The 115,343-nt window shown below is 63.2% G+C and carries 99 protein-coding genes, 1 other RNA gene and 1 riboswitch (2 of these 101 running past the window's edge); of the genes, 43 read left to right on the top strand and 57 right to left on the bottom strand.

From position 1 onward, the window contains the following. From EYV96_RS03545 to cmk, 9 genes are all read right to left on the bottom strand, one after another. Positions 1 to 5,687 carry the 5' portion of an alpha-2-macroglobulin gene (locus EYV96_RS03545; RefSeq protein WP_131150114.1) on the bottom strand. Its footprint begins 310 nt before the window's first position, so only the first 5,687 of its 5,997 coding nucleotides appear in the window; its start codon is at positions 5,685 to 5,687; its stop codon lies beyond the left edge, outside the window. A gap of 432 nt (positions 5,688 to 6,119) precedes the next feature. After that, a complete protein-coding gene (gene galU, locus EYV96_RS03540) occupies positions 6,120 to 6,992 on the bottom strand; it encodes a UTP--glucose-1-phosphate uridylyltransferase GalU (protein WP_131150113.1) in 873 nt (290 codons plus the stop codon). Further along, a complete protein-coding gene (locus tag EYV96_RS03535) occupies positions 6,993 to 8,888 on the bottom strand; it encodes a polysaccharide biosynthesis protein (protein WP_131150112.1) in 1,896 nt (631 codons plus the stop codon). It lies immediately after the preceding gene. Continuing rightward, positions 8,875 to 9,741, bottom strand: a complete 867-nt coding sequence (locus EYV96_RS03530) for an MraY family glycosyltransferase (RefSeq protein ID WP_240732329.1) — start codon at positions 9,739 to 9,741, stop codon at positions 8,875 to 8,877. Before EYV96_RS03530 ends, EYV96_RS03535 begins: the two co-directional genes overlap by 14 nt. Positions 9,742 to 9,913: 172 nt before the next feature. After that, entirely contained in the window at positions 9,914 to 11,086 is a 1,173-nt protein-coding gene (gene lapB, locus EYV96_RS03525) for a lipopolysaccharide assembly protein LapB (RefSeq protein ID WP_131150110.1), read from the bottom strand. Then, on the bottom strand, positions 11,083 to 11,343 hold the full coding sequence (locus tag EYV96_RS03520; RefSeq protein ID WP_131150109.1) for a lipopolysaccharide assembly protein LapA domain-containing protein: 261 nt from the start codon (positions 11,341 to 11,343) through the stop codon (positions 11,083 to 11,085). Before EYV96_RS03520 ends, lapB begins: the two co-directional genes overlap by 4 nt. 333 nt (positions 11,344 to 11,676) lie before the next feature. Continuing rightward, on the bottom strand, positions 11,677 to 11,970 hold the full coding sequence (locus EYV96_RS03515; protein WP_131150108.1) for an integration host factor subunit beta: 294 nt from the start codon (positions 11,968 to 11,970) through the stop codon (positions 11,677 to 11,679). 66 nt (positions 11,971 to 12,036) lie between these two features. Beyond that, on the bottom strand, positions 12,037 to 13,710 hold the full coding sequence (gene rpsA, locus EYV96_RS03510; protein WP_131150107.1) for a 30S ribosomal protein S1: 1,674 nt from the start codon (positions 13,708 to 13,710) through the stop codon (positions 12,037 to 12,039). 161 nt (positions 13,711 to 13,871) lie between these two features. Further along, entirely contained in the window at positions 13,872 to 14,552 is a 681-nt protein-coding gene (gene cmk, locus EYV96_RS03505) for a (d)CMP kinase (RefSeq protein WP_131150106.1), read from the bottom strand. 109 nt (positions 14,553 to 14,661) lie between these two features. On the opposite strand from cmk, the gene EYV96_RS03500 reads away from it, so the two are divergent. The 5 genes from EYV96_RS03500 to ykgO all read left to right on the top strand — a co-directional run bounded on the left by EYV96_RS03500 (position 14,662) and on the right by ykgO (position 18,974). Then, positions 14,662 to 14,919, top strand: a complete 258-nt coding sequence (locus EYV96_RS03500) for an acyl-CoA-binding protein (RefSeq protein ID WP_131150105.1) — start codon at positions 14,662 to 14,664, stop codon at positions 14,917 to 14,919. Between the two features lie 144 nt (positions 14,920 to 15,063). Then, a complete protein-coding gene (locus EYV96_RS03495; RefSeq protein WP_131150104.1) occupies positions 15,064 to 17,076 on the top strand; it encodes an NADPH-dependent 2,4-dienoyl-CoA reductase in 2,013 nt (670 codons plus the stop codon). A gap of 68 nt (positions 17,077 to 17,144) precedes the next feature. After that, positions 17,145 to 17,615 carry a RidA family protein gene (locus EYV96_RS03490; protein ID WP_131150103.1) on the top strand — a complete coding sequence of 157 codons (471 nt, stop codon included), beginning with the start codon at positions 17,145 to 17,147 and terminating at the stop codon, positions 17,613 to 17,615. Positions 17,616 to 17,858: 243 nt separating this feature from the next. Continuing rightward, positions 17,859 to 18,770 carry a LysR substrate-binding domain-containing protein gene (locus EYV96_RS03485; RefSeq protein ID WP_131150102.1) on the top strand — a complete coding sequence of 304 codons (912 nt, stop codon included), beginning with the start codon at positions 17,859 to 17,861 and terminating at the stop codon, positions 18,768 to 18,770. Positions 18,771 to 18,848: 78 nt separating this feature from the next. Beyond that, complete coding sequence (ykgO, locus tag EYV96_RS03480) at positions 18,849 to 18,974, top strand: type B 50S ribosomal protein L36 (RefSeq protein ID WP_008215056.1); 126 nt, start codon at positions 18,849 to 18,851, stop codon at positions 18,972 to 18,974. A gap of 234 nt (positions 18,975 to 19,208) precedes the next feature. Here the strand turns inward: ykgO and greA are convergent, their stop codons facing one another. Genes greA through carA form a run of 3 tightly spaced genes read right to left on the bottom strand, consistent with a single transcriptional unit; the run spans position 19,209 to position 24,041 of the window. Then, entirely contained in the window at positions 19,209 to 19,688 is a 480-nt protein-coding gene (greA, locus tag EYV96_RS03475) for a transcription elongation factor GreA (protein WP_131150101.1), read from the bottom strand. After that, a complete protein-coding gene (carB, locus tag EYV96_RS03470; protein WP_131150100.1) occupies positions 19,685 to 22,912 on the bottom strand; it encodes a carbamoyl-phosphate synthase large subunit in 3,228 nt (1,075 codons plus the stop codon). Before carB ends, greA begins: the two co-directional genes overlap by 4 nt. Before the next feature lies 1 nt (position 22,913). Then, positions 22,914 to 24,041, bottom strand: coding sequence for a glutamine-hydrolyzing carbamoyl-phosphate synthase small subunit (carA, locus tag EYV96_RS03465; protein ID WP_131150099.1), 1,128 nt, complete (start codon positions 24,039 to 24,041; stop codon positions 22,914 to 22,916). Positions 24,042 to 24,361: 320 nt separating this feature from the next. Between carA and EYV96_RS03460 the strand changes: the two genes are divergently transcribed. Beyond that, a complete protein-coding gene (locus EYV96_RS03460) occupies positions 24,362 to 25,063 on the top strand; it encodes a 2OG-Fe(II) oxygenase (RefSeq protein WP_131150098.1) in 702 nt (233 codons plus the stop codon). A gap of 67 nt (positions 25,064 to 25,130) precedes the next feature. Next, positions 25,131 to 25,877: a tetratricopeptide repeat protein gene (locus tag EYV96_RS03455; RefSeq protein WP_240732328.1), complete on the top strand. Its 747-nt coding sequence runs from the start codon at positions 25,131 to 25,133 to the stop codon at positions 25,875 to 25,877. 34 nt (positions 25,878 to 25,911) lie between these two features. Here the strand turns inward: EYV96_RS03455 and EYV96_RS03450 are convergent, their stop codons facing one another. From EYV96_RS03450 to hrcA, 8 genes are all read right to left on the bottom strand, one after another. Next, entirely contained in the window at positions 25,912 to 26,916 is a 1,005-nt protein-coding gene (locus EYV96_RS03450) for a sodium:calcium antiporter (RefSeq protein WP_131150097.1), read from the bottom strand. 63 nt (positions 26,917 to 26,979) lie between these two features. Beyond that, positions 26,980 to 27,139, bottom strand: a riboswitch (yybP-ykoY riboswitch). A gap of 63 nt (positions 27,140 to 27,202) precedes the next feature. Then, entirely contained in the window at positions 27,203 to 28,123 is a 921-nt protein-coding gene (gene pdxY, locus EYV96_RS03445; RefSeq protein ID WP_131150096.1) for a pyridoxal kinase, read from the bottom strand. A 31-nt stretch (positions 28,124 to 28,154) separates the two neighbouring features. After that, positions 28,155 to 28,961 carry a 4-hydroxy-tetrahydrodipicolinate reductase gene (gene dapB, locus EYV96_RS03440; protein ID WP_131150095.1) on the bottom strand — a complete coding sequence of 269 codons (807 nt, stop codon included), beginning with the start codon at positions 28,959 to 28,961 and terminating at the stop codon, positions 28,155 to 28,157. A 100-nt stretch (positions 28,962 to 29,061) separates the two neighbouring features. Next, positions 29,062 to 30,192 carry a molecular chaperone DnaJ gene (dnaJ, locus tag EYV96_RS03435; protein ID WP_131150094.1) on the bottom strand — a complete coding sequence of 377 codons (1,131 nt, stop codon included), beginning with the start codon at positions 30,190 to 30,192 and terminating at the stop codon, positions 29,062 to 29,064. Positions 30,193 to 30,271: 79 nt separating this feature from the next. Continuing rightward, positions 30,272 to 30,634 carry a four helix bundle protein gene (locus tag EYV96_RS03430; RefSeq protein WP_131150093.1) on the bottom strand — a complete coding sequence of 121 codons (363 nt, stop codon included), beginning with the start codon at positions 30,632 to 30,634 and terminating at the stop codon, positions 30,272 to 30,274. Positions 30,635 to 30,706: 72 nt separating this feature from the next. Continuing rightward, positions 30,707 to 32,635: a molecular chaperone DnaK gene (dnaK, locus tag EYV96_RS03425; RefSeq protein ID WP_131150092.1), complete on the bottom strand. Its 1,929-nt coding sequence runs from the start codon at positions 32,633 to 32,635 to the stop codon at positions 30,707 to 30,709. 160 nt (positions 32,636 to 32,795) lie between these two features. Beyond that, positions 32,796 to 33,323 carry a nucleotide exchange factor GrpE gene (gene grpE / locus EYV96_RS03420; RefSeq protein ID WP_131150091.1) on the bottom strand — a complete coding sequence of 176 codons (528 nt, stop codon included), beginning with the start codon at positions 33,321 to 33,323 and terminating at the stop codon, positions 32,796 to 32,798. An 87-nt stretch (positions 33,324 to 33,410) separates the two neighbouring features. Continuing rightward, complete coding sequence (hrcA, locus tag EYV96_RS03415; protein WP_131150090.1) at positions 33,411 to 34,472, bottom strand: heat-inducible transcriptional repressor HrcA; 1,062 nt, start codon at positions 34,470 to 34,472, stop codon at positions 33,411 to 33,413. 174 nt (positions 34,473 to 34,646) lie between these two features. Here hrcA and recN point away from each other — a divergent pair, with 174 nt between their 5' ends. Next, positions 34,647 to 36,326 (top strand): DNA repair protein RecN, encoded by a 1,680-nt coding sequence (gene recN, locus EYV96_RS03410; protein WP_131150089.1) that lies wholly within the window; start codon positions 34,647 to 34,649, stop codon positions 36,324 to 36,326. A gap of 108 nt (positions 36,327 to 36,434) precedes the next feature. Here the strand turns inward: recN and EYV96_RS03405 are convergent, their stop codons facing one another. Then, positions 36,435 to 37,079, bottom strand: a complete 645-nt coding sequence (locus tag EYV96_RS03405) for a response regulator transcription factor (protein ID WP_131150088.1) — start codon at positions 37,077 to 37,079, stop codon at positions 36,435 to 36,437. Positions 37,080 to 37,204: 125 nt separating this feature from the next. Here EYV96_RS03405 and EYV96_RS03400 point away from each other — a divergent pair, with 125 nt between their 5' ends. Then, a complete protein-coding gene (locus EYV96_RS03400; RefSeq protein WP_425478692.1) occupies positions 37,205 to 38,827 on the top strand; it encodes an MASE1 domain-containing sensor histidine kinase in 1,623 nt (540 codons plus the stop codon). A gap of 421 nt (positions 38,828 to 39,248) precedes the next feature. Here EYV96_RS03400 and fur read toward each other — a convergent pair whose 3' ends face one another. Then, positions 39,249 to 39,665, bottom strand: coding sequence for a ferric iron uptake transcriptional regulator (gene fur, locus EYV96_RS03395; RefSeq protein ID WP_131150087.1), 417 nt, complete (start codon positions 39,663 to 39,665; stop codon positions 39,249 to 39,251). Between the two features lie 76 nt (positions 39,666 to 39,741). Between fur and EYV96_RS03390 the strand changes: the two genes are divergently transcribed. Next, complete coding sequence (locus EYV96_RS03390; protein ID WP_131150086.1) at positions 39,742 to 40,179, top strand: outer membrane protein assembly factor BamE; 438 nt, start codon at positions 39,742 to 39,744, stop codon at positions 40,177 to 40,179. 4 nt (positions 40,180 to 40,183) lie between these two features. Here the strand turns inward: EYV96_RS03390 and EYV96_RS03385 are convergent, their stop codons facing one another. Next, positions 40,184 to 40,471 (bottom strand): RnfH family protein, encoded by a 288-nt coding sequence (locus EYV96_RS03385; protein WP_131150085.1) that lies wholly within the window; start codon positions 40,469 to 40,471, stop codon positions 40,184 to 40,186. Continuing rightward, positions 40,464 to 40,895 (bottom strand): type II toxin-antitoxin system RatA family toxin, encoded by a 432-nt coding sequence (locus EYV96_RS03380; protein ID WP_131150084.1) that lies wholly within the window; start codon positions 40,893 to 40,895, stop codon positions 40,464 to 40,466. Before EYV96_RS03380 ends, EYV96_RS03385 begins: the two co-directional genes overlap by 8 nt. 55 nt (positions 40,896 to 40,950) lie before the next feature. On the opposite strand from EYV96_RS03380, the gene smpB reads away from it, so the two are divergent. Continuing rightward, a complete protein-coding gene (gene smpB, locus EYV96_RS03375; RefSeq protein WP_131150083.1) occupies positions 40,951 to 41,439 on the top strand; it encodes an SsrA-binding protein SmpB in 489 nt (162 codons plus the stop codon). Here the strand turns inward: smpB and EYV96_RS03370 are convergent, their stop codons facing one another. Further along, the gene (locus tag EYV96_RS03370; protein ID WP_131150082.1) at positions 41,440 to 41,898 is read right to left on the bottom strand and encodes a GNAT family N-acetyltransferase; all 459 of its coding nucleotides are present in this window, start codon (positions 41,896 to 41,898) and stop codon (positions 41,440 to 41,442) included. A gap of 122 nt (positions 41,899 to 42,020) precedes the next feature. On the opposite strand from EYV96_RS03370, the gene ssrA reads away from it, so the two are divergent. From ssrA to EYV96_RS03355, 3 genes are all read left to right on the top strand, one after another. Further along, positions 42,021 to 42,415: a transfer-messenger RNA gene (gene ssrA, locus EYV96_RS03365) on the top strand. A 205-nt stretch (positions 42,416 to 42,620) separates the two neighbouring features. Next, positions 42,621 to 43,064, top strand: coding sequence for a GrlR family regulatory protein (locus EYV96_RS03360; RefSeq protein WP_131150081.1), 444 nt, complete (start codon positions 42,621 to 42,623; stop codon positions 43,062 to 43,064). Positions 43,065 to 43,138: 74 nt separating this feature from the next. Continuing rightward, positions 43,139 to 43,486 carry a hypothetical protein gene (locus tag EYV96_RS03355; protein ID WP_131150080.1) on the top strand — a complete coding sequence of 116 codons (348 nt, stop codon included), beginning with the start codon at positions 43,139 to 43,141 and terminating at the stop codon, positions 43,484 to 43,486. Here the strand turns inward: EYV96_RS03355 and EYV96_RS03350 are convergent. The 10 genes from EYV96_RS03350 to EYV96_RS03305 form a co-directional block, all read right to left on the bottom strand. After that, positions 43,483 to 46,113, bottom strand: coding sequence for a hypothetical protein (locus EYV96_RS03350; protein ID WP_240732327.1), 2,631 nt, complete (start codon positions 46,111 to 46,113; stop codon positions 43,483 to 43,485). The genes EYV96_RS03355 and EYV96_RS03350 overlap by 4 nt on opposite strands. Further along, a complete protein-coding gene (locus EYV96_RS03345; protein WP_131150079.1) occupies positions 46,110 to 46,400 on the bottom strand; it encodes a hypothetical protein in 291 nt (96 codons plus the stop codon). Before EYV96_RS03345 ends, EYV96_RS03350 begins: the two co-directional genes overlap by 4 nt. Beyond that, on the bottom strand, positions 46,397 to 46,726 hold the full coding sequence (locus tag EYV96_RS03340; RefSeq protein WP_131150078.1) for a hypothetical protein: 330 nt from the start codon (positions 46,724 to 46,726) through the stop codon (positions 46,397 to 46,399). The genes EYV96_RS03345 and EYV96_RS03340 overlap by 4 nt, the downstream gene beginning before the upstream one ends. A gap of 26 nt (positions 46,727 to 46,752) precedes the next feature. Continuing rightward, positions 46,753 to 47,394, bottom strand: coding sequence for a hypothetical protein (locus EYV96_RS03335; RefSeq protein ID WP_131150077.1), 642 nt, complete (start codon positions 47,392 to 47,394; stop codon positions 46,753 to 46,755). 6 nt (positions 47,395 to 47,400) lie between these two features. Continuing rightward, positions 47,401 to 47,721: a hypothetical protein gene (locus EYV96_RS03330; RefSeq protein ID WP_131150076.1), complete on the bottom strand. Its 321-nt coding sequence runs from the start codon at positions 47,719 to 47,721 to the stop codon at positions 47,401 to 47,403. 309 nt (positions 47,722 to 48,030) lie between these two features. Next, positions 48,031 to 48,507 (bottom strand): hypothetical protein, encoded by a 477-nt coding sequence (locus EYV96_RS03325; protein ID WP_131150075.1) that lies wholly within the window; start codon positions 48,505 to 48,507, stop codon positions 48,031 to 48,033. Between the two features lie 55 nt (positions 48,508 to 48,562). Then, on the bottom strand, positions 48,563 to 49,126 hold the full coding sequence (locus EYV96_RS03320) for a hypothetical protein (protein ID WP_131150074.1): 564 nt from the start codon (positions 49,124 to 49,126) through the stop codon (positions 48,563 to 48,565). Beyond that, complete coding sequence (locus EYV96_RS03315) at positions 49,123 to 49,764, bottom strand: hypothetical protein (RefSeq protein ID WP_131150073.1); 642 nt, start codon at positions 49,762 to 49,764, stop codon at positions 49,123 to 49,125. The genes EYV96_RS03320 and EYV96_RS03315 overlap by 4 nt, the downstream gene beginning before the upstream one ends. Before the next feature lie 220 nt (positions 49,765 to 49,984). Continuing rightward, a complete protein-coding gene (locus tag EYV96_RS03310) occupies positions 49,985 to 50,182 on the bottom strand; it encodes a helix-turn-helix domain-containing protein (RefSeq protein ID WP_131150072.1) in 198 nt (65 codons plus the stop codon). After that, on the bottom strand, positions 50,179 to 50,646 hold the full coding sequence (locus EYV96_RS03305) for a hypothetical protein (RefSeq protein ID WP_131150071.1): 468 nt from the start codon (positions 50,644 to 50,646) through the stop codon (positions 50,179 to 50,181). Before EYV96_RS03305 ends, EYV96_RS03310 begins: the two co-directional genes overlap by 4 nt. A gap of 720 nt (positions 50,647 to 51,366) precedes the next feature. Here EYV96_RS03305 and EYV96_RS03300 point away from each other — a divergent pair. The 8 genes from EYV96_RS03300 (at position 51,367) to EYV96_RS03265 (ending at position 60,365) form a co-directional block, all read left to right on the top strand. Beyond that, a complete protein-coding gene (locus EYV96_RS03300; protein ID WP_205746077.1) occupies positions 51,367 to 51,609 on the top strand; it encodes a helix-turn-helix transcriptional regulator in 243 nt (80 codons plus the stop codon). Then, complete coding sequence (locus EYV96_RS03295) at positions 51,606 to 52,205, top strand: hypothetical protein (protein WP_131150070.1); 600 nt, start codon at positions 51,606 to 51,608, stop codon at positions 52,203 to 52,205. Before EYV96_RS03300 ends, EYV96_RS03295 begins: the two co-directional genes overlap by 4 nt. Beyond that, positions 52,202 to 52,534, top strand: a complete 333-nt coding sequence (locus EYV96_RS03290) for a hypothetical protein (protein WP_131150069.1) — start codon at positions 52,202 to 52,204, stop codon at positions 52,532 to 52,534. The genes EYV96_RS03295 and EYV96_RS03290 overlap by 4 nt, the downstream gene beginning before the upstream one ends. Beyond that, entirely contained in the window at positions 52,531 to 54,666 is a 2,136-nt protein-coding gene (locus tag EYV96_RS03285; protein WP_131150068.1) for a bifunctional DNA primase/polymerase, read from the top strand. The genes EYV96_RS03290 and EYV96_RS03285 overlap by 4 nt, the downstream gene beginning before the upstream one ends. Continuing rightward, entirely contained in the window at positions 54,666 to 54,914 is a 249-nt protein-coding gene (locus EYV96_RS03280) for an excisionase (RefSeq protein ID WP_131150067.1), read from the top strand. The genes EYV96_RS03285 and EYV96_RS03280 overlap by 1 nt, the downstream gene beginning before the upstream one ends. After that, on the top strand, positions 54,821 to 55,990 hold the full coding sequence (locus EYV96_RS03275; protein ID WP_131150066.1) for an Arm DNA-binding domain-containing protein: 1,170 nt from the start codon (positions 54,821 to 54,823) through the stop codon (positions 55,988 to 55,990). Before EYV96_RS03280 ends, EYV96_RS03275 begins: the two co-directional genes overlap by 94 nt. 1,089 nt (positions 55,991 to 57,079) lie before the next feature. Further along, positions 57,080 to 59,809 carry an ESPR-type extended signal peptide-containing protein gene (locus tag EYV96_RS03270; protein ID WP_131150065.1) on the top strand — a complete coding sequence of 910 codons (2,730 nt, stop codon included), beginning with the start codon at positions 57,080 to 57,082 and terminating at the stop codon, positions 59,807 to 59,809. A gap of 343 nt (positions 59,810 to 60,152) precedes the next feature. After that, positions 60,153 to 60,365, top strand: coding sequence for a cold-shock protein (locus EYV96_RS03265; RefSeq protein WP_131150064.1), 213 nt, complete (start codon positions 60,153 to 60,155; stop codon positions 60,363 to 60,365). Positions 60,366 to 60,476: 111 nt separating this feature from the next. On the opposite strand, the gene EYV96_RS03260 is transcribed toward EYV96_RS03265, so the two are convergent. Both EYV96_RS03260 and EYV96_RS03255 read right to left on the bottom strand, forming a co-directional pair. Continuing rightward, a complete protein-coding gene (locus tag EYV96_RS03260; RefSeq protein WP_131150063.1) occupies positions 60,477 to 60,746 on the bottom strand; it encodes a hypothetical protein in 270 nt (89 codons plus the stop codon). Positions 60,747 to 60,889: 143 nt separating this feature from the next. After that, positions 60,890 to 61,948, bottom strand: coding sequence for a class I SAM-dependent methyltransferase (locus EYV96_RS03255; protein WP_205746075.1), 1,059 nt, complete (start codon positions 61,946 to 61,948; stop codon positions 60,890 to 60,892). Between the two features lie 58 nt (positions 61,949 to 62,006). Between EYV96_RS03255 and ligD the strand changes: the two genes are divergently transcribed. Continuing rightward, entirely contained in the window at positions 62,007 to 64,565 is a 2,559-nt protein-coding gene (ligD, locus tag EYV96_RS03250; protein ID WP_131151472.1) for a DNA ligase D, read from the top strand. A gap of 55 nt (positions 64,566 to 64,620) precedes the next feature. Here the strand turns inward: ligD and EYV96_RS03245 are convergent, their stop codons facing one another. Then, complete coding sequence (locus EYV96_RS03245) at positions 64,621 to 64,962, bottom strand: ribonuclease E inhibitor RraB (RefSeq protein ID WP_131150062.1); 342 nt, start codon at positions 64,960 to 64,962, stop codon at positions 64,621 to 64,623. A 165-nt stretch (positions 64,963 to 65,127) separates the two neighbouring features. Here EYV96_RS03245 and EYV96_RS03240 point away from each other — a divergent pair, with 165 nt between their 5' ends. Further along, on the top strand, positions 65,128 to 66,543 hold the full coding sequence (locus EYV96_RS03240) for an FUSC family protein (RefSeq protein ID WP_165488568.1): 1,416 nt from the start codon (positions 65,128 to 65,130) through the stop codon (positions 66,541 to 66,543). On the opposite strand, the gene EYV96_RS03235 is transcribed toward EYV96_RS03240, so the two are convergent. The 4 genes from EYV96_RS03235 to EYV96_RS03195 form a co-directional block, all read right to left on the bottom strand. After that, positions 66,527 to 67,429, bottom strand: a complete 903-nt coding sequence (locus tag EYV96_RS03235) for an alpha/beta hydrolase (protein ID WP_131150060.1) — start codon at positions 67,427 to 67,429, stop codon at positions 66,527 to 66,529. The two genes, EYV96_RS03240 and EYV96_RS03235, sit on opposite strands and share 17 nt — an antisense overlap. Positions 67,430 to 67,431: 2 nt before the next feature. Further along, positions 67,432 to 68,247, bottom strand: coding sequence for a sulfotransferase family protein (locus EYV96_RS03230; RefSeq protein WP_131150059.1), 816 nt, complete (start codon positions 68,245 to 68,247; stop codon positions 67,432 to 67,434). Between the two features lie 103 nt (positions 68,248 to 68,350). Beyond that, a complete protein-coding gene (locus tag EYV96_RS19020; RefSeq protein ID WP_165488567.1) occupies positions 68,351 to 74,899 on the bottom strand; it encodes an ESPR-type extended signal peptide-containing protein in 6,549 nt (2,182 codons plus the stop codon). Positions 74,900 to 75,421: 522 nt separating this feature from the next. Beyond that, positions 75,422 to 76,207, bottom strand: coding sequence for an SDR family oxidoreductase (locus tag EYV96_RS03195; protein ID WP_131150058.1), 786 nt, complete (start codon positions 76,205 to 76,207; stop codon positions 75,422 to 75,424). A gap of 318 nt (positions 76,208 to 76,525) precedes the next feature. On the opposite strand from EYV96_RS03195, the gene EYV96_RS03190 reads away from it, so the two are divergent. The 7 genes from EYV96_RS03190 to EYV96_RS03160 all read left to right on the top strand — a co-directional run bounded on the left by EYV96_RS03190 (position 76,526) and on the right by EYV96_RS03160 (position 81,347). Next, the gene (locus EYV96_RS03190; RefSeq protein ID WP_131150057.1) at positions 76,526 to 76,849 is read left to right on the top strand and encodes a hypothetical protein; all 324 of its coding nucleotides are present in this window, start codon (positions 76,526 to 76,528) and stop codon (positions 76,847 to 76,849) included. 5 nt (positions 76,850 to 76,854) lie between these two features. Next, the gene (locus EYV96_RS03185) at positions 76,855 to 77,217 is read left to right on the top strand and encodes a GntR family transcriptional regulator (RefSeq protein ID WP_131150056.1); all 363 of its coding nucleotides are present in this window, start codon (positions 76,855 to 76,857) and stop codon (positions 77,215 to 77,217) included. Next, positions 77,214 to 78,071, top strand: a complete 858-nt coding sequence (locus EYV96_RS03180; protein WP_131150055.1) for an ABC transporter ATP-binding protein — start codon at positions 77,214 to 77,216, stop codon at positions 78,069 to 78,071. The genes EYV96_RS03185 and EYV96_RS03180 overlap by 4 nt, the downstream gene beginning before the upstream one ends. After that, positions 78,068 to 79,024 carry a hypothetical protein gene (locus EYV96_RS03175; protein ID WP_131150054.1) on the top strand — a complete coding sequence of 319 codons (957 nt, stop codon included), beginning with the start codon at positions 78,068 to 78,070 and terminating at the stop codon, positions 79,022 to 79,024. The genes EYV96_RS03180 and EYV96_RS03175 overlap by 4 nt, the downstream gene beginning before the upstream one ends. Positions 79,025 to 79,116: 92 nt before the next feature. Next, positions 79,117 to 80,364 (top strand): serine hydrolase domain-containing protein, encoded by a 1,248-nt coding sequence (locus EYV96_RS03170; protein WP_131150053.1) that lies wholly within the window; start codon positions 79,117 to 79,119, stop codon positions 80,362 to 80,364. An 18-nt stretch (positions 80,365 to 80,382) separates the two neighbouring features. Further along, entirely contained in the window at positions 80,383 to 80,760 is a 378-nt protein-coding gene (locus EYV96_RS03165; RefSeq protein ID WP_131150052.1) for a hypothetical protein, read from the top strand. A gap of 17 nt (positions 80,761 to 80,777) precedes the next feature. Beyond that, positions 80,778 to 81,347, top strand: a complete 570-nt coding sequence (locus EYV96_RS03160) for a hypothetical protein (protein WP_131150051.1) — start codon at positions 80,778 to 80,780, stop codon at positions 81,345 to 81,347. Positions 81,348 to 81,437: 90 nt separating this feature from the next. Here the strand turns inward: EYV96_RS03160 and EYV96_RS03155 are convergent, their stop codons facing one another. Next, complete coding sequence (locus EYV96_RS03155) at positions 81,438 to 82,832, bottom strand: class II fumarate hydratase (RefSeq protein WP_131150050.1); 1,395 nt, start codon at positions 82,830 to 82,832, stop codon at positions 81,438 to 81,440. A 298-nt stretch (positions 82,833 to 83,130) separates the two neighbouring features. Here EYV96_RS03155 and purB point away from each other — a divergent pair, with 298 nt between their 5' ends. Then, positions 83,131 to 84,495: an adenylosuccinate lyase gene (purB, locus tag EYV96_RS03150; RefSeq protein ID WP_131150049.1), complete on the top strand. Its 1,365-nt coding sequence runs from the start codon at positions 83,131 to 83,133 to the stop codon at positions 84,493 to 84,495. Between the two features lie 217 nt (positions 84,496 to 84,712). Here purB and cysK read toward each other — a convergent pair whose 3' ends face one another. Both cysK and cysG read right to left on the bottom strand, forming a co-directional pair. After that, positions 84,713 to 85,654, bottom strand: a complete 942-nt coding sequence (gene cysK, locus EYV96_RS03145; protein ID WP_131150048.1) for a cysteine synthase A — start codon at positions 85,652 to 85,654, stop codon at positions 84,713 to 84,715. A gap of 70 nt (positions 85,655 to 85,724) precedes the next feature. Continuing rightward, positions 85,725 to 87,176, bottom strand: a complete 1,452-nt coding sequence (gene cysG, locus EYV96_RS03140; protein ID WP_131150047.1) for a siroheme synthase CysG — start codon at positions 87,174 to 87,176, stop codon at positions 85,725 to 85,727. A gap of 369 nt (positions 87,177 to 87,545) precedes the next feature. On the opposite strand from cysG, the gene EYV96_RS03135 reads away from it, so the two are divergent. After that, entirely contained in the window at positions 87,546 to 88,532 is a 987-nt protein-coding gene (locus tag EYV96_RS03135; protein ID WP_131150046.1) for a LysR substrate-binding domain-containing protein, read from the top strand. Between the two features lie 42 nt (positions 88,533 to 88,574). On the opposite strand, the gene EYV96_RS03130 is transcribed toward EYV96_RS03135, so the two are convergent. The 4 genes from EYV96_RS03130 to EYV96_RS03115 are packed head-to-tail and all read right to left on the bottom strand — an operon-like array spanning position 88,575 to position 94,561. Next, complete coding sequence (locus tag EYV96_RS03130) at positions 88,575 to 90,335, bottom strand: bifunctional sulfate adenylyltransferase/adenylylsulfate kinase (RefSeq protein ID WP_131150045.1); 1,761 nt, start codon at positions 90,333 to 90,335, stop codon at positions 88,575 to 88,577. 40 nt (positions 90,336 to 90,375) lie between these two features. After that, positions 90,376 to 91,098, bottom strand: coding sequence for a phosphoadenylyl-sulfate reductase (locus EYV96_RS03125; RefSeq protein WP_131150044.1), 723 nt, complete (start codon positions 91,096 to 91,098; stop codon positions 90,376 to 90,378). Further along, complete coding sequence (cysI, locus tag EYV96_RS03120) at positions 91,095 to 92,774, bottom strand: assimilatory sulfite reductase (NADPH) hemoprotein subunit (RefSeq protein ID WP_131150043.1); 1,680 nt, start codon at positions 92,772 to 92,774, stop codon at positions 91,095 to 91,097. Before cysI ends, EYV96_RS03125 begins: the two co-directional genes overlap by 4 nt. Next, complete coding sequence (locus EYV96_RS03115; protein WP_131150042.1) at positions 92,774 to 94,561, bottom strand: assimilatory sulfite reductase (NADPH) flavoprotein subunit; 1,788 nt, start codon at positions 94,559 to 94,561, stop codon at positions 92,774 to 92,776. Before EYV96_RS03115 ends, cysI begins: the two co-directional genes overlap by 1 nt. Positions 94,562 to 94,730: 169 nt before the next feature. On the opposite strand from EYV96_RS03115, the gene EYV96_RS03110 reads away from it, so the two are divergent. The 8 genes from EYV96_RS03110 to pilH all read left to right on the top strand — a co-directional run bounded on the left by EYV96_RS03110 (position 94,731) and on the right by pilH (position 105,102). Beyond that, positions 94,731 to 95,930, top strand: coding sequence for a cupin domain-containing protein (locus tag EYV96_RS03110; RefSeq protein ID WP_131150041.1), 1,200 nt, complete (start codon positions 94,731 to 94,733; stop codon positions 95,928 to 95,930). Beyond that, complete coding sequence (locus EYV96_RS03105) at positions 95,927 to 96,874, top strand: GNAT family N-acetyltransferase (RefSeq protein WP_131150040.1); 948 nt, start codon at positions 95,927 to 95,929, stop codon at positions 96,872 to 96,874. The genes EYV96_RS03110 and EYV96_RS03105 overlap by 4 nt, the downstream gene beginning before the upstream one ends. Before the next feature lie 284 nt (positions 96,875 to 97,158). Beyond that, on the top strand, positions 97,159 to 100,002 hold the full coding sequence (locus tag EYV96_RS03100) for a 2-oxoglutarate dehydrogenase E1 component (protein WP_131150039.1): 2,844 nt from the start codon (positions 97,159 to 97,161) through the stop codon (positions 100,000 to 100,002). A 17-nt stretch (positions 100,003 to 100,019) separates the two neighbouring features. Continuing rightward, a complete protein-coding gene (gene odhB / locus EYV96_RS03095) occupies positions 100,020 to 101,231 on the top strand; it encodes a 2-oxoglutarate dehydrogenase complex dihydrolipoyllysine-residue succinyltransferase (RefSeq protein ID WP_131150038.1) in 1,212 nt (403 codons plus the stop codon). 126 nt (positions 101,232 to 101,357) lie between these two features. After that, entirely contained in the window at positions 101,358 to 102,797 is a 1,440-nt protein-coding gene (gene lpdA, locus EYV96_RS03090; RefSeq protein WP_131150037.1) for a dihydrolipoyl dehydrogenase, read from the top strand. 161 nt (positions 102,798 to 102,958) lie between these two features. Beyond that, positions 102,959 to 103,555 carry an LOG family protein gene (locus EYV96_RS03085; protein WP_131150036.1) on the top strand — a complete coding sequence of 199 codons (597 nt, stop codon included), beginning with the start codon at positions 102,959 to 102,961 and terminating at the stop codon, positions 103,553 to 103,555. A gap of 38 nt (positions 103,556 to 103,593) precedes the next feature. Next, positions 103,594 to 104,595 carry an oxidoreductase gene (locus tag EYV96_RS03080; RefSeq protein ID WP_131150035.1) on the top strand — a complete coding sequence of 334 codons (1,002 nt, stop codon included), beginning with the start codon at positions 103,594 to 103,596 and terminating at the stop codon, positions 104,593 to 104,595. Between the two features lie 141 nt (positions 104,596 to 104,736). After that, complete coding sequence (pilH, locus tag EYV96_RS03075; RefSeq protein ID WP_131150034.1) at positions 104,737 to 105,102, top strand: twitching motility response regulator PilH; 366 nt, start codon at positions 104,737 to 104,739, stop codon at positions 105,100 to 105,102. A 115-nt stretch (positions 105,103 to 105,217) separates the two neighbouring features. Here the strand turns inward: pilH and EYV96_RS03070 are convergent, their stop codons facing one another. Both EYV96_RS03070 and EYV96_RS03065 read right to left on the bottom strand, forming a co-directional pair. Continuing rightward, on the bottom strand, positions 105,218 to 106,117 hold the full coding sequence (locus tag EYV96_RS03070) for a DnaJ C-terminal domain-containing protein (protein WP_131150033.1): 900 nt from the start codon (positions 106,115 to 106,117) through the stop codon (positions 105,218 to 105,220). A gap of 92 nt (positions 106,118 to 106,209) precedes the next feature. Beyond that, positions 106,210 to 106,644 carry an Hsp20/alpha crystallin family protein gene (locus EYV96_RS03065; protein WP_131150032.1) on the bottom strand — a complete coding sequence of 145 codons (435 nt, stop codon included), beginning with the start codon at positions 106,642 to 106,644 and terminating at the stop codon, positions 106,210 to 106,212. Positions 106,645 to 106,783: 139 nt separating this feature from the next. Between EYV96_RS03065 and EYV96_RS03060 the strand changes: the two genes are divergently transcribed. Next, complete coding sequence (locus EYV96_RS03060) at positions 106,784 to 107,266, top strand: peroxiredoxin (protein ID WP_131150031.1); 483 nt, start codon at positions 106,784 to 106,786, stop codon at positions 107,264 to 107,266. Between the two features lie 165 nt (positions 107,267 to 107,431). Here the strand turns inward: EYV96_RS03060 and gyrA are convergent, their stop codons facing one another. The 3 genes from gyrA to mtnA all read right to left on the bottom strand — a co-directional run bounded on the left by gyrA (position 107,432) and on the right by mtnA (position 111,649). Then, complete coding sequence (gene gyrA / locus EYV96_RS03055; RefSeq protein WP_131150030.1) at positions 107,432 to 110,080, bottom strand: DNA gyrase subunit A; 2,649 nt, start codon at positions 110,078 to 110,080, stop codon at positions 107,432 to 107,434. Positions 110,081 to 110,219: 139 nt separating this feature from the next. Then, entirely contained in the window at positions 110,220 to 110,627 is a 408-nt protein-coding gene (locus EYV96_RS03050) for a GtrA family protein (protein WP_131150029.1), read from the bottom strand. After that, positions 110,627 to 111,649: an S-methyl-5-thioribose-1-phosphate isomerase gene (gene mtnA / locus EYV96_RS03045; RefSeq protein ID WP_131150028.1), complete on the bottom strand. Its 1,023-nt coding sequence runs from the start codon at positions 111,647 to 111,649 to the stop codon at positions 110,627 to 110,629. The genes EYV96_RS03050 and mtnA overlap by 1 nt, the downstream gene beginning before the upstream one ends. A 117-nt stretch (positions 111,650 to 111,766) precedes the next feature. On the opposite strand from mtnA, the gene EYV96_RS03040 reads away from it, so the two are divergent. After that, the gene (locus tag EYV96_RS03040) at positions 111,767 to 112,675 is read left to right on the top strand and encodes a TolB family protein (RefSeq protein WP_131150027.1); all 909 of its coding nucleotides are present in this window, start codon (positions 111,767 to 111,769) and stop codon (positions 112,673 to 112,675) included. 66 nt (positions 112,676 to 112,741) lie between these two features. Here the strand turns inward: EYV96_RS03040 and phaC are convergent, their stop codons facing one another. The 3 genes from phaC to pnp all read right to left on the bottom strand — a co-directional run. Continuing rightward, a complete protein-coding gene (gene phaC / locus EYV96_RS03035) occupies positions 112,742 to 113,809 on the bottom strand; it encodes a class III poly(R)-hydroxyalkanoic acid synthase subunit PhaC (protein WP_131150026.1) in 1,068 nt (355 codons plus the stop codon). Between the two features lie 12 nt (positions 113,810 to 113,821). After that, positions 113,822 to 114,877 (bottom strand): poly(R)-hydroxyalkanoic acid synthase subunit PhaE, encoded by a 1,056-nt coding sequence (locus tag EYV96_RS03030; protein WP_131150025.1) that lies wholly within the window; start codon positions 114,875 to 114,877, stop codon positions 113,822 to 113,824. A gap of 124 nt (positions 114,878 to 115,001) precedes the next feature. Beyond that, on the bottom strand, positions 115,002 to 115,343 hold the 3' portion of the coding sequence (pnp, locus tag EYV96_RS03025; protein WP_131150024.1) for a polyribonucleotide nucleotidyltransferase. It continues 1,764 nt past the right edge of the window; the window shows 342 of its 2,106 coding nt (coding positions 1,765-2,106); the start codon falls outside the window, past its right edge — the gene reads right to left on this strand; it ends in the stop codon at positions 115,002 to 115,004.

The raw sequence follows: 115,343 nt of genomic DNA, 5'->3' as shown, positions 1-115,343 counted from the left end.
GCCGGCGGCGGCTGGACCACGGCTTCGAAGCCACCGGGAAGCAGGTCGACGATCGCCACGTTGTCCAGACCATCGCTGGTTGTGGCGCGGATCTTCACATGGACGTCGATTTCCTGGCCGACTGTGATGTCACCCAATGCCTTCCCCTTGGCATCGGTGTACTCGCGCACGATTTCGAGGCCTTCGGCGACAGCCTTGTTCGGCACATCCCGGTCGTAACCGCCTTCCGTCGAGAGATACCAGGCAGAAACCTCCCCGCCATTCGTGTAGCGCAACCGGCGCGCCGCGGACGACCAGGAACCCGAAAGCAACAGGTTGCCCTCAACCGTACCGATCGATTGCACGCCACCGTCTGCACCGACGGCGTCCACGCGCAGTTTGCTCAGGTCGCCGACGTTGTCATGGGCGTAGCTGTCCAGCGCCAGCAGCAACATCGAAGAAGACAAGGTGTTGTACCACTCGTGGCCGACATCCCAGGCGATACGTTCCCAGGCCTTGGCAGGCACTGCCCGCGCACGGTCGGGGAAGTGCTTGCCAAGGATGTAAAGCGTCGTGGCGTCCCTGATCAGGGCGTCGTCGAAATAGTCGTACTCAAGACGCTCATCGTTCTTGCTTCGCGCCAGATCCTTCAGTGGACCTGCGATCAAGGCGTTGGCCTGTTTTTCCTGCTTCAGCAACTGGTACGACGCCGCCATCCAGACGGCCGCCAAATCGTGCTTCCAGGTGTCTGCATCATCCTGCTCAAGCCGGCGTTGCACCGCTGCCAACGCGTTCGTGGTGACCTGTCCCTGGCGCGTGAGCAGGTAAATGGCATAGGCACGCTGCCTCAACATGGGCAGCCCATCCAGATCATCATCACCCGCCAGTTTTCGCAGGTAGGCATTGCCGGCATCGAACATGTCCGCCGGCACCGAGATGCCCCTGTCACGCGCTTCGATCAGGAAGTTCATGGCATAGGTCGACACGAACGGATCGGCGTCGGGTGTGGCAACCCAGAAACCGAAGCCGCCCTCACTGTTCTGTCGCGTGTGCAGTACATCGAGGAAGCGCGCCAGCGCCTCGTCATTGCTGATCTTCTTGTCCCTGGTTGCCGGATCGAGCGTATGCGCGAACACTGGCACGACAGGCCACTTCGGCAGAATCAACAGCGGCATGGCCGAACTGATGATCTGCTCACTGCAGTAGTTCGGATAATTGATCAGATAGCTGCTTAGTCCCTGAGCCAGCACGACGGGCAAAGTCGAGAACGACGCGGCGCGGGAGGCGTAGGCGTCGTGCATCTTGCGCAGATCGGGCACATCCACCTTGCTGCCTGGTGCGACCAGTCCATAGTGAAGCTGCGTTCGATACGCCGTCGCCGGCCGCACGGACAGATCAACCGACTGCCTGGCTGACTTGTCGCCATACCCGGCCGTGAAACTCAGATTGCCTGATCCGAGCTGGTCAGTGGCCCGCACGCGGAACACAGCAACGCCTTCGCGCATCTCGCCCAGGTTGATGCTCTGGGTTGGCTTGCCGACGACCTGCAACTGGGGGCCCACCTTCAGGCTCACGGCGACGGGCACTTCCTTGCCGCCAAGGCCGGTCAGGTTGTTCGCCACGCCGACGCTGATGTCCGCCTCATCGCCCGGCGCGAGCGTGGTTGGCACGTTGGGTGAAAGGACGAAGTCTCCACGGACGGTGGTGGCACCTTCGAAGGTGCCCACACGATCTGCCGATACGGTCACCGCCATCACGCGCAGCTTGCCGTTGAAGTAATCCGGCACCGTGTAACTGAGTTCCTTCTCGCCGTTGACGTCGACAATGCCTGACCAGAAAGCAACGGGAATGTCACGCTTGCGCTTGAAGGGATTGAGCTGGCGACTGATGGCCGCATCCGCGTCGCCGCCAGGGGCCGCCATGCTCATGAGCTTTTCGAACTCCGGCAGGATCAGATCCAGGATCTGCGAGGTGTTCACTTCGAGCATGCGCTTGCGGAAGAAGAACTTCAGCGGATCGCCAAGCTTGTAGCGCGCCACCTGGAGAATGCCCTCGTCGACGGCAAAGACGACGGCTCGGGCCGGTTGCGCCGAGGTGAGCTTGAACGTGACGGCCTGGCCGGGCTTGACCAGCGCCGGTGATTCCACCTTTACCTCGTTGCGGCGCGCATCCAGATTGACCGAGAACGGGACCACGCCATAACTCAGCGGACTCATGAAAATCTCGTCCGAGGAGGGATCCCTCACGTACTGCACATTGATGTAGCCATTGCCCTCGAAATCCGAAGGCACGGTGATGTGCTGCACCGAACTGGTGGTGTCGGCGTGGAACCAGACATGCGCGTAAACCTTGTCGCGCTCGATCGTGATCAGGCCGTTGCCGGCGTACGGCGCACGAATGGCAATGGCGATAGTCTCGCCCGGTGCGTAGTCCTGCTTGTCCAGATTCAGCTGCAGCTCCGCGTTGCGGTCGAGCGATCGCGACACATTGGCCGCACCGGCGACCGAGTAGTCCACCCGGTTGACCTCGACACCATCGCTTCCTCGCACGATAACCAGCGCGTAGTTGCCCGGCTTGTCCGTGGGCAACGTGTAATTCAGTCCCGTCGCCGGGAGCGCGAGCGCGTCTTCCTTGACCGGAATCTCCTTGAGCTTGGACTGGTACTTGTAGACGCCCGAATCCTGCTTTGTCAGCACGGAGATGTAGCGGCGCTCAATCAACCGTGCACGCAGCCCTTGCAGGGCCATGGCCTTCGCCTGCGGATCGATGGCCACCAGATGAACCGCGCGCGGCGCATTGCGCGTCACGTAGCTGAGGTTGTCCTGTGCGCGATAGCCCACCAGCCAATCGTTACTGGATACGAGGGTCTGCGCGGCCGCTGCGACCGAGCGACCGCCGTCGGGTTCGTGCGCCTTCGCCAGGAAATAGAGCTGGTAAGTCGCGTTCGCGTACTTTTTCAGATCAAGGTCGAACTCGGCGTGTCCCTTGGCGTCGGTCTTGCCATCCTGCAGCGTTTCCTCGAAGCCTTCCTTGGCTCGGCGAGCGTCATAGAAATGGTAGTCGGGCCAGCTGCGGAAAGCGGGCCATGCCGGGCGCAGCGTCAGCGACGCCTCCACGCGCCGGTCAGCCGCCGGTGTACCGAAGAGATTCTGCGCATCGATGATGCCCTTGAGCCCGTCAGGCTTCACCCATCCTTCCGGAACCTGTTGCGAGAGCTTGGCACTGACTTTCATGCGGTCCGGCAAAAACTCTTTGACTTGCAGCGTGGTGCTGCCGATCTGCGCGCCGGATTTGCCTTCGCGCACGATATAGAGGTTGACCGTCCATGTGCCGGTGGGGGCTGTCTCGGCGGGCGCGTAGGCCAGCTCGGCAAATCCCGAGCCATCCATGCTGACCGGAACCTGCTTCACCGTGACACCGCGTGGATCGACAATCTCGGCCTGCAGCGGCACACCGGCCACACTACGCGTCCAGCTCGCGGCGCGGACAATCATGCCCACATGAAAGAGATCGCCCGGGCGATAGATGCCGCGATCCGAGAACAGGTAGCCGGACAACTGGCCCTGGTTGGTCGCATTGCGTTCGCCGCCGATATCGAAGCGTGAAAAATCGAGTTGCCGGTCGTAGCTTCCGATCGGCAGGAACGACAGGTCGTCGCCCTTGCGGACGACGTACAACGTGGGCCGCTTTTCTCGATCCAGCCCCTTCAGGCTCGGGAAATGCACGACACCGTCGGCTCCTGTGATCTCGCGATAGAGCGGCTGACCATTCACGGCGAGCACGGACACTTCGGCACCGCTTACGGGCTGGCCATTGCGGATCGACTGGACGAAAACATCCTGGGCGCCATCGACCGCCCGCTTTACCAGCATGCCCAGATCGGTGACCACGACCAGGCGGGTGTCGTTCGGACCACGCGAGGATGCATAGTCCTGCGAATCACCACGATCGTCGTCACTGGCGTAGTCCCCGTCAGCGCGCGGTGCGGCCTGTGGCTCGGAGGCCCTCGCCTGGGCCGCCTCCTCCTTCTTGCGCTCGGCGTCGGCGTCATAGCTTGTTACGCGAAGCATGAAGATGCCGCGCTTGCCATCCTTGAGGTACTGCCCCAGGTCGACGCCTTCGTAGCGCGCCTTGCCGGGATCGCCCGGCGGGAAGGACCGCTTGATTTCCATGCGTTCAACGATGTGATCCTCGCTAAACGCGTAGTGCATTGAAGGGCGCGCATAACTCCCTTCGTTGAACGCCACCAGATGCTGCAGCTGGTCCGGAAGGACGCGACCGACATCGACGCGCATCCCTGGCAGATTGCGCGAGACGACTGACAATCGCTTGCTGCCATTGAGCGAGAGCAATGAGCCATCGGCCATGAAGCGAAGCAGCTTCGGGTAATCGGGCACCTTCACCACCTGGCCGACCGCTTCGCCCAGGATGTAGCCGCCAAAGGAGGTCAGGCCCTTGTCGACGCGAACGTAGACCTGCTGTCCCGGCTCCGCGTGAAAGCGGAAACTCTGAAGTGCTTCGAAGTCGTTCTCGGTCGGCACCAGCTCCAGGTTGAGCGGCGTGGCCTGACGCAGCGTAGCCTCACTGACCGTCCCGGCGCTCCAGCGATAGTCCGGGTCACCGTCCTTGTGCTTGATGTCCGTGCGATAGCGCGGTAGCACCCAGGCCTTGACCAGACCGGCGAGCGCCGTGCCGCGCACCGTGCCACTGCTCTCGACTAGCAGCACTTGCTCAGGCTCGTAACGCTCGTTGTCCACCAGCGTCGGACTGATCTGGTTGATGGCAAGGCTGTACAAACCGGGCACCGCGATACTGGTGTCCAGCCGATCGGTCGTGGCATCGCCGCCGCGGGAGCTGCTTATCCCCTTGTCCAGCGAGTACAGGACGGCGCCGCTTTCGCTGGGAAGCGCCAGTGGCTGGGAGTGAATCCAGGCATGCAGCTTGAACTGGTCGTAGGTGACGGTGAACTTCAGCGGCTCCTCACCCTTGCCACGTGACTTCAGCTTGATGCCGATGCGCTTTTCGAACTGCGCCGGATCAACCGGATAGTTGAAGTCGACCGGCTGGATCGTCTTCCTGGCCGTCGCGTCCTGCGGGTCCTGATAGAACTCGCCCGTGCCGAAACTTGCCTTGAAGGGGGCAAGATCGAAGCTGAAGCTGTCATCCGCCATGAGGACATGGGAGGCAAACACCCTGCGCACGTCAAACCGGACATTGACGTGCCGGCCAACAGGCCAGTCATCCGCAGGGACGAACTGGAGCGTGTGGTCATCCGTCCATGTCCAGGCACCCTTTAGCGCCGGCTCCATGACGATGCCCTCAGTCACGGGCTTGCCAACGCGTTCGATCGGCGCCGCCGATCCGGAAAAATCGACGCGGAGCGAATGGATGACGACGGGAGAGTGCGTGTAATCGGTGATTTCCGGAACCTGCACCGATGCCGTGATGCGTTCAGGCTCGGGCGGGCGCGGACGATGCTGGTACCAGTTCCAGCCGAACCAGCCAGACGCGGCCAGCACAAGGGCGCCGGCGAGCATGCCGGCGGCGCGCAAGGGCCTCTGTCGTACAAACGTGGCCGAGGCCGGCATCCAGGCCGGCGCAGTCCACGACAGTCCGCCGAACAGCGGGCGCAGCAAGAGACCTAAAAGCCACAACGCGCCGCGTACCAGTCGCACGGGCAGCATCAACAAGAACCGAAGCAAATCCATGGTGCTTCCTGTACATCATCCGTTGAAAAGAACGGCCCGAAGGCCGGCCGGTCGATCGATTGCTTTGATGGCACCCGGCTTGGTAGCGCGCCGAACCTGTCAGCGCAGACAGCCATGTGCCGCACGAATCCCTCCGGCGTGCGGAAGGCGTCGCGTTGAATGCTGTTCCCCGACATTCATGCTGCGCCACGATTATGGCGGGACGCGGGAGAGATTCTGTCAGGTTGACGCTGGCTTGGCAGTAGGCGCGCACCAAGGCCGCTTCAGGGGTATGGCCTCGTTCCCATCCGCTGCCCGCCGGTCCAGCGCGAAGGGAACAACCGCAGTCCCCGCGCGCCTGATGACGCTGGACCCGGGGTATCAACGAAAAAGGCCTCCGCGTGTAGGCGGAGGCCCTGAGTGCGACCCGGCAGCCAGAACGTCCTGATGACGTCAGAGCGAGGCGATGATCTCCCGCACCGTCGGAGCCAGCTTCGGGTCCTGCAACGCCATGTGCATGGTGGCGCGCACCAGCCCCGCCTTGTTGCCGCAATCGAAACGCGTGCCCTCGAACCGGTATGCCAGCACCTTACCTTGCTCCTTGAGCAGCGCATCGATGGCGTCCGTCAGCTGGATCTCACCACCCGCGCCCGGCGTGGTCTTTTCCAGCAACTCGAAAATCCGACCCGGAAGCACGTAGCGCCCCACCACGGCCAGGTTGGACGGGGCATCAGCAGGCTTGGGCTTTTCCACCATGTGCCGGATCTGCGCGCTCCGCTCGTCCACTGGCGTCGCATCGACGATGCCGTACTTGTCAGTGTCGCTCAACGGGACTTCTTCCACAGCGATCACGCCGGCGTCCTGCGCCTGGGCGAGCTCGGCCATCTGACGCAGGGCGCCCTTGCCCTTGTTCCAGATCAGGTCGTCAGGCAGCACCACACCGAACGGCTCATCACCGACCACGGGCTTGGCACACAGCACGGCATGGCCCAGGCCGAGCGCCTCGGGCTGCGTCACGAAGATGGCGCGGACATGACGCGGCAACGTTCCCTGCACGAGGGCAAGGAGCTCGTCCTTGCCCTTCTCCTGCAGCTTGGCCTCAAGCTCATACGCCTTGTCGAAATAGTCGGCGATGGCGTGCTTGTATCGATTGGTGACGAAGACCAGCGTGTCTGCACCGGCATCCACCGCCTCGTCGACGGCGTATTGAATGAGCGGCTTGTCGAGCACCGGAAGCATTTCCTTGGCGACCACCTTCGTTGCCGGCAGAAAGCGCGTACCCAGTCCGGCAACCGGGAAGACCACCTTACGCAAGGGTTTGCTCACTCACTTCTCTCCTGATTCATTGCGACGGAGCGACACCACGTTGTCCGGCTGCGCCACGTCGCTCCAGCGGAACGACGGCAGCAAACTGGAAACACAACGCCGCAGGGATTCTTCGTCAAAGTTTGCCGTGGCTTCGGCCGCTTTGGCTAGCTGCGCTTGCAACAATTCCCAGCTGACCGGCCGGTACTGCGCCAGGAAGATCTTCGAGTGCGCGGTCTCGCTGTAATTCTCCAGCGGGTGGAACAGCTCCTCGAAGAGCTTCTCGCCAGCGCGCAAACCCGTGAAGACAATCGGAATTTCCGTTCCCGGACGCTTGCCGGCCAAACGGATCATCTGCTCGGCGAGGTCGCGAATCTTGACCGGTTCGCCCATGTCCAGCGCGAAGATCTCGCCGCCTTTCCCCAGGCTGGCCGCCTGCAGGATGAGCTGGCAGGCCTCCGGAATGGTCATGAAATAACGGGATATCTCCGGATGGGTGATGGTGACCGGACCGCCCGCGCGAATCTGCTTGCGGAACAAGGGCACCACGGAACCGGCGGAGTCGAGCACGTTGCCGAACCGAACCGTGATGTAGCGGGTGCTGGAGCGTGCGTCAAGATTCTGGCAGTAGATCTCAGCCATGCGCTTGCAGGCGCCCATGACGCTGGTCGGATTGACGGCCTTGTCGGTGGAAATCAGCACAAAGCACTCGGCGCCATGGCGATCGGCCATGTCTGCCATCGTGCGCGACGCCAGTACGTTGTTGCGTACCGCCGAGCGCAGTTGCCCCTGCAACATGGGAACATGCTTGTAGGCCGCCGCGTGAAACACCACCTGGGGCTTCAGCTCGGCGAACAGGCGCGTCATCGCAGCCGGATCGCCACAATCGGCCAGCACGGCGTCGAAGATCAGCTCGGGATAACCCTGGCTCAGTTCCTGCGAAATCCTGTAGAGGTTGTATTCGCTGTGATCGACGACAGTCAGCGAGTGCGCACCCAGTCGTGCCACCTGGCGGCACAGTTCCGAACCGATCGAACCACCGCCTCCCGTCACCAGCACGCGCTTGCCCGTCAGGGTTTCGCGAATGGCCGTCCAGTCGAGCTCCACGGTGTCGCGACCGAGCAGGTCCTCGATGGCGACTTCCTTGATCTCGTTGAACTGCGCCCTGCCGGCGACGACGTCTTCAAGCTTGGGTACCGTGCGGTAAGGCAGACCAGTCTGGTCGCACAGCTCCACCACCCGACGCATCTGTTCCGTGGACGCGCCCGGCATGGCGATGAGCAGCATCTGCGCAGCGACTTCCCGTGCCAGGTCCGGCAACTGGTCCACACGGCCCAGGACCGGCCGACCATTGATGCTTGCGCCGCGCAGGCTTTCCTTGTCGTCCACGTAACCGACCAGGGCATAGCGACTGTCGCGATGGAGATCACGCGCGAGCGCCTCACCGGCGCGATCGGCACCCACGATCAGCACACGTTGCACGGGCTGCGACTGGAACATGTCGACGCGGCTGTCCTTCCAGAAACGGTAGGTCAGTCGCGGGGCGCCCAGCAGGATCGACAGCACCACCGGATATACGAGCAGCACCGAGCGAGGGATGTCGACCAGGCGGTTGTAGAAAAACAGCACCAGACCGATGGCTAGCGCGCCGATGACCGTGGCACGCAGGATGTTCCAGAGGTCCGGCAGACTGGCGAATCGCCACACGCCGCGATACAGGCCCGTCCAGGCCATGATCGCCCCCTGCACCGCGAGCACCAGAGGAAACTCGAAGGTCTGGAAGCTGATTGCCTGATCGTCGATCAACGCGTAGCGAAGCGCCTTGGCGACCCACCAGGCCAGCGCCGCCATAAACAGATCGTGCACGACCACAGCCGTGCGCGGGGGAATCAGTGCAATCACTTTACGTAGTGACATGAATAGCCTTGTGCTTGATTCGCCACAGACATCGACGCTTACCAAGCATCCATGCAGCACCAGCGGCGATATACGTCATAGCCGTGATGGTCACCCCCCAATCTGGACAGTTCCATGACAGGACCGCCAACGGTGCAGCGATTGCCAGGTTCCAGATCAAGTAGCACGCGCCCCCCTGCGCATGCGACATACCACTGCGAACCAGCCATTGATAAAGGTGTTCGCGGTGTGGGGCGTACCAGCGCCGTCCCTTGATGTAACGATTACCCAGCGTAAGGGTAGCGTCCATTACGAAAGATGAATTCAAGGTCAAAGCAGGCCAAAGCGTGCGCCAGTCCGCTTCCCACAGCAAAAGTGTGAAGGCGAAGAGAAGAAAGCCCATGGTGCCACTGCCCACATCCCCCATGAAGATGGATGCACGCGGACGGTTGAAGCACCAGAAACCGAAAGTACCTGCGACAAGACAGGCCACGCTTACCGACAGCGCGAACTGCCCTGCGGCGTAACCCAGCAAAGCAAAACCGGCCCCGACGAAGATGGCCTGTTGCGCCAGCAACCCGTCGATGCCATCCATGAAATTGTGCAGGTTGATGCTCCAGGCACCGGCCAGCACCAGGACGGGAAACCACCACCAGGAGTGCGCGCCACCAACGAGTGCCGCGCCGGCAAACAAGGCGCAGGCAGCCAGCTGCACGCCAAGGCGCGGCAAGACGGGAAGCGAACGATGATCGTCCCACCAACCGATGCCCGCCACCATGACAGTCGCCAGTGCCATGGCCATCGCGACAGCCACGCCCCATGCAGCTGGCATCGTCGCCAGGCACCAGGGGCCCGTCAGCAGAAAGGCGATCACGATGCCGAGGCCGCCGCCGCGTGCTGTCGGCACCACGTGCGAACGACGCTGACCAGGCTGGTCGAGCATGCCCCGGTGATGGGCGTAGGCAATCGCACCGCGAACGATGCCCAGTGCCAGGACCAGCGCAACAAGGACCGCCCCCGCAGCCGTCAGACCCCCCATGCAACCCTCACTCGTTGGCAACACCATGGATAGGACGGATGGTGCTCCAGCTTTTGCAACTGGGGCATTGCCAATGGTGGGCCTTGGCACCGAAACCGCAACGGCTGCAGCGATACATGGCCTGGCCTTCAAGCAGCTTCTTGGTCAAATCGCGCAGGATCAGGAAGTTCTCGCGCGCTTCGCCTTCCACCTTGTCCATCGTGGCATCGATCAACGCCATCAGGCCGCGCACCGATGGACGCTGACGAAGCTGCGACGTAAGGAAGTCGATGGCGGTGCGCTCGCCGTCCCTCTGCTGGTAAAGGCGCGTAAGGGCGAGCACTGGCGATATGCCGTGGTAGCGTTCAAGCATGTCGCGCAGGAACCGCTCGGCACGCTCCATCTGCTGCGAACGCGCATAGCTATTGAGCAGCGGAGGCAGAATTTCGGGTACGAAGGCAATATCCGCCTGGATCGCCGTTTCGTAAACATCGACGGCCTTCGTGTGCTGACCTTCGTCTGCATAAAGTCGCCCCGTCAACATGAAGGCGCGCACACAGTCAGCCTGACAGGCGAAGGCCTGGTTCAAGTATTCGCCGGCATCGTGGCGGGCGCCGTGCTGTCGCGCCTGGTCGGCGAGTTCGCAGTAGAACTGCGCGATCATGCTCGACTCGTCTTCGCCCGTCATGGCTTCGAGCCGACGCGCATGCTCGATGGCTTTGTGCCAGTCACGTTCGTGCTGATAGATCGCGATCAGGTGACGCAAGGCCGAGGGCGCATGGGCGTCCATGGCGACGAGATCGGAGAACAGCGTTTCGGCACGATCGAGCAAGCCGGCGCGCATGTAGTCCTCGCCCAGCTCGAGCAAGGCGACGGTTTTCATGGCATCGGACAATCCCGGTCGGGATACCAGGTGCTGGTGCAGCCGAATCGCACGATCCACCTCGCCGCGCCGACGGAAAAGGTTTCCCAGAGCCAGATGCGTTTCCACGGTGTCGCGGTTGTATTCGGCCAGGCGAAGGAAGACCTCGATCGCCTTGTCCTGCTCTTCATTGAGCAGGTAGTTGAGACCGCGGAAGTAGTCGGACGAGAGCTCGCTTACCTGCGCACCGGAGCGCTTCACGCCGGCGCTGCGGGCGGTCCACCAGCCACACGCGAAGGCGACCGGAATCAGGAAGGCCAGCACATAGAGGGCAATCATGCGTCGACGGACTGCCTCGTTTCAGCGCGGCGACTCGCCTGCTTGCGTTCACGGCGGTGACGGCCGCTGACGCCCAGCCAGGCCGTCAGGCCACCCAGTAACCAACCGACGACAAGCGCGGTCAGCAAGGCAGCCCCTTTGGGCATCTCGAATTGAACGAAGCCGAGGTCGTAACCGACCAGATCGGCATTAAGCGCCCCCAGCACAATGCCGGCAGCGATGAACAGCAAGAGGATCACCATCACGATCAGTCGCATGGGCGCGACTTTACCTGATTGCCCTACACGGTCACAGGCGTATGGTGCGTTCTGGCTGAACAAACGTTGGGGCTGTGCGGTAACCGTGAGGGAGGCGTGAGGACCTCACGGCCTGCCGGAGCCACCGGTCCGGGCTGGTAAGCATGGGCCGGCCTCATGGCGATCAACGTCTTGCCACATCGACCGCTCGGCACGAGAAGCCAGAGGCCGTGAGAGGGGGCTGTGCGCCCCCCGGCGCGGGTTCTTTCCATGCAGACATAAAAAAAGGCAGGCCCGGCTTGTTCAGCCGTCCTGCCCTGGTCATGCCTGCGGGTCAATCCCTTGCGGGCGGACTCAGGCCTCGTCCAGCGCCTGGTTGACGCGCTCGCGCAGTTCCTTGCCCGGCTTGAAATGCGGCACGTGCTTGCCCGGGAGGGCCACCGCTTCACCAGTCTTGGGATTGCGACCCATACGCGGCGGACGGTAGTGCAGCGCAAAGCTGCCGAAACCGCGCACCTCGATACGTTCGCCATTGGAAAGCGCGTGGCTCATCTGTTCGATGACGCTCTTGACGGCCAGCTCGACATCGCCGAACGCAAGATGAGTCTGACGCCGAGCCAGCGCCTCGATCAATTCGGATTTGGTCATGGGTCCCCAATGTCCGTGACGTAAAACCGTGGGGCGGCGAGCGCCGCCCCACGTCATGCTACCTGCTTAGTCAGCCTTGTTCAGCTGTTCCTTGAGCAGAGCGCCGAGCTTGGTGGTACCGCCCGAAGCGGACGAGTACTCATTCATGGCGTCCTGCAGCTCTTCTTCGTCCTTTGCACGGATGGAGAGCTGGAGCTGGCGACCCTTACGGTCCATGCCAGTGAACTTGGCTTCGACCTTGTCGCCGACCTTCAGGTGCAGGGTCGCGTCTTCGATGCGCTCCTTGGCGATGTCGTTGGCACGGAGGTAACCCTCGATGCCTTCGCCCAGGTCGATCGTCGCACCCTTGGCGTCCACTTCCTTCACGGTACCGTTGACGATGGTGCCGCGCGGATGGGTGGCCATGAACTGACCGAACGGATCCTGCTCCATCTGCTTGATGCCGAGGGAGATGCGCTCACGCTCCGGATCCACAGCCAGCACCACGGCTTCGATCTCGTCGCCCTTCTTGAAGTTGCGAACGAGGTCTTCACCCGAGGCCTGCCACGAGATGTCGGACAGGTGGACCAGACCGTCGATGCCGCCGTCCAGGCCGATGAAGATGCCGAAGTCGGTGATCGACTTGATCTGACCGGACACCTTGTCGCCCTTCTTGTGCATGGCGGCAAAAGCTTCCCACGGGTTCGAGCGGGTCTGCTTGATACCCAGCGAGATGCGGCGACGCTCTTCATCCACGTCCAGCACCATCACTTCGGTCTCGTCGCCGACCTGCACAACCTTGGCCGGGTTGACGTTCTTGTTGGTCCAATCCATTTCGGAGACGTGGACCAGACCTTCGACGCCCGGCTCGATCTCGACGAAGCAGCCGTAATCGGTGACGTTGGAGACCTTGCCGAACAGGCGGCTGCCGACCGGGTAACGGCGGGCAATGGCGACCCACGGGTCGTCGCCCAGCTGCTTCAGGCCCAGCGAAACGCGGTTGCGCTCGCGGTCGTACTTCAGCACGCGGACGTCCAGCTCGTCGCCGACGTTGACGACTTCGGACGGGTGACGCACGCGCTTCCACGCCATGTCGGTGATGTGCAGCAGGCCGTCGATACCGCCGAGGTCCACGAACGCGCCGTAGTCGGTGAGGTTCTTGACCGTGCCCTTGACCACTGCGCCTTCGGTCAGGCGCTCCAGCAGCTTCTCGCGCTCTTCGGAGAACTCGGTCTCGACGACGGCGCGGCGGCTGACGACCACGTTGTTACGCTTGCGGTCGAGCTTGATGATCTTGAACTCGAGGTCCTTGCCTTCCAGATAGACCGGATCGCGGACCGGGCGGACGTCGACCAGCGAGCCCGGCAGGAATGCGCGGACGTCCTTGATGTCGACGGTGAAGCCGCCCTTGACCTTGCCGGAGATCTTGCCGGTGATGGTCTCTTCCTTGTCGAAGGCCTGCTCGAGATCGTCCCAAACCATGGAACGCTTGGCCTTCTCACGGGAGAGCTTGGTCTCGCCGAAGCCGTCTTCCAGGGCGTCGAGGGCAACCTTCACCTCGTCGCCAACCTGCACTTCAAGCACACCAGCCTCGTCCTTGAACTGCTCGATCGGGACGATGCCTTCGCTCTTGAGGCCAGCGTTGATCACGACGACGTCGTTGCGGATTTCCACAACGATACCCGTGACGATGGCGCCCGGCTTCAGCTTGGAGATAGCCTGTTGGCTCTGTTCAAACAGCTCGGCAAAACTTTCAGTCATGTTAATTCCAGAAATGAGAAAAGGCCGCAACCCGTAACGCGCCGTCGGTATGAATGCGCACGGATGATTCGGCCCACCGGTTGTGGGTGACTCGGGGTAACCCCTTGGCACCGTTGACCATAACCCCTGCCGCGACAGGGGCGCCTTTGCTACCGCCAGCCTCAGGACTGGACGACAGCGAGTACCTTCGCAACGACCTCGTCGATGGGCATGCCGGTGGTATCCACCAGAACAGCATCATCGGCAGGTTTGAGCGGCGCGACTGCCCGGGATGCATCACGAGCGTCACGCGCTTCAATTTCGCGCTGAAGGCCGCTAAGTGTAACGCTCAGTCCCTTTTCCTTCAACTGCTTATAGCGCCTTTTCGCGCGCTCGGCGGCGCTGGCGGTCAGGAAGACCTTGAACGCGGCGTCCGGGAAGATCACGGTACCCATATCACGCCCGTCTGCGACCAGGCCCGGCGCCTTGCGGAAGCCCAATTGCAGGTCCACCAGGGCCTGGCGGACGGTCGGAATGGAGGCGATGGCCGACGCGGCGGCGCCGGCGGTCTCCGTGCGCAGCTCGTCGGTGGCGTCATGACCGTTCACCATCACCCGCGTGTCATGTTCCCCCGGGACCGCATGGAAGCGTATCTTGACGTGCTCGGCGCAGCGGGTGACCGCCTCGGCATCGGACAGGTCCAGCCCTTCCATGCCCGCGGCGTAACCCACCGCCCGGTACAAGGCCCCCGAATCCAGCAGGCGCCAGCCCAGATGTTCGGCCACCAACCGACTGATGGTCCCCTTGCCCGATCCCGAGGGCCCGTCGATGGTCAGTACGGGAACATTAGACGAGGGGCTCATGAAGTCTCCGGGCGATCTGGCAAAGCGCTTATGTTAACGCGTTGACCCTGCTCCAGACGCATGTTATCTAGCCCGCCCATCAACTTAAGACGCGTCGCCCGCCTCGCCCATGACCGATCTAAAACGCGCGTTCGAACAAGCTGCCGAGGATGTCCAGGGCCTGGGCATGCGCCCGGACAATGACACCCTCCTGAAGCTCTACGCGCTCTACAAGCAAGGTTCCGAGGGCGATGTCCATGGTGACCAGCCCGGATTCTTCGACTTCGTCGGCACGGCCAAGTACGAGGCCTGGAAGCAACTGAGCGGCACCTCCCGCGAAGCGGCGATGCAGCGTTACATCGATCTCGTGCACCAGCTCCTGGCCTGAACCCCGGGGCCATCCGCCACCCCCATCGCTCTGACGCCCCGGCACCCGATGCCGACCGGCGCCGCCCGCTCGCGTCTGCCGCCCCTTGCTTTCCCTTCATGGGCCGGGCAAATTCATACGTCCGTTTGAATTCGCGAGGCCGCCATGCCCTATCCGCATCTGTTCGCCCCTCTGGATCTCGGGCACACGACGCTCGCGAACCGCATCCTGATGGGCTCGATGCATACGGGCCTGGAGGACAAGGCCGCCGATTTCGACAAGCTCGCCGCATTCTTTGCCGAGCGCGCCCGCGGCGGCGTGGGGCTGATGGTGAGCGGCGGCATCGCTCCCAGCATCGAAGGCTGGCTCAAGCCTTTCGGCGGCCGCATGTCGATGCCGTGGCACGTGGCACGCCATCGCAAGGTGACGCAGGCCGTCCACGCCGAAGGCGGCAAGATCTGCATGCAGATCCTCCATGCCGGCCGCTATGGCTACCACCCGCTTTCCGTGGCGCCATCGAAAATCAAATCGCCGATCACACCTTTCACGCCGCGCGCGCTTTCGTCTCGCGGCGTCGAGCGCACGATTGACGATTTCGTGCGCAGCGCCCGGCTGGCCCGCGATGCTGGCTACGATGGCGTCGAAGTCATGGGCTCGGAGGGATACCTGATCAACCAGTTCCTCACGGCCCGGACCAACCAGCGCCGTGATCGCTGGGGCGGCGGCGCCGAACAGCGCATGCAGTTTCCGATCGAGATCGTGCGGCGCATGCGCGAAAAAGTGGGCCGCGACTTCATCATCATTTATCGCTTGTCGATGCTGGACCTGGTCGACCACGCGCAGGACTGGAGCGAGATCGTCACGCTCGCCAAAGGCATCGAAGCCGCTGGCGCCAGCATCATCAACACCGGCATTGGCTGGCACGAGGCCCGCGTGCCGACCATCGTCACCAGTGTGCCGCGCGCGGGCTTCGCCTGGGTCACGCGCAAGCTCAAAGGCGAAGTCGCCATCCCGCTCGTCACGACAAACCGCATCAACATGCCGGAGGTCGCCGAGGACATCATTGCCCGCGGTGACGCGGACATGATCTCGATGGCGCGCCCGCTGCTGGCCGATCCGGCATGGGCGCTCAAGTCCCGGGACGGTCGAAGTGACCGCATCAACACCTGCATCGCGTGCAACCAGGCGTGCCTCGATCACGTATTCCAGAACAAGCGCGCCAGCTGCCTGGTGAATCCGCGCGCCTGCCATGAAACCGAGCTGCGCATCGAACCGGCGCAGGTACGCAAGCGCATTGCCGTCGTGGGTGCGGGGCCCGCGGGACTTGCATGCGCAAGCACCCTCGGCGAACGCGGGCACGAGGTCACGCTGTTTGATCAGGCCACGCGCATTGGTGGCCAGTTCAATTACGCCAAGCGGATTCCGGGCAAGGAAGAATTCCACGAAACGCTGCGCTATTTCGAGCACCGGCTGACCGATACCAAAGTGAACGTCAAACTCGGCAGCCTGGTCGATGCATCGCAGCTCCAGGGCTTCGATGACATCGTGGTCGCCACGGGCATCACGCCGCGCCGGGTGAGCTTCCCTGGCAGCGACGATGCACGCGTCCTGAGTTACCTGGACGTACTCGAGAAGGACCACCCCGTCGGCGCACGGGTGGCGATCATCGGTGCCGGTGGCATCGGCTTCGACGTCGCCGAGTTCCTCATCGAACACGCCCCCTCGCCCACCACGGATGTTGCGCGCTGGACGCGCGAATGGGGTGTGGACATGTCGTTGAGCCAGCGTGGTGGTTTGCAGAAGCCTCAACCGGAATCGCCGGCACGCCAGGTTTGGTTGCTGCAGCGAAGCGAAGGCCGGCCCGGCGCGCGGCTCAACAAGACCACGGGCTGGGTGCATCGCGCCACGCTCAAGGCGAAGCAAGTGCAGATGCTTGGAGGCGTCACTTACGAACGCTTTGACGACGACGGCCTGCACGTCACGATTGACGGTAAGGCACAGGTCTTGCCAGTCGACAACGTCATCGTCTGCGCGGGCCAGGAGCCACGACGCCGCCTGGCTGATGATGCGATGGCACTCGGCCTGAAGGTGCACGTCATCGGTGGCGCCGATGTCGCCGCCGAGCTCGATGCCAAGCGGGCCATTGATCAGGGAACGCGTCTGGCCGCGAGGCTTTGACCGCCCCGCGATAGACAACGACTCGCCTTTGTGGTCATGGTGGGTACTCCATCCGCGGAGTCCCCAACATGCATGTTGCCGCTCGTTCGATTGCCTTTCTCGCTTGCGTGACGGCTGCCTGCGCCCCGGCGCAAGCCAGTGATGCCCGACATCTCAATCCCTCCGGCATGCCGAAAACCAACGGCTACAGCCACGTCGTGAATGTGCCTGAAGCACGGCACGTGATTTATGTATCCGGACAGCTCGGCATCGATGCCAACGGCAAGCTTGCCCCCGACTTTCGAAGCGAAGCGACACAGGCGTTCGAGAACGTCAGGAAAGCCCTCGCAGCGGCCGGGGCGGACTTCAAGGACGTGGTGCGCCTGAACATCTACGTGACCAACATGGATGCGCAGATGATCACCCTGCGCGAGGTGCGCAACCGCTACATCGATATGGCCAACCCACCCGCCAGCACGGCGCTTGAGATCAAGCGACTGGTCGTGCCGACGGCCAACGTTGAAATCGAGGTCACAGCGGTGCTGCCCGATCGCTCGTAAGCACAGGCTGATATCCGTGTATTTGGGGATTCGGGGGGCGCAGGAAAGAAAGCGCCCCGCCAGCGACGCGTCGATAGCGGGTCAGGGGGAGGGACCGGGTATCGCGGGGGTAGCGTCGCTGCGGGGCGAGGGTCGCCGCCACCTGGGGGGAGGGGACGGTGGCGGGACGTTGCGAAATATACGCTCGCGTCCGGCTCGCCTCCAATATATATTTTGGTCGTAACTTATCTGAAACACATATATATGTTCGATTTTCGACAGCTTAGGTACTTCGTGGCGGTGGCTGAAGAGCTCAGCTTCACTCGGGCTGCGCAGCGCCTGCACATTTCGCAACCCCCACTTTCCCAGCAGATTCAAGCCCTTGAGACTGATCTTGGGGTTCGATTGTTCGATCGAAACAAGCGCAACGTGGCGCTTTCCGAGCCGGGGAGAGTTTTCCTGGAGCAGGCACGACAGATCCTAGCCAAAGCCGATGAGGCCCGTTCCCAGGTCACTCAGGCCGCCGCAGGCTTCACCGGGCAGCTCCGTCTGGCCTATACCGTCTCGGTGACGTTCCACCCCTCCTTGCCACAGACCCTGCTTCGCTATGGGCGCCATGCGCCGCAAGTTCGGGTCATCCTCAGCGAGATGTACACAGAACCGCAGTTTTCAGCCCTGCTCGCAGGCGAGCTGGATGTCGGTTTTGTCCGTGACCTGCCCCACCACACCGACGCCCGACTCCTGCGTCTGGACGAAATCGACCGGGAGCCCCTGCTGCTCGCCCTCCCCTCCGAGCATCGCCTGGCGGGGCGTCAGCGCATCTGGCTGCACGAAGTGGCGGATGAACCTTTTGTCGTACAACCCCGCGAACTGGCCGCCACCTTGTACGACCGTCTCGCGCATATCGCCGCCAAGGCGAACTTCCACCCCCTGATCCGCCAGCATGCCCAGCAAATCAATGGCTTGTTGATGCTGGTGGCCGCCGGCATGGGCCTGGCGCTGATCCCGGCGTCGATGTGTACGGTTGCCCTGGCGGGCGTCAGCTATGTGGAACTGGAAGATCCGGACGCCTACATGTTGCTTGCCGTGGCCAGTCAACGCGAAAATACCTCCCCTGTGCTTCAGCAATTCCTGAATGTGGTGGCTGAATCGCGCGTCATGCCCAAATTGTTGTGAGACTGGACTTGTTCTAATCCAATCAAGCAGCTACACTTTCGGGCTCTCGTCTTTATACGTATGTTTCAGGAGCTGGCCGTGAAGGTGCTTTCCTCTTTGAAGTCCGCCAAGCAGCGGCACCGTGACTGCAAGGTTGTGCGCCGTCGCGGCAAGGTTTTCGTGATCTGCAAGAGCAACCCGCGTTTCAAGGCTCGTCAGCGCTAATTTCAGCTGCTCGTACGAACTTGCAAAAAGCCGCCCTCAAGGCGGCTTTTTTGTGGCCTGCGATCTACGGAGGCGCTCGCCCGCGGAGCGCTTCGGAAACCGGCAGCGCACGCCCAGGCCGATCCCACCCCCACCAATAACAAGGCCGACTGAAGGTATGCCCCTCAGCCGGCCCTGTTGATCCGGAGCACCACCCGATGCGCAGATGTCGCGCACCCGGCGACGACACCGTCCTTATGCGTCGTAGTTGACGCCCGTGATCTCGTAACGTTTCACGCCGTTGGGCGCCTTGAACTCAAAGCTATCCCCCGCACTCTTCCCGATCAGGGCACGAGCGATGGGCGACGACACCGCAATCAGACGCTGCTTGATGTCCGCTTCGAGATCGCCAACGATCTGGTAGGTCACGGCCTCACCGCTATCTTCGTCTTCCAGATCGACCGTGGCACCAAAGACCACACGCGTACCCGCAGCCAGACGGGCCACGTCGATCACCTCCGCCGTGGACAGCGCGCCTTCGAGTTCCGCAATGCGACCCTCGGTAAAGCTCTGCTGCTCACGGGCGGCGTGATATTCGGCGTTTTCCTTCAGGTCGCCATGCGCACGCGCCTCGGCGATGGCCGCGATGATCCGCGGCCGGTCGACGGACTTCAGGCGCTCCAGTTCGGCCTTGAGGCGCTCCGAACCTTTCTTGGTGATGGGCGCGCGACTCATGCGTTCAATTCCTTATGAAGTTCCTGCAGGCTGTGCACTTCGCCGGCACCGTGGTAATCCAGCGAGTGCACGAGCGCGCGGGCACCTGCGACGGTCGTGGAGTACGTGACGCGATGCTGCAAGGCTTCGCGGCGGATCGAGAACGAGTCGGCGATCGCCTGCTTGCCCTCGGTCGTGTTGACGATGTAGACGACTTCGCCGTTCTTGATCAGGTCGACGATGTGCGGGCGGCCCTCGGCCACCTTGTTGATGCGCTCGCAATCGACACCGTGATCGGCCAGGTACTTCGCCGTGCCTTCCGTCGCCACCAGGCTGAAGCCCTTGGAGATGGCCTCGCGCGCTACCGGCAGCAGGCGATCCTTATCGGCGTCACGCACCGACACGAACACCTTGCCCTTCGGCGGTGTCTTGATGCCAGCAGCATCGTGACCGCGCGCGAAGGCGGCGCCGAAACTGCGGCCCACACCCATCACTTCGCCCGTGGAGCGCATTTCCGGCCCGAGGATCGGATCGACGTTCTGGAACTTCAGGAACGGGAAGATCGCTTCCTTCACCGAGTAGTACGACGGAATCACTTCCTTGGTCGCGTTCTGCTGGATCAGGGTACGACCGGCCATCGCACGCGCGGCAATCTTGGCCAGCGGCACGCCGGTGGCCTTCGACACGAACGGGACGGTACGCGAAGCACGCGGGTTCACCTCGAGGATGAACACCGTGTCGCCCTGGATGGCGAACTGCGTGTTCATCAGGCCAATGACCTTCAGCTCCTTCGCCATGGCGGCGACCTGGCGGCGCAGTTCGTCCTGCACTTCCGGGGTCAGCGAGTAAGGCGGCAGCGAGCAGGACGAGTCGCCCGAATGGACGCCGGCTTCCTCGATGTGCTCCATGATGCCGCCCACCAGCACGTTGCCTTCGGCGTCGGCGATGATATCGACGTCCACTTCCACGGCATGATCCAGGAAGCGATCCAGCAGCACCGGCGAATCGTTCGACACCTGCACCGCTTCGCGGATGTAGCGCGAGAGGTCGGCATCGCCGTAGACGATTTCCATGGCACGGCCACCCAGCACGTAGCTCGGGCGCACCACCAGCGGGTAGCCGATTTCGCGCGCCAGCGCGAGCGCTTCGTCAGCGTTGCGTGCGGTGCGGTTCGGCGGCTGCTTCAGGCCGATCTTTTCGATCATCTGCTGGAAGCGTTCGCGATCTTCGGCCAGGTCGATGGAGTCCGGCGAGGTGCCGATGACCGGCGCACCGGCAGCTTCGAGCGCACGCGCCAGCTTCAGCGGGGTCTGGCCGCCGTACTGCACGATCACGCCCTTGGGCTTTTCCAGATCCACGATTTCCAGCACGTCTTCAAGCGTCAGCGGCTCGAAATACAGGCGATCGGAGGTGTCGTAGTCGGTCGAAACGGTTTCCGGGTTGCAGTTGACCATGATGGTTTCAAAACCATCCTCGCGCAGGGCGAGCGCGGCGTGCACGCAGCAGTAGTCGAACTCGATACCCTGGCCGATGCGGTTCGGACCGCCGCCCAGCACGATGATCTTGTCGCGATTGGTCGGGTTGGCTTCGCACTCTTCCTCGTAGGTCGAGTACATGTAGGCCGTGGTCGTGGCGAATTCGGCGGCGCAGGAGTCGACGCGCTTGTACACCGGACGCACGCCCAGCGTGCGGCGCAGATGACGCACGGCGGCTTCGTCCGAACCGATCAGCTCGGCCATGCGTGCGTCGGAGAAACCCATGCGCTTGAGTTCACGCATGCGGCCGGCATCCAGCGCGGTGATGCCCTGCGCCTGGATTTCCTTCTCCGTCAGAACGATGTCTTCGAACGCGGCCAGGAACCACGGGTCGACACGGCTGAGGCCATAGACCTCGTCCAGCGTCAGGCCGGCGCGGAAAGCATCAGCGAGGTGGAACACGCGATCGGGACGCGGCTCACGCAGCTCGCGCTTGAGCGTGGCAACGCCTTCGTCGGTGGTGATGTCCAGACCCGTCGGGTTGAGACCGGTCTTGCCGATTTCCAGGCCACGCAGCGCCTTCTGCAGCGATTCGTGGAAAGTGCGGCCCATCGCCATCACTTCACCCACCGACTTCATCTGCGTGGTGAGGCGGGCGTCGGCAGCCGGGAATTTCTCGAAGGCAAAGCGCGGAATCTTGGTGACGACGTAATCGATCGACGGCTCGAACGACGCCGGGGTCAGGCCACCGGTGATGTCATTCTTCAGCTCGTCGAGCGTGTAGCCGACGGCCAGCTTTGCGGCGATCTTGGCGATCGGGAAGCCGGTGGCCTTGGAGGCCAGCGCCGACGAGCGCGACACACGCGGATTCATCTCGATGACCACCACGCGGCCGTCTTCGGCATTGATGCCGAACTGCACGTTGGAGCCGCCGGTATCGACGCCGATCTTGCGCAGCACCGCGATGGAAGCATCGCGCAGGCGCTGGTATTCCTTGTCGGTCAGCGTCTGGGCCGGAGCCACGGTAATCGAGTCACCCGTGTGCACGCCCATCGGGTCGAGGTTTTCGATGGAGCACACGATGATGCAGTTGTCCGCCTTGTCGCGGACCACTTCCATCTCGAACTCCTTCCAGCCCAGCACCGATTCCTCGACGAGGATTTCGTGCACGGGCGAGAGTTCGAGACCGCGCTTGGCGATTTCCTCGAACTCTTCCTTGTTGTAGGCAATGCCGCCACCCGAACCACCCAGCGTGAAGCTCGGACGGATGATGGTGGGGAAGCCGACCTTGGCCTGGATTTCCACGGCCTGCTCGAAGTTGCGGGCCACTTCAGCCTTCGGGCATTCCAGGCCGATGTCGGCCATGGCAATGCGGAACAGTTCGCGGTCTTCGGCCATGCGGATGGCTTCGCGCGAGGCGCCGATCAGCTCGACGTTGTACTTTTCCAGCACGCCGTTGTCGGCGAGGTCCAGCGCGCAGTTGAGGCCGGTCTGGCCACCCATGGTGGGCAGCACGGCGTCCGGACGCTCCTTGGCAATGATCGCTTCCACCGTCTGCCAGTTGATCGGCTCGATGTAGACGGCGTCGGCCGTCTCCGGGTCGGTCATGATCGTGGCGGGGTTGGAGTTGACCAGGATGACGCGGTAACCCTCTTCCTTCAGCGCCTTGCAGGCCTGGGCGCCGGAGTAGTCGAACTCACAGGCCTGGCCGATGACGATCGGGCCGGCGCCGATGATGAGGATGCTCTTGATATCGGTGCGCTTTGCCATCTCAGCGGGCCTCCTGCATCAGCTTGGAGAAACGTTCGAACAGGTAGCCGATGTCGTGCGGACCCGGGCTTGCTTCCGGGTGACCCTGGAAGCAGAACGCCGGACGGTCGGTGAGCGCAAAGCCCTGCAGCGAACCATCGAACAGCGAAGAGTGAGTGACGCGCACGTTGGCCGGCAGCGTGGCCGGGTCCACCGCAAAACCGTGGTTCTGCGAGGTGATCAGCACGCGGCCGTCGTCGTGGTCCTTCACCGGGTGGTTCGCGCCGTGATGGCCGAACTTCATCTTGAGGGTCTTGGCACCCAGGGCCAGGCCCATGATCTGATGGCCCAGGCAGATGCCAAACAGCGGGATCTTTGCCTCGAGCAAGGCCTTGGTGGCCTCGATGGCGTAGTCGCAGGCGGCCGGATCGCCGGGGCCATTGGACAGGAACACGCCATCGGGCTTCATCGCCAGCACGTCGGCGGCAGGCGTTTGCGCCGGCACCACCGTGATGTCGCAACCCTGCTCGGCAAGCAGGCGGAAAATGTTGTGCTTGGTGCCGAAGTCGTAGGCGACGACCTTGAAGCGCTTGGCCGGCTGGTTGAAGGCCGTCTTGTCGAGGTCGTAGACGCCTTCCTGCCACTGGTAAGGCGCGGTGACGCTGACCACCTTGGCCAGGTCCATGCCATTGAGGCCCGGGAAGGCACGCGCCTTGGCCAGCGCCGTCTCGGCGTCGACGTGGTCGCCGGCGAGAATGCAGCCCGACAGCGCGCCCTTGTCACGCAAGATGCGCGTGAGGCGGCGCGTGTCGATACCGGCGATGGCTACGATGCCATGGCGCTTGAGGTAATCGGGCAGGCTCTCGGTGCTGCGCCAGTTGCTGGCCCGGCGCGGAACGTCGCGCACGATCAGGCCGGCGGCGTGCACGGCGGTGGACTCGGCGTCCTCGGCATTGACGCCGGTGTTGCCGATGTGGGGATAAGTCAGGGTAACGATCTGACGCGAGTACGAGGGATCGGTGAGGATCTCCTGGTAGCCGGTCATGGCGGTGTTGAAAACCACCTCACCGACGGTTTCACCAGTCGCGCCCACGGCATGGCCGTGGAACACGCTGCCATCTTCGAGGGCAAGCAGAGCGGGAGTAGGCATGGAGGCCGCCTTTTAGGTGCAGCAAAGTCCGCAAGCCGCTGGAAGCAGGCTTGTGGACCTTGGTCGAGGAAAGTCACAGGGCGGGTCGCAATGATAGGTGCGAGGGGGCTTTCTGTCCACAGAAACGAACGTGAAAACGACGTCTTCGTGGCAAGTATTTGATGCTTCTGCGACGGCGTTTAGGTCCACGTTAGCCGCGAGGCCCCATGGACCGGGCTCGCGGTCGATGGCGAACATTCCACCATGAGACGTCTCCACGATTCGTAAACAGGGCCCACGCGCTAAACTAGGCCGCGCTTTGATGGAGATCTGCACCCCTTATGAACGCTGCCGCTGCCGTTCTGCTCGATCCGGCTCGTCTCGACCGTCCCGACACGGATGTCCGGCACGATCCCTTCCCGTTCATGATCGCCCACGGGCAGCTACCCGATGAATTCCGTTCCGAGCTGGAGCGCGATTTCCCACGCTATGCCAGCGCCGGTTTCTTTCCCTACGACGCCAGCGACTGCGGCCCGACCATCAACGCCCTGGTCCAGCGTCTCACCACGCCCGAGTTTGCCAGCGCCATCGGCACCCGCCTGGGCATCGACAACCTGGGTGGCTACCCGACTCTGGTGACCCTGTGCCGCTCGCTCAACAGGCGCCACGGCACCATCCACACGGACAGCCGCTCCAAGGTGGCCACCGCCCTGCTCTACCTGAATACCCAGTGGCCGGACACCAGCGATGGCTGCCTGCGCTTCCTTGGCAGCATCGACAACATCGATGACATCGTCGCGCCGGAGCTCAAGCCTCTGTATGGCGAGTTTGCGGTGTTCAAGCGTTGCGACAACTCCTTCCATGGCCATCTGCCGTACGAAGGCGAGCGTCGGGTGATCCAGGTGGCCTGGCTGACCAGCGAAGAAGAAAAGCTGCGCAAGACCAAGCGCGGCAAGTTCGCCCGGGCCTTCAAGAAGATCTTTGGAGCGCTGGACCGCCGACTCGGCGCCGGCCGCGACCGCAACGCCGCGCACCGCGACTGAGCTTCCGCACCCCCGGCGGCTTGACGTAGCATGCCGGGTTTCGGGTCAACGCTACCGGGGGGCACGCGTGCCGATTCTTTTTTACCTCTCCATCGCCATGCAGGTGGCGTGCATCGTGCATGTCATTCGCACGAATCGACCCTTCTACTGGATCGTCTTCCTCGTCATCGGTTCGTACCTGACGATCCTGGTGTATACGATCGTCGCGATCATCCCCGACCTGCGCCATGACCCACGCGGTCGCCAGGTGGCCCGCAAGGCCGTGGCAGTCATCGACCCACAACGTCGACGCCGTGAGTTGCAGCGCCAGATCCAGCTGAGCAACACCGTGGAAAACCGTCGCCGCCTTGCGGACGAATGCCTGCAATCCGGTGACTGCGCCAATGCGCTGGAGTTGTTTGATGGCTTACTTGCTGGCATGTACGCCACCGATCCCGACTTCATGCTGGGCAAAGCCCAGGCCCAGGCCGGACTGAATGATTTCGCCGGCGCGCGACAGACCCTTGATGCGTTGATCGCCGCCAATCCGAATTACCGCTCGACCGATGGCCACCTGCTGTATGCACGCAGCCTTGAAGCCCTCGGTGAAACGGACAAGGCGCTGGATGAATACCGCGTGCTGGCCGATAGCTATCCCGGCGAAGAGGGCCGGTTTCGTTACGCCGCCTTGCTCGCGCGCACGCAGCGGATCACCGAGGCGCGTGAGGTACTGAACGGATTGCTCGATCGGGCCAGGCTGATGCCCGGCTACTACCGCCGGAAGGAAAAGGAATGGCTGGCAGCCGCCCGGTCCGAGCTGGCCCGCCTGCCGTAGCACTGAGCACCGCGACAGGCCGGCCAACGCAGGCTCAGCCCACGGCAAAATGCCAGGCGACAAACGCGGCGAAAACGGCATAGAGCAAGCCCACGGGCACGAGCCAGCGCGCATCCACCCGACCGCGACGGAACAGCCACCACAGGTAGATGATCGCCACGCCGGTTACCAGGCCAGCCACCATCAGCGGGGCATCGAAGAGCCACGGCGTGGCGAACAGCGCGAGCGCACTGGGAATCGTGGCCTGGATCATCATGGCGCCGGAAATGTTGGCAAGCGCCAGCCGCTCTTTGCCCTGGCGCACCCAGATCAGCGCATTGACCGTTTCCGGCAGCTCCGTCGCGACCGGGCTCAACACCAGCGCCACCAGATGCGGGGACAGCTGCAGCGCCAGGCCAATGGCTTCGATCTGTTTGACAAACGTATGCGAGGCCAGGGCGATGACCACCAACGCCAGCACCGTCTGCAGAAACACGCGTGACATAGCAGGATTGTCGGCCTGCGGCTGGAACTTGAGGGGCTCCAGCTCCTCTTCCTCTGGCGCCGTGTCACCGTCCTTCAGCTCACGCCACACGTAAAGCGCATAGGCCACCAGGAACATCACGCCCAGCCAGGGCTTGATCGCAAAAGCGACCAGGCCCAGTCCACACTTCACGACGAAAATGCCCAGGAACCACGACTGGTCTCGTGCCAGTCGCCCGTGATCGACGCGAACCAGCATGTCGCCGCGCCGCAACCGCTTTCGATTCATCCACAGGGCCACACCGACCACCGCATAGGCGATCGTCGCCAGCACCAGCGGGCCACCCAGGGCGGCGCCCACGCCAATGTCCTTTTGTTCAGCCGACTTGCCAAAGACGACGGCGACAAAGGTCACCGCGCTTTCGGGCAACGCCGTACCGAAGGCCGCCAGCACGGTGCCCGTCGCGGTGGCGCCAAGGCTGAGCTTGCGACCGAACCACTCGACGCCATTGACGAAGTACTCGCAGGCGAAATAGATCGCACCCGCGGAAAGCAGGAACAGCAAAGCGGTAAGCATGGAATATCCGGGCCGGGCGAGCGAAAAACCGATGGCGCATGGACGCCGCTCGCCCGGCCAGGTGAGCACGTCATGGCCAAAGGTCTCGCCGGGCGAGCCATCGAATGCCTCGATAGCAGGCCATCCACGCCATGAAGCCGAAGCTTCAAGTCTGTTGACGTGGATTCCTCTGGTTTGAAGGCCGGAAGCCTTCGGGAGTGAGGATGGCTACTCCCCAACGGGGATGGCGGATGGTAGTGGGGTTGCGATGTTTCGGGAAGAGGTTCGGGAGAAGACAGAGGGTTTCTCAGCCCCGACTTGCCGGAGCAACCCTGAAAATCCACCGCGTCGGGTCGCGTGCGACCGTCGCCGCCACGTTCAGATCGACTTCTTCGATGCCACGCTCAAGCGTGGCCTCAAGCATTTGGTGAACCGCATTGACGGCCCGCTCCAGAGCGCGAGGCATGGAGAGCTGATCGAGCAAGACACCCGCCACGAGCATCGCCGTCAACACATCGCCGGTGCCAGCCACATCAATGGGAAGCTCCGGCGTGGTGATCTTCCACGCCTCCTCGCGACTCACGGCCATCGTCACGAGCTGGCCCGCGGCATCGCGAACGCTGTGCGTAACGACCCAGAAAGGACCCTGTGCGAGGAGGTGATGCGCCGCGGCCTCGCATTCGCGTTCCGTCTGGCACGGCATCTCGCTGAGGCGCTCGAGTTCGAAGGCGTTGGGCGTCACCATCCAGGCGTGCGGCAGCAGGCGCTCGCGGAAGATCGTCTCCAGCCCCGGCTCAACGTAAGGGCCGGTGTGTGTGTCGCCGATCACCGGGTCCAGGCAGTACTTGAGGCCAGGTGCGTCGACGAGGGTTTCGTCGACGAACTTCGCAAAGACGACGCCGTTATCGATGCTGCCGAGATAGCCGGAGATCAACGCGGTTGCCCGTCGATGGATGCCACGCTCGCGCGCACCCAGCAGCAGATCCGCTAACCAGTCAGCTGGCAGCACGCGGCCGCGCGTCGTGGCGTAGAACGGTGCGTTACTCAACAGCGTGGTTGGCACCTCCGCCACGCGTACTCCCAGCTGGCGCAACGGCGGCACCGCCGCGCTATTGCCGGCATGGCCATAAACCAACTGGGATTGCACAGAAATGATGTCGACCGGCGCAGGGCCGTCCGGCCGTTGGCGGCGCCCGTGGATCAGGTGGGCGGCCAGTTCGCTGCTCATGGCACTGCGCTCCTGCGAAGGAATCAGGCGATCAGCGTGCCGTGCGCTCGTTCAACATGGCGTCGAGATCGTAGGCGCCGGGCTCGTGACCAGCCAGCCAATGGGCCGCTTCAATGGCGCCGCGCGCAAAGATTGATCGATCGGTTGCGCGATGATTGAGCTCAATGCGCTCTCCCTGCCCCATCAGCAACGACTCATGCTCGCCAACAATATCGCCGCCGCGAATGACGGCAAACCCGATGGTGCCCGCCTGACGCGGCCCCGTGCGACCCTCGCGGGCGTAAACGGCCGACTCACCAAGCGTGGTGCCGCGCGCCGATGCGGCAGCCTCCCCCAGGGCGAGCGCCGTGCCTGAGGGCGCATCTTCCTTGCGACTGTGATGCGCCTCGACAATATCGAGGTCCCAGTCAGGCAGTGCAGCAGCCGCCTCACGGAGAAGGCGCTTGAGCACGGCAACGCCCAGGCTGAAATTGGCCGAGCGCAGCAAGGGGATAGTCGCAGACGCCGCAGCCAGCTTGTCCTGCAGCGCCTTGTCCAGGCCCGTCGTGCCCGTTACCAGAGCAACACCTTGCGCCTGACAATAGGCCAGCGCGTCGGCGAGACCGGACGGGCCACTGAAGTCGATCACAACATCAAGCTCGCCACTGGCCGGCCACGCATGACTGAAACGAAGGCCACTGTCTTCACCGACGTAGATCGGCGTGCCCAGCTGTGCGGCATCCGGCGCGGTCAATGCAGCCACCAGCTCGAAGCGTTCGTCGTTGCGAAGTAGGGCCAGCAGGGCCTGTCCCATGCGACCGGTAGCGCCCTGGATGGCCAGACGAACGGGACGACTCATGGGCTTACTCCGCAGACGGAATGACAAGGGGTTGCGATGCTAACGCCAGCGCGTCCTTGCGTACACGCCGGCGACTGATGGGGCATGTGGAAACGTACGATCAGGAGGTCACGCGCGACCAGAACTGCTTCACGCCGTCGACCCAGGTCTTGGCCTGCGGGGTGTGCTTCTCGGCTTCGCCGCCAGCGAACGTGGTTTCAAGCTGCTCCAGCAGATCGCGCTGTTGCTTGGTCAGGCGCACCGGGGTCTCCACCAGCACGCGGCAAATCAGATCACCGGCACGGCCGCTGCGAACCGACTTGACGCCCCGACCGCGCAACCGGAACTGCTGACCCGTCTGGGTTTCCGGCGGGATCTGCACGGGCACCTCGCCTTCCAGCGTCGGGACCTGCAGCTCCGCACCCAGGGCTGCCTGGGCGAATCGAATCGGCACTTCGCAATAGAGGTCGTTGCCGTCGCGCTGGAAGATATTGTGTTCGCGCACGCGCACTTCCACGTAAAGATCGCCCGCTTCCGTGCCCGCAGGGCCGGCTTCGCCCTGGCCCGTCAGGCGAATGCGATCGCCGTTGTCGACGCCCGCCGGAATGCGCACCGACAGCGTGCGGGTTTCTTCCAGGCGGCCGTCGCCATGGCACTTCTTGCACGGCTTTTCGATCGCCTGGCCACTGCCGCCGCAATGCGGACAGGCCTGCTGGATCGAAAAAATGCCGTTCTGCATGCGTACCCGGCCGTGGCCCTGGCAGGTCTGGCACTGGGCCACCTTGCCGTCTTCCGAGCCTGAGCCATTGCAATGCTGGCAATTGACCTGGGTCGGCACCTCGATCTTTTTTTCGATGCCGAACACGGCTTCTTCGAGATCGAGATCCATCAGATAACGCAGGTCGGCGCCACGACGCGGACGCCCGCGACCGCCACCGCCCATGCCAAAAATGTCGCCGAAAATATCCCCGAAGATATCGCCCATGTCGCCAAAACCGGCGCCACCGCGACCGCCGCCCATGCCGTTCTCGAAGGCGGCATGACCATGGCGGTCATACAACGCGCGCTTCTCGGCATCGGAAAGCACTTCGTAGGCTTCCTTGGCTTCCTTGAACTTTTCCTGCGCATGCGGATCGTCCGGACAGCGGTCCGGATGGAACTTCATCGCCAGCCGACGAAACGACTTCTTGAGTTCAACTTCGGTGACGGTGCGTTCGACACCGAGGATTTCGTAGTAGTCGCGCTTCGTCATGGCTGGTGGGGCCGGCCGTTGGCCTGTGAAGCCGGCGACTGCGTCGCCTGTGAACGGTAAAGGGTAAGAGCAGGACTGGTCATGACGTAATGCGTGCTTGTTGAACTTTGATGAGTGAGCTGAGGGACCATCGGAGTCTCCCGAGCTCTTCGATAATTGAGCTGGCGTCGTCCACGAAGCCGAGATTCTCGGCGATTCGGATCTGTGTATCCAGTTCGGACAACGAACCTCGGGCAATCAGGAGGAATCGGATGAAATCCCTCCTGCTACCTCTGCTCGCACCCTCCGATATATTGGAGGGAACACTAACGGTGGCCCTGCGAATCTGTGCGACGAGTCCGAATTGCTCACTTGCCGGAAACACCGAAGTAGCTTCGTACAAGCAAGTAACCAAGGCCATGGCATCCTGCCAAACCCGCAAGCCATGGTGCGGCCACGACATGCTATTCCCTGTTTACCGTTCTTCCGTTCACAGCAAGAGGGGCCGTCAGGCCCCTCTTGCGACTTCACCCAATTACTTCTTGTCGTCCTTTACTTCGGTGAACTCCGCGTCCACCACGTCGTCCTGACCGGCGGAACCGGCACCACCCTGCGGGCCCGGCTGCGGACCGGCGTCGCCGGCGCCACCACCCTGGGCCGCGGCGTACAGCGCCTGGGCAGCCTGTTCAAGCTTCTCGACCTTCGCCTCGATGGCGGACTTGTCGTCGCCGTCCTTGACCTTCTCCAGATCAGAGAGCGCACCTTCGATGCTGCTCAGCTGGTCGGCCGGGATCTTGCCGCCGTGTTCCTTGATGGCGCTGCGCGTGGCGTGCACCAGCTGGTCGGCCTTGTTACGGGCGCCGACGAGCTCATGGAACTTGCGGTCGTCTTCCTTGTTGGCCTCGGCGTCGGCCACCATGCGGTTGATCTCGTCCTCGGACAGGCCCGAGCCTGCCTTGATTTCGATCTTCTGTTCCTTGCCGGACTTCTTGTCCTTGGCCGACACGTGCAGGATGCCGTTGGCGTCGATGTCGAAGGTGACTTCGATCTGCGGCATGCCGCGCGGCGCCGGATCGATGCCGGAAAGGTCGAACTTGCCCAGCGACTTGTTGCCACTGGCACGCTCGCGCTCACCCTGCAGCACGTGCACGGTCACGGCGGATTGGTTGTCGTCGGCAGTGGAGAACACCTGCGAGGCCTTGGTCGGCACGGTGGTGTTCTTTTCGATGAGCTTGGTCATCACGCCGCCCATGGTTTCGATACCCAGCGACAGCGGGGTCACGTCCAGCAGCAGCACGTCCTTGACCGTACCGCCCAGCACGCCACCCTGGATGGCCGCGCCCACGGCGACGGCTTCGTCCGGATTGACGTCCTTGCGCGCTTCCTTGCCGAAGAAGTCCTTCACCGACTCCTGCACCTTCGGCATGCGGGTCTGGCCGCCGACGAGGATGACTTCGTCGATGTCGGACACGCGCAGGCCAGCATCATTGAGCGCGGTGCGGCACGGCTCGATAGTGCGCTTGACGAGATCTTCGACCAGGGCTTCGAGCTTGGCGCGGGTGAGCTTGATGTTGAGGTGCTTCGGACCGGAAGCGTCGGCCGTGATGTACGGCAGGTTCACTTCGGTCTGGTGGCTGGACGACAGCTCGATCTTGGCGCGCTCGGCGGCGTCCTTCAGGCGCTGCAGGGCCAGCGGATCCTTGCGCAGATCCATGCCCTGGTCCTTCTTGAACTCCTCGACGAGGTAATCGATGACGCGCATGTCGAAATCTTCGCCACCCAGGAAGGTGTCGCCATTGGTGGCCAGCACTTCGAACTGCTTCTCGCCGTCGACTTCGGCGATCTCGATGATCGACACGTCGAATGTACCGCCACCCAGGTCGTACACGGCGATCTTGCGGTCACCGCCCTTCTTGTCCAGGCCATAGGCCAGGGCAGCGGCGGTCGGTTCGTTGATGATGCGCTTGACGTCCAGACCGGCGATGCGGCCGGCGTCCTTGGTGGCTTGGCGCTGGCTGTCATTGAAGTACGCCGGCACCGTGATCACGGCTTCGGTGATGGTCTCGCCCAGGTAGTCCTCGGCGGTCTTCTTCATCTTCATGAGGACCTTGGCCGAGATCTCCTGCGGAGCCATCTTCGTGCCATCGTCCTTCGACACCCACGCGTCGCCATTTTCATGCGCCACGATGCCGTAGGGAACGATGTGCAGGTCTTTCTGCACTTCCGCGTCGGTGAACTTGCGGCCGATGAGGCGCTTCACCGCGTAGAAGGTGTTCTTCGGGTTGGTCACGCTCTGGCGCTTGGCCGGCGCGCCGACCAGCACTTCGCCATCCTTGCTGAAAGCAACGATGGACGGCGTGGTGCGATCGCCTTCCGAATTCTCGATGACCTTGACGCTGCTACCGTCCATCACGGCGACGCAGGAGTTGGTCGTACCCAGGTCAATGCCGATGATCTTGCCCATGTTTATGCTCCGAATGCTCTACTGCAGCCCCGCGGCCGCGCTGGTTTCCAGATGGGGTCCGACCCGGGCGATTCAACGCGCGGTATGAGACACCCTTTGTTTGGTGAAGCCGGTGGAGCGGTCGCCGTTCAGCGGCGCACTCCCTCGCACACTGCTTCGATCAATCCTTGGCGACCGCGACGAGCGCGGGGCGCAACAGACGGTCGTTCAACACATAGCCCTTCTGCAGGACGCTGACGACGGTGCCGGGTGCCTGGCCCGGTGCGTCGATCATGCTCACGGCATGATGGCGTTCCGGATCCAGCGGCTGCCCCACCGGGTCGACCTGCGTCAGGCCATTGTTCTCGGCGATCTTCAGCAGCGACTTCAGCGTCAGCGCAATGCCTTCGCGCACGCTGGCGACGTCACCGCCCTCAACCGCCAGGCCGCGTTCGAGGCCGTCATAAACCGGCAGCAGCTCGTTGAGCAGCTTCTCGTTGGCGAAGCGGCGGGCCTGCTCCAGGTCGCGGTGCAGCCGACGACGCTGGTTCTCGATTTCGGCCTTCTCGCGCAACACCACTTCACGAAGATCGGTGTTGGTCGCTTCGAGCTCGGCCACGCGGGCGCGCAAGGCCTCGAGGTCAGCGTTGGCTGCTTCCAATGCGGCATCTGGCGCCCCGTTCGGCACCTGCGGATCGTTGTTCTGCATGAAAAGGCTCCAAACATCATCCATGACCGGTGCCAGGCACCGGCCGTCAACACAATCTGCGGGTAAGAACCCCGCCTCCCGGGGCGGTTATGAGGCCGAGGCGGCGCGATTCAAGGCGTCGCTAAGTAATCCGGCCGTGGCCTGGACCACCGGGATCACCCGCTCGTAGGCCATGCGGGTAGGACCGATGACCCCGATGGCCCCCAGAACCCTGCCCTGGGCGCCATAACTGGCGGTCACCACGGAGCAGCCGTCCAGGGCAGCAAAGCCCGATTCCTCGCCAATGAACAGGCGCACGCCCGGCGCCTTGGCGCAGACTTCCATCAGCTGCAAGAGCTCGTTTTTCTTCTGGAAAGCCTCGAAAAGCTCACGCAGACGGTCCAGATTGGCCAGCTCGGAGTAGCCCATCAGGTTGGTCTGTCCGCTCACCAGCACGTCGTCGCTGCTGGACGCGGGAGCAAAGGAAGCGGCGGCCAATTCGACCGCACTGGATAGCAACTGATTGAGTTCGCTGCCGGTTTCGCGCAATTCGCGCAGCAGATGGGCCCGGATGTCATCCAGGCGCAGGCCGACGAAATGGGCATTGAGGTAATTGGCAGCCTGTTCGAGCTCGCGACCGTCCAGGGGATGGGTCAGCTGCACCACGCGGTTCTGCACCTGGTTATCGGAGAACACCAGGATGACCAGCACGCGGGCGTCGGGCAGCGGGACGAAATCGATGTGGCGCAACGGAAAGTCAGCCTGTCGGGGAACGGTGACGACGCCCGCAAAGTGGGTCATCGCCGACAACAGGGAGGACACGTTGCCCAGCAGGTCACGGGTGGTGGTCGGACCCGGCGGGAGCTCCCGCTGGAGACGCGCCATCTCGTCCTGCGGCAGGGGTTGCAGCTCGATCAGGCTGTCGACGAACAAGCGCAGGCCACGCGGCGTCGGGATGCGTCCGGCTGACGTATGCGGCGAGGCCACCAGGCCGGCTTCTTCCAGGTCCGCCATGATGTTGCGGATCGTCGCCGGACTGACGTCCAGCCCTGACGAGCGCGACAAGGTCCGCGAGCCGACGGGTTCGCCATCGACCAGATACTGGGCGATCAGCGTGCGCAGCAGGCGGCGCGCGCGAATATCGAGATCTTGGCCGAGAGGAAATGGCATGCGCTGTGGCAATCCGTGAGACGGTTAAGAAATAAGGTCTAGGCTGGTAGTTTGCAAGAATCGACCGTCAGGGGACCAGTCGGCTCGGACATGTGAGTAAGCGCACGCCGCATACCCTGTCCAGTCCACGGGCTTCTGCCCTTACAATCCGCCGACCTTTCTACCCGACCTCACATGCTTACCTCGCTCTACGTCCGCCATTTCGCAGTCGTTGAAGAAGCCGAGATCGCTTTCGGCCCGGGCCTCACTGTTGTCAGCGGCGAGACCGGCGCCGGCAAGTCCTTGTTGGTAGACGCATTGATGTTGCTCGCCGGCTCCCGCGCCGACAGTGGCATGGTGCGCACCGGCAGCGATCGCGCCGAGCTGGCCGCCGAGTTCGACCTGGCCGCCCTGCCCGATGCCGATGCCTGGCTGCGCCGGGAAGAACTGGACGAGGAGGACGGCAGCTGCCGCCTGCGCCGCGTCATCCGTGCCGAAGGCAGCTCCCGCGCCTGGATCAATGGCCGCCCCGCCAGCGCCACGCAGCTGGGCGACCTCGCCGCCATGCTGGTGGAGATCCATGGCCAGCACGAACACCAGGCCCTGCTCTCGCGCGGTCACCAGATGACGCTGCTGGATGCTTATGCCGGGCACGAAGACCTGGTCCAGCGGGTCCGCGAGCTCGCCCAGCAATGGCGCGAGGCGCAGGCCCGCATCCGCAAGCTCAGCGGTGGCGATGACCGCGAGCAGCGCCTGGAACTCCTGCGCCACGAAGCAGAGGAACTCGAGCACTGGGTTCTCGCCCCCGCCGAATTGGCCGAACTTGAAGCCAGCCACCGCATCCTCGCCAACGCGGGCCGACTGGCCGAGGGCGCGTCAGGTGTCGCGGAAATGATCGACGGTGACAGTGAACTGTCCCTGCGCCGCACCCTCGCCCGGGCCCACGTGGAACTGGGCAAGCTCAGCGCGCTGGACGACCGCCTCGCTCCGCTGCTCGAAATGCTCGACAACGCCGACATCCAGATCGGCGAGGCCTCCGATGGCCTCAACCGTTACGCCCAGGACGTCGACCTCGATCCCGAGCGCTACACGGAAGTCGACCAGCACCTTTCGCGCCTGCACGAGCTTTCCCGCAAGCATCGTCTGCCGGCCGCAGAGCTGCACGAGAAGGCAGCCTCATTGCGCACTGAATTGTCCGAGCTCGAAGGTGCGGGCGAAGCGCTCGAAAAACTCGACGCGCAGTCGAAGGCGCTCCTTCAGGACTACGCCGCGGCCGCCGCCACGCTGAGCAAGTCGCGCGCCGCATCCGGGGAAAAGCTCGGCCAGGAAGTCAGCCATTTGATGGGCGAACTGGGCATGTCCGGTGGCGTCCTGAAGATCGAACTCGAAGCGACCTCCGGAGACGAACCCGATCCGCAAGGACGCGAACGCTGCGAACTCCTCGTCAGCGCCAATCCGGGCCAGCCTCCGCGCGCATTGCGCAAGGTGGCGTCGGGCGGCGAACTGGCGCGCATCAGCCTCGCCATTGAGGTGGCCACGCTGGGCAAGGACACCGTCGGCACGATGATCTTCGATGAAGTGGACACCGGCATTGGTGGTGCCGTCGCCGAAGTCGTCGGCCAGAAACTCCGTGCGCTGGGCGGACAGCGTCAGGTGCTGTGCGTGACCCATCTTCCCCAGGTGGCGGCGCAGGGTCATGCCCATCTGCGCGTCAGCAAGCAGAGCGACGGCGAACACACCCGCACGCAGATCGAAAAACTGGATGCGAATGGGCGTCGGGACGAACTGGCCCGCATGCTCGGGGGCGTGGAAATCACGAAGGAAACAAAGGCCCACGCGAAACAGATGCTGGAGCGTGCGGCGGCGAGGTCCTGAAAAGGGCTTGCGTTGATGCTTCATGAGAAAGGGCCGCCAAGCGGCCCTTCTTTTTTCGGAACGCAACGCATGTCTTGGCGTCGGTACCGCCAAGCGGTCAGCTGCGCCTTAAACCTTGCCTTCCCGCCCTGGCAGCATTCCCCGCTCACTCGCCATGCGGTACAGGTCCAGTTCCGAACCCGCATTGAGCTTGCCCATCAGGCTCGCGCGATGGATGTATACGGTCTTCTGACCGATGCCCAGCTCGGCAGCAACCTGCTTCGGTGCGCGGCCCACCGCCAGCAACAGAAACACCTCCCGCTCGCGGGTGGTCAATCGATTGATGGGATCCAGCGCCTCGCTCGGCCGCTCCGCGCGGCGCTGGCGCAGGTCGGAACTGAGGAAGCACTCGCCCTGCATCACGGCGCGCAGCCCGGCGACCAGCTCTTCCGGTGCGACACCCTTGGTCACGTAACCGCTGGCGCCGCGCCGCAGTGCCTCCGACACATAGGGTTCCCCGTCATGCATGCTCAGCACGACGATGCGCGTCGCGTCGGCGACGCTGCGCAAGTGCTCGATCAGCGGCAAGCCACTGCCGTCCGGCAGGGACAGGTCCAGGGCGACCAGGTCGGGGCGGCGCAGGCTCACGGCCTCGACGGCGTCGTCGGCGCTGCGGCACTCGGCGACCACCTCGAGATCGGGTTCCATTTCGATCAGCCGCTTGAATCCTTCGCGGACAATGGCGTGGTCATCGACCAGGACGATGCTATACATGGGCTGAATGTATAGCAGGGGACTTTCATTTTGCCCATGGGGAAAGACGGCCTTCGCCGACCGGTTTGTAAGGGGTGCCCGATTCCCCGCCAGCTTCCACCCAGCATGCCCCCGGGAGATTCCTGATGAATGACGCCATGTACCATCCGCGCATGTCATCGCGATCCTCCTACACCCCCTGGAAAGGCCTGTGGCTCGGCCTGGGCTACTTCTTGCTCTGGCTGTTGCTCTGGCCGACTGAGCAGCCGTACTGGATGCTGCCCTACGGCCTGCGCTTTGGTGCCCTGCTGCTGGCACCTTTGCGCCTGTGGCCCTGGCTGATTGGCGCCGAGTTTGCCGCGACCGCGCTGATAACGGTCGCCCAGCACGCCCCGTTGGGCTGGATGGGCTTCGTCCTGGGAGAGCTGCCCGAACCCATCGTGGTCATGGGCTGTCTGTGGCTCATCCGCCGCGCGCAACTGCACGTGAGCATGCGCGATCCCGAAGACGTATCCCGGCTACTCCTGACCGCGGCCTTCACGGTTGCCGCCACGACGGTGACGGACGCCGCGCTGCTGACGGTCATCCATGCCACGCCATCGTCAGCCCTGCTGATGAAGGCGCTGGGCCAGGACCTGCTCGGAAACTACGTCGGCATCCTGCTGGTCGTGCCGCTGCTGATCATGCTGTTCCGTGCGCACATGAGCAGTCGCGCACTGGCCAACCTGTTGATGGACGGCCTGCTGGTCATGCTGCCATCGCTCGCCATTCTTTTGTTGCTCGCCTCCCACGCACCGCCGCAGCCCCAGTTCGCCCGCATTCTTTCACTCGCGCCGGTACTGTTCTTCGCCTTCCGCCACGGGTGGCGTGGCGCCGGTCTGGCGATGCTCGTGTCGAATCTCGGCATGACTCTGGTCGATCACTTCTCTGGTCGCCCTGCTCCCGACGCAACGGGACAACTCTTCCTCGCCGTCGCCGGCACAGGGGCACTGATGCTTGGCTCGGCCACCGATGCGCTTCGCCGCAGCAGCGAGCGCGTCGCCGAACAGAACGTCTACCTTGCCGCTGTCAACCGGCGCCTGGATCAACTTGCGCGCCAACTGCGCGACGCTGCGCGAGGCAATCTCCAGGCCGAAGAAAGCCAACGCCGACATATGGCGGCCGAACTCCACGATGAACTCGGCCAAAACCTCACAGCCATCCACACGCATCTGAAGCTTGCGCAGTCGCGGCTCGCACACGCGGGCATGGAGGACATTGGCACGTCGATCAGCACCATCCTTCAACACATGAGGAAAGCGCTGCATCGCCTGCTCGATGACTTGCGTCCTGCCGTGCTCGACGAATTCGGTTTGATGCGCGCGCTGGACGAAGGCCCGATTCGCGATCTGCTCACGACAGCAGGCATGGATTACCGCACCGAACTGCATGGCGATCCGCGCCTGCTCGACGAAGACACGCGCACCGCGATCTATCGACTGGTGCAGGAAAGCGCTACCAATGCGGTGAAGCACGCACAGGCCGCGCGATTCCATTTGCGCCTGCGAATCGGCGAACGCCAGGGCGGCGCACTGGCTTTGCTCGACATCCGCGACGATGGTGTTGGCTTGCCAACTCGCATGCCGCGCGGTGGACGCGGCTTGCAAGGCATGCGTGACCGTGTGACCTCACTGGGCGGACTCTTCCGCCTGCGCCCGGAAACACAGGGCGTGCATTTCCGCATTTTGCTGCGCAGCAGCAATGCGAGCCAATTCACACCCCGGATGTAGGAATGCGGGGGTAGGAAATTTTCCGATACCGCACGTGTGAAGGCTTCGTTAGCATCTTTCCATCGATGTGGGGGAGCCACCATCGCAAGATGGTGAGCCATGCCAACCGTGGGGACGGTGGGCATGAAAGACGGCAGGATGCTGTCTCGCCGATTCGGTGGCTAGACCTGGATATCCGCGAGCAACTCGCATATCCAGAGGCTCACCGAATCGGATCAGCCGCGAGGTGGACAGGAGTCCATCCGCGGCTTTTTTTATGCCTGTCTTTCAGCCGTGCAGCGTGGCTCGGGCCGCATATTCCCTGCCCACCCCCAGTCGCCACCACTGCCATAAGTCCCGGCGGTCGATCCCATCCGGGCGTGGGCGCACAAAAAAAGGCCGGCGGCAATGCCACCAGCCTTCCTCAGGGTCAAATCAACCCTTATTTGGTGCGGTTTTTCGGCCGAACGTACAGCACCAGGCTGTGATCCTCGATGACGTAGCCATGGCGGGCCGCAATTTCATGCTGGAGGCGCTCGATCTCCTCGCTGATGAACTCGATCACTTTTCCGCTGTCCACGTCGATCATGTGATCGTGGTGCTTGCCGCGGTCGAGCTCGTAGACGGCCTGGCCGCCTTCGAAATTGTGCTTGACCACGATGCCGGCCGCCTCGAACTGCGTGAGAACGCGATAGACCGTGGCCAGGCCGATGTCTTCCTGGTGGGCAAGCAGCTTCTTGTAGATGTCTTCGGCGGTGAGGTGGTGAGACTCCTCCTCCTCCAGGATCTGCAGGATGCGCATGCGGGGGTGCGTGACCTTCAGCCCGGCCTTACGTAGTTCTTTGGTTTCCTGTTCCATCGCTCGCTCCAGGCACGCGGCCCCAAAGGGCCGTTAGTGTATCATCCGTCACCTTTACGATCCGGACGCAAGACGCATGCAAAAGCTGATCCGCACGCTGGGCTTTGCCATGCTGGCCCTTTCCCTGGCCAGCTGTCGCCTGGTTTATGTCCCCGACGTGCAGCAGGGCAACCTGCTCGACAAGAAAAACGTGGAACAGCTCGAGCCGGGCATGACCAAGCGCCAGGTCCTGGTGCTGCTGGGTACGCCGTCCGTGACCACCCCGTTCGACGCCAGCCGCTGGGACTACGTGTCCACGCAGGCCCACCGCGGCGGCGCCATGAAAGTCCGCACGCTGAGCCTCACCTTCAATAACGACACCCTCGTCAAGAAAGAAGGCGATTTCTTCTCCGAAGACGCCAACAAGCTGATCGAACAGGGCAAGAAGCTCAATTCGGGCTACTCGGCCGACGATACGCGTGGCGACAAGGATACGTCCGGCGACAAGAAGGACGACGACGGCAGCAAGTTCTGAGGACTTAGCTGTCCTGGGCGCGCCTGCGGCGCGCCTCCTTCGGATCAAGGGTCAGCGGACGGTAGATCTCCAGTCGGTCACCGTCCCTGAGCACGTACTCCAGGCCCACCTTGCGCGAAAACACGCCAAGCTGGGCCGGATCGGCCACGAAACCGGGCACGGCCTCAGCCACGCCAGAAGCTTCCAGCGCCGCCGCCACGGTGGCACCTTTCGCCAGATTCAGCATTCGGCGGAACACCGTGCCATAGGCGGGCGCGTAAACGACCTCTATCGCGATTGAAGGCTCAGCCATAGGCCTTTTCGGCCTCGCGCACGAAATCCTCCACCATCCGGCTGGCCAGCCCCTGGAACCCCAGCTTCAGGGCCGTACCACCGAGCTTGCCGGCATATTCGAAGTCCAGTGCAAAGGTAATCTTGCAGCCCGAATCACCCAGGGCGATGAATTCCCACACGCCATCGAGGCTCTTGAACGGACCATCGACAAGGCTCATATGCAAGCGGTGTGGCGGATCGACGATGTTACGGGTGGTAAAGCTCTGCCGAAAACCGGCAAACTTGAGATCCAGCCTCGCCACCAGCATGTTCTCGCCCCGCTCCAGCACCTCGGCGCCGGCACACCACGGGAAACGCTTTGGGTATGCTTCGACCTCATTGACCAGGTCGAACATTTGCGCCGGCGAGTATTTCACCAGGGCGCTGCGACGAATCTCGATCACGGCAGCCTCATCAAGCATCACGAAACAGGGCAAGTAAGCCCGAAGTTTAGCGGACATGGCCAAGGCTAAGGACAAAGACAACAAAGGCAGCGGCACCATTGCGCTCAACAAGCGCGCCCGCCACGAGTACCACATCGACCAGCGCTTCGAGGCTGGCGTAGCCCTGCAGGGCTGGGAACTGAAGGCCCTGCGCGCCGGCCGCATTAATTTCGGCGACAGCTACGCGATGGTGCTCAAGGGTGAAATCTGGCTGATCGGCACCTCCATTCCGCCGCTTATCAGCGCGTCGACGCACGTCATTGCCGAGGATCGGCGCACCCGCAAGCTGCTTCTGCATCGCTCGGAAATCGACACGCTCATCGGCGCCGTCGAGCGCAAGGGCTACACCATGGTGCCCACCGCCATGTACTGGAAGGGCAACAAGGTGAAGGTCGAAATCGGCCTCGCGCGAGGCAAGCAGGCGCACGACAAGCGCGAAACCGAAAAGGAACGCGACTGGCAGCGCGAAAAGGCCCGCACCATGCGCGCGCACAATCGCGCCTGATCAGCCTGTCGCCAGCGCCATGGACATCGCGTCCATGGACGGACGAAAGCCGTAGCGCTCGTACATTTTCCAGGCCGGCTCGGTGGAATGCAGGGACAGCATATCAATGCCCTGCTCCCGCGCCGCCGAGCCTATGGCGGTCAAAAGGCTTCCTGCTACGCCTCCACGGCGGTGCGCAGGCTTCACATAGACATTAAGCAGGTACCAGCCCACGCCTGCGGGGTAGCCCGCTGACGGCAGGTGGGCGTAGGGATTAACCGCGGCGCAGCCCAAGATCTTTCCGTCTTGCTCGGCCATCCAACACAGCAGCCGCCCGTCGGCGAACGCCGCCTCGACCCAGGCGCGCAGGTGATCGGCAAAGCCGTCGGGCAGCGCCTGCCCCAGCTCCTCCAGAAATGCACAGCGCATCTGCGTCAGCGTGCCCGCATCGCCCTGCCCGGCCATTCGAACACGTGCCATGTGCCACCCCACGGGGAGTTGTCCGTTGCATTAACGATAGCCGCAGCCTTCGTGAAGATCGCGGCTTGATGTGTGGCCGGCCACCTCCATATACTCTCCCGTTCCAGCAATCTGTTTTCCCCGGGGGTGTCCTGGCTTCGACGGGGGTAGTGAGATGGCTTGGTGCATGCCGAGGGGGCGACTTTCCTCGTAAATCCAGTAGCAAAACTCATAGTTGCCAACGACGACAACTACGCTCCCGTTGCTCTCGCTGCCTAAGAAGTAGCCTGACAACGGTCGGCCCATATAGAGGCTGAGCCCCGGACCCACTTGTGCTTGTGCTCGTGGCAATCCGGGTCACTATCACAAGATCGCCCAAAGCTGCCGCCTGTCGGCCAGGGCTAAATCAAGCAGGCTGGTCCTTCGATGCGCTTTGCACATCGTGCTGTCGAGGGGCGAGATCCAACGGTGAGCTAAGCATGTAGTACCGGGCGTCAAGCGCCTTCGGACGCGGGTTCGACTCCCGCCACCTCCACCAATACGGGCCTGTAAGTGATTGATTCGCTTACAGGCCTTTTTCTTTGGTTGGTCTGGAATGGTCTGTTTTGGTCCCCGTTTGGTCAACTTTTGGGCAGCATTTCGAACGGTATTTTGGAGCCTGGGCCACTGGAACCCGCTGAGCTCCAAAAAGTCCGGTGACCTAGCGCAACGGCAACTTCCCCAAAAGCAGCGCCGGATGATCTATGGACACGAGCGCCGCAGCATGGGGTGATCCCGTGGACTTCACACGCCATCGTTCAACAGTGCATCCTCTGCAGCAGTTCACCCAGGGGGAGAAATCCATGCGCGACGGAATCTATGAGGTCACGTTCTACCAGAACTCGACGAAAGTGGACGACCACGGTAGCGGCATAGTTACGATCAAAGACGGTGCGATGAATGGCGGCGACGAAGGCTACATTTATCGCGCCACGCTGACGTATGACGCGGGCCACGTAACAGGACAGATTCAAGTGTCGAAATGGAGCGCAAAACTTGCGTCTGTGTTCCCCGGCATCGATAACTATCTCTTGGATTTTGCCGGGGATTTTCACGACGACGACGCACTTGATGGCGTGGCTACGATAGTTGGGCAGCCGCACATGAAGCTGTGGATTTCCGCCCATAGAATCGGGGACTGCGTGTAACTGTGCAGATGGTGGCTCGTAGCGTCCGCAAATGCTGGCGCGACGGGCCACCTCCGTTTGCCGAAGGAACTTCTATGAAGAAGATCACGGGCCGTCGCGTGTTCGAGGACGAGAATTATCTCGTCCTCTGGTCCAAATTCCTCGGGCTAGACATTCCGCTCCTGGGCTCGGTCTTCGTGCAACTGAAAGAGACTGGCGCGGTCACGAGGGCCACCTTCAGAGAGAAAAACTACGTTCTCGCCCTCATTGGCGAAATAACCCGCCTCGGACCTACAGATATGGGGGAACAACTTGAGTCCGTGTTTGAGGAATTTGCCGGGGCCGTGTTCGCCCGGGGATTTCTGCGCTGGCGACTTTTCTTCTCCGAAATGTCGCCGGCGGCGCACGCTCTTGAATTTGTCGCCGAAGATAGGACCCACTAGGGTCCGCCGACAACAGTTTTGAGGTTGGGTGCCCGGTTCGGCAGGGCGTCGCCCGCCGCCCACCAAGACCCTTGGTTACGCTGCGCCATGCGTTGTTCGACGCGCGCCGTGTACCCAGGCGAGAGGTTGTCCATCATCTGGTTGTAGACCATGTGGTTGAACGCGGCTTTCAGGTACCAGATGCGCATGAAAGGGGTCGAGTAATTTCGGACCATGCGAAGCCCTTGGGCCGCCAGGTGCTCGGGCTTGATTGGTTCGTTGCCCTTTTCGTATTCGACACCGGCAGCCCCAAGTCCTGCGTCCCGCGCATTGAACGCCAGCTGCAGGGCGTCTTCCAGCATCGTAGCGCCCGGTCCCAGTACCTTGGCCAGGGCGCCGTTCTGGTGATCGCCCTTGTCGCCGAACATGAAGTCGCCGTACATGCCCAGGCCGCCGGACGCGATGGCTATTTTGCCCAGCCCCTTGGGGGTAAACAGGTCTTCCGGATCTTGGCCGAGGACCAGGTTCTTCAAGGTCAGGCCGAGTGCGCCGAGTGCCGCCGAGCCCGCCATGAACTTCGCACGGTAGACCGCGGCCGAGCGCCAATCGTCCATGCCCTGCGGTACGTCGAACATGTGGGACTTGAAGATGCCCAGCGGCGTTTGCTTCAGGAACAACATCCACGAACAGAACTCGTGCCACCACGTGCCACGTGCTCCCGGATCGAGGCCCATCATCAGCTGGTCGGCGACCGTGGCTCCAGAGCCGCCGCGCGCGCCGATCTGCACTTCGTGAAGCGCGGTGCCTAGCAATTGCTGCGCCGCTTCCGATCGAAGGTTACGAGTCTCGCGCGCAACCTCGGCGTCAGTCGCCGTGCCGTCGCGCGCCTTGACGCGTTGCTCGGCCAGCGGCTGGAGCTTTTCGTCGGGGATGCTGTAGATGCTGTCGGGCGTCAACATGGTGCGCGTGCCGTCCTGACCCTTGTCCAGGTCGGCCAGCTGCCACGTTTGCCAGTGGTCGGCCGTCACGCCGCGCGAATCTAGGTACGCCTTGGTCTTGGGGTCCAGGGTGGCGTAGTCGCTCTTGCCGACGTGTTCGCCCAGCATGTCCATGATGCTGGCCGACACGCCGTGCGCCATGCCGCGGTCCCACATACGCAGGCCCGAGCCGACGTGCACGACATGGTTCATAAAGCGAATGGCGTGCGGCCCCAATTCTTCGGAGCCAAATCGGTTGGCCGCGCCTTCCAGGCCGTCGACCACGATGCCCAGACGGGAAATGTTCTTGCGATTTTCCGCTGTTGGCTTCATGCCTTCGGCCACGTTGCCGAGGATCTTGGACTTGGCGATGCCCAGCAGGTGGGTGTATCCCACGGCCATCTGTAGGTCCGGGATAGCCGACAGCGTGGACGTGCCGAGCAAGGACGCGCCCGCCAGGCCGCGAATGGCCTGTGACACTTTCACCCAGCCTGGCATCGAGCCCGGATGATCGGGCTGGCGCATCGCCTGCCACTCCTTCAGCGTGCGCTTCTTGAGGTCTTCCAGTTTCTCAAGGGCCTTGGCCCGCTTCTCCGGCGACTTGCCGGATACCGCCAGCGCATCGTTGGCGAAACCCTTTTCGACCAGCTGGGGGAAAAAGTTGTCGGCGTCTCGACCGAACACGCGCGCGGCAGCGACATCGCGGGCCACGCCATTGAGGTGGTGCACCAGCAGCGAGAACACATTGTCAGCCGAACCGTACTTGTCCATCATCGCCATGTAGGCGTTGGCGTCCTTGAAGTGCAGTTGTCGCGGCGCGTTGCGGCTGCCACCCACTGAACCAGAGAACCCGGAGCCCTCTTTCTCGCCGCGCTTGTTCGAACCGTTCGTGCCCAAGGTTTCGGCTGATTTCGAAATCAGCTTCTGCACTTCGTCCGGCTTCATGGGGCGGCCATCCGGCCAGATGTACCGGTCGAGGTCGACCGCATCCATGGCGTCCTTCACGAACTGGCCGCGGTCAGCGCCCACCTTCGTCCAGTCCCACGGCTGCGGCGTATGCCAGTCGTCCAGGCGGTTGATGTGGATGCCCACGTCGTTCATCTGCTGGAACGCTTCGTCCATGACCTTGCGCACCGTGGCGCCAGCGGCGTCAATTTCCGGTCGGCCGGTGGGTTCATCGCGAATCGCACGCATAAGATCGTTCTGCTCGCGCGCGTCCTGGACCAGGCCGAAGAACTTGCCCTCCCCGCCAATGTCGCCGAGACGGCGCACGAAGTCCTTGAACACCGCCTTGCGCTGAATCTCGACCGACAGGTCGCCCTTGGAACCGGCATGAAAAATGGCCCGTTGACGCAGCGCGGCCAGCTGACCCTGCCCTTTTCCCGTGCCAGCGGCATAGGATTCCAGCTTGCGCAGCTGCGACGCCTTCGTCTCCATGTCGCGAATCGTGTTGGCGTGAGCCCGGGTCACATCCTGGACCGTTTTCTGACGGGCGAGCTGGGCGCCTTCCTGCAGCCTTTGGTCGCGCGACAGGCCGCGCCAGCGCACCGGGTCCTTCGCCTGCAGTTCCTGCATCGACGCATAAATGCGCGATTCGATGCTGGTCAACTCGCCGGGCGTCGCCTTGCGGCCAAAGATCTTCTCGACGGCGGCAGCGCATTGCGGCTTCATGCGTGGCCCCCGATGGGGCTGAGCTGCGCAGTCTGGTGAGCCCGCGCGATCAACTGGCCGAGGACGCGGCCTTGCGCGTCCAGCCAGGCGACGCGTGCGCTATGGAGAGAGGCCAGCAGTGCGGCGGCGTTGGCTTCCGCCACGCGAAATGTATCTTCGGAATCGAAATTCACGCGTTGGACCTGCCGGTATACCTCCCGCATTTCGTCATCGATGCGGGAAAGCTCGTGATAGATGTCCGATGCGAGGTCGCGACAGTGGCCGAAGCCGGCGGCCTTGTGCGTCATGAATTCACCTGCCAATTGCGCGTACGGCGAATTGATCCATCTTCGTTGTAGGAAGTGCTGCGGAAAACGAAAATAGGAGGCTTCTCGAAAAGCTGGGAGCATAGGTCGCGCATGTCTTCTCTCGCCTCCTGAATAATTTCCGCGGACAACTCCAATTGATGAATTATCTTGGTGACATCCCATTGGATTTCCGAACGGATTTCGCGAATATCCTTGGAATGTGCCGCCTTCCTGGCCTTGTCGATTTCCTTCTCGATCCGTTTGCCGACCGCTTGGATACGATCGACCTGCGTGTCGAAATTGACGAATGGTTTATCGCGCGTCATGAAGTTGCCTTTAAGTGTTGGTGATTTCAGCCCCAGCCGGCACCGAATCCACCCCAGGAGGTGGATGTGCTGCCGTAACCTGTGTATGTGCCACTGCCGTCGAGCCCATTGAACGAGCCGGTCGCCGCCGATCCATCGCCGCCCCAGTGGGTGGATAGGCTGCCTGTGCCGGTGTACTCAGAGCCGGGCGTAAGCGAGTTGCCCCCGAACGCGTACGGCGCAGTCTTCTGGCCGTAACCGCCGGTGTTCATCTGGCCGCCCATGCCTGACACGGCGTTGGCCTGTGCGTTGAACCAGCCGGCGTTGATCGCGTTTTTGGCACCGATGCGGTACAGGCGGGCCTGCTCCAGCTGCTGCTGTTTCGCCACGGTGAAGTTGTATTGCGTCGAGAGTTTGTCGAGCGTTCCCTGCTTGATGGCGTCGGTGAGGACATTGAGCGGGGACCCCATCGTTGTGTCCACACCGGTGCCGCCGTAGGCCGCCGTCATTGAGCCGAAGACCTGCTGAAACTTGCGCTGTTGCGACTCGACTGCGGCGTCCCCTTGCTGCTGGATCGAGTCGGCATTGTCCTTGGCCACCTGCTCCTGATAGCGATAGTTATCGCGTTCGGCGCGCGCGGCTTCCATGGTGCCGGCGAACGACATGGCCGCGGCTGCGTAATTCGTCATCGCTCGTTACCCGTAATAACTGACATTCGCGATCGCGCCGGCCGTCTCGGCAATCAGGCGAATGGCGGCCAGGTTCCCGACGTATTCGATTTCCGTGCCGGCCGTGATTCGCTGTCCGGTCGTGGCCGTCGGTGCCGTTCCGTCATCACGCCAGCGCAGAACCTGCGCTTCCGCTCCAATGCGGGCGAGCCGGGCATTCGTCGGCGGGGTCAGGGTGAAGGCGGTGCCCGTGGCCGTGATCTGCTGATAGCCGAGGGGGACAAGGGCGGTCGGCATGGTCGCTGTGAGGGGGATGCCGACGCCGTAACGCTTATCGAAGTTGGACATGCTGTCGCCTATCGAAGGACGGGGGAGCGAAAAACAAGCTGCTGGTCAGGAGAAAGGGGATTGCCGGTGTAGGCAGATAGGGCAGAAAACTGGCGATTGGCCGGGACGGACGGCTTTGCGGGCGGCGGGGTCGTCTTGATCGGTGCGGGCGGAAGTGGGGCGACCATGGGAAATTCCCTTATAAAAATTTTTCAGAGTTCGCCCGGGACATGGCCCCGGGTGGAACGTGCGCGGCCATTTCCGGGGGTACCCCCACCTCCACCCCCTCCCACCTGGCGAAAATGGGACCCACGACTTTCCGATTCCGAATCACAGGTTGAGGTCCAATTCTGGCCAACCGGCATGGGCAATTGATTTGTTATCAATGGGTCCATTGGCAGTGGGGCCAGTCAGCGCAAGAGGCATCACATCGATGATGTCGTCTGGGTCGCGCATAGGTCGCACTCGGGCCTTGGCTTCAGCCATGGCTCCAGCAAGATCAATTCGCTCGACGGTCACGTCCACCTTTTCGCGGATCAGGTTGAACATGCGCATCTTCAGCTCGCGGAACTTCGCCACGGCGCTGTACTGGTTAGCCGTTTGGGCGGCTGCGATGTCGCCGTCCAGATCCAGGGCGGCCTGGTGCTTGTAGTAGCGACACTTCTCGCTGAATTCCTGGTCGATACGTTCAAGCTCAGCCATCACGAGCTTGTTGTCGTGCGTCAGCTGATAAGCGGCATGCTTGGCCGATTGCTCGGCGTAGCCAGCCTCAATAGCCGCCTGCACACCAGTGAGACCTCGCTTCATGCCGGCAATGAACTTCCATTGCCTGGAACTAATCTTCCGTTGCCGCTCCACGCTGTCAGCCTATGCCCAGCTTGCGTTTCGCGGCACGGTCCAGGCCCTGTTGAGCCAGGCGGCGCACGATCAACGGGTGATTGCCCAATCCAGAGACCTCAAGCAATTCGGGAAGCTTGGGGTAGGACTGAGTCAGCAGCGCAAGCTCGCTCTTGGCCAGGGCATTCATGGTGTCGGTGTTCTCGCCCCACTCGGCGCGGAAGTAATCGACCGTCGCCGCCAAGGCAGCAGATTTGGTTGCTTCGTCAGGCGGGTTCGCCAGGGCCTTACGGAACATTTCGCCGAAAAATCCGGCCGTGGACTCGTCAATGCCATGGCTGACGAGCGTCCCCCGAAGCTCCAGCGAGTCACGCTGCGCGCTGAAGGCCGGCGCAAGCGTGCCGCCTTCCTCGGGTTCGGCATCAATGCCCGCCAACGCCGTGGCGGCCTGTTCCTGCGTCCAGACGCCTCGATCGACGAGGGCTGCCGCCATGGTGTCGGCTCCGTCCTGGCGGGGAGCCTGAGCCGCCGTAGCGGGCTCTGGCGCCATCAGGGACGAAGAACTCACGCTCTCGGGCGCGTCGCTCATGCCTGCGCCCCCAGGGCTGCGTCGCGGCGGCCTCGTATCCAGGCAGCGGCCTCGGTGAAGACGTCAACAATGGGCTTGAGGTTGTAGCCCGCGGGGTTCGTGATGGTGGCCGTGATGTGCTGGCGGCACAGTTCTTCAAATACCGCGCGGTTGAAGCGTTCGCCACGGACGGCAGCCTGGTCCTCGTTGGGCGTTGCCGGGATAAGACCCGCCTGCGCCATTTCTTCAGTGGTGGCGGCCAGGGCATCGCGCTTGGCGGCCAGGTCGGCCGCAGCCTTGGCGAAGGCTTCAGCCTCTTTCACTCGGCGCTCGCTGATCTGCAGGTACTGACGCCACCGACCTACCAGGTGCTCACGTTCTTCGGCCGCCTTGACCTGTTCATGCTTGGCGGCAGCAGCAGCCACGATGTCAGACGCGGCGGCGGCCTTCTGTGATGCCTCGGTCAGCCTGGCCTTTGCCTTCAGCACGTCCGAGAAGTCGGCCTCACCGTCCCGCGCTTGCTGCACTACGGCCTGGTAGCGGTCACGCGCGGCGGCTTCGGCAGATGCAGCCGCGTCGCTCTCGGTTTGCAGCTCGTTGACCCGCGCCTCGGTGCTCACGGAAGTGATGAGGGAGAGGATTGCTTTGGTGATCGACATCGGCGATTCCTTGTGCGAATGGATGACTTTGGAACCCTTTTGGACGCCTATATCTGCAAATAGACGAGTAGGTAAAAGTCGGTACACAAGTGAATTTTATCCGATGCCGAAAAGTTGAACTTCGACCAGCTCTGTTGGCCAGGGGGCGTAGCGGCAACAAAAAAAAAGCCTCGCGCGTGCGTGCGCGCGAGGCGGTCGGTATTTAGCTGGCAGATCAGCGTCAGCGACGAGGCTTCTTCGTTACAACCAGATTCCTCGATACGTAGTCCTTCAACGCTTCCTCGGAGTACAGGACCCGCGAACCGAACTTGATGAAATCCGGACCCTGCCGCTTGTTGCGCAAATTCTCCAGGGTCCTGGGGGACAGCTTGAGGATCCCGGCCGCTTCCTTGGTCGAGTAGTACAGGAGGTCACTCATGCGGCCGCTTCCTTCGGCCAGGGGTGAACCTCGGGCACGCTGTCGAACGTGTAGGTCATCACTCCCTGCAACGGATACTTTTCGAACGGCGCAACCGCAGCGTCGAAGATGACCTGGAGGTCATCCCCATCCTTCGGCATCCGTTCGCAACACCGAGCGTTGCGCAAGCTCAGAACAGACTCGTGCCAATCATCAATCTCAGTGAAATGGAAGGTTAGATACATCGTGCTCGAAAATGGGCACTCGATTCGGTACGTCATGGCATTCCCCATCTTTACGGCGAACCTCGCCGCAAAACCGAAGCTACACCCGTCGCAAACACCTGAAAAGATGGGATATTTCAGCAACATCGCGACCGAAATTGATGCGCATCTGACGACGTTTTGACGGTCCAGCATCACGCATGTCGCCGAGGAATCCGCGCGCGCCAAGGCCTCGGAGGTGTTGAGGTGACGTTGCGTCAACGGGGCTCAGTCGCCAGGGGCAAGGTTTCCAGTGGTACAAGTTGGTGCAGCGCCAAAACTTGACCTGTACCGCTGGGAACCCTTGCAGCACAAGGCTTGGTACAGGTGGTACAGGTGGTACAACCCAATTGGATTAAAAATAAAAATATCTCACCGCTGAAAACCACAACCGAACATTTCGACCTTCCATGCCTCGCCCGCTGGCAATTTGTCAAAAAAGCCTGTTCCGCTTGTTCCGCCTGTACCAGCCCTTGCGCCACAAGGCTTTGCGGACTTCGCTTACCCGTACCGGCGATTGTTCCCCTTGTACCGGTTGCGACCCAGGACGCGCCCGCATTTCGCCACATCAAGATTTGTCGCGCGGGGGCACGTCAAAGCCCATTGATTTTCCCGTGGGCGACCGGCTGCATTTCGCTCGGCGCATCCGCTTGTCGCGGCGTTCGGCTATAATGGTGCCGTAGCAACGTCACGGCAGCCTCAAACGGCAATACCCGCGGCGCGTTACTGAAGGCCCCGTCCTCTCTACCAAACCGGTAGGGCAGCCGTGACAACGGACGACAAGGCCAAGCAGTAATCGCCTCGACATGATCGACCTCAGGTCGATCGGATCCGCCAAAGATCCATTTCGCAGAACCATTTGCGAAAAATGTCGAGGCCAGGCGCGTAGCCGCTCCGAACCTCGATGTGTGCCCTTCTCGACACATCAGCGCAGGAGCCGCCATGGCCGACAAAACCACCACCCCACCCGTTAGCGAAGTCACTGGTCCTTGTTTGGTAGACGAGGATTGGATGCGCGCGCGCGGCATTCTTTTCAGCAACGATTACAAGCGAAAGCTTGAAGCGAAGGGGAAGTTTCCAGCGCGCGTTCACCTGGGACACACTTCCGTTGCATGGGTTAAGTCCGAGGTCGAGTCGTATATCGCTGACCGGATCGCATCGCGCAGTGTCGAGGTGCCGGCATGAACCCTTCGCCCGATCTGTACGAAATCGTGCCCGGCGTGCACCTACGCAAGGACAAGCGCCCTAACCCCATCGATAGTCCTGAGGGGCTGACGCACGTCGTGGGGCTACTCTCGGATGTCCTGGACGGCTTTTGCGAACGCAAATCTGTAACCGTCCATCTGCTGCCCAGGAAGTACACCGATTCCGACGGTGCCGAAGCAGTCCTTCCCCCTGGCTACCGGATCTTCGCGCTATATGAGCGGCGCGAACAAAAGATCCTTGAATACCGAATCGATTGCATCGAACCACATTGCGCCGCGCACAAACCTCAGCTCGCTTTGCTTCAAGAGGCATGCACAAGCAAAGGGATCGACATCACGTCCATCAGTCGCAATCGGGACGGGCTTTGCGATGCGCTGATCAGTCGCCGTTGGTCGCGCAACCTCCTCGCTTCACTCAAGCAAAGTCCACCTCGGCGTCGCGACATTCAAAGCGACTGGCCTGATGGAAAGTGCGGTGTCACCCACGCCGACGGCGTGCGCGGGATCGAACTGCACGACTTGATTGTCGTGGACGTCCGAGAAGTGGCCGGTGATTTGGAGACGGTGACGGGATGAGCAAGATCGCCGACAGCCAAATCGAGAAGCAGCGACGGCGCTTCCAGGACGCAACGGCCGACCAATCCTCCGCCCTGCTCGAAGCCAGCCTTCGTGCCGCCACGCACGTGATTCAGACTGAAGCGGGCATCGTGTCCGAACAGTCTGTCCGTGCCCAAATCAAGCAGGAGGCGACCACGCGCCGCATCCTGGACCACTCGGGGCACCTGATGTCTTCAATTCTCCGTTCCGCCCTGCCCGACCCGTGGTTGCCCGAGGCATTCGACGCTGCGGTCTACAGCATCAGCAAGTTGCTTTGCACGTCCTGGCTCGCGGGGGTGAAGGCATGACGGCCCTCCAGTCGGCGTTGTCCCTGGCGCGCCAGGGCTTTCACATCTTTCCGCTGCAGGCCGGGACCAAGCTCCCGGTCCACAAGGGCTGGCAGCTGAAAGCCACGCGAGACCCGGCGCAGATCGAGCGCTGGTTCCGCGACAAGGATTCGAACATCGGCATCTTCACCGGCAAGTTCGGGCAGGACGCCGCGCTGCTGGTGATCGATGTCGATCGCAAAGGGGAGAAGGATGGGAACCGTGCACTACTTCGGCATGAACTGGACGGCGACGACGTGCCGCCGACTTTCGAAAGTGCCACGCCCACCGGCGGGCGTCATCTTGTGTATCGTGTTGGCGCTGCTGTGCGCCAAGGCGTGGATGTCCTCGGCGCTGGCCTAGACGTTCGTAGCCACGGGGGCTATATCGTAGCGCCCGGTAGCAAAGTGGAGGCCGGTGAATACTTCATCGACCGTCCGGGCAAGCCGGTCGACGCGCCGCAATGGTTGATTGATGCATGCGGCATGCCGCGTGGCAAAGCCGTCGACCGCACTCCCCTTGCCGGCGTGGACCCCGAGCGCGCTGTCAAACGCGCGACGTTCTATCTGGAGAACGAGGCCCCCGAAGCCATCGAAGGCGCTGGCGGCGACAACACCACGTTCCAGGTCGCGGCCAAGCTGAAGGATCTGGGCGTCTCGCCGGATACCGCCGTCGAGCTGATGCTCGAACACTGGTTCGATGGCTGCGGCTGGACACCGGACGAACTGGCAACCAAGGTCCGCAACGCATACCGGTACGGTGAGAACCCGCCGGGCGCCGATGCGCCGGAAGCCCTATTCGACGCCGTCGAGGAACCGGTCACGGCCGTGCGCAATCCACTCAAGGCACTCAATGACGAGTACGCGTTGGTGCTTAACGGTGGCGAAGCTTCTGTGTACCACGAACGGCGGCTCGAAAACGGGCAACGAAAGATCGACTCGATGAAGGGCGGTAGTTTTGAACTGGTCCTCAAGGATCGAAAGTTCGACGGCAAACCGCTTTCGGCGAAGTGGCTGTCCTGGCCAGGTCGTCGCTTCTATCGCGGCGGCGTCAATTTTTGCCCCATGCAGGACCCAGGGCCGGACGTGTTGAATCTCTGGGGAGGTTTTGCCGTGGAACCAGTTAAGGGCGACTGGTCGCTATTCCGCGCGCACATCCGCGACGTGATATGCAGCGGTGACGCGAAGCTGGACGCCTACGTTATGGGATGGCTCGCGCACATGGTGCAAAGGCCCCATGAGCCGGCCGGTGTTGCGCTTGTTCTCCGTGGCGGCCAAGGGACCGGCAAGAGCACGTTTGGTGAAATCGTGGGCGCCATGCTCGGGGAGCACTACGTCCACATCTATTCGCGCCAACAGTTGACCGGGAATTTCAACAGCCACCTCGCATGCAAGGTGATGATTCTGGCCGACGAAGCGTACTTTGCGGGCAACCTCGCGGACGGCCCGGTCTTGAAGGCGCTATTGACCGAATCCACGATGCTCAAGGAGAACAAGGGCAAGGACATTGTCCGCGTCCGAAACTGCGCGCACGTGGTCATGGCGAGCAATGATGACTGGGTAGTTCCGGCGGATCACGATCAGCGCCGCTTCTGTGTGCTCGATGTCGCGGGGTTGCGGCGCAACGACCGCAGCTATTTCGAACAGATGCGGGCGCAGATGAAGCGCGGCGGCACGGCAGCCATGCTGCATGACCTGAGTGCCCTCGATATCGCGGGTTTCGACATCGGAAATTTCCCAGCCACGGATGCCGGCACAGATCAGAAGGTGGCCAGTTTGCGTGGCCCCATGTACTGGCTTCATGACGCCCTGTGCCAAGGGCGAATCATCGACCTTCCATGGGAAGCCTCGGGCGTCCAGGTCAGCAAACGACAAGCGTACGCCGACTATGTGCGCCGTGCCCAAAGCGAATGCCGGGACCACCGGCCCGTGGGGCGACCCGCATTCTGGTCGCGAATCAAAGCGGTATTTTCCTCTCCACTTACCGAATCGAATCTCCGCCTGGCCGGCGAGGTCGAGCGCGACCGCGCAGTGACCTTCCCACCGCTTGCCGAAGCCCGGGAGGCTTTTGGGATGCACCTGGATGGCCGCCACTTGCTATGGGAGGACGGTTGATGCGATATCTGACCATCGGCAAGTTCGCAGCGGATTCGGGGTATACCGAAGATGCTGTCCGGGCCAAGATCAAGACAGGGGTGTGGCTCGAAGGAATCGTCTGGACGAAAGCGCCTGACGGGCGGGTCTTGATCGACACGGAGGGCTATGGGCTATGGGTGGAAGGCAGGCAGGTGTTCGAGCTGCAACGAAAGGCAGCATCACGCTCGATTTCTATTACCGCGGTGTCCGCTGCCGCGAACGGCTGAAGCTCGCCCCAACGTCGGCAAATCAGAAGTTCGCGGCCAACTTGCGGGCCCAGATCCAGGCCGAAATTGCCCGCGGGACTTTTGAGTACGCGAAGTTCTTCCCGGATAGCAAGCGCGCGCTCACCCTCAGCAAGGTACCCGGCGCGGCCATCACCTTGGGCCCCGCCCTTGAGACTTGGCTGAAGGGAATGAAGGGCCAGATCGAACATTCCACTTTCAGGGACTACGACCTGGCCATCCAGCGAGTGTGGGTGCCCGCCTTTGGAACTCGACGCTTGACCGAGCTGACTCGCGCAGACCTGAAGGCGTGGGTTGCTGAACGATCCTGCGGCATCAAGCGCATTCGAAACCTACTGCTTCCATTGCGGGGCTTGTACGCCCAGGCATTGGACGATCAGCAAATCAATGTGAATCCTTTCGTCGGGTGGACGCCCCGCAAGATCGAACCACCCAAAGAAACGGACGATGTCGATCCGTTTGGCCCATCCGAGGTCGCGGCTATTCTGGAGTCATGTGACGGCCAGGTTCGAAACCTGTTCCAGTTTGGATTCTGGACGGGCCTTCGCACCAGTGAGCTTATTGCGCTCCGATGGGAAGACGTGGACCTGGACGGCGGCACGATCACCGTGAGGCGCGCGAAGGTCCGGAAACAAGTGAAGGCCCCCAAGACCAAAGCCGGCCGACGCACTATGCAACTGCTGCAGCCTGCCCTGGACGCCATCCGGGCCCAGCGCCAGCACACTCAATTGGCCGGCGAAGAAGTTTTTACAAATCCGCGAACGGGCGGACCGTGGCTTCACGACGGGCCAATACGCAAGACTGCGTGGCAGCCCACCCTCAAGCGTGCGGGCGTGCGGTACAGGTACCCATATCAAATGCGCCACACCTTCGCATCGACGCTGCTCAGCGCCGGCGAGAACCCCGTGTGGGTGGCATCTATGATGGGTCACAAGGATTGGACCATGATCGTCCGCACGTATGGCCGATGGATACCCTCCGTTGCCCCGGACGCTGGTCAGAAGGTGGCAGCTGTCTGGCTAACTGGACAGAACCACCACAACCAAGGAGAGACGTGAAATGAGTTTTGCAACTCGCACGACCGATGAGCTTCGCCAGATCGCAGCGGCAGGAGGTGGATTCCGTCTCGCAGCTGGAACCAGATCGACGGCCGAGCTTCGTCAGATCGCAGCGGCGGCTGTAGGTGGCGATGCAAGATTGATATTCACAGGGATGGCGACTAGACCGACGCTCGACCTGCGCCAGATTGGAGCTGCGGGTCAGGGCCGCGTCATCTTCGAAGACTGACGGTCAACTTTCGGTCAAGCGACTGGCTTCAGCCTTTGCTGTAGCTCAAACAACGCGGGTTCGACTCCCGCCACCTCCACCAATATGGCCGCCTGGGTAGTCACTTACCCAGGCGGTTTTTTTATGCCTTGACCGGTGACGAATTGCTCCGGATGGCATGATCGACGGGAACTGGACGGCTCCGCGAGGGAACCGACCTGGCCGGAAGCCGCGATCTGGCGCAGAGGCGAGTCCTTCGATAGCAATGAAAGCCACTTCCATCCCGGCCTTTAGATCTGCGCGTGAAGGATCGCGCTCATATTGTCCATCCCGCAGCCGATGCCGCCTGCACGCATCCCGGCACGCCGGGGAAAAGGTGGATGTACGAACAGAACGCAAGCATGGGCCGATCCGTTCACTGAACAGAAATCGCTGGCTGATTGCCCGCCCCCCGGTCGACCTTCAACGACAACCTTCGCTCGCGAATGATCTGCGGACAACTGGCGCCGGATCTTCTGACGTTAAGGTCACACGGCCCTCACGGCCGCAAGCCATTGGCCCCTGAACCCATACACATGCTCGTGATGCCATTGATTGCCTTTCGGCGATCGAAACAGGTTGCGTCGGCATCAACCCGCCCTTGTACGAACTTTCCGAGAATGAAGCGGCGATCGATCAAATAGGAAAAAACCTATTTTGAGCCCGCTCGACTAGGTCGAATCCTAAAAATACCTGCGCCCGCCATGCCGGGCCCCTGCGCTTTCACACCATGCGCGAAAGGGCGACGCCACCAGGCCGGCAGAGATACCGCTAACGCATTGCCATGAAGCGCTGGCCGACCTACCGCGAGCGATGTTCGCCCGAAATTTGAGAAAGAGTGAATGAATTCTGTTTATCGCATTGTCTGGAACGCCGCCAAAGGCCAATGGGTGGCGGCATCGGAGCTTGCCAAAGGCCGTAAGAAATCGTCGAAACTGAAGCCATCGGCCATTGCACTCGCATGGGCACTCTCCGCGCCGGCCGCCGTATGTGCCACCGCCACCGACCTCGTCGCAAACGTCAACACGATCGAATGGAATCATGCTGACGAACGCAGCGTCATCCCTCATCAACGCATCGACACCGGCCTGGTTGATCGCTTCGACAAGCCCATTTTCGAAACAACGGAAAGCAACGGCTCCGGCGGAACCCTTGTCTCGCCGGGCACTGCAAAGGACCTTGAGATCAAGCGTCCGCTTCCCTTGGCATCGCGTCATACCGATGTGGATCGCTCCGACGAGGCCTACGCCGAATCAGACCAAGACGGCAGAACCGACGGCAGTCCGCGCGCGATTCCATCGCAGCGCATCAGCACGCAAGCTCTTTCAGACTTTGCGGTAGTCAATGGTGCCAATGACGGCTCGGAATCCGCGGTCGCCGGTGGCGCGCGCTCGATAGCCATCGGAGCGTTGGCTGTCACGGAAGGGAACGAAAGCATCGCCATCGGAAGTGAGTCGAAGGCGACAAATTACGACCGCGCCATTGCCTTGGGAACGCAAGCCCAGTCCAACAGTAGTGACGCCATTGCCATCGGTACTCAATCAATGTCTGAAGGCACGGGGGCCATTGCGATTGGCCATCTGGCCCATGTGGCGGCATCCGCCTCAAAGGCCATCGTGCTGGGCACGGAAGCCACGGCGATGATGGAAAGATCAATCGCGGTGGGCAACCTGAGCAAGACGTATTCAAAAGGTGACATCGCGATCGGTACGACGGCCCTTGCCCACGGCGAAACCACAGGCACCGCCATTCACCCGGCCATTTCCATCGGTGCTGACAGCACGGCCGAGGGCGGAAATTCGATCGCCCTCGGCACCGTGGCCAAGGCGACTGGCAACCGGAGCATTGCGCTGGGTGCGGGCGCCACCGTAGCTGCAGCCTATTCCATGGCCATTGGCCGACTGACTTCAGTGGACGAGAGCGCGACCTCGTCTGTTGCATTGGGCAACTTCTCAGTGGCCACCCGAAGCAACACGATCTCCGTCGGCGCCACCGGCCAAGAGCGTCAGATCACCAATGTCAAGGGTGGCGAAGTAGATACCGACGCGGTCAACGTCGGGCAGCTCAAGGCATCCGCGAACAGCATGGCAACGGCCCTGGGTGGCGGCGCAATGACGGATGGCAACGGGCTCCTGAGCATGCCGATCTACACAGTGGGTGGCGCATTGGTTGCGGGGGTCGAGGCGGCTATTACTGCGCTTGACAGTCATATCGAAAGCAACACGTCCAACCTTGCCGCACTGAGCGACATGGCTGTTACCTACACCGACAGCACCAAGACCGCCATCGATGTCGGCAACGCCCAGATCACCAACGTGGGCGATGCCACGGGCGACAAGGATGCCGTCAATCTCAGCCAGTTGAAGGCCACTGGTCTGTTTGACACTGACGGCGTCGCGCTCAATGCCGTGACCTATACCAACATCGACAAGAACGAGATCAAACTCGCGGGCGCGGAAGGCACGCGCATCTCGAATCTGGCCGATGGTATCGAGGACGATGACGCCGTCAATCTTCGTCAGCTGAAGTCCATTGGTTTGCTTGATGCTGACGGCAACGCGCTCAATGCCGTGACCTATACCGACAGCACCAGGACCGCCATCGATGTTGGCTACGCCCAGATCACCAACGTAGGCGATGCGAAGGACGACAAGGATGCCGTCAATCTCAGCCAGTTGAAGGCCACTGGTCTCTTTGACACTGACGGCGTCGCGCTCAACGCCGTCACCTATACCAACATCGACAAGAACGAGATCAAACTGGCGGGCGCGGAAGGTACCCGCATCTCCAATCTGGCCGATGGTGTCGAGGACGATGACGCCGTCAACCTCCGCCAGCTGAAGTCTGTCGGTCTGATCAGTGATGATGGCGAGGCACTCCGTGCCGTCACCTACCGTGACTCCGATAAGAGTGAGGTTGTGTTCGGTGGCGCGTCGGGTACGCGCCTGTCCAATGTGACGGCGGGTCTGATTGCGCCAAACAGCATGGAAGCCATCAATGGTGGTCAGCTGTACGACGTGAAGGTCCTGATCGATGGTTTGGACGAACGCGTGACGATCGTGGAGGACAAACTGGAGGCGTTGCCGCCCATGCCCCCCGTCAGTGAGGTGTCGCTGCCGGCGGTGGCTGGACCGATCACCGACAACGGCGGCATGGTCATTGGAAATGTGGGTGATGGAAAGGCGCCGTCGGACGCCGCCACGGTGGGTCAGATGACCGAGCAGATGGAAGATGCGATCGCGACTGCCAGGTCCTATACGGACACGGAGATCAAGGGCGTTGAGTTCAAGCTGGATCAGTTCCAGGAGAGGATCGACTCCCGACTGCGCCAGCAGGACAAGCGCATCAGCAGCGTGGGTGCCATGAGTGCGGCCTATGCCCAAATGGCGCTGAGCACCCAGGGCACCAACACGCCCAACCGCGTGGGCGTGGGCGTCGGCACGCAGGGTGGGCGCAAAGCCATCGCGGTGGGTTACTCACGGAGCGTCGCGCCTAACATCAACCTGACCTTTGGCGGGTCTGCGTCAGCGAATGAGGCCTCCGCCGGCGCTGGCCTGGGCGTCGGCTGGTAAAGCCGTCGCCGAGCGGCACGGTGAACCGGGCTCAGCCATGGGCCCGGTTTCTTGCATCAGGATGGCCTCTTATTATATTATTTTCAGTAGGTTATGTAGCTTTTGTGACATCCGGACCATGAAGAGAATCTCTCCTTTTTGGCGATTTCTCTCAAATTCCTTCTTATCCCTTTGCATTCCCCTCAAAGTCCGGGTATCTTGTAAGAGCTGAGTTTCAAGGGTCACACATGGATAGTGGCCCGATGCTGTAGATAGCAGTTCCACTACACCGTTGTACCCGTTTCCTCCTTGTGACCAGCTCCCCGCCGCTCCGCGGCTTTCTTTGTTTTTTGGAGTAATACACATGTCTCAGGCAGAAACCGGTACCGTCAAGTGGTTCAACGACGCCAAGGGCTTTGGCTTCATCAGCCGTGACCAGGGCGGCGACGACGTGTTCGTGCATTTCCGCGCGATCCAGTCGAATGGCTTCAAGAGCCTCGTCGAAGGTCAGAAGGTCTCGTTCGTCGTGACCCAGGGCCAGAAGGGCCTCCAGGCTGATCAGGTCAAGGCCATCTAAGGCTTTCGTCCGTTAGTCTAAAAAAGCCCGGCCATGTGCCGGGCTTTTTTTTCGCGTTGCCACCGGCCCCGCGGTAACACCAGCGATGGCCCTGGCCACGCAGCGCCCGTCTCACGTCTCCGCTTCGCCCGCCATGAATCCTCGGCGTTTGAGCAGGAGCAGGCAATCGGTCGTCATGGCCGTCAGCACCCGCGCCATCAGCAGCGAATCGCGCCACTCCTCGATCCCCATCGTCTGTCCACGCGTGCACTGCGCGTGCAGCCGATCGGCCAGCTTCACGGTTCGCGTGCCCCATTCATCCGCATCCCTGAGCAACGTATCCGCGCTCCCTCCCGGATTGGCGAGAAAATCTGCTTCGCCGCCATGGTCGTAATCGCTCACCCTCATGTGCGTCGCCTCCCTTTGCGTCTTTGTTTCACCGTAGCAAAGGATTTCGACGACTGTCTCTAAGCAGAAGTCGCGACGCTCACCGGCGAATTCGCGCGAGTTAGGACGTTTCTCAAGGATGCCGACAGCGAGCGAAACTAACGCTCGCCGGTGACAAAGCTCAGCGTCTGCAGAAAGTGGAAATCAGGCCGACGCAGGGCGAACTTCGGATGCGCGGGATCGGAAAGTTGTGACAGCGCTTCGTAATCCTCCGGCGACAAGTAGGGCTTCAGCCGCTCACCCCAGGATTGACGAAATATCGTTTCCGCGAGGTAAACCTCATCGTCACGGTGCAAGGGCGATACGCGCTCAATCAGGTAACTGTGGGCCCTCACATTTCGCCACCCCGTTTGACGCATCAGGCCCACGATGGCGCGCACGGAAGTGAGCTCGCGCTCGCTCACCTCGTAACGATCCCTGTAGTACTGGCGCACCGCCTCATTGGTGGCGCGCTCCAGGCGCGCGTCCCAGGCGAAGTACATGTCGGCGAGGAACGAGCTTTGCCCCATGGCCATGCGCCCTCCAGGGCGCAACAGATCCTTGAACACCTGCATGGCGTCGACGGCGTTGCTTAAGTGGTGAACAACATTGACCGACCAGATGAGGTCGAAGCTTTCGCGCCTGAATGGCATGGACAGCAAGTCGGCCTGGATCACCGAAGTTGGATCGCCAACAGTCTCACGCGCCGCCTCCACATGGGCTAGCGACAGGTCGACACCCATCGCAACACCTCCGGGCTGGATCCTGGCTCCAAGCCACGCCAGCGCGTCGCCCGTTCCGCAACCGGCGTCGAGCACACGCATTCCCGCCTGCAGCCCGAGGTCATCCATCGCGCGGCAAAGCTCCGGGCGCGCGAAGGCGTTGAACTGTTTGAGCTTTTGCGAGTAGTCGCGGGCTGGCGTATCGCCCAGAACCCCGCGCATAGCGTCTGCCCGGATCATGCGGCCTCCCGGAATCATCCGTGAAAGACGGTTTTCCCTGTGAGTGCCTCGCCTGGCGCCTTTCGTTGCAAGGCAAAGGCGGCCCGCCGCGCAGAACAAACGAAAGCGACTCGTGGATGCACGGCCGCACTCGCAAACGCTAGACACCCCATTCACCACGCACCTGCCATAGCTACGAGAAATCACGGTGGTATTGAGCTTGCGCTCGATGTCCATCCAACGCGGTAGCCACACCTCCGTAGCGCCGCAACCTACCGACAATGGCAAGCAAGCCATGGCGCTTCGAGAATACACACGAAAACGTCAGTTCGACCGCACACCGGAGCCGCGGCCGGAGCAATCCGTCGAACCCGATAGACGCGAGATTTTTGTCGTCCAGCTCCATCACGCCAGCCGGCGTCACTACGACTTTCGCCTTCAGGTGGGTGATGTGCTCAAAAGCTGGGCCTGCCCCAAAGGGCCCAGCTACGACCCCAAGGTGAAGCGGCTGGCGGTGGAGGTGGAGGACCACCCGGTGTCCTACGCATCATTTGAAGGCGATATTCCCGATGGCTACGGGGCTGGCCATGTCGATCTGTTCGATACGGGCGTCTGGGCGACGGATGAAGATCCACAGGCGCAGTTGCGCAAGGGACACCTGCGCTTCGAACTGTATGGCAAGCGACTTAAAGGCACTTGGCATCTCGTGCGCAGCCATCGCAAGGAACGTCAGCCGGCGTGGTTTCTGATCAAGGGCGAGGATGCATTCGCGTCGGACGTCGAGGCGGACGACCTGCTTGATGCGACGATGATCCAAAGCACGAAGCGCGCATCGGGACGCAGCGGCGGGGCCAGGGACGTGGCGGCAAAGCTCGAAGGAAAGCAAAGCAAGGCCACGCCCAAACCGGGCCGCAAGCGAAGGATGGATCCCGCGAAAATCGCGGCGTCCCTACCGGGCACCCTTAAGAAAAACCGGCACCCGGGTTTCTTCAAGCCGGAGCTGGCCCGCCTCCGCGAAACACCGCCAACGGGCGACGACTGGCTTAGCGAAGTGAAGTGGGACGGGTACCGCATCCTCACCTCCATAGCCAAAGGCAAGGTGGATCTTTGGTCTCGCAATGGACTGTCATGGACAGCGAAACTCCCGGAAGTCGTCCAGGCCATCGAAGCACTCGGCCTGGATTCGGCGCAGCTCGACGGTGAGCTCATCGCCGTCACCGATGGCCAGCCGGATTTCAATGCGCTGCAGCAGACCTTGTCAGGCGAACAAGCCGCCCGGTTGATCTACATGCTGTTCGACGTGCCTTACCTCGAAGGCTATGACCTGACGCGCTGCAAGCTGATCGATCGCAAGGAAGCCTTGCGGCAACTGCTTGATGTTGCGCCTGCACAGCTCGGCTACAGCGCACATGTCGTCGGTCACGCTGACCAGGCCTTTGCGCAAGCCAGCGAACGCAAACTCGAAGGCATCCTGTGCAAGCGCGCCCATTCACCTTACCGCGGCGGCCGGGGGGACGACTGGATCAAGGTCAAGCGCCTGGAGGCGGATGAGTTCGCCGTCGTGGGCTTCACTGCCCCCAAAGGGTCGCGCAAGGGCCTGGGTTCCCTGCTGCTGGCCAGGCCTGCGCCCAAGGGCGAATGGGCCTATGTCGGCCGGGTGGGCAGCGGCTTCACCGACGACATGCTTCGCGACCTGGCCAGGACGTTCTCGGCCTCTGCCTCGCGCACTCCCACCATCAAGCATACGGGCGAAGCACCGCGCGATGCGCAGTGGATCGCGCCCGCCTTGGTTGCCGAAGTCTACTACCGCGGCATCGGCAATCAGGGTCTGCTGAGGCAGCCAAGCCTCAAGGCGATGCGTCCGGACAAGTCGCCGGCGTCTTTGCGCGACCGTGATCGCAGCACATCCATCACTACGCGCAAGCGTCCGGCCAGCGGTGCGAAAACACGGACATCAAAGCGTGACGGCGACGCCATGATCGTGATCACTCATCCCGATCGCGCGGTGTATCCGAAGGATGGCTATACCAAGCAGGACGTCGCCGACTATTACCGCGCCGTCATGGACTGGTTCCTGCCGGGCATTCTGCATCGCCCGCTGTCCGTGATCCGTTGGCCTGACGGCATCGCCGGGCAAAGCTTCTTTCAGAAACACGTCCCGGCCGGTGGCTTGAAGTACGTTGGCGTCGCCCGCCTCACCGAGGAAACAGGCGCATCGGCGATGTACCTTTTCCCCGAAAGCGCCGACTCGGTGATGGAGCTCGTGCAGTACAACGCGATCGAATTCCATCCCTGGGGAGCACACGTGGAGCAGCCGGACTGCGCCGACCGCGTTGTGTTCGACCTGGATCCCGGGCCCGATGTCGCCTGGAACAACGTCAAGGCCGCCGCGCGACTGATGCGAAAGCGACTCGGCCAGCTGAAGCTCGAATCATTCCTGCGAACGACCGGCGGCAAGGGCCTCCATATCGTCGTGCCCCTGAACCCACCTTCTCCATGGGACGAGGTCAAAACGTTTGCACGCGGTTTCGCGGAAACGATGGAAGCGATGCATCCGCTTGACTTCATTTCCACGAGCAGCAAGGCGCGAAGGACGAGCAAGATCTACATCGACTATCTGCGCAATGGCCGCGGCGCGACCGCCGTGGCCTCCTACTCACTTCGGGGCCGACCGGGCGCACCGGTGGCCATGCCGGTGCGCTGGGAAGAACTGGGAAGGCTCAGAGGCGCGAACCAGTTCGACCTGAAGAACGCCGTGACCAGGCTGAAGCGACAGCGTAAAGATCCCTGGGAAGGTATCGAAGAGGTGAAGCAGAGCTTGACGCGCGTCCTGAAGGCATTGGCGAAAAAGTAGCCTGCCCGGCATCACGCCCGGTCAGCACGCAAACAACAACGCACCACGGTGACGATCAGAGCACCAACCCACACCCCCAGCCATCGTTACGCCCACCCAGGGGCTCCGCCTCCGCGGCCAGCATCGCCTCGAATGCCGTGATATCCCCGTGCCGGGGCACCATCACCGGATGCACGGTGACTTCCCACGACAGTTCGGGATTTTCCTCGTACTCGCTGAAGGACACTTTCGCGCCACCGCGAAGCAAGGTGATGGCGAATGCGAGGGCCTGGTCCTCGCTGGGGAAGATGACCGAGAAGTCGATCTCGCGGGGCTGGTCGAGACGATCCCCGCGTTCGGCCATCGTCGCCAGAACCTGGCCATTCTCGTCGTCGGGAAAGGGAGGATGCGCGTTCATCGTGAGTCCGGACTATCGGGTGGCCGATGAGTCTGGCGTCGAAGTCGGAAGGGGGTCAAGTGCTCACGCATGCCTTGTTGCACCGCTATGATCAGCGCCCGACAACACGCCCGACGACACGGGGAATCGCATGTTCTTCGGCAAGCCACATCGGACGCGAAGCGAATGACACGCTCGGTGACCGCACTGGGCACCTTCACGGAGGCATGCGCCACCATGGCCGCGGCCGTGGCCAGCATGGCCTGCGCATGGGCCGCCGCTCCGGGCAGCGGTGCTCCGGTGATGGCCGTTGTGCTGGCCATTTCCCTTTCGCGCAGCCAGCTGGACAAGGACATGCGTGGGCGACTGGAGGCCGCCATCGTGCTGCCTCTGGTGGGCCTCGTGGCCCTCGCCGTCGGCATGTTGCTGCACCGCTGGCCGTGGATCGGCGCCATCGTATTTACCGCCGGCATGGCGCTGGCCATCTGGCTGCGGCGATTCGGTCCCATGGCACGACGCGCAGGCAGCCTGATAGCCCTGCCCTTCGTGACCTTGCTGACGGTACCGCATGTCCATGCGATCGGGACGCACGGCATGCCGGGGTTTCTCATACCCATCCTCGTCGCCCTGATCGCCCTGTTCTGGGTGACCGCCACCCACATGCTCGTCCTTCGGCTGCACGGCAAGCGGCCGGACGACGACGAGTACCCGCCTGTCACGCCGACGCAATCGCCAGGCTCGCCCGGCCTGCCGGCCAGCACGCGCATGGCCATTCAGATGGCCGTGGCGCTGGCCGCCGCCTTTGTTGTCGGGTTTGTCTTCTTTCCCGAACGCTGGAGCTGGGTGGTACTCACGGCATTCATTGTCAACATCGGCAATCGCGGCCGGATCGATGTCGTGCACAAGAGCGGCATGCGCGTGCTCGGCGCAACGATGGGCACATTATTCGCGCTGGTGCTGAGTCACCAGGCGATGCCGTCCCCGCCGATGACCACCGCCATCATTCTCGCCTCGCTTTTCATGGGCATCTGGTTGCGGCCATTCGGGTACGCCTGGTGGGCGCTTTTCATCACCATCGCCCTGGCCTTGCTGCAAGGCTTCCAGGGTGGCGCACCCATCGCGCTACTGCTACTGCGACTCGAGGAAATCGCCATCGGCGCCATCATTGGCGTTATGGCCGCCTGGTTCGTGCTGCCGGTGCGTTCCACCGACGTCGTGCGACGTCGGATCGCCAACGCGCTGGCTGCACTGGCCGAGGCGCTCGATCCGGCAACGGAGCATCGTCAGGCGCGGGCCTTCGACGACGCGATGGATGAGCTGGCATTGGTCGCACCGCCCTTCCGGCTGGCGCGCGCGTTGACGCGTCACCGTCGGGCGAAGCGCCCGGCGGACTGGGCCGACACGCTGCTCGATGGCCGCGACCTCGCCGATACGTTGATCGCCCGTCAGCTGACACCCGCGAAGGTGCGCCAGGCCGTTGGCGTGGCGCGCAAGTCGCTGCGTGAGCCGGATGGCCTGCAAGAAGCCCTGCTGCATTTGCGGCAGACGCTTGAGGCGGAACTAAGTGCCGCCCCGCCTTCCGACATCATCGATCGCGCGTGAGGTCGGCTGTTTCCGACGACCGGGACGCACGCAGCGCCTCGGCGAGGAATGCGCCCACGCGCTTGCGATAGGCATCGACGTCGTAGCGATACAGATCCACGTGCCGTGCACCGGGCACCACCCACAGCGACTTGGGCCCGCCAGCCGCGGCGTACATCGCCAGCGATTCGTCGAGTCTCGTGTGCTCGTCATCGCTGCCGGCGATCAGGAGTGTCGGTGACGCGAGGCGTCCGATGCCGTCGATGGGACGCAGCTGCGTCGGATCGATTCCGGTCTTCCAATGCAACACGTTCAGAAGCATCGGCGTCATCCATGCGCCGTACGATCCCACGTGACGTTCGAGCCGATCTCGCACGGCCAGACGAACATCCGGATAGACCTGCTCAAGCACCATCGCGTCCACGCGCAAAGGCGGCTGCGCAAGGAGTACTGCGGCCCCGCCCATGGACGTACCAATGATGCCGATCCTTTCCCCGGGCGCACGGTCGCGAAGCCACGCCAGCGCCGACGTCGCATCCTGCGATTCGCGCAGGCCGATCGTGACGATGTCGCCGGTGCTTTCCCCGGCCGCCTGGAAATCGATCAGCAAGACCGCGTAACCGAGCGAATGCAACCACAGCGCGCGCGGCAACATGGCCCTGCGATCAGCGTGTACGCCATGCAACAGCAGCACCGCGCCCTGCCCCGTCATTCCCGGGGCATACCATCCGCGCAGCGTCGCGCCGGACCTGCTTGCCAGCGTCACCTCTTCGGCACGCAGCTCAGTCGGCGGCGCGCCGATCACGTCGTGGTGACCACCGAGCAACCGACCCACCATCCACCACGCCGAAGCAAGCCATGTCAGCGTGATGATTGCCGTCCCTAGCCACCATCTCCGTTGGCGCATGGTCACACGATCCGCACGCCGCGCCGGTTGAGTTCCGGATTACGCCAGAACGAGTCGCCATCGAATCGGCGTACGAGATCCGGCGGGAGAATCGTGTCGCGTGGTTCGTTACTGACTTTCTTGCGTACGTGATGCAAACCGGGCGTGCCGGATCGCATGTCGAATTCGGAGGCGTCGAAGACAATATTGTCGAAGTCGTGCTTGAACGCGGGCTCGCCGATGAACTGGTAAATGGCCGCGAGGACCCGCTCGGGATCCTGGGTCAGCGAGTCGTACTGCACCAGCATCATGCGATTGGCGTGTTCACCATAGAAAGCTTCCTTCAAGGCGTCGAAGGCATAACCGATCATGCCGTCCTGCCCCACCAGGCCATTGGCGCGACCGTAGACGGTGCTGTTGGCGGCGTAGTTGAAGATCGAGGATGGTTGCAGCGCATTGTTGCGGACCAGGCGCTCGATGCTGTCGACGATCCAGGCAATGTCGCGCACACACGCAATCACCCGGCTGTCGGGAAAGAGCTTGCCGATCGCCGGCAAGCGGGCGCACCAGCTGCGATTGGTATCGAAGATCACCTCGCCCGGGGTTTCGGGGCCGTAGAAGTTGTCGACCATTCCGCCCAGCACGCGGGCGCGCTGCTCGTCACTGATGAAGACCGAGAACTCGTTCCGGTTGCTCATTTCAGTCAGTAACGAAGTGAACAACCCCGCCACCGGGCCACTCATGCCGGCATGAAAGCGCGGGTTCTGTCGCAGGAGGGCCGACAAGAGCGTGGAGCCGGAGCGTGGCAGGCCGGAGATGAAATGCAGTCGTCGTTGCATGGGTCGATTCACGAATGAGGAAACAGCGTGGCGCCGATCATGCCACGCGGGATACAGCAAGGGCTGCGACGTCACCGCCGCAGCCCTCGCCACGCAACACGACTCAGAAGTGCTTGGTAAAGCCCACCGAGAACGCGTTGTCCTTCAAATCGCCCGAGAACTGCCCTTGGTAATCCAGGTACAGGTTCCACGAGGCGCCTGCCGTGGCGGTGATGCGACCGCCCACGGTGGCTGTGCCCTTGCCCAGGCGGTTGGCCGGCAGCGCGAAGATCGTGCCGTCCTCTGCCACCACCGTCACCGACGGCGCGCCACTGCGGGTGTTGTAGCGATAGCCCACTTCGAACTGCGGCACGTAGGTGACGTTGCCCGACGTGAAGGCGTGACCGAACGACACGGCCGCATACGGCTGCAAGGTGTTGGCCGTGCTGCTCCTGGCCGACACGCCATAGGCCGATGCCAGTTCGCTGCTGCTGTTCACCGATTCGTGGAAGCTGTCCAGCGACTGGTGCTGATACAACGCACCGAGCTTCGGAGTGATGTTCCACTGGTCAAACTGCATCGGCCACGCCGCCTGGATGGCGGCGGAGTAAGCCTTGCCATTCGGATCCGACGCCGCTTCGCCCACGCCGGTGGCGCGGTTGAAGTGGTAGTCACCCCACGAGGCATCCGCCACGCCGGAGAGCACGACGGGGCCCAGGTTCGCAAAGCCATAGACACCCGCATGCAGGTTGTCGACGCGACCACGGCCGTGTTCGCGGTCGTTGGCGTTGATGCGACCCACGCCCGCTTCCACACCGATGTGAGCGGCATCGCCCACGGCGGCATCGAAACCGGTATTGAGCGCAAAACCCGTGGACTTCAGGCGATTACTGCCGTCGAGCTGGTAGTTCGAACCGCTCGCCTGCATCCACAGGCCCGGCTTGCAACCCGAGCGGGTGACGCCCTTGGCCGAGGTGTTATCGACGCCGCAATCGGTGGTCGGTGCCAGCAAGGAAGCATCAAGCACCGTCGACAGATTGTGCTGACCCTGCAGGGCAACGGCGCGCTGCAGATTGGCGAAGAGCGCGCCATCCGTCGGCGCCACCGTCACCGGATCGGTCGGATCGGTCGGATCGACCGGATCGGTGCCGCCATTGCCCGTGCCGCTACCGGTGATACCCAGCGTGACGTTGGTCGCGCCGTAGTTCACCGTCGAGGAAATGCCGCTCGGCGCGCCTGTGGATTCGACCGTGGCAAACGTGCCGGTCACCTGGTTGGCCGTGAGGATGGTGTACGTCTTCGCGGTGTAGGTACCCGGTGCATAGATCAGGCTGAGCGTGCCGGCCAGCGTTGCGTTGCCAAGTATCTTCAACTGCGATGCTGTGGTCGGCGTGACATCGATCGCCAGCCTGCCGCCCGCCGTCTGCTTGTAGTTGCCGTTGACCGTCAACACGCCCACCGAACCGCCCGGACGCACCGTGCCGTCGTTGAACAGGTTGCCGTAGATGGTGCCGTGACCGCGCAGCGTGCCGCCTTCGTACACATCAGCGTCGCCGCCCCAGGTGGCGCCTTCGTGCGTCGCATCGCCGATTTCCAGCGTGCCGCTTTCCACCGATGCCACGCCGGTGCCGTTGTTGGCACCGTTGAGGATCACCATGCCGGTGCCCGACTGCGTGATGCCGCCGGTGCCACCGATGATCTGGCTGAAGATCACGTTGTCGCTGTGGTCGAACACCAGCGTGCCGGTGGAGCTCACCGCCGAAAGCAGACTGCCGCCGTTGGCCAGCACGAGCGTGCCGCCATCGATGATGGTTGCACCGGTGTAGGTGTTGGCACCGGTCAGTACCTGCGTGCCGCCACTGACCGTCAGACCACCGTTGCCCGAAATCACGCCCGAGAACGTGTCGTCGGCATCGGTGATGTCGAGGTTGTTGGCACCCAGTACGACGTGACCGCCGCCGGCCAGACTGGTGATGCTGGTCGAGCCGCCAGTGACACCGGAGGCGTCCAGCGTACCGTCCACCGTCACGCGATCGGCGGTGGCAAGACTGCCGTCACCGCTCAGGACCAGCGTGCCCTGGGCGATGTTCCACTCGCCGGTCGACGCCGTGGCGCCGGTCAGCGTCCACGTGCTGGTGCCCGTCTTCTCGTACTGATGGAAGCCGACAAACTGCGTGCCGGTGCCTGCGCCGGCGACATCGACGATCTGCGAGAGATCGAACGTCGCATCGGTGCTGCCGTCGAGCGCCAGCGTGTCGCCACCATAAGTGGCACCGCTGGTGCTGAGGACGTTGCCGAGGAAGCTGTAACCGGCACCCAGCGCGAGTGTGTTGCCGCCGCTGGAGAGTTCCACGGCGTTAGCAAGTGTGGTGCCGTCAGCCGACATCCCGCCGCCAATCACGCCATCGTTGAAGATGCGGCTGGTGCCCATGGCCAGGATGCCGACGCCACCGGCGCCACCGGCGCCCTGGGTGCCATCGGCACCCAGCGTGCCATTCCCGCCTGGAGCACCCGTGCTTCCCCACGGGTAGTTGATGGGGGTGTGCGTAATGGGATCCATCGATATGCCACCCATCCCACCTGTACCACCTGGACCGCCCGTGCCTGCCGCGCCACCTGCCGCCACGCCACCGGTACCGCCATCGCCGCCCATGATGGAGCCGTGGTTAGTAATGGTGAAATCGAAGCCGGCCACGGCCGCGCCGCCGCGCCCACCCTGACCGCCGACACCGCCGTTGCCACCCGTGCCTCCGTTGCCACCGGCGCCACCGTTATTGCCAGGCCCGGACGGATTCGTGGCTCCCTCGGTGCCGGGCATGCCCCTGCCACCGCTGCCGCCATTGGCGCTGCCGCCATTGCCGCCATGGCCACCCCAGATGTCGCCGTTGTTCTCGAGCGTGAAACCCGAGCCTGCGACGGCGTTGCCGCCGATGCCGCCGACGCCACCGGTGCCACCGTTGTTGCCCGTCGCGCCGGCAGACCCGGGGATTCCGCTGGAGATACCCGCAGCGCCATTGGACGAACCGCCATTGCCGCCACCGCCGCCCACCAACGTGCCGTCATTGACGATGGAACCGCCATGGGACGTCACGGCGGCCAGGCCGGTTGAGCCAGCATTGCTGGGGAGCGGCGGAGTGATGGACGCACCGGTCGCGCCCTTCTGGCCTTCCACCCACGCACCCGTGAGCACATGCAGCGACGTGCCTGCCGCCATATCGATGCGCGTGATGTTGTTGGCCGACGCGTCGATATTCAGTCCGCCTTCCTGCAGCGACCACTGAAGGTTGAACAGGCTCAACGGATTGCTATTGGTCAGCGTCCAGGTGCTGCTGCCGGTCTTCTGGTACTGCGCAAAGCCAAAGAAGGTGGTGCCCACCTGGGCCATGTCGAAGGTGCCGTTCTGCGTGCCGCCCAGGGCCAGCGTGTCGCCACCGGCGGTGCTTCCGCTGGTGCTCTGAACGCGACCCACGAAGACGTAGTTCGAACCCAGCGTCAGCGTGTTGCCACCGTCGAAGAGTTCGACAGCGTTCGCGCGATACGCCCCATCGCCCGAAAGGCCGCCGGCAATCGTGCCATCGTTGAAGATGGAGCTGCCGCCAGCGCCGACCACGCCGGCACCACCAAGTCCCCGGAATCCCACCGCGCCAGGGCTGCCCTGAGCGCCGGCATTGCCTTGCGCACCGTTGTAGTAACCCATGCCGCCGGTGCCGCCCGGTCCGCCCTGGCCGCCAGCGCCACCCACCGCGACGCCGCCAAGTCCGCCGTCGCCACCCTTGATGGTGCCGGTGTTGTAGACCGTCATGTTCGTTCCGAACACGCCGTAGCCACCGTTTCCGCCGGTACCCGCGGAACCGCCCGCGCCACCGGCACCGCCGACGCCGCCATTCGTGCCATCGACGGGCGAGTAAGCGCCGGGGCCACCCAAACCACCATTGCCGCCGTTTGCATTACCGCCACGACCACCGGCACCGCCGACGATCGTGCCGCTATTGTTGAGCTGGAACGCATCGCCGTAGACGCCCGCGCCGCCGCTGCCGCCGCTGCCGCCCCGTCCGCCGGCCGAACCGGCGCCGCCAGCGATACCGGTCTGCGGGTAGCTGACGTTGGTGTTCGTATAGCTGGTGCCGTTGGCACCGTTGGCGTCGCCGCCCGCGCCGCCCGCACCGCCGGCAATCAGGCCGGCATTGTCGAGCGTGAAATCGTGACCGACGACGGCCGAGTCACCGCCATTACCCTGGCCGGCCATGCCGCCGGACATCGACGGATTCGGAGCCGATGCATCGGAACCCGCATAGCCGTCGTCACCAACGATCTGGGCGCCCTGTGCCGTCGACAAGGCACCGCCGTCCATCGCTACCGCGCCGCGAATGCCAGCGTGACTGGCCAGCGCCAGTTCGCCTTCACTCACCTGCCAGTAAGTCACCTGACTCGACTGGCCCGTCAGCGTCCAGGTGCTGCTGCCCGATTTCTCGAAGAACGTGAATCCATTGAAGCTGTTGCCGAGCTGTGCAAGGTCGAAGCTTCCATCTCCCGCACCGCCGTCGGCGATCGCGTCACCGCCCAGTGCCAGCGTGCTGTCGCCGAAGCTGTTGACGTCACCGTCGAAGTGGTAGCCGTTCCACAACTCAAGCCGGTTGTTGTTGCCCCACAACTGAACGGCATCGGCGCGACTGCCGTCGCCATTGAGGCCGCCACTGATGGTGCCGCCATTGATGATGGTCTGGTATTGGTTCGCCACCACGCCTGCGCCGCCGTAACTGCCACCGCCCGCAGGTGCACCTGCGTTGCCCGCACCACCAGCACCCGCGTTGCCGCCTCGGATCGTGCCGGTGTTGACCAGCGTGCCGCCGTAACCGGCGAAGCCGACGCCGCCGTAGCCGCCCCAGCCACCCTGCGAATAGCCGCCGGCGCCTGCGCCACCGTTACCGCCGGCACCACCGGCGATCGTGCCGCTGTTGTGGACGGTCGCGCCATTGAGTGCGTAGACACCGGCGCCGCCGTTACCACCCGAACCCGCATTGGCATTCGCGGCGCCTGCGCCGCCAACGCCGCCCGCACCACCGATGATCGTGCCGCGGTTGTCGATGACACCCTGCGACATGCTGACGATGACAGCGCCGAAGCCACCTTCACCACCCGTGCCGCCGCTGCCATTGCTAAGGGCATAGACGTGTGCGGCATCGCCACCCTGGCCGCCCGCACCACCGGCGATCTGGCTTTCGTTGAGTAGGGTGCCGTCCATCGCCACGACGCCTTCACCGCCGTGACCGCCCAGGCCACCGCCGCCACCAACATCAGCGCCCGCGCCACCATCGCCGCCCGTCCCGCCCGCGCCGCCGACGATCGCGCCGGTGTTATGGGTCTGCGACATATAGGCCTGCATGCCGGCGCCGCCATTACCGCCATCACCACCCTGTCTGCCCTGGCTCTGGAAGCCGGGAATCATGGGGGTGGTGTTGAAAGCGCCAGCGCCGCCGTTACCGCCAGTGCCGCCCGTGATGTTGCCGCTGTTGTCGACTTTCACGTACCCGACATAGGCACCCGCGCCACCGCTACCACCGTCGCCGGCCCAGTCCGGCGTCACATTGCCGAAGCCGATACCACCGGCGCCGCCTGCCCCGCCAAAGCCGCCACTGATGTTGCCCGCGTTGCTGAGCGAAACCGTCGGATGGCCATCGCTGTCGAGCGCGCCATACATGCCCATGCCTGCGCCGCCGCTGCCACCATCACCGCCCGCGCCAGCCGACCCGGCGGCGACCAGGGCAACGGTATAGACCACGCCACCCATACCACCCATACCACCCGCGCCACCGCGAACCTGGCCAGATGCCGCCACGTTGACGTAGCCCATCGAGGCGATGCCGATACCGCCATCACCGCCGTTACCACCTTGCATGCCACTCGGTACCGGGTTGGTACCGACGGTGGCCCATGTCTCACCGCCACCACCACCCGCGCCACCGTCACCACCCACCACCGTACCGGCAACGTCGATCGCATCGGCTGCATCGTCGTTGATGACGCCCGTACCGCCCGCGCCACCACCGCCACCACCGCCACCGGTGCCGCCCATGGGAGCGCTGCTATCGTAAGAAGCGCCCTGGCCACCACGACCGCCCTGGCCGCCGGCCACGGTCTGGCCGGCGCTGATCGTCTGCGCGCCATTCCAAAGACCATAGAAACCCGCGCCGCCGCCACCACCGCCGCTGCCAACGCCAAATCCGGCATGCGCGATGCCGCGCGCACCGTCCTGGCCATTGCCGCCTTGCTTCTGGGCATCCGTACCGGCGAGACCGCCGACGCCACCGTCGACGTCACCCCAGAGACCCAGGTGCGAACCGGCCTTACCGTTCTCGCCGTTCAGTGCAATGCCGTCCTGCACGGAACCGCCCGTGCCACCCGCACCGCCGATCCAGGCCGCGGCGTAGAAAGCCATACCGCCCTGCCCACCCGAGGTATTTACCGACCAGGCCGGACCGATCGGCGATGCAAACGCCGGCGCGGACGCCAGGCCAAGCAACATCAAGCAGGCGAGCGCCAGCGGCTTGCGCACGGGCGATACCGCAACGCCCGCGTTGCTGCCGGCACCACCGTGCGAGGCGTTGGCATGTTCGGAGGCGACCTGCACGGTGCCGACGGCACGGTTCCAGACCAGGCGGTAAATTCGATTCATTGAGCTTCCCTTCGACGGGTGATGTGGGTTCCATGCCCCATCAGCCTGGGAAGTCATTCAATCGCGCACACGCTCACACCACCGCGCGTCGACGTCGGTAACGAGGTAAGTGATGCGCCCCTGGATTCCCCAATCTGACGAGCGATTTTGTGATCTACAACACAATCTTTCGGCAAGCATACGATTTTTCTTGAGCCCCCCGCACGACATTTCGTCCCGGTGGGGTCGGCCGCTGGCGCGGCCTGTGGGGTCGCTCGCTTACGCTCGCTGTGAAGCCGGCCGCTGGCGCGGCCTGTGAAGTCGGCGCTGCGCGCCTGTGAACGGTGAACAGTAAGAGCCAGAGCGGGTGCCGCTTTTCTCCGTTTACTGTTCACCGTTTACAGGCCGCGCCAGCGGCCGGCTTCACAGCGAGCGCAGCGAGCGACCTACGGTGACGGTGAACGGTAAGAGCCGGAGCGAAAGCCGCTCTTCTCCGTTTACTGTTTACTGTTCACCGTTTTCAGGCCGCGCCAGCGGCCGTCCTCACACCACCGAGGTTTTGCCGCCGTCCATCGGAATCACCGCACCGGTGACATAACTGGCGAGCGGCGATGCGAGAAACAAAGCCACATTCGCGATTTCTTCGGGCTCCGCAATGCGGCCCATCGGAATGTCGGCCAGCTGCATCGCCATGACTTCTTCAGGGGATCGGCCGCTGGCGCGTGCCGAGGCCTGCAAACCTTCCTGCACGCGCCCGGTGCGGGTCATGCCGGGATTGATGGCGTTGATGCGTACGCCGCGATGGGCGTAGGCGCTGGCGTAGCCGACGGAGGCGAGCATGAGGGCGGCGTTCGCGGCGCCGCCGCCGATGTGCATGGGGTTGGCCTGGCGGCCGCCCTGGCCGATCACGTTGACGATGGCGCCTTCGCCACGTGCGGCCATGCGACGGATCACCGGCTCGATGGCATGCATGTAGGTGAAGTACTTCGATTGCATGGCGGCGTGGATCGCGTGCGCGTCCAGTTCGGCCGGCGGCGTGCGACGGGCGGCGCCGGCGCAGTTGACGAGGATGTCGATGGGGCCGTGATCGTCTTCGATGCGCTCCATGACGAGCTGCGCGGCGACGCTGTCCTGCAGGTCGGCGGGCTCCACATGGATACGCAGGCCCTTGTCTTCGAGTTGCGACTGCGCCGTTTCAAGGTTTTCGTAGTTGCGGGAAATGCCAATGACGATGGCGCCTTCGTGAGCGAAGGCTTCAGCGCAGGCCAGGCCAATACCTTTGCTGGCACCGGTGACCACCACCACTTTCCCGGCAAGTCCGAAATCCATGCGTGCGTTCCTTGTGCGCGAGTGACTGGCTATTGAAGCAGATTGCCTGGCTTACCGTCGTGATGGCCCGGGACGCACGCGCACATGTTGAGTGTCACATCCGATGACTGATGCCCGCCCCTGCCCCGGCCTAAACGCCAGGGCCATCCTTTGCATCCAAGGGCAGGTCCGCTGATCGTTCCAGCGGGCGTAACCCCCAGCACCCCGTATAGGCCATCAGTCATGTTGCGAATTTCAAGGTCGCCTATTGACGGGTTCAAATGTGGTGTTATAGTTCACTACAACACCGGTCCACAAGGTCACTAAAGGAGACCCGCCATGAAAGCGCCGAACCTGATCGCACTGACCGCTTCCGTCCTGCTGACCACCGCAAGCCTGGCAGCGATCAACCACAACGTCTCACCCGTCCCGCCCAGCGAAATCAATGGTGTGAAGATCACCAACCTGGCCCCGGTCGACGTCCGCCCCTCCGCCGAAGACATGCGCGCCGCCGCCCTGCTGGCCAATGCCAGCGTCGCCACCGCCACCGTCTCGCCGGTCGTGAGCCGCGCCGCCGAAGCGAGCGCAAGCTTGCTCGGAGCCCAGCTGGCCATGCCCTACTATTCGTTTGGCAATTCGTTTGGCCGAGTCAGCAAGGAATAAACCGTATGTCCATTACCTGGAACGACAGCGTCCCGATCTACCGCCAGCTGCGTGAGCGCGTCGTGGCGATGATCCTGGACGGCGCCTTGAACGAGGGCGACCCGCTGCCGTCAGTACGCCAGGTTGCGGCGGATTTCCAAATCAATCCGCTCACCGTTTCAAAGGCGTACCAGGAACTGGTCGACGATCAACTGGTGGAAAAAAGGAGGGGGTTGGGCATGTTCGTAATCGATGGAGCCCGCGAGGCACTGCTCAAATCCGAGAGGGAGCGGTTTCTCAAGGAAGAATGGCCGGCACTGTTTGCACGTCTGCAGCGCCTTGGGCTGGATCTGAAGGCCCTCATGCGAGAGACGGAGAACCAGTCATGAATGCCGTCGTCACTGCCAGCGGTTTGAGTAAGCGATACAAGGACGCCGTTGCGCTGGACAACGTCAGCTTTCAGATCGAATCCGGCCGCATCGTGGGCCTGATCGGTCCGAACGGCGCCGGCAAGACCACCGCCCTGAAGGCGATCCTGGGCCTGACCGATTACGACGGCCAGCTCAACGTCCTGGGCCTGGACCCACACAGCCAGCGCAATGCGCTGATGGAACAGGTCTGCTTCATCGCCGACGTGGCGGTACTGCCGCGCTGGATCAAGGTTCGCCAGGCGGTGGACTTCGTCGCCAACGTGCACCCGCGCTTCAACCGCGCCAAGTGCGAAGCCTTCCTGGCCCGCACCAAGCTGCAGCCGGAACAGCGCGTCAAGCAAATGTCCAAGGGCATGATCGTGCAGTTGCACCTGGCCCTGGTGATGGCGATCGACGCCCGCCTGCTGGTGCTGGACGAGCCGACGCTGGGCCTGGACATCCTTTACCGCAAGCAGTTCTACCAGAGCTTGCTGGAAGAATACTTCGACGAGAACAAGACGATCATCGTCACCACCCACCAGGTCGAGGAGATCGAACACATCCTCACCGACCTGATGTTCATCCGGGATGGCAAAGTGGTGCTGGATACGGACATGGATGCCGTCGGTGAGCGATTCACCGAGGTGCTGGTCAACGCCGACAAGGTGCCAGCCGCCCGCCAGCTCAAGCCGCTCGATGAGCGCCAGGTGTTTGGCAAGAGCATCTTCCTGTTCGACGGCGCGGACCGCGCCACGCTCGAAGCGATGGGTGAGGTGCGACGCCCGTCCATCAGCGATCTGTTTGTCGCCACCATGAAGGGGACCTACGCATGAATTCCTTCTACTGGCTCATGAAGCGTGAGTTCTGGGAAAACCGGGGTGGTTTTCTGTGGGCCCCGATCATCACCGGCGGCGTGTTCATCCTGCTGAACCTGATGGCGATCATCGCGGTGGAAGTCACCGGCCCGATGCACGGCATCAACATCGGCGACAGCAACCTGCGCGATGCGATTGCCCACGCTGATGCCGGCGACCTGCGCCAGATCGGGCAGATCCTGGACGTGGCGATGCTCTCTTCGATGGGACCGATCAGCATCTGCCAGGGCTTCGTGGTGTTCTTCTACTGCCTCTCGGCCCTGTATGACGACCGTCGCGACCGCAGCGTGTTGTTCTGGAAGTCGCTGCCGATCTCCGACACCAACACGGTGCTGTCCAAGGTGGCGAGTGCGGTGGTGGTGGCTCCGGTCATCGCAGTGGCCACCGGCATCGTGACGGGGCTGATCCAGCTGATTGCCTATGCGATCACCCTCTCCTTCCATGGCGTCAACATCTGGCAGCTGCTTGGCCTGGCGCATCCGATCAAGGCACTGGCTTCGCTGATCGCCTCGGTCCCCGCATATGCACTGTGGGCACTGCCGGCAGTGGGTTGGTTGATGCTCTGCTCGGCCTGGGCACGCTCCAAGCCCTTCCTGTGGGCCGTCGCTACCCCGGCCATTGCGGGACTGCTGGTGGGTTGGTTCGGGATCATGGGACTGTTCAATCTCAACACCGGCTGGTTCTGGACGAACATCGTCGGTCGCATGCTGGTCAGCGTCTTCCCGGTCTCGAGCATCGCCTTTGACAAGCACAGCCTGGCATCGGTCGGTGACAACGAAACCCTCGACGACCTGCTCTTCTCCAACAGCTTCCACATCCTGTCCTCGCACAACTTGTGGATCGGTGTCCTGGCGGGTGTGCTGATGCTGGCCGCCGCAGTGTGGTTCCGCCGGGTTCGCGACGACAGCTGATGGTTTACGCCCAGCGACGCCTTCCGCACGGATGCGGAGCGTCGCCCGGGCACCCTCTCTCTTCAACGCAACACGCATCAGGAGTCAGCGACATGCTCACGCTCCACCGCTCAGGGATGGCACTGGTGTTGGCAGCATGTTCCTTGATGGCTCACGCCGGTACGCCGGCTGACGACACGCTTCGCGGCAAGGCCCTGGACCAGCGTGTCGGGCAACTGATGCAAGCCGCGCATGTGCCAGGGATGGCGCTGGGCATCATCGAGAACGGCAAGGTCACCTACCTTCGCGCCTACGGATATCGGGACGTCGAAAAGCGGTTGCCGCTCACCACGGATACGGTGATGTACGCGGCATCGACGACCAAGGCGGCCTTTGCTTACTCGGTGATGACGTTGGTAGACGGTGGCAAGCTGGATATGGATGCGTCGATTGCCACCCTTTTACCGAAGCCCTTGCCCGACTACGAAAAGTACGCCGATCTCAAGGACGAGCCGCGCTGGCAGAAGATCACGCCGCGCATCCTGCTCACGCATAGCGCCGGCTTCGCCAACTTCCGCTTCTGGCCTCGCGAGGGTGGCTACGATCCGAACGGCAAGCTGATGATGTACTTCGATCCGGGAACACGCTTCGCGTATTCGGGTGAAGGCATCAATCTGCTGCAATTCGTGCTGGAAAATGGCGAACACACCGACGTCGCTACGCTTATGCAGAAGCAGTTGTTCGACCGCTTCGACATGAAGCGCACAAGCATGACCTGGCGTGACGACTTCGCCGGCAACCTCGCCATCGGATTCGACGAAAAAGGCAAGGCCCTCGACCACAAGCAACGCAGCAGCGTCCGCGCCGCGGGCTCGATGGATACGACGCCGCACGATTTCGCCCACCTTATCGCTGGCATGGTGCGCGGCGATGGCCTGAGTGCCCAAGCGCATGCTCTGTGGCTGAAGCCTGCGCTGGCAGTGCATTCCGTGCAGTCGTTCCCGACCCTCGATGAAGCGACCACGCAGGACAACGACGGCATCGCCCTGTCCGCCGCCCTTGGCGTGATGGTCTACCAGTCGCCGCAGGGGCCAGCCTGGTTCAAAACCGGTCACGACGACGGCACCAACAATCTGGCGCTATGCCTGCAGGCGTCGCGCCGCTGCATCGTCATCATGAGCAACAGCTCGAACTCCGAAGGCATCTATCGCTATCTGATCGACGCCGTGCTTGGACCAACCTGTTACCCGTGGTACTGGGAGAACGACATTCCCTATGACCACCCGGAATGGCGCACGCCGGACGCGCGCAAACAACCGCACCCGCCCTGCGCCCCGCTGACCGCACCCACTTTTCAATGAGCATGTGAAGGAACTGCCATGAATCTCGCCCGCCCCATGTTTATTGCAGCGATGATGATCACCGCGCCCCTGGCCGGTCTCTCCCTCGCTCACGCCGACAGCGCAACCCTTGCCACGACATCGCTGGCGGGTAGCTGGCACATGGAGGGCGTTGCGGCGACGCCTGACGGCAGCTACGTCATTTCACCGGCCGGAACGCAGCTGCGCATTACGCTGCCGGCGGACCTGAAGCTCCCGCAGGGACGCGACATCTTGCTTAGCAAGGTCAGTGACAATCACTATCGCTCCTCGACCGATACCGATCCGGTCGTCGAACTGACGGCCGAAGCCTCCAACAAGGCCGAGCTTTCGATCAAGGGGCGCACGGCCTACCTCGTCGTTCCTCTTTCGCGTTAAGACCCAGGGGAAATTTCATGTTCATGCGTTGCCTGCTTGTTGCCAGTCTCGTTGCCGCCACTTGTGCGTGCAGCTCCGGCAAATCCGACTACGACACTTCCGGCATGACGTCCATCGCCAACGGCGGCATCACCATGCAGCCGAACCAGGTGAAGCTGCATGCCGACACGGCACCGATGGCGGTAATCAGCCCGACCGGCGACTTCACCGTCGGCGGCAAGCCGGTGACCGTGACGGACGCGCAGCGTGCGCAGCTGGTTGCCTATTACAACGCCGCCCGCGCGGTGCACGACCACGGCATCGAAACCGGCATGGCCGGTGCGGCGATGGGTGGTGCGGCGTTGAAAGGTCTCGCCGAAGCCGCCGTCAAAGGTGACAGTAGCAAGATCGACAGCGCGGTGAATTCGCAGACGGCGCGCATCAATGAGGCGGCGGCGAAGATCTGCAAGGATCTTACGCAAATGCAGAGTGCGCAGGATGCGCTGAAGGCGAGCCTCGCCGAGTTCAAGCCGTATGGCGAGATTCTTGAGAGCGAGACGGATGGGGATTGCTCGAAGGATGCCTCGGACAAGAAGGCTGCCGATTAAGTCAGCTCCACATACTCTCGTCATTCCGGCGAAAGCCGGAATGACGGGTATCGGGTTTTCGCGGGAATGACGGGTATGTGGTGCGAGAGGTTACCCACCCCCACCACCACCCTCATGAATCCCACCTTCCGTCAACGTCATCGGATCGAGCAACTTCTTTAGCTCTTCCTTCGATAACCCCGTCGTCTCCAGCGCCACATCCAGAATCGGCCGCTTCTCCTTGTAAGCCTGCTTGGCCGTTGCCGCACCCTTCTCATACCCGATCACCGGATTGAGCGCGGTTACGAGAATCGGATTCTTGTCCAACGCCTCTTTCACGCGCGCCGAATTCACCTTGAATCCGGCGATGGACTTGTCGGCGAGCAGCACCGTCACATTTGACAGCAAGTTCAGCGACTCCAGCAGGTTGTGCGCCACCACCGGCAGCATTACGTTCAGCTGGAAATTGCCGGACTGACCGGCGATGGTGATCGTCGCGTCGTTGCCGATCACTTGCGCTGCGACCATGGCCGTCGCTTCCGGAATGACCGGATTCACCTTGCCCGGCATGATCGAACTACCCGGCTGCAGCGCCGGCAGCTCAATCTCGCCAAGGCCTGCCAGCGGACCCGAATTCATCCAGCGCAGGTCGTTGGCGATCTTCATCAGCGCCACGGCAAGCGTCTTCAGCTGGCCGGAAAGTTCTACGGCCGCATCCTGCGATGCCATGCCCTCGAAATAATTGTCGGCGGTTTCAAAGCGCACGCCCGTCAGTTTCTTAAGCTCGCGCGCCACGGCTGCGCCAAATTTCGGGTCAGCGTTGATGCCCGTGCCCACCGCCGTACCGCCCTGGGGCAGGCGACGCATGCGACGCAGGCTGTCGTCGATGCGCTCGATCGAGGAGCCGATCTGCGCGGCCCAACCCGACAACTCCTGTCCGAAGGTCACCGGCATCGCATCCATCAAGTGCGTACGTCCCGTCTTGGGTACGCGACGCAGTTCGCGGGCGCGGCGCTGGATGGTGCGACGAAGATGATTGAGTGCCGGCACCAGCTTTTCGGTCGCCACCAGCGTGGCGCTGACATGGATGGCCGTGGGGATCACGTCGTTGGAGCTCTGCCCGTAATTGACGTGATCATTCGGATGCACCTTCACGCCAGCCTTGGTTGCCACATGGGCGATGACCTCGTTGGCGTTCATGTTGGAACTGGTGCCGGAGCCCGTCTGGAAAACGTCGATCGGGAACTCCGCGTCGTAGTGACCCTCGGCGACGGCGAGCGACGCTTTGCGGATGGCCGCGGCCTTGTTCTTGGGCAGATGGCCCAGGCCGGCATTCGCGTCGGCGGCCGCCGCCTTGATCAGGCCCAGCGCCCGAATGAAATCCCGCGGCATCCTCAGACCCGAAATGGGGAAGTTATCCACCGCGCGCTGCGTCTGGGCGCCGTACAGCGCCTTCGCCGGGACTTTCAGCTCGCCCATGCTGTCGTGTTCGATGCGGAAGGACATGAGGGGCCGGGCTCCTTTGATCAGGGGGGATCGTTGGACTATAGGGTGAGGGTTGTTCAGGGCTTGGCAAGGGGGTGGCCGGCCCGTGAGGCCGCCCGCTGCGCGGGCTGTGAGGCCGCTCGCTGGCGCTCGCTGTAAACGGTAAACGGTAAGCGCAGTGACTTGCGGCCTTTTCTGTTCACCGTTTACAGGCGGCGCAGCCGCCGCCCCTCCCCGTTCACCATTCACAGGCGGCACAGCCGCCGGCCCCACCACCCCGTAGTAAACTTCACCATTTCCCGCCTCCCGGAACACCCCCATGTCCCACGCCCTGACCGCCTTGTCGCCCCTGGACGGCCGCTACGCCAGCAAGGCCGAAGCCCTGCGCCCCATCTTCAGCGAGTTCGGCCTGATGCATCGCCGGGTTCACGTGGAGATCGAGTGGCTGCTGGCGCTGGCCGCAGATTCGGGCATCGCGGAGCTCCCGCCGTTCTCGGGTGAGCAGATCGCCCGCCTGCGCGCCATCGCTTCGGACTTCAATGTCGACGACGGTGCACGCATCAAGGCGATTGAGGCGACCACCAATCACGACGTGAAGGCCGTCGAGTACTTCATCAAGGAACGCATTGGCAACGATCCGGCGCTGGCACAGGCCAAGGAATTCGTGCATTTCGCCTGCACCAGCGAAGACATCAACAACCTGTCCTACGCGCTGATGTTGCGCGATGCGCGCGAAACCGTGCTGTTGCCTGCGCTCGACCGCGTGATCCTGACCCTGCGCAACATGGCGCATACCTACGCCGACCTGTCGATGCTGTCGCGCACGCACGGCCAGACCGCGTCGCCCAGCACGCTCGGCAAGGAACTGGCCAACGTGGTGGCGCGTCTGGAGCGTCAGCGCAAGCAGTTCACCCACGTTGAAGTGCCGGGCAAGATCAATGGCGCCGTGGGCAATTACAACGCGCACGCGATCACCTATCCCGAACTCGACTGGCAGGATTTCTCGCAGCGTTTCGTGGTGGGCCTGGGCCTGGATTACAACGCCTACACGACGCAGATCGAGCCGCACGATGGCGTGGCCGAATACTGCGATGTCATGCGCCGCGCCAACATCATCCTGATCGACCTGGCGCGCGACATCTGGGGCTACATCTCGCTGGGTTATTTCAAGCAGGCGTTGAAGGCCGGTGAAGTCGGCTCGTCGACCATGCCGCACAAGGTCAACCCGATCGACTTCGAAAATGCCGAAGGCAACTTCGGACTGGCTAACGCCCTGCTCGGCCACTTTGCCGAAAAGCTCCCGATCAGCCGCTGGCAGCGCGACCTCACCGACTCCACCGTCCTGCGCGCGCTGGGCACAGCGTTCGGCCACGCGCTGGTCGCGCTGGAATCGCTGCAGAAGGGCCTGGGCAAGCTCACCGTCAACCCCGATCGTCTCGCCGCCGACCTCGACGCCAGCTGGGAAGTCCTCGCCGAAGCCGTCCAGACCGTCATGCGTCGCTACGGCCTGCCGGAACCGTACGAGCAGCTCAAGGCGTTGACCCGCGGCCAGGGCATCACGAAAGATTCGATGCGCACGTTCATCACCGGCCTCGACCTGCCGGAAGACGCCAAGAACCGCCTGCTCGCATTGACCCCGGGCAGCTACATCGGCCTCGCCACGGAGCTTGCCAAAAGCGTGTGAGGGCGGCTTTGCCGCCTGAGAACGGTAAACGGCGAACGGTAAGAGCCAAGGCAAGGCCCCTGCTCTTACCGTTTACTGTTCACCGTTGACAGCTCGCGCCAGCGAGCGTGTGAGGGCGGCTTCGCCGCCTGCGAACGGTAAACGGTAAGAGCCAAGGCGAAGACCATGCTCTTACCGTTTACTGTTCCCCGTTAACAGCTCGCGCCAGCGAGCGAACTCACTCCACCTCGTCGCTTCCCTCGTTCACACCTTCGAACAGGAACGTCGAGAGGTAGCGCTCGCCGGTATCCGGCAGCATCGCCAGCAGGACCGAACCCTTCTCGGCCTGCTTCGCGACTTCCAGCGCCGCTGCCAACGTGGCGCCGGACGAAATGCCGACAAAGATGCCCTCCTTCTGCGCCAGTTCGCGAGCGGTATCGCGCGCCACCACGTCGTCCACCGGAAGAATGCGGCTGGCGACGTCGCGATTAAGGACGGCAGGCACGAAGTCCGGCGTCCAGCCCTGGATCTTGTGCGGCTGCCACTCCTTGCCACCCAGCAACGAGGCGCCGGCCGGTTCGCTGGCGATCACTTTTACCTCCGGACGCGCTACCCGCAGCACTTCGCCCACGCCGGTCAGCGTGCCACCTGTGCCCCAGCCCGTGACGAAGTAGTCGAGGCGACGACCCGCAAAGTCGCGCAGGATTTCGGCAGCCGTGGTGCTCCGGTGATAGGCCGGGTTGGCCGGATTTTCGAACTGGCTCGCGAGAAACCAGCCATGCTTCTTCGCCAGTTCCGCCGCTTTGCGCACCATGCCCGAACCGCGTTCGGCCGCTGCCGTGAGCAGCACCTTGCCGCCGTAAGCGCGAATCAGCTTGCGCCGCTCGATCGAGAAGGTTTCGGTCATCACGGCCACAAAGGGATAGCCGCGGGCCGCGCACACCGCCGCGAGCGCTACACCGGTATTGCCGGAAGTAGCCTCGATAACGGTCTGGCCGGGCTTGAGCGTGCCCTTCTGTTCGGCGTCGAGGATGATCGCCAGGGCCAGGCGATCCTTCACCGAACCGGCGGGATTGAACGCCTCCACCTTCACGTACAGATCGACATGGCTGGGGGCCAGGCGATGCAGTTTGACGACGGGGGTGTTGCCGATGGTGTCGACGATGCTGTTGTAGATCATGGACGGCTCCGATGCGAAGGATGGCTGGGCGGCACCGGCGATGGTGCACCATGTCGGGTAGAAAATTGTGTCAAGCGAAGTGCATACGCTTTGGGACCGGCTCAGCCCTGTCACAGGTCGCCTGATCGGCCAGCGGCAACGCGCCATACCAAGCCAGCTCCCGTGCCAGCGCCGCCACCTCCCCCAGGATCAGCAAGGCCGGCGAGGTCACCCGATGGGCCTCGGCCAGAAGCGGTAGCTGAGACAGTGGCCCGGCAACGACGCGTTGCGATGACCGCCCGCCGTTCTCAATCAAGGCGAAGGGCGTCTCAGGCGCACGGCCATGGATCAGCAACTGCTGAGTCAGCACAGGGAGTTCGGCGACGCCCATATAGACGGCCAGGGTCTCTCGCTCGCGGGCCAGCGAAGCCCAGTCGAGCTCGTTCGCCGATTCGCGGCAATGCGCGGTGATCAGGCGTACCGAGCGGGCGTGTTCGCGATGGGTCAGTGGAATGCCCGCATAGGCCGCGCAGGCCAGCGCAGCCGTGATGCCCGGAACCACTTCGTAGGGAATGCCATGGGAGCGCAGGAATTGCAGCTCCTCGCCGCCTCGCCCAAAGATGAAGGGGTCACCGCCCTTCAGCCGCACGACGCGTCGACCTGCCTGCGCATGCGCAAGCATCAGGGCATGAATGTAGGCCTGGGTGGCATGGTGATGTCCCGCCTGTTTACCGACGTCGATGCGCTCGGCATCGCGTCGCGCCAGGGCAAGCACCTCGCTGCTGACGAGGCGATCATGCAGGATCACATCGGCCTCGTTGAGCGCGCGAAGGCCGCGAAGGGTCAGCAGATCCGCATCGCCCGCACCGGCGCCCACCAGGACGACGCTGCCCCTGCGCAAATCGTCGGCCCCCTCCAGCAGTCGCTCGGCTTCCGCATGGGCCAGCGCAGGCTGGCCGCGGCGCAAGAGTCGCCATACCGGGCCATCCAACAATCGGTCGAACCAGGTCCGACGCGCCGAAAGATCGGGGAGCTGCGCGCGAATGCGATCCCGCATGTCGCCGATGAGCTGGCCAAGGGCGCCTAGCTGAGGTTCCAACAGCGCTTCCAGCCGCTCCCGCACGCGACGGGACACCATGGGGGCAACACCCCCGCTGGAAATGGCCACCTGCACGGGCGAGCGATCGACGATCGCCGGCACCTGGAAGCTCGAAAGCTCTGCGTCATCCACCACATTGACGAACAACTGGCGCGATGCCGCCCCGTCGGCGATTCGCTGGTTGAGTTTGCGATTGTCGGTGGCCGCAATAACCAGCCACGGCTCATCAAGCCAGTATTCGGCGTAGTCACCTTCCAACCATGTGAGCCGGCCCTCCGCATGGAGCCTTTGCAGGCCGGGCGCTATGACGGGCGCCCCTACCGTCACAGCCGCGTTGGACTCAAGCAAGAGGCGCACCTTGCGCTCGGCTACGGGACCGCCGCCGATCACCAGGACCTGACGCCCTTCCAGCCGGGCAAAAAGGGGGAACAACCTGCCTGCCATCGCGAATGCTTCGCCTCGACTCGCGCCCGGCCATGAGCGGCCGGGCTTGTGTCCGCAAGCTAGGACGCCAATCCACGGCATCGCAAATGAAATGTAGACGCTGTGATATGCGAAGGGGTTATATGCAGCCCCCTGACAACACCGACCCTTTGACATGAATCGTTGACGCAGTCATTAAATGGATGTATAGACGTCTAAATGAGCATTGCATCTGCCACGCCAGCCCACCCCTCGACCGGCCTTCCGGTGACGGGTGCGTGTCCCGCGCGATGTCGAATCCCGCCAGCCGTTCCGACCGACGACTGAGCCTGCCGTAGCTTCCGAAGGGAACCGTGCAGGCGTGCCGAAGCCGCCTAGGAGTTCCGTTCGATGACGCTCACGCAGTTGCGTTACCTGGTTGCCATTGCCGATGCCGGCCTCAATATCACCCTGGCCGCCGAGCGCGTGCATGCCACTCAACCCGGCCTGAGCAAACTGCTCAAGCAGCTAGAGGACGAGCTTGGCTTCCAGCTTTTCCATCGCAAGGGCCGCAGCCTGGACTCCATCACGCATGCTGGCACCCACGTGCTCGAACGTGCGCGCAGCATCCTGGCCGAAGCCACCAATATCCGATCCATCGCCGCCAACCTGCGCAATGAGTCGCGCGGCACCTTGCGCATCGCCACGACTCACACGCAGGCCCGCTTCGCGTTGCCCCCGGCCGTGGCCTCGCTCAGCCGGCAATACCCGGAGGTGAGCGTGCACCTTCAACCGGCGGCGGATGCGGAGGTGATGAACTTGCTGGAGGGCGGCCATGTTGATCTGGCCATCGTCAGTGCAACCGGTACGACGCCGCCGGGCCACGGCATAGCCCTGCCCGCCTATCGCTGGCAGCGCGTGGTGCTGGTCCCGAACGAGCATCCGCTGGCGGCGCTTGGCCGTCCGCCCACGCTCGACGAGCTGGCGGCGCATCCGCTGATCAGTTACGAATCCTCGCTCAAGCCCACCTCGTCACTGACCCACGCCTTCCATGCCGCCAATCTGCAGCCGCATATCGCGCTGACCGCCAGCGATGCCGATCTCATCAAGACCTACGTGCGCACCGGGCTGGGCGTGGGCATCCTCGCCGAGATGGCCTGCCAGCAGGCGGATGAGCCCGAGCTTCGCCGCCTTCCGGCCGATCATCTCTTCGCGCCATGCACTACCTGGATCGTGCTGCGCAAGGAAAGCGTGCTGCGGGAGTTCACGCTGGAATTCATCGCCACGTTTGCGCCGCACCTGGAACGCCGCGCCGTCAGCCGCCTGCTCGGCGGCAACGGCCAGGCACCGACCACGTGGCCTGCGGTGCCCCATTGGCGTGAACGCCTGAGCGCGTAGTTCTTCGGGAGGCAGGCAACGCGCCCTGCCTCCCTTTTGCCGTTATTCCAGCAAGCCGCGCCGCTTCAGATAGTCGAGGATGTGACCGGCCAGCACACCAGGTTCGGCGCCGTTGCCGTCCACCCGGAGCTCCGGGCGTTCGGGCACTTCGTACGGGTCGCTGATCCCCGTGAAATGACCGATCTTGCCGGCGCGCGCCTGGGCATACAGCCCTTTGCGATCGCGTGACTCGCAAACCTCAAGCGCTGTCGACACGTGGATCTCCACGAAGTCGCCGTGGGCTTCGACCAGGGCACGCGCTTCGGCACGCGCGTCGGCATACGGCGCGATCGGCGCGCAGATGGCCACGCCGCCGTGACGCACGATTTCGCTGGCGACAAAGCCGATCCGCGTGACATTGGCGGCGCGATCCTCGCGCGAAAAACCGAGGCCTTTGGACAGGTGCTTTCGCACTTCGTCGCCGTCAAGGACGGTCACAGCCCGGCTCGTGTGTTCAAGCAAGCGGGCCACCAGCGCCTGCGCTATGGTCGACTTACCTGCCCCCGACAGGCCAGTGAACAACACGGCGAAACCACGAGGCGCCTGCGCGGGATGGCGCTCGCGCAAGATGCGCACCACTTCCGGGAAGCTGAACCACTCCGGTATGTCACTGCCCTCATGGAGATGCTGGCGCAGCTGCGTACCGGAAATATCGCGAACATCGTCGTCGGCCGCGACCTCCGTGGCGGGCACATAAGTGTCGCGATTGGCGGCGTACACCATGACTGGGAACGGCACGACTTCAATGCCCAACTCATGCTGGTAACGCTCAAGCAGGTGTTGCGCGTCGAACGGGCCATAGAACGGCTGGCCACGGGCGTCCTTGCCGGGGCCGGCGTGATCGCGGCCGACGATGAAATGCGTCGCACCGTAGTTCTTGCGGATGATGGCATGCCATACCGCCTCACGCGGGCCGCCCATGCGCATGGCCAGCGGCAGCAGTGAAAGGTGCGCACTGCCGTTCGGATACTGTGGCAACAGGGCGCGATAGCAGCGCACGCGGGTGTAGTGATCGACATCGCCCGGCCGCGTACGCCCCACCGAGGGCTGGATCAGCAGGTTTGCACCCACTTTCTGTGCCGCGCGCAGCGTGAGTTCGCGGTGTGCGCGATGCATGGGATTACGCGTCTGGAAGGCCACGATGCGACGCCAGCCGCGTTCGACAAACCATTCGCGCAAGCTACGCGGCGAATCGCGTAGTTCGGCGAAGTCGTAGTGCACCGGCGCCTGGATGCCACGCACGCGTCCGCCCACATAGACCGGTCGCGTCCGCAACAAAAGCTCGGCAACGCCGGGATGCGTGGTGTCCAGCGTGCCGAAGACCTGTTGGGCCTCTTGCTCGAGATCCGGCCGCCAGATGTCTTCGACATCAAGGATCGCAAGCGGCACGCCCTGCGAATCGCGCAGCGCGACCTCGTCGCCCGGCTTGACGCGTGCTGCCAGGTCCTCGCTCACGTCCAGCGTGATCGGGACCGGCCAGAGCGTGCCGTCAGCCAGACGCAGTTCGGAAACGACGCGGTCGTAATCCCGCTGCACGAGAAACCCTTCGAGCGGCGAGAAGGCGCCGTTGAGGATGAGTTCGAGATCACACAGCTGACGCGTACCAAGGTCGATGGCAAGCAGGTTGGCACTATGGTGCCGCAGTCGCTCCGCCTCATCGGCGGCGACGTATCGCTCTTTCAACACGCCGCCGTGCGGAGCGATCAAGGTGGGAAACGGTGACTCGATATCCGGATCAAGTGAAGCAAGCGCATTCTGGCTCATGGGGGCTTTCTTGTGGTCGATCGGGGTGGCAGTGGCAGCTTCAAACGCGATCGTGCAGCCCGCATTCGCGTTTGAGGCCGAAGAAGCGTGTTTCCTGCGGGTCCATGCCGGGCTCCCAGCGCCGCGTCGTGTGCGTGTCGCCGATGGAGAGATAGCCCTGGTGCCACAGGGGGTGATACGGAAGGCGATGCCGCTGCAGATAGAGGCCGACATCGCGGTCGGTCCAGTCAGCAATCGGATGGAACTTCCAGCGCGCGCCGCGTCGTTCGATGAAGTCGATGCGGGCACGGGAATCGGACTGTCCGCGCCGCAGGCCGGCGAACCAGGTCTGGATACCCAACTCGCCCAGCGCACGGCGCATGGGCTCGACCTTGCGCAGTTGGTTGTAGCGATCGATGCCTTCCACGCCTTCTTCCCAAAGCGCGCCGTGGCGGGCCTCCATCCAGGCCGGACTGACCGTCTCGCTGAAGACGCGCAAGTTCAGGTCGAGCCGGCCCGACAGCTCATCGATAAAGCGATACGTCTCGGGAAACAGGTACCCCGTATCGATCAGGATGACGGGAACATGGGGTCTTAGTTGATTCAACAGATGGAGGGAGACCGCCGCCTGCGCCCCGAAGCTGGACGTGAGCGCGTGGCCACCGGGCGCATGCTCCAGCGCCCAGCCCACGCGCTCTTCGGCGGTTCGCGCACCCAACCACGCATTGAGCGCCATCAGGGCCCGTTCATCGTGCAGCGCTTTATCCAGCGTTGCGCGGTTCATGCGCCCACCTCCGCCGGGTGCGCAACGTCAAACACACGCGAGCGCAGCAGGAAGTCGCCGAAGTGCTCGCCCGCGCCACGCTCACTGGCATATCGCGCCAGCAGCGGATCCAGCGCGGCAAGGATGGCCTCTTCGTCGATGTTTTCGCGATAGATGCGATTGAGGCGCTGCCCGCTGAAGTCGGCGGCCAGTCGAAGGTCGTAGCGACCTGGCCCGCGCCCTACCAGGGCGATTTCACCCAGGTAGGGACGCGAACAGCCATTGGGGCAACCGGAGAGCCTAAGCAGGATGGGCGCGTCGGTTAGCCCGTGCGCACCAAGCAAGCCCTCGACGCGACCAAGGAACGTCGGCAGATAACGCTCGGCCTCGGCCATCGCCAGCCCGCACGTCGGAAGGGCAACGCAGGCGACGGCATGACGGCGGATGGCGGAACCACGGAGGTACGCGTCGAGGCGGTACTCGTGCACTAATGCATCGATGCGCTGTCGATCATCGGCACGCACGTTGGCAACAATAACGTTCTGGTTGCAGGTCAGGCGAAAGTCGCCCGTGTGCACCCTGGCAATCTCGCGCAAGCCCGTGAGCCAGCGGTGCGGGCCGTTGTCGGCCAGGCGACCGGCTTCGATCTGCAGCGTCAAATGCCACAGACCATCAGAGCCTTCGATCCAGCCATAGCGATCGCCGTTGTGATCGAAATGTGCGCCGCGAGCCGGCGCGAGCGCGAAGCCAAGGCGCGCCTCGATCTCATCGACGAAAGCATCGACGCCACGATGATCCAGGGTGTATTTCAGGCGCGCGTGCTTGCGCTCCTTGCGATTGCCCCAGTCGCGCTGCACGGACACGATGGCTTCTGCCGTCGCAAGCAACTGATCCGGTGTCACGAAGCCGACGACGCTGGCCAATCGGGGATACGTGGTCGCGTCGCCATGCGTTGCTCCCATGCCACCACCGACGGCGACGTCGAAGCCCTCCAGACGCCCCTGGTCGACGATGGCAATCAAGCCGAGATCCTGGGCGAACACGTCGATGTCGTTGAGTGGCGGAATCGCCAGGCCGATCTTGAACTTGCGCGGCAGGTAGGTCTGTCCGTACAGCGGCTCGACCTCCGGCTCCTCGATCAGGGGCTCGCCGTCCAGCCATATCTCGTGATACGCCCGCGTGGTTGGCGCCAGATCATCGGAAAGACGGGCCGCCCAGGCATAGGCCTCGGCGTGCGCTTCCGACTGCACCGGATTGGGCGTGCTCACGACGTTGCGTACCACGTCGCCGCAGGCGGCAATGGTGGATGCCAGCGCGTCATGGATGGCGGAGATCGTGGGCTTCAGGCGTTCCTTGATGATGCCGTGCCACTGGAATGTCTGGCGCGTCGTGATGCGCAAGCTGCCGCTGGCATATTCACGTGCAAGGCGATCGAACTCCAGCCATTGCGCCGGCGATACCACGCCGCCTGGCAGCCGCGCGCGCAGCATGAAACTGTAGGCTGGCTCCAGCTTCTGCCTGCGCCGCTCCTCGCGCAGGTCGCGATCGTCCTGCTGATAGCTGCCATGGAACTTGAGCAGCTTTCCATCGTCGTCACTGATCGATCCCGTCAACAGATCGCGCAAGCCTTCGGCAATGGTGCCGCGAAGGTGACGGCTTTTCGCCTTGATCTGTTCGATATCCGGATGGCTGCTCATCAGTACACGTCCCGGGCGTAGCGCCCTTCCTTCATCAACTGGGAAAGCCAAGCCGCGGCCGACTCCGCGTCCAGCCCTCCGTGTGTCACGGCCATGTCGATCAGCGCGCCATGGACATCGGGCGCCATGTGCGTGGCATCACCACAGACGTACAGATGCGCGCCGTCGCGCAGCCATGCATAGAGATCGGCACCGTGATCGCGCATGCGGTGTTGCACGTAAACCTTGCTGGCGGTGTCGCGCGAGAACGCCACATCGAGTCGCGTGAGCGTGCCGTTGCGTAGGGCGTCGAGCCATTCCGACTGGTAAAGGAAGTCCTGCGCACGGTGCCTGTTGCCGAAGATCAGCCACTGCCGACCTCGCGCGGCACGCACCCGGCGCTCCTGCACGAAACCGCGATACGGCGCGACACCTGTGCCCGCGCCGATCATGATGATGTCGCGCGATTCGTCGCGCGGCAGGTGGAAGCGCTCGTTGGGCTCCACGTAGACGGGTACGCGCGCGTCGCCGTCGTGCGCGGCGAGATACGCGCTGGCAGCGCCCACGCGTCGTTCCTGCTCGAACAGGTAATCGACCACGCCAACCGTCAGATGCACTTCTTCGCCCACCTCGCTGGCCGACGAAGCAATGGAGTAGAGGCGGGGCGTCAGGGGGCGCAATGCACCGACCAGTGATTCGGCGTCCCACGCACCGGGGTAGCGCCGCAGCAGATCGAGCGGTTGCCAGGTGGAGAGGACGTTGGCCAGATCCGCCTTGCGGGACGGGCTCAGCCACGCCACCAGTTCTTCGCTGTGGCTCGCCGTGGCATGCGAAGCGATGAAGCCGCGCGACAGGCGCGTGATTTCCTTCTCATGGGTCAGCGCTTCGATCAGGGGGATCGAGCGATGGTTCACGGTGACCGGTTCGTCGCCATGCAGATGGAGCGCATCCAGCCATGCCCGCACCACGGCAGGCGGATTGACGGGGCGGATCCCCAACGCATCGCCCGGCTCGTAGCGCAACCCCGACCCTTCAAGCGACAGCTCGATATGCCGCACGTCGCGGTCGCTGTCCCGCGAGACGATGCGCTGGTTGTCGAGCACGGCCGCCGCATAAGGGCGCTCGGGTGTCCAGGCGACTTCGGCGACAGCCGGCGCAACGAGTGCGATGCGTGGCGATGTCGCGCCAAGGGCGTCGCGTGCGCGCTGGACGCCACGCTCCAGCCAGGGAGCGGCGACGGCGGCCACGTCGACATCCGCCTCCCCGCGATTGAGCAACCGGTGGGCGCCCAAAGCTGCGAGTCGGTCATCGACCTGCTGGCCCACGGCGCAGAAGTGCGGATAGCTGGAGTCCCCCAGGCCCAGCACACCGAACTTCAGCGACGTCAGGCGCGGCGCCCGCCGTCCCAGCAGGAACTCGATGAAGGCACGGGCGTCGTCCGGTGGCTCGCCTTCGCCCTGGGTGCTGATGACGACATAGAGCACGCGCTCCTGGGCGAGCTCACGGGTGGCGTAGCTGTCGGTGCGCACCAGCCGGACAGCCAGGCCCGAGCGTTCCAGCTCCGCCCGAAGTTGCTCGGCGACGCGACGGGCATTGCCGGTCTGGCTGCCGTAAAGCACCGTGACGCGCTCGTGCGTCGCCACGGGACTCGTGCGCAGGCCAGGCCCCTGCACCGCCAGCTCGGCACTGCGTGCCGCCACCCAGTACAACTGATGGGGCTCAAGCCCCCGCAGCAGCGCATCCAGGGCAGAGAGCGTCTCGCCCGGCAGGGGCGAAGCGACAGCGGGAGCGACCACTACGGCATTCACGCGACGTCCTTTTGGCCATCTATACGGCTAGAAGGCCACACCCTAGGACGACCACGCCGCCGGATGGAAAGGACGAGTCGCCATGAACACATGCCTCCCCATTATTTCCGTGTTAAGCAGATGGCCTGAGCCAGGCCCGTGAACCCCCTGCTGCGCTTACAATGGAGGAATGACCAAGACCCCCAGCCTCCCTATCGAAGTCCGCGGCTCGGCCCGCCAGCCCCTCGGCATGACCCCGGCCGCCTTCCTGCGCGACTACTGGCAAAAGCGTCCTCTGCTGGTACGCAACGCCTTCCCCGGCTTCGTCACGCCGATCGAGCCCAATGACCTGGCCGGCCTGGCCTGCGAGGAATCGGCGCTCTCCCGCCTCATCAAGCACGACGAGCGCCGCGACCGCTGGGTCGTGAAGACCGGCCCGCTGACCGAAGACGACTTCGCCCACACCGGGGACGCCAACTGGACCCTGCTGGTCCAGGACGTCGACAAGTGGGACGCCGACGTGGCCGCCCTGCTGGAGTCATTCCAGTTCCTGCCGAGCTGGCGCCTGGACGACATCATGATTTCGTACGCGGAGCCGGGCGGCGGCGTAGGCGCCCATGTCGACCAGTACGACGTGTTCCTGATCCAGGGCCTGGGCCAGCGCCACTGGGGCATCAGCGACGACCCGAAGGCGCCGACTGACTTCCGCGACGACGTGGAACTGAAGCAACTCAAGCACTTCGAGCCCACTCATGAGTGGCTGCTTGAACCGGGCGACATGCTTTACCTGCCCCCGGGCGTCCCGCATGACGGCGTGGCGTTTGGTGGCCCCTGCATGACCTTCTCGGTGGGCATGCGCGCGCCCTCGCGGGCCGAACTCACTGGTGACCTGGCCGATTATCTGGCTGAGCGACTCCCCGATGAGTTGCGCTACGCCGACCCGGACCTCAAGCCCGTCAAGCACACCGGCGAAATCGACAAGGCCTCCCTGGGCCGCCTGCGCTCGGCCCTGCCCTTTGCTGCCGGGCTGGACGACGCGACCCTGCAAGACTGGTTCGGACGTTTCATTACACGCTATCGCACGGCTCAGATCCCGGCCCTGCCCGACAAGCCCCTGACCGAAGCAGGCCTGGCAAAGCTGATCGACGGCGGTGCCATCTGGCTCCGCCACCCCTGGGCCCGTATGGCCTGGGCGGCGAACGGCAAGGACAAGGCCGTGCTCTACGTCAGCGGTCACGCCTACCCGACCACCGCGGCGCTGGCTCTGCGCCTCTGCGAACAGCGCGAATTCGGTTTGGGCAAGAAGCCCACGGCGGCCGAGCGCAGCCTGATCCTGGCGCTTGCCAACGACGGCCACCTGATTGCGCAAAAGCCGGGCCGCCGTCGATGAAACTGCAGGACTTCCATCTGGCACCTGCCTCCTGGTCGCGTGAAGGCGACCAGGAAGCGCTGCGCGATATCCGCATGGAAGTCTTCGTGGTTGAGCAAAGCGTGCCCGAATCTCTGGAATGGGATGAACTGGACGCCGACTCGGTCCATGTCCTGGCCCGGGACGACGCCGGGCGCCCCATCGCCTGCGGCCGGCTGACGCCTCTCAAGAAAATCGGCCGCATGGCCGTGCGCCAGGACTGGCGAGGCAGCGGAGTCGGCCGGGCCATCCTGCGGGAACTCGTGGCCCGCGCGAGGTCGCAAGGCCTGGACGAGGTGCGCCTGGACGCGCAGGTCGCCGCCATCGGTTTCTATGAGCGCGAAGGGTTCGAGGCTTACGGCGGCGTCTTCGACGATGCGGGCATTCCCCATCGGGGGATGCGGCTGGCATTGGCCGGAGCGGTCGATAGTGTCCCTCCTGCCATGACGCCTTCGTCCGCCTTCGGCACGCGCGCGGAACTGACCGACGCACGCGTTGCCAACCTGCAGGGCGCGCGACACACCCTATGTATGTATCAGCCGTTGCTCGATGGCGAAGCTTTTGCGACCCCGGCCGAGATCGATGCCCTGCGCCAGCTCGCCACATCCGGTCGCGGCGCATCAATCCGTCTGCTGATCCATGGCCCGGATGCCGCCTTGCGCGACGGGCACCGCCTGATCGGTCTCGCTCAGCGCCTGCCCAGCGTGATCCAGGTGCGCACGCCCGTGGAGGAGCTGGACCTCGCCTATGGCTCGGCCTATCTGCTCAATGACCAGGGCGGTTTCGTGTTCCAGCCGGAGGCCAACCGTCCCATCGGACGCACGGCCGCTGGCGATCGCGCGGGTCAGGCACCCCTGCTTCGCCACTTCGAACAGGTTTGGGAGCGGGCCGCCCGGGCCACGGTTTTGCAGCCGCTGGATCTTTGACGCCGCGCCACGGACACGTCACATCGCTGCCCGACTCGACTGCCAACTGAACGACTGCTCACGCGTCGTTTACATCGCAGATTGATCAAAAATTCGACAAACCCCTGATCTACGACGATGGTCGGTACCCGGCTGGTCGAATTTTCCTACTTTGACCCCATCTAAAAGCGGCGCCCCGGGTTGCCGCGTCGCAGCACCCCGGGGCTATAATTAACGAGATTTTTTCCAGCCATCCTCCCTGGTCGTCGGGTGGCTGCAAGCCTCCCTTCCTCACCGGTGGTGACGTGAGCACTAATCTGATTCGCGAGTTCTTCGATTCTTCCCAACTCGCCGGCGGCAACGCCGATTATGTCGAGCAGCAGTACGAGTCCTGGCTGGCCGACCCTTCGTCGGTTCCTGCCGAATGGAATCAATACTTCGAGACCTTCAAGGGCCGCGAGGCGGGCGATGTCCCCCATTCCGCGGCCATTGCGCGTATCGAGGCCGCACAAAAGCAGCGATTCGCCGCTGCCACCGCTGCCGGCCCCGTCGATGACGCGCACGCCCGCAAACAGGCTGGCGTCCTGCGTATCCTCACCGCGTACCGTTCGCGCGGCCACCTGGCTGCCGACCTCGATCCGCTGGGTCTGAGCGAAAAGCTCCCCGCGCCGGATCTGGGCCTGGCCTTCCACGGCCTCAGCGACGCCGACCTCGACACTGAGTTCGACTGCGGCAACTACGCCGGTGGCGGTCAGCGCCTGAAGCTGCGCGAGCTCCTGGCCCGCCTCAAGAAGGTGTATGCGAACACGCTCGGCGTGGAGTTCATGCACATCTCCAACCACGAGCAGCGCAACTGGATCTACACGCGCCTCGAGCAGGCCAACGGCAGCGCGGGCCTGGACAAGGCCGGCAAGCAGCGCGTGCTGGCCGAACTCACGGCCGCGGAAGGCCTTGAGCGCTACCTGCATACCAAGTACGTCGGCCAGAAGCGTTTCTCGCTGGAAGGCGGCGACAGCCTGATTCCGATGGTCGACGACGTGGTCCGCGCCGCGGGCGACAACGGCGTCAAGGAACTGGTCATCGGCATGGCCCACCGTGGCCGCCTCAACATGCTCGTGAACATCCTCGGCAAGCCGCCGAAGACCCTGTTCAACGAGTTTGAGGGCAAGTTCGACCATCCGGATGACCCGGCCCACTCGGGCGACGTGAAGTACCACATGGGCTTCTCCGCCGACGTCAAGACGCCCAACGGCGGCGTGCACGTGGCGCTGGCCTTCAACCCGTCGCACCTGGAAATCGTCAACCCGGTGGTGGCCGGGTCGGTGCATTCGCGCCAGACCCGTCGCCGCGACACGGAACGCAAGCAGTCCATGGCCGTGCTGGTGCACGGTGACGCCGCCCTCGCGGGCCAGGGCGTCAACATGGAGTTGTTCAACATGTCGCAGGCGCGCGGTTTCAAGACCGGCGGCAGCCTGCACATCGTGGTGAACAACCAGGTGGGCTTCACCACCTCCAATCCGCAGGACGCCCGTTCCACGCTGTACTGCACCGACCTGGCCAAGATGGTCAACGCGCCGGTCTTCCACGTGAATGGCGACGATCCGGAAGCCGTCATCCAGGCCACGCGCCTGGCGTACGACTTCCGCAAGCAGTTCCGCAAGGACGTCGTGCTGGACCTGGTGTGCTATCGCCGCCACGGCCATAACGAAGCCGACGAACCGTCGGCGACGCAGCCGGTGATGTACCAGATCATCCGCGCCCGCCCGACCACGCGCGACCTGTACGCGCAGCAGATGGTCAAGGAAGGCGTGATCGCCGACGGCGACGGCCAGAAGATGCTCGACGAGTACCGTTCGCGCCTGGAAGCTGGCGCGTCGATGACCGAGCTGACCACCGCGCTGGTCAAGGACATCGAGGTCGACTGGAACCGTTTCATGGGCGGCAAGCTGTCCATGGCCACGGACACCGGCGTGCCGAAGGCCAAGCTGGTCGAGCTGGCCAACAAGATCCTTGATCTGCCCAAGGACATTACGCTGCAGTCGCGCGTGTCCAAGATCTACGACGATCGCCGCAAGATGGCCGCAGGCGAACAGCCGGGTGACTGGGGTTTCGCCGAAAACCTCGCCTACGCCACGCTGATCGACGAGAACTACAACCTGCGCCTGGTCGGCCAGGACGTCGGTCGCGGCACGTTCTTCCATCGTCATGCCGTGCTGCATGACCAGAAGGACGGCCACACCTTCATGCCGCTCACCAGCGTGCGCGCCTCGGCCGACGTGGAAGTGATCGACTCGCTGCTAAGCGAAGAAGCCGTCATGGCCTTCGAATACGGCAGCTCGACCACCGATCCGTTCACCCTGCACATCTGGGAAGGCCAGTTCGGCGACTTCGCCAACGGTGCCCAGGTGGTGATCGATCAGTTCATCAGCTCCGGCGAAGCGAAGTGGAACCGCTTGTGCGGCCTGGCGCTGTTCCTGCCGCACGGCTACGAAGGCCAGGGCCCGGAGCATTCCTCCGCCCGCCTAGAACGCTTCCTGCAGCTGTGCGCGCTGGACAACATGCAGGTCTGCGTGCCCACCACGCCGGCCCAGGCGTATCACATGATCCGCCGCCAAATGGTGCGCCCGGTGCGCAAGCCGCTGATCGTGATGACGCCCAAGTCGCTGCTGCGCCACAAGCTGGCGGTGTCGACGCTGGACGAGCTGGCCACGGGCAGCTTCCAGCTGGTGATCGGCGAGCATCGCGACCTGCCGGCCAAGAAGGTCAAGCGCGTCGTGCTGTGCTCGGGCAAGGTCTATTACGACCTGCTGGAAGAGTCGGAGAAGCGTGGCATCAACGACGTCGCCATCGTGCGCGTCGAGCAGCTGTATCCGTTCCCGCGTCCGCAGGTCACGGCCGAACTGGAAAAGTATCCTTCCGCCAAGGAAGTGATCTGGTGCCAGGAAGAGCCGATGAACCAGGGCGCGTGGTTCCAGATCCGTCATCACCTGCAGGCGTGCATCAACGCCAAGCAGAGCCTGTCGTACGCTGGTCGCGCGCGCTCGCCCGCCCCGGCTGCCGGCCATCTCAATACTCATGTCGCTGAACAGGCGGCGCTCGTCGAGCAGGCGCTGGTCGCGCCGATCGGCACCGACCACGCTGCGGAATAAGGTCCGAAGGAAACCACATGTCCATCGAAGTCAAAGTCCCCGTCCTGCCCGAGTCGGTTTCCGACGCCACCATCGCCACCTGGCACAAAAAGGCTGGCGAGGCCGTCAAGCGTGATGAAAACCTGGTCGACCTCGAAACCGACAAGGTCGTGCTCGAAGTGCCGGCTCCGGTCGATGGCGTCCTGAAGGAAATCAAGTTCCAGTCGGGCGACACCGTGACCAGCCAGCAGGTCATCGCCGTGATCGAGGAAGGCGCCGTGGCTGCTGCACCGGCTCCGGCCGCTGCTGCGCCGGCCGCTGCCCCGGCTGCTGCCGCCGAAGCCCCGAAGGCTGCCGGCAAGGGCACCGAAGACCTCTCGCCGGCCGGCCTGCGCGTGGCCACCGAGCAGAACATCGACCCGTCCAAGGTGGCCGGTACCGGTCGCGACGGCCGCGTCACCAAGGAAGACCTGGTCAATTACGGCAAGGGTGGCGCCCCGGCCGCGGCTCCTGCTGCCGCAGCTCCGGCGGTCAAGCCGACCCCGGGCTCGCGTCCGGAAGAGCGCGTGCCGATGACCCGCATCCGCGCCCGCATCGCCGAACGCCTGATGCAGTCGAAGAACTCCATCGCCATGCTCACCTCGTTCAACGAAGTGAACCTGGCCGAAGTGGTCAAGATGCGTAAGGCCCTGGGCGAGTCGTTCGAGAAGGCCAATGGCGTCAAGCTGGGCTTCATGAGCTTCTTCGTGAAGGCGGCTGCCGAGGCGCTGAAGCGCCACCCGGTCGTCAACGCCTCGGTCGACGGCAACGACATCGTCTATCACGGCTACCAGGACATCTCGATTGCGGTCTCGACCGACAAGGGCCTGGTGACCCCCGTCCTGCGCAGCGTGCAGGACATGTCCTTCGCCGACGTCGAGCGCGGCATCGTCGATTACGCCAAGAAGGCGCGTGACGGCAAGCTGGGCCTGGACGATCTGCAGGGCGGCACCTTCACCATCACCAACGGCGGCACCTTCGGTTCGCTGCTGTCGACCCCGATCGTGAACCCGCCGCAGAGCGCCATCCTTGGCATGCATGCCATCAAGGAACGCGCCATCGTCGAGAACGGCCAGGTCATCGCCGCGCCCATGATGTATCTGGCGTTGAGCTACGACCACCGCATCATCGACGGCAAGGACGCGGTGCTCTTCCTGGTCGATATCAAGAACCAGCTCGAGAACCCGCAGCGCATGCTGCTCGGCATCTAATGGCCGAAGGGGTGCGTCACGCGCGCGCCCCGGTCGACGGGAAGTGGCTTGCAATGGCCCTTCCCGCCCACCATCTAGCATTCGTATCCGATTTTTCTCACGTTTTCCGATTTCCTGGGAATGCACATGTCTGACAACTTCGACGTCATCGTCATCGGCGCCGGCCCTGCCGGTTACGTGGCCGCGATCCGCGCCGCGCAGCTGGGCCTGAAGACCGCCTGTATCGACGCCTTCACCGGCAAGGACGGCAAGCAGGCGCTTGGCGGTACCTGCCTCAACGTGGGCTGCATTCCGTCCAAGGCGCTGCTGGATTCGTCCAAGCAGTTCCACAACCTGACCCACAACTTCGCGGTCCACGGCATCAGCGCCGACAACCCGAAGATCGACGTTGCGACGTTCATTGGCCGCAAGGACAAGATCGTCAAGCAGTTCACCGGCGGCATCGGTCAGCTGTTCAAGGCCAACAAGGTCACCGCCTACTACGGCACCGGCAAGCTGCTCGGCGGCAAGGCCGGCGAAGCCAAGTCGGTGGAAATCACCGGCAATGACGGCAACAAGCAGACCATCACCGCAACCAATGTCATCCTCGCTTCGGGCTCCGTGCCGATCGAGCTGCCGTTCGCCAAGTTCGACGGCAAGTTCATCGTCGACAACGCTGGCGCGCTCGATTTCGCCGACGTGCCGAAGCGCCTGGGCGTGATCGGTGCCGGCGTGATCGGCCTGGAGCTGGGCAGCGTGTGGAACCGCCTGGGTGCGGATGTCACCATTCTCGAAGCGCTGCCGGACTTCCTGTCCGTGGCCGACGCCGACGTCGCCAAGATCGCCTTCAAGGAATTCGGCAAGCAGGGCCTGGCCATCAAGCTCGGCGCCAAGCTGACCAAGGCCGAGGTGAAGAAGAACGAAGTCGCCCTGACGTACGAAGACAAGGACGGCAGCCACGAGCTCACCGTCGACAAGCTGCTGGTCGCTGTGGGCCGTCGCGCCTTCACCGCCGGTCTGCTGGCCGACGACTCGGGCGTGAAGCTCGACGAGCGCGGTCGCATCGTTGTCGACGCGCACAACCACACCGGCGTCGACGGTGTGTGGGCCATCGGTGACGCCGTGCGCGGCCCGATGCTCGCGCACAAGGGTTCCGAAGAAGGCGTGGCCGTGGCCGAGTGGATCGCCGGCAAGGCCGGTCACATCAACTACGACACCATTCCGTGGGTGATCTATACCGAACCGGAAATCGCCTGGGCCGGCAAGACCGAGAAGGAACTGAAGGACGCCGGTATCCCGTACAAGGTCGGCACCTTCCCGTTCGCCGCCATCGGCCGCGCCGTGGCCATGAACGAGGCCATTGGCCAGGTGAAGATGCTTGCCCATGCCGACACCGATCGCCTGCTTGGCGTGCACATGGTGGGCCCGGGCGTGTCCGAGCTGATCGCCGAAGCCGTCGTCACGATGGAGTTCAAGGGCTCCGCCGAAGACCTCGCCCGCATCGTCCATGCGCACCCGACGCTGTCGGAAGCCGTGCACGAAGCCGCGCTGTCGGTCGACAAGCGCGCGATCCACAAGGGCAACTAAGCCCTTGTAGATCCACTCAGCGGTCCGCTCGTGGCGACATGGGCGGACCGTTTTGTTTTGGGCCACACCGATGCAAAACCTTGCGGGCGCCAAGCCCGCGCCATCACGACTTCGTCAGCTGCCCGCCAACGCTCCCTTCCTCTCATTCCATTCAAACTCTCATGCCCCAAGTCACTGCACTTTGCGTCTACTGCGGCTCAAGCTCCGGCCGCCATCCCGAATACGTCGAACAAGCGCGCGCCTTCGGTACTGAAATGGCGCGACGTGGCATCACCCTGGTCTATGGCGGCGGCAAAGTCGGCTTGATGGGAACGGTGGCTGATGCCGTGCTCGAGGCCGGCGGCAAGGTTGTCGGGGTGATCCCGCGCCAGCTGGTGGAGCGCGAAGTAGCTCATCCGGGCCTCACGGAAATGCATGTGGTGGAAACCATGCATCAGCGCAAGACGCGCATGTTCGAACTATCGGACGCCTTCGTCGCCCTGCCCGGTGGCTTTGGCACCATGGACGAAATGTTCGAAATGCTGACGTGGGCGCAGTTGGGCCTGCACCAGTACCCCTGCGCCTTCTTCGATTCGCGCGGCTACTACCGCCAACTGCGTACGATGATGGATCACATGGTGCAGGAGAGCTTCGTGCGCGCCGAACAGCGCGATGCCATCTGGTTCGGCGATGACATGGCGGCCCTGTTCGACTGGATGTCTACGTACACGAGCACGTACATACCGAAGTGGATCGACAGCAGCGTCGTGGACGCCTGAGTCGCCCTGCGTTTGCCTTTCGCTTTCAGGACATCTCCATGAGTACGAATTTCCGCGCCTTCCGCATCCACAACGACGACGCCGGCTATCGCGGCCAGATCGAGTCGATGTCTGCCGATGCACTGAGTGCCGGCGAAATCCTGGTGAAGGTCGCTTACTCGTCGATCAACTACAAAGACGCCCTTGCCGGCACCGGCAAAGGCAAGATCCTTCGCCAGTACCCCCTGAATGGCGGTATTGATGCCGCCGGCATCGTGGCTGCTTCGACGGATCCCTCGTTCAAGGAGGGCGACCCGGTGCTGTGCACCGGTAGCGGTCTGTCGGAGACTCGTGATGGTGGCCTGGCCGAGTACGCGCGATTCGATGCGAAGTGGACCATTCCGCTGCCGAAAGGTCTCAACCTGCGCGAGAGCATGATCATCGGCACGGCGGGCTTCACGGCAGGCCTCGCATTGTTGCGCATGGAAGACAATCGCCAGACGCCTTCCATGGGTCCGCTGGCCGTCACAGGAGCCACGGGCGGCGTCGGCATGCTGGCGATCGACATCTTCAGTCGCGCCGGCTACGACGTGCACGCAATCAGCGGCAAGCAAGCGCATTTCGATTTCCTGCGCGACCTCGGCGCAGTCGAATGCATCGATCGCCATCAGCTTGTCTTCAGCGGCAAGCCCATGGACTCGGCGCGCTTCGCCGGTGCCCTGGACAACGTCGGCGGTGCCACTCTGGCAGGCCTGCTTCCGCTGATCGTGCCCTATGGCAATGTCGCCATCTGCGGCAATGCCGGTGGCATCGGCTTCGAAAGCACCGTCATGCCCTTCATCATCCGTGGCGTCAGCCTGCTGGGCGTCGCCTCGGCCGGTACGGCCCGTGACGTCCGTGATCGCGTCTGGGAGCGCCTGTCGTCCGACTGGAAGCCGCGCCATCTCGACCGGATCGCCACCCGTGAAGTCACGCTCGACCAGTTGCCCGACATCTTCGGGCGCATGCTGGCCGGCGAGTCCTTTGGCCGAACGGTCGTGCGCCTGGGCGACGAGAAATAATCACCAAAATGCGGGCCACGCCCGGCTTGTGAACGAAAGTCGCGCACATCGCGCGAGAAAACGCTATAACCTGAACCGACTTGGAAGCGCCGCCCCCGCGGCATAGAATCCAGCACGAAACTACAAGGGGACTTCCACCTTATGGCACGCATCCTGATTGTCGACGATTCGCCGTCGCAGTTGCTTGGCATCAAGCGCATCGTCGAGAAACTGGGGCACGAAGCCCTGACTGCCGAGGATGGCGCCGCTGGTGTCGAAGCAGCAAGAAAGGAACTTCCCGACCTCATCCTGATGGACGTGGTCATGCCGAACCTCAACGGCTTCCAGGCCACCCGCACGATCAGCAAGGATGCCGCCACGGCGCATATTCCGGTCGTGCTGGTCACCACCAAGGACCAGGAAACCGACAAGGTCTGGGGCTTGCGCCAGGGCGCGAAAGCTTACGTGACCAAGCCGATCAAGGAAGAGGAACTGGTGGAAACGCTCAAGGGATTGTTGCCGGCCTGAGCCCTCGCCTTCATGCATGCAAGAAAAAAGCGCCCCCGGGGCGCTTTTTTCTTGTCCGCAAGCCGCTTAACGATCGATCTTCACACTCTGCGGGAAGGGTTATCACCTCCCGGCCTTACGGTTTGCGTGGATCGAACCCGTCAAACGCCTTCGCGAGCGCGTCGTAGGCCGCCTTCTGTGCGTCGCTGTCGGCCGTCGGCGTTCGAATCGACAGCTCGACCAGCTGATCCCCCGGATGGGCGCCCGGCATGCCGCGCCCTTTCAGGCGCAACTTGCGGCCGGACTGCGAGCCGGCGGGAATTCGCAGGTCAACCGTGCCTGCCAGGGTCGGGACGGGAACGCTGGCCCCCAGGGCCGCCTCCCAGGGCGTGATCGGCAAGACATGGATGACGTTGCGACCGTCAAGACGAAAACGGGCGTCGTCGTGGATACCGATCTCGAGCAACAGGTCGCCATTCGGTCCGCCATGGCGCCCGGGATGTCCCTGCCCGGCGAGGCGAATCACCTGGCCAGGCTGGATGCCGGCGGGGATCTTCACCTCCAGTACGCGTTCGTTCCCATTGCCATCGTGCAGGGCAAGTCGAGTCTTGCCGCCGTCGAAGGCCGTCTGCAGATCAATCTGGACGTGGGCCTGGACGTCTCCGCCGCGATGGGCGCGAGGCGCGCCACGGGCGCCACCACCGGCGCGACCAAAGAGGCTCTCGAAAAAGTCGCTGAAATCGCCGCCGCCTTCGCCGAAGTCAAAGTTGTGTGATTGTCCCCAGCCCGGAGGCGGTCGGAACTGTTCGCCACCGCGGTAGCCACCGGCGCGAAGTTCGTCATAGGCGCGTCGCTTTTCGGTATCGCGCAGGACTTCATTGGCCTCGTTGATGGCCTTGAATTTGTCTTCGGCGCCCGCGTCCTTGTTTTTGTCAGGATGGTACTTGCGGGCCAGCTTTCGGTACGCCGCCTTGATCTCGGCTTCCGTCGCTTCGGGCTTCACGCCCAGTATTTCGTAATAGTCTTTGAATTCCACCGCCACTCCCCGGCACTTTTTTCATGCAACGCCGACGGCCCACCCGGATCGTGATCCGCGGCGGGCCGCCTCGCAACACCAGACGCTGGCGCTTAATGCGTGGTGTTGATGGTAATGCGCCGCGGGGCGCTTTCCGCACGCTTGGGAATCGCAACCTCCAGCACGCCATGCTTGCCGCTGGCGCTGATGCCCTCGGCATCCACGCTGTCCGGCAGCGCGAACCGGCGCAGGAACGGGCCGTGCGCTCGCTCCTTGCGGGTGAAGCGACCAGCCTGCTCGTCCGCCACAACGGCGCGTTCACCCTTGATGGTGAGCACGCCCTTGTCCATGCTGATCTCAATCTGCGCCGGATCGATACCCGGAATATCGGCCACGATCAGGAAACGCTGGTCGTCCTCGCGGATGTCAACGCGCGGCGACCACTGGCTGGCCTGGGCGGCAGCATCGTCAGCGGCCAGGAATCGGTCGAACACCTGGCGTACGTCGCCAAGCGGAGTGTTGATCCAGGAATAGCGTCCCAGGGTCATACGGATTGCCTCGTCAATAGGGTGCGGTGCCATCACCGCCTGATCCCTAGATAGGTACGGGGCCTTGCGATTCAAGGCGACACCAAGCGGCCTCCGGGTTTAGCATCCGTCCGCTTACCTTCCTTTTAGAGTTGTGATCATGAGCCTTCAGACCGGCCAGTCCCTTCCCGACGTCGAAATCAAAGTGATTGCCGACGGCGCCATCGAGACCCGTCATTCGGGCGAGCTGTTCGCCGGCCGCAAGGTCGTGCTGTTTGCCGTGCCCGGCGCATTCACCCCTACATGCTCAAACAAACACCTTCCCGGGTACGTCAATCATTTCGCCGAGTTCCAGAAGCGCGGCATCGATGTGATGTGCCTGGCCGTCAACGATGCCTTCGTGATGCAGGCCTGGGCACAGAACCAGCATGTACCGCCGGCCATGATGATGCTCGCCGATGGCAACGCGAGTTTCACCAGCGCGCTTGGACTGGAATTGGATGGCACGGCCTATGGCATGGGCATTCGTTCGCGCCGTTTCGCGATGTATGTTGTGAACGGCGTGGTCGAGCAATTGCATGTCGAAGCCCCCGGCGAGTTCCGTGCATCGAGTGCGGAATCCATGCTCGATGCCGTGGCCTGATCCATTCGTCGACGCGATACGCGGGTCGCCCGCCATGCATCGTTGCGTGGCGCTCAATCCATTTTCACTTGCGTTGGAGCGTCATCGTGGTGGTGACGCCACGCGATCATCGAGGTCAAAAAAAAGCCCGGCAATGCCGGGCTTTTTCTCACGCGTTGAACACGATCATTCTTCGGACGGTGCGTCCGTGGCGTCACTCGCCACGCTGCCTTCGCCCTCGGCGGCCGGTGCTTCCGACGTCGAACCCTCAGGCGACACGACCTCGCCACCCTCGCCCTCTTCACCGCTGTCTTCCTCGGCATCAAGGCGAACCACGCCCACCAGCGCTTCATCCGCCGGCAGCTTGATCAGGGTGACACCCTGGGTGTTGCGGCTCAGCTGAGAGATTTCCGCAACACGGGTACGCACCAGCGTGCCCTGGTTGGAGATCAGCATCAGTTCGTGGGCTTCAGTGACCTGCACGGCCGACACTAGCGGGCCATTGCGCTCGGAGCACTGGATGCCGATCACGCCTTGGGTGCCACGACCCTTCTTCGGGAACTCGTCGAGTGCCGTGCGCTTGCCGTAGCCACGCTCGGTCGCCGTGAGGATGTCGCCTTCGCGAGCCACGATCAGCGACACGACTTCGGCCTCCTCGCCCAGCTTCATGCCACGCACGCCGGTGGCGGTGCGACCCATGGAGCGGACTTCACCTTCGTCGAAGCGGACGGTCTTGCCGTTGGAAGCAAACATCAGCACATCGCTGTTACCGTCGGTGAGTTCGACGCCGATGAGCGCGTCGCCTTCATCCAGGGAGATGGCAATCTTGCCGCGCTGCAGCTGGAACGCGAACTCCGTCAGCGGCGTCTTCTTCACCGTGCCGTGCCTGGTGGCGAAGAACACGAAGCGATCTTCCGAGTACTCCCGAATCGGCAGCACCGCCTGGACCTTCTCGCCCTCGCTTAGCGGCAACAGATTGACCATCGGCTTGCCGCGGGCGTTCGGGCCCGCTTCCGGCATCTGGTAGACCTTGATCCAGTACACGCGACCGGTGCTGGTGAAGGTCAGCAGCGTGTCATGAGTGTTGACCACCCACAGCTGCTCGACGAAATCCTCGTCCTTCAGCGCCGACGCCGAACGACCCTTGCCGCCACGACGCTGCGCACGATAGGTGCTGGCCGGCTGGCGCTTGACGTAACCGGTGTGCGACAGCGTGACCACGACGTCTTCCGGCGCGATCAGATCGAGGACGTTGAGGTCTTCCTGCGAATGCTGGATCTCGGTACGACGCGCATCACCGAACTCGGTACGCACGGCTTCGAGCTCCTCGCGGATCACGGCCAGCAAGCGCTCCGGATCTTCCAGAATCTCGATGAGGCCACGAATGACCTCAAGGATTTCGCGGTACTCGTCGGACAGCTTTTCCTGCTCCAGACCGGTGAGGCGGTGCAGGCGCATCGCCAGGATTTCCTGGGCCTGGCTTTCGGACAGCTGGTAACCGTCGGCCTTGAGGCCGGCGCGCGGGTCCATGTCTTCCGGACGCGTCGATTCGGCACCGGCGGCGGCAAGCAGCGCCGACACCGAACCCGGGCTCCACTTGCGGGCCAGCATGCGCTCGCGCGCTTCGGCCGGCGAGGCCGAGGTGCGGATCAGCTCGATCATCTCATCGATGTTCGCCAGCGCGACCGTGAGGCCTTCGAGGATATGCGCGCGATTGCGAGCCTTGCGCAGTTCGAAGATGGTGCGGCGGGTAACGACTTCGCGACGATGGCGAATGAAGGCCTCGAGGATTTCCTTGAGGTTCAGCAGACGCGGCTGGCCGTCAAGCAGCGCGACCATGTTGATGCCGAACGTCACCTGCATCTGGGTCTGCTGGAACAAGTTATTGAGCACCACGTCGCCCATCGCATCGCGACGGATTTCGATGACGATGCGCATGCCGTCCTTGTCGGACTCATCACGCAGTTCGCTGATGCCCTCGAGCTTCTTCTCCTTCACCAGCTCGGCGATCTTCTCGATCAGGCGAGCCTTGTTCACCTGATACGGGATCTCGGTGACGATGATGGTTTCGCGGCCGTTGGATTCGGTTTCCACCTCGGCCTTGGCGCGCACGAGGATGCGGCCGCGACCGGTGCGGTATGCCTCGACGATGCCCGACGAGCCGTTGATGATGCCGTAGGTCGGGAAATCCGGACCCGGAATGTGCTGCATCAGGTCATCGATGCTGAGCGACGGATCGTCGATCAGGGCGATGGTGGCGGCGATGACTTCGTTGAGGTTGTGCGGCGGCACGTTGGTGGCCATGCCCACGGCAATGCCGGCCGAGCCGTTCACCAGGAGGCTGGGCACGCGGGTGGGCAGCACCAGCGGCTCGTGCTCGCTTTCGTCGTAGTTGGGACCGAAGTCGACGGTTTCCTTGTCGATGTCAGCCAGCAACTCGTGCGTGAGGCGCGACATGCGCACTTCGGTGTATCGCATGGCAGCGGCGTTGTCGCCGTCGACCGAACCGAAGTTACCCTGGCCATCCACCAGCATGTAACGCAGCGAGAACGGCTGGGCCATGCGGACGATCGCGTCGTAAACCGATGCGTCACCGTGCGGGTGGTATTTACCGATGACGTCACCGACCACGCGGGCCGACTTCTTGTATGGCTTGTTCCAGGCATTGCCCAGTTCATTCATCGCGAACAACACGCGACGATGCACCGGCTTCAAGCCATCGCGCACATCGGGGAGGGCGCGACCCACGATCACGCTCATGGCGTAATCGAGGTAGCTCTGACGCATCTCGTCTTCGATGTTGACGCGAATGACTTCTTTGGCGAGTTCTGCCATCAATCGGCTTCCCTGATGAAGATAAAAGACCCCTCGGCGCGCATGATTTCCCCCGCGCGCAGACAGCCCGGACACAATGCGATAAGTGTACCAGAATCGCCGTCAAAACGACAGTATTTTTACCAGTAAAATCAGTGCGTTACGCACTGGATTTGGAACGCCTGAAAAGCACGCCGCGGGCTGTCGAAAAATTGACCAGTGCCGCCACGACGGAACCCGCGGTGACCGCGATGGCCGGCCACCGGTACAACCAGGGAAAGCCGGCCAACAGGCCCGCGTAAACGGCGTAGTTGACGAGTGCACCGGCGGTCATGAGACCCATCCAGTGACCCCATTCCGACAGCACTGAACGGCCACTCCTGCGTGCAGCGAACGTTACCCGACGGTTCCACACCCATGTCGCCGTCGCCGCGAGCAGGAACGAAACGACGCGCGCGCCGTAGGCGTTCCAGCCGGCAAAGGTCACCAGCAACTGGACGACGCCGGCATCGACCACCAGGCCGATGACGCCCCCAACCGCAAACATGGCCGCTTCGCGACGCAGCATCAGTGACCGAACATCGCTTGCATGGCCTTGGCATTCGGCCGCTCGATCACCCCGCGCTCAGTGACGATAGCGTCGATCAGTTCGGCTGGCGTCACATCAAACACCGGGTTCCAGGCATCGGCACCGTCAACCACGGTGCGCTGGCCGGCTACGGAGAGCAGCTCGGCTGCGTCACGCAGTTCGATTTCGATGTCGTCGCCGTTTGCCGTCGCCATGTCGACCGTGGACGAAGGCGCCACCACCATGAACTTCACGCCGTGATGGCGCGCGGCAATGGCCAGCTGATAGGTACCAATCTTGTTGGCGGTATCGCCGTTGGCTGCAATGCGATCGGCGCCGACGATCACCCACTGGACGACACCCGAACGCATCAGGTGCGAGGCCGCCGAATCGGCGATCAACCTGGCGGGAATGCCGTCACGCACCAGTTCCCACATGGTCAGGCGTGCACCCTGCTGCCACGGACGCGTTTCACCGGCAAAGACCTGCTCGATCCGTCCGGCGCTGACGCCAGCGCGAATCACGCCAAGGGCGGTGCCATAGCCGGCCGTGGCGAGCGACCCGGTGTTGCAATGGGTCATCACGCCCGAGCCCGGGACAATCAGCGCGGCGCCCAGCTCACCCATGTGGCGATTGGCGGCCAGATCCTCATCCTGGATCGCCTGCGCCTCACGCTCCAGCGCCACAACATCGGCGCCGGCCGCGATACGGCCCTTCATGCGATCCAGGGCCCACATCAGATTCACGGCCGTCGGACGCGCGGCACGGAGCTGGGCCAGCGCCTGATCCAGCTCGGCACCCTGCTGGGCCGCCAGGACGACGCCCCAGGCTGCGGCGATACCGATGGCTGGCGCACCACGAACGGCGAGGTCACGGATGGCCTGGGTCACCTCACCCGCGTTGCGGCAGTCGATCCAGCGCTCCTCGCGCGGCAACAGGCGCTGGTCGAGAAGGCGCAGATGGTCGCCCTGCCACTGAACGGCGCGGATGGTGTCGTGGGAGGTCGCGGGGGATGCAGTCATGTGGTGCTTGAAACGTCGATCGGGAAGGTTGAAAGCCTAGCATGCGGTACGGCACATACGCTGACTGGACTGCCTCCTTAGGATGGGCCCGTCCATGGCCCGAAGCCGGAGCTCAGAATGCCTGCCGCCCATAAAATGGTGTTCGCGCTTGCCTTGTCAGTCGCTGCGTCGCCCAACTGGGCCGCCGACAAGATCCCTGCGGCAGCCACCTGGGCACCATCCGCGATCAGCTCGCCGATGTTCGAATCACACGGCGCCTTCGATCCGGTGGATCACGCGTTCTACTTTGTTCGCAGCACACCACAGTTCAAAGGCTGGCGCATCATGGTCAGCCATTGCCAGGATGATGGCTGGTCGACCCCACTCGATGCGTCCTTTGCTGGCGACGGCGTCGAAGCCGATCCGTTCATCACGCCCGATGGCAAACACCTGTACTTCATTTCCACTCGCTCGACCGATGGCGTGCATCGCAAGGATCTCGATATCTGGCGCGTTGACCGGGGTGCCGATGGCACGTGGGGCGAACCGCAGCGTCTGCCTGAGCCCGTCAATTCGAGCGGCCAGGAATGGTTTCCGCGACCGGGCTCCGATGGCTGGCTCTACTTCGGATCGGATCGCCCTGGCGGCCATGGCAAAACCGATATCTGGCGCGCACGCCAGGATGCCCAGGGCATCTGGCGCGTCGAAAATCTCGGCCCCAACATCAACACGAGCGATGACGAGTACGAACCCCTGCCCTCGCCCGACGGCAGCCGCCTGGTCGTGATGGCTGGCGACGGGCTTTACGAAAGCCGGCTCAAGGACGGCGTTTGGACGTCCAAACATAAGCTTGGACCACCGGTGGGAGTCAACGGCACGGAGATTGGCTCGACGTTCTCACCGAGCGGCCGCACATTGATGTTTGCGCGCGATACGAAAGGCCCGAAGTCGGGCGAGTTCTTCGTTTGGCACCGGGAGGGCAACGAAGCGTGGCCACCCACATGCCCGCTCAGATCAACCCCACTGACCGAAGAAGCGCGACGCTGACCGATACCAGAAACAACAAGGCCCGACGCGCGTCGGGCCCTGTTGGCCATCCACGATCAGGCTGACTCAGTTATCGCGTTCAGTCAGCCATTGGTGAATGGCTGGCGGCACTTCGCGCTGCGCACGACCCGACACGTAGATGCCAATATGTCCGCCCTTGAAGGCCAGCTGCGTGTAGTCGGTCGTTCCCACGAGACGGCCCAGCGCACGCGACGCATCCGGCGGCACAAGATGATCCTGCTCCGCGAACACGTTGAGCACGGGCTGCGTGATCATGCCAAGGTCAACGGGCTGGTTGCCGATCGTCAGGTCACCCTTCACAAGCTTGTTTCCCTGGTAGAAATCCTTGATGAACTCGCGGAACGCCTCGCCCGCCTGATCCGGCGAATCGAAGATCCAGCGCTCCATGCGCAGGAAATTCTCCAGCTCCTTGCGATTATCGAGGATGTCGACCAGGCCCACATACTTCTGCTGGTTGAGGCGAACGGGCTTGAGCGTCAGGTAAACGTAGTTCATCAGCTCGGCGGGAATGTTGCCCAGCGTGTCGACGAACAGGTCCACGTCCATGTCCTGCACCCAGTGCGAGAGCATGTTGTCCGGCGTCTGGAAATCCACCGGCGTGACCATGGTGATCAGGTTTTTCACTTTCTCTGCGTGCAGCGCGGTATAGCACAGCGAGAATGCGCCGCCCTGGCAGATGCCGAGCAGATTGATCGACGGGAGACCGTGGCGCTTGCGCACGACATCGACACAGCGATCGAGATAGCCATTGATGTAGTCGTCCAGCGTGAGCCAGCGATCGGCGCCGTCGGGATAGCCCCAGTCGATCAGGTAGACGTCTTCGCCCTGCTCCAGCAGGTTGCGCACGAGGGAGCGATCATCTTGCAGATCGGTCATCCACACGGTATTGACCAGTGCATAGACGATCAGCAAGGGGGTCTTGGCCGTTGGCTTGCCGCTCCCCTTCATGTGCCAGACCGTGAGCTTGTCTTCGCGATACACCGCTTCGCGCGGCGTGTTCGCGTATTCCGGCTCATGCAGGCCGTGCAGGCTTTCCATGCCAGCCGTCAGCTTGCGCTGGAAGGCGGCGATTTCGCCAAGGACCTTGGCGGGATCGATGCGTAGCGGCGTCATCGTGATGGACTCTTACTTGCGCTTGCGCGGCGTGCCACGCGCTGCGCTGGTGGTAGTGGTGCGACGTGCCGCGGCGGTCTTGCGCGTACGCTTTGCATCGCTGTCGAGCGCGACGTCCTCGCGGCGGGTCGTCGTCTTTTTCGCCGGTGCCGTTTCGGTGCGCGGACTGGACTGACGCTTGAGTGCAGCCAGTTCGGCACGCAGTGCAGCGATGTCCTTGTCTCGAACGGCATCAGCCATCGCCTGGGATTGATTGGCGCGCAGTTCACGGCGCAGTTCCTGCACCCGTTTGCCCAACGAGGAGACTTCGCTCCGCGTGGGCATGCCCAGCTCGCGGCAAAGCGCCTCAAGCTGTTCCTGCTGGAGTTTGCGCACATGCATCTGCGCATTGACCATTGCGCCATACGCCTGCCGGAATTCATCCGACAGTGCGATCTCGCCGTAGGCATCCTCAACGGCGTCGACCCATTGGTCATAAAGCGCCTTCAGCGATTCAACCGGGCGCGCGGCGCCGTCCTGCTGGGCGAGCTTCTGCTGCAGAAGTTCGAAGCCTTCGGCGTTGGCCCGGGCGAGCAAAGACTGGTAACGGGAGTAAGTCTCAAGGTACTCGCGCATGGCGTTCAGGAGTGCCTGATGCTGCATCTGGCGCTCGCGCGTGTACCCGAAGGCCGGCATGTCGCCAAGCTGGCTCATGTCCGGGATGTTTGGCGCCTGCATGGCCTGCAGCCAGTTTTGCCATTGCTGGGCAAAGCCTTGCGCAGCCGAGCTGTCGATGCCGCCAAAGGCCTGGGCAAAGGGCGGGTTGGTGCCTGTGAACAACTGGCGCAAGGACGCCTGCCAGTCATCGGGAGACGTCCCCACAACGCCGCTGGTCGCTGCTGACTGCAGCCAGTCGCTGTAACCCTTGAGGCCATGCATCATGCGCTCGAGCAGGTCGTCACCCTGGGCGTGGGTCGCGTGAGGCATGGCGCCGCGCATACCCGGCTGCATGGTCTGCATCCAGTGGTCCCAGGATTGCTGCACCATGGACTGGTACTGCTTCAGGAAGTCGCCGGCCTGGTCTGTCATCGCTGTGCATCCTCAACACGTTGCCGGGTCATCCTAGCAAATGCCGACTGCACGGGAGCGCATTCCCGAGGCAAAAAAAGGCCCGGCAATGCCGGGCCTTTTCCTAACGCGTTGTGCTGATGACTCAGGCGCTTGCGCCCTCGTCCTCGGCCACGGCCTTCATCGACAGGCGGATGCGACCCTGCTTGTCCACTTCCAGCACCTTGACCTTGACGATATCGCCTTCCTTGAGCTTGTCCGAGACCTTCTCGACGCGCTCGTTGGAGATCTGCGACACGTGCACCAGACCGTCCTTGCCCGGCAGGATCGTCACGAAGGCGCCGAAATCCATCAGCTTGGCAACCTTGCCTTCGTAGATGCGACCCGGCTCGACGTCGGACACAATCTGCTCGATGCGCTTCTTCGCTTCGTCAGCCGCCTGGCGGTTGACCGAAGCGATCACGACCGTGCCATCGTCGCTGATGTC

This window comes from Dyella terrae (genome assembly GCF_004322705.1).
Classification (GTDB): Bacteria; Pseudomonadota; Gammaproteobacteria; order Xanthomonadales; family Rhodanobacteraceae; genus Dyella_D; species Dyella_D terrae.
The sequence above is the reverse complement of the archived record's forward strand: the minus strand, read 5'-3'. Positions and strand labels throughout refer to the sequence as shown.

Excerpts from the sequence above, each read along its gene's own strand:
- EYV96_RS19020 (WP_165488567.1), bottom strand. The coding sequence starts at position 74,899 with ATGAATCGAATTTACCGCCTGGTCTGGAACCGTGCCGTCGGCACCGTG.
- fur (WP_131150087.1), bottom strand. The coding sequence starts at position 39,665 with ATGGAACAGGAAACCAAAGAACTACGTAAGGCCGGGCTGAAGGTCACG.
- EYV96_RS03500 (WP_131150105.1), top strand. The coding sequence starts at position 14,662 with ATGACCGATCTAAAACGCGCGTTCGAACAAGCTGCCGAGGATGTCCAG.
- grpE (WP_131150091.1), bottom strand. The coding sequence starts at position 33,323 with ATGCAGAACAACGATCCGCAGGTGCCGAACGGGGCGCCAGATGCCGCA.
- rpsA (WP_131150107.1), bottom strand. The coding sequence starts at position 13,710 with ATGACTGAAAGTTTTGCCGAGCTGTTTGAACAGAGCCAACAGGCTATC.
- EYV96_RS03335 (WP_131150077.1), bottom strand. The coding sequence starts at position 47,394 with ATGACGAATTACGCAGCCGCGGCCATGTCGTTCGCCGGCACCATGGAA.
- dnaK (WP_131150092.1), bottom strand. The coding sequence starts at position 32,635 with ATGGGCAAGATCATCGGCATTGACCTGGGTACGACCAACTCCTGCGTC.
- purB (WP_131150049.1), top strand. The coding sequence starts at position 83,131 with ATGTCCCACGCCCTGACCGCCTTGTCGCCCCTGGACGGCCGCTACGCC.
- greA (WP_131150101.1), bottom strand. The coding sequence starts at position 19,688 with ATGAGTCGCGCGCCCATCACCAAGAAAGGTTCGGAGCGCCTCAAGGCC.
- EYV96_RS03275 (WP_131150066.1), top strand. The coding sequence starts at position 54,821 with ATGGGTGGAAGGCAGGCAGGTGTTCGAGCTGCAACGAAAGGCAGCATC.
- ligD (WP_131151472.1), top strand. The coding sequence starts at position 62,007 with ATGGCGCTTCGAGAATACACACGAAAACGTCAGTTCGACCGCACACCG.
- EYV96_RS03290 (WP_131150069.1), top strand. The coding sequence starts at position 52,202 with ATGAGCAAGATCGCCGACAGCCAAATCGAGAAGCAGCGACGGCGCTTC.
- phaC (WP_131150026.1), bottom strand. The coding sequence starts at position 113,809 with ATGACGCCGCTACGCATCGATCCCGCCAAGGTCCTTGGCGAAATCGCC.
- EYV96_RS03255 (WP_205746075.1), bottom strand. The coding sequence starts at position 61,948 with ATGGACATCGAGCGCAAGCTCAATACCACCGTGATTTCTCGTAGCTAT.
- EYV96_RS03040 (WP_131150027.1), top strand. The coding sequence starts at position 111,767 with ATGCCTGCCGCCCATAAAATGGTGTTCGCGCTTGCCTTGTCAGTCGCT.
- EYV96_RS03230 (WP_131150059.1), bottom strand. The coding sequence starts at position 68,247 with ATGCAACGACGACTGCATTTCATCTCCGGCCTGCCACGCTCCGGCTCC.
- EYV96_RS03245 (WP_131150062.1), bottom strand. The coding sequence starts at position 64,962 with ATGAACGCGCATCCTCCCTTTCCCGACGACGAGAATGGCCAGGTTCTG.
- hrcA (WP_131150090.1), bottom strand. The coding sequence starts at position 34,472 with ATGCCATTTCCTCTCGGCCAAGATCTCGATATTCGCGCGCGCCGCCTG.
- EYV96_RS03265 (WP_131150064.1), top strand. The coding sequence starts at position 60,153 with ATGTCTCAGGCAGAAACCGGTACCGTCAAGTGGTTCAACGACGCCAAG.
- EYV96_RS03180 (WP_131150055.1), top strand. The coding sequence starts at position 77,214 with ATGAATGCCGTCGTCACTGCCAGCGGTTTGAGTAAGCGATACAAGGAC.
- EYV96_RS03170 (WP_131150053.1), top strand. The coding sequence starts at position 79,117 with ATGCTCACGCTCCACCGCTCAGGGATGGCACTGGTGTTGGCAGCATGT.
- carA (WP_131150099.1), bottom strand. The coding sequence starts at position 24,041 with ATGCCTACTCCCGCTCTGCTTGCCCTCGAAGATGGCAGCGTGTTCCAC.
- EYV96_RS03390 (WP_131150086.1), top strand. The coding sequence starts at position 39,742 with ATGCAAAAGCTGATCCGCACGCTGGGCTTTGCCATGCTGGCCCTTTCC.
- EYV96_RS03065 (WP_131150032.1), bottom strand. The coding sequence starts at position 106,644 with ATGACCCTGGGACGCTATTCCTGGATCAACACTCCGCTTGGCGACGTA.
- EYV96_RS03360 (WP_131150081.1), top strand. The coding sequence starts at position 42,621 with ATGGACACGAGCGCCGCAGCATGGGGTGATCCCGTGGACTTCACACGC.
- EYV96_RS03295 (WP_131150070.1), top strand. The coding sequence starts at position 51,606 with ATGAACCCTTCGCCCGATCTGTACGAAATCGTGCCCGGCGTGCACCTA.
- lapB (WP_131150110.1), bottom strand. The coding sequence starts at position 11,086 with ATGATTGCCCTCTATGTGCTGGCCTTCCTGATTCCGGTCGCCTTCGCG.
- EYV96_RS03155 (WP_131150050.1), bottom strand. The coding sequence starts at position 82,832 with ATGTCCTTCCGCATCGAACACGACAGCATGGGCGAGCTGAAAGTCCCG.
- gyrA (WP_131150030.1), bottom strand. The coding sequence starts at position 110,080 with ATGGCAGAACTCGCCAAAGAAGTCATTCGCGTCAACATCGAAGACGAG.
- lpdA (WP_131150037.1), top strand. The coding sequence starts at position 101,358 with ATGTCTGACAACTTCGACGTCATCGTCATCGGCGCCGGCCCTGCCGGT.
- EYV96_RS03195 (WP_131150058.1), bottom strand. The coding sequence starts at position 76,207 with ATGGATTTCGGACTTGCCGGGAAAGTGGTGGTGGTCACCGGTGCCAGC.
- dnaJ (WP_131150094.1), bottom strand. The coding sequence starts at position 30,192 with ATGACGAAGCGCGACTACTACGAAATCCTCGGTGTCGAACGCACCGTC.
- EYV96_RS03370 (WP_131150082.1), bottom strand. The coding sequence starts at position 41,898 with ATGGCACGTGTTCGAATGGCCGGGCAGGGCGATGCGGGCACGCTGACG.
- EYV96_RS03310 (WP_131150072.1), bottom strand. The coding sequence starts at position 50,182 with ATGAGTGACCTCCTGTACTACTCGACCAAGGAAGCGGCCGGGATCCTC.
- cysG (WP_131150047.1), bottom strand. The coding sequence starts at position 87,176 with ATGGCAGGCAGGTTGTTCCCCCTTTTTGCCCGGCTGGAAGGGCGTCAG.
- EYV96_RS03345 (WP_131150079.1), bottom strand. The coding sequence starts at position 46,400 with ATGACGCACAAGGCCGCCGGCTTCGGCCACTGTCGCGACCTCGCATCG.
- EYV96_RS03350 (WP_240732327.1), bottom strand. The coding sequence starts at position 46,113 with ATGAAGCCGCAATGCGCTGCCGCCGTCGAGAAGATCTTTGGCCGCAAG.
- recN (WP_131150089.1), top strand. The coding sequence starts at position 34,647 with ATGCTTACCTCGCTCTACGTCCGCCATTTCGCAGTCGTTGAAGAAGCC.
- EYV96_RS03175 (WP_131150054.1), top strand. The coding sequence starts at position 78,068 with ATGAATTCCTTCTACTGGCTCATGAAGCGTGAGTTCTGGGAAAACCGG.
- EYV96_RS03450 (WP_131150097.1), bottom strand. The coding sequence starts at position 26,916 with ATGCTTACCGCTTTGCTGTTCCTGCTTTCCGCGGGTGCGATCTATTTC.
- EYV96_RS03520 (WP_131150109.1), bottom strand. The coding sequence starts at position 11,343 with ATGCGACTGATCGTGATGGTGATCCTCTTGCTGTTCATCGCTGCCGGC.
- EYV96_RS03325 (WP_131150075.1), bottom strand. The coding sequence starts at position 48,507 with ATGAAGCGAGGTCTCACTGGTGTGCAGGCGGCTATTGAGGCTGGCTAC.
- EYV96_RS03030 (WP_131150025.1), bottom strand. The coding sequence starts at position 114,877 with ATGACAGACCAGGCCGGCGACTTCCTGAAGCAGTACCAGTCCATGGTG.
- EYV96_RS03135 (WP_131150046.1), top strand. The coding sequence starts at position 87,546 with ATGACGCTCACGCAGTTGCGTTACCTGGTTGCCATTGCCGATGCCGGC.
- cmk (WP_131150106.1), bottom strand. The coding sequence starts at position 14,552 with ATGAGCCCCTCGTCTAATGTTCCCGTACTGACCATCGACGGGCCCTCG.
- EYV96_RS03060 (WP_131150031.1), top strand. The coding sequence starts at position 106,784 with ATGAGCCTTCAGACCGGCCAGTCCCTTCCCGACGTCGAAATCAAAGTG.
- EYV96_RS03300 (WP_205746077.1), top strand. The coding sequence starts at position 51,367 with ATGGCCGACAAAACCACCACCCCACCCGTTAGCGAAGTCACTGGTCCT.
- EYV96_RS03405 (WP_131150088.1), bottom strand. The coding sequence starts at position 37,079 with ATGTATAGCATCGTCCTGGTCGATGACCACGCCATTGTCCGCGAAGGA.
- EYV96_RS03315 (WP_131150073.1), bottom strand. The coding sequence starts at position 49,764 with ATGTCGATCACCAAAGCAATCCTCTCCCTCATCACTTCCGTGAGCACC.
- carB (WP_131150100.1), bottom strand. The coding sequence starts at position 22,912 with ATGGCAAAGCGCACCGATATCAAGAGCATCCTCATCATCGGCGCCGGC.
- EYV96_RS03185 (WP_131150056.1), top strand. The coding sequence starts at position 76,855 with ATGTCCATTACCTGGAACGACAGCGTCCCGATCTACCGCCAGCTGCGT.
- EYV96_RS03050 (WP_131150029.1), bottom strand. The coding sequence starts at position 110,627 with ATGCTGCGTCGCGAAGCGGCCATGTTTGCGGTTGGGGGCGTCATCGGC.
- EYV96_RS03285 (WP_131150068.1), top strand. The coding sequence starts at position 52,531 with ATGACGGCCCTCCAGTCGGCGTTGTCCCTGGCGCGCCAGGGCTTTCAC.
- EYV96_RS03355 (WP_131150080.1), top strand. The coding sequence starts at position 43,139 with ATGAAGAAGATCACGGGCCGTCGCGTGTTCGAGGACGAGAATTATCTC.
- pilH (WP_131150034.1), top strand. The coding sequence starts at position 104,737 with ATGGCACGCATCCTGATTGTCGACGATTCGCCGTCGCAGTTGCTTGGC.
- EYV96_RS03340 (WP_131150078.1), bottom strand. The coding sequence starts at position 46,726 with ATGACGCGCGATAAACCATTCGTCAATTTCGACACGCAGGTCGATCGT.
- smpB (WP_131150083.1), top strand. The coding sequence starts at position 40,951 with ATGGCCAAGGCTAAGGACAAAGACAACAAAGGCAGCGGCACCATTGCG.
- EYV96_RS03490 (WP_131150103.1), top strand. The coding sequence starts at position 17,145 with ATGCATGTTGCCGCTCGTTCGATTGCCTTTCTCGCTTGCGTGACGGCT.
- cysK (WP_131150048.1), bottom strand. The coding sequence starts at position 85,654 with ATGATCTACAACAGCATCGTCGACACCATCGGCAACACCCCCGTCGTC.
- EYV96_RS03125 (WP_131150044.1), bottom strand. The coding sequence starts at position 91,098 with ATGAACCGCGCAACGCTGGATAAAGCGCTGCACGATGAACGGGCCCTG.
- EYV96_RS03515 (WP_131150108.1), bottom strand. The coding sequence starts at position 11,970 with ATGACCAAATCCGAATTGATCGAGGCGCTGGCTCGGCGTCAGACTCAT.
- EYV96_RS03320 (WP_131150074.1), bottom strand. The coding sequence starts at position 49,126 with ATGAGCGACGCGCCCGAGAGCGTGAGTTCTTCGTCCCTGATGGCGCCA.
- EYV96_RS03235 (WP_131150060.1), bottom strand. The coding sequence starts at position 67,429 with ATGCGCCAACGGAGATGGTGGCTAGGGACGGCAATCATCACGCTGACA.
- EYV96_RS03495 (WP_131150104.1), top strand. The coding sequence starts at position 15,064 with ATGCCCTATCCGCATCTGTTCGCCCCTCTGGATCTCGGGCACACGACG.
- EYV96_RS03400 (WP_425478692.1), top strand. The coding sequence starts at position 37,205 with ATGAATGACGCCATGTACCATCCGCGCATGTCATCGCGATCCTCCTAC.
- odhB (WP_131150038.1), top strand. The coding sequence starts at position 100,020 with ATGTCCATCGAAGTCAAAGTCCCCGTCCTGCCCGAGTCGGTTTCCGAC.
- EYV96_RS03160 (WP_131150051.1), top strand. The coding sequence starts at position 80,778 with ATGTTCATGCGTTGCCTGCTTGTTGCCAGTCTCGTTGCCGCCACTTGT.
- EYV96_RS03240 (WP_165488568.1), top strand. The coding sequence starts at position 65,128 with ATGACACGCTCGGTGACCGCACTGGGCACCTTCACGGAGGCATGCGCC.
- EYV96_RS03535 (WP_131150112.1), bottom strand. The coding sequence starts at position 8,888 with ATGTCACTACGTAAAGTGATTGCACTGATTCCCCCGCGCACGGCTGTG.
- EYV96_RS03105 (WP_131150040.1), top strand. The coding sequence starts at position 95,927 with ATGAAACTGCAGGACTTCCATCTGGCACCTGCCTCCTGGTCGCGTGAA.
- EYV96_RS03110 (WP_131150041.1), top strand. The coding sequence starts at position 94,731 with ATGACCAAGACCCCCAGCCTCCCTATCGAAGTCCGCGGCTCGGCCCGC.
- EYV96_RS03430 (WP_131150093.1), bottom strand. The coding sequence starts at position 30,634 with ATGTCGTGGCCGCACCATGGCTTGCGGGTTTGGCAGGATGCCATGGCC.
- EYV96_RS03165 (WP_131150052.1), top strand. The coding sequence starts at position 80,383 with ATGAATCTCGCCCGCCCCATGTTTATTGCAGCGATGATGATCACCGCG.
- EYV96_RS03330 (WP_131150076.1), bottom strand. The coding sequence starts at position 47,721 with ATGTCCAACTTCGATAAGCGTTACGGCGTCGGCATCCCCCTCACAGCG.
- EYV96_RS03385 (WP_131150085.1), bottom strand. The coding sequence starts at position 40,471 with ATGGCTGAGCCTTCAATCGCGATAGAGGTCGTTTACGCGCCCGCCTAT.
- EYV96_RS03485 (WP_131150102.1), top strand. The coding sequence starts at position 17,859 with ATGTTCGATTTTCGACAGCTTAGGTACTTCGTGGCGGTGGCTGAAGAG.
- EYV96_RS03085 (WP_131150036.1), top strand. The coding sequence starts at position 102,959 with ATGCCCCAAGTCACTGCACTTTGCGTCTACTGCGGCTCAAGCTCCGGC.
- pdxY (WP_131150096.1), bottom strand. The coding sequence starts at position 28,123 with ATGAGCAGCGAACTGGCCGCCCACCTGATCCACGGGCGCCGCCAACGG.
- EYV96_RS03270 (WP_131150065.1), top strand. The coding sequence starts at position 57,080 with ATGAATTCTGTTTATCGCATTGTCTGGAACGCCGCCAAAGGCCAATGG.
- EYV96_RS03280 (WP_131150067.1), top strand. The coding sequence starts at position 54,666 with ATGCGATATCTGACCATCGGCAAGTTCGCAGCGGATTCGGGGTATACC.
- mtnA (WP_131150028.1), bottom strand. The coding sequence starts at position 111,649 with ATGACTGCATCCCCCGCGACCTCCCACGACACCATCCGCGCCGTTCAG.
- EYV96_RS03190 (WP_131150057.1), top strand. The coding sequence starts at position 76,526 with ATGAAAGCGCCGAACCTGATCGCACTGACCGCTTCCGTCCTGCTGACC.
- EYV96_RS03130 (WP_131150045.1), bottom strand. The coding sequence starts at position 90,335 with ATGAGCCAGAATGCGCTTGCTTCACTTGATCCGGATATCGAGTCACCG.
- cysI (WP_131150043.1), bottom strand. The coding sequence starts at position 92,774 with ATGAGCAGCCATCCGGATATCGAACAGATCAAGGCGAAAAGCCGTCAC.
- EYV96_RS03080 (WP_131150035.1), top strand. The coding sequence starts at position 103,594 with ATGAGTACGAATTTCCGCGCCTTCCGCATCCACAACGACGACGCCGGC.
- dapB (WP_131150095.1), bottom strand. The coding sequence starts at position 28,961 with ATGAGTCGTCCCGTTCGTCTGGCCATCCAGGGCGCTACCGGTCGCATG.
- EYV96_RS03460 (WP_131150098.1), top strand. The coding sequence starts at position 24,362 with ATGAACGCTGCCGCTGCCGTTCTGCTCGATCCGGCTCGTCTCGACCGT.